This window comes from uncultured Chitinophaga sp. (assembly GCF_902168175.1).
In the GTDB taxonomy this organism is placed as follows: Bacteria; Bacteroidota; Bacteroidia; order Chitinophagales; family Chitinophagaceae; genus Chitinophaga.
On sequence record NZ_CABHOU010000052.1, the window covers coordinates 1 to 92,280 of the forward strand.

A 92,280-nucleotide genomic window follows, 5' to 3' on the forward strand; every position below is an offset into this window, starting at 1 on the left:
CGATACAACCTGCCGCATAAAAGTTTGATCATACTTAAAGGCCCTACCGCCCTTTTTACGAACTAATACTGTGTTTTTATCCATGTTTTACACTTTTGAAGGTGTAAACCTTTTTTAGGACGTGACCGAGATTCTTGTATGAAGGAGCGAAAAACGTCGTTTTAACTTTTGGGTTAAAACCGGCAAAAACCGTTAAATACTGCCGATTGTGTTGCACATTGTTTCGCACTTTGCAGCACTTTTTGGGTTCACGCCTCTAATCCTCTTTTAATTACCGGGGCGATACCAGCGCGCTTCACAAAAAAAACGCGCATTATGTATGGTATTACTGTCAATTCGAGGCCCGGCTGGCCACACGCCGATATAGCTGCCTGCCCGGGGGTTTACCCTCGTATAAATAGCAACTGACTGGCCAATGACCAAGTTTTTCTTAAAGTCATATGGTCCCTTAGAATGGAATTGGCCGTTATAAAGGGGAGCAATGTTAAAGACAGTGAATTGTAACGAAGTTGATCCAGCAAGTCGGTGGCTTGCCCTTCCCATAATTTTTTTAATACTCCGATTGGTAACCGAACGTAAGCTTTTGTTATGAGGTTAAAAATAATTTTGCTGTCCCTTTTTATATGTAGTCACCTGCGGCTTTACAGCCAGGCCCCCCCGACAACGAGCGAGGTTATGCCCTGGCCTGCCACCTTGCTTGGAACGACGTTTTCAAAAGCGCAATATCCCGAAGCGATAAATATTGCAGTCAGCGAGCAGCAGTTTTCCACCAGATTAAGATATCAGAAAATATTTTATACGCAGCAGTCTTCAAATACTGCCTGGGGACTTAGCGTCCAAACAACGGGGTTCGCACTTTTAGCAGATTCCACCATTTCGGCGGTTACTTATTTTTTTGCGTACTCCGAAGCCTCGCTCCAAAAGCTCAAAAGCGCGCTCGGCCAGCCTTCTGTGAGTTCTGTGTATAATCCGGTGAGTGATTCGGAAATATATGCCTATAAGCGCGGGCGTTATAATTTGCTGTTGTGTCACATGGAAGATCTTGCCGATAAAATCCTTGTAACATTTACCTCCAGTGCTGCCGATTCGTCCTATTTAAAGATGGATTAATGCTCCCGCTATGAATTTTATTCCCTCCAGGATAAAACAGTCCGTAACACTATTGTTTACAATAGGGATGACTGCACTCATAGTCGCCTCTGCCCTGGGTGACGGCATCTTCTCCTATCATGCGCTGCCTTTGTTTGTCATCACCGCCTGCGCCCTCATTATTGCGGTAGTACTTCCGGGCATTAAGCAGCTTAGCCTCTCGGCCATTGATGCAGGAATAGTGGCTTTTGCGATCTTCTTGTTCTTCAATAGCGCCTATCACGATCAGTTGCTCAACCCGACAACTTATAGTTGGGCCAGTATTTTTATCGCTTACCTGGCCTTTAGATTAACATGGCCGTTGGCAGGGCAGCAACCTTTTATCGAGCTAACGCTCCTGTTGGCATGGGTGATAATAGGGATTGTTGTACTATATCAAACAATAGGGCCTGGTTCGGAGCTGATTAGGTGGCCTTTTGGCAGTTCGGCCATATGCGCCTATTTTATGGTGTTGTGCCTGGTAGCCACGCTACAGATTAACAGGAGTCAAATATCTGTATTGCCTTTGGTTGCTTTCAATACTACCAAAGTGTTGGTTGTTTGCCTGTTATTGGGTTGCCTGGTATTATCCGGGTCAAGAATCAGCCTGTTGGTCAGTGTGTTCGTATTGGCCTGTAAATACCTTTGGACCCATGCGCATTCGGTGCCAAACGGTGTTATTCGATACGGCCGCATAGCGGTGGTAGTAGTAATGGTAATAGCTCCCTTATTTTGGTATATAAATAAAGATCATTCTACCGCTGGTCGAATGTATATCTATAAAGTATCTGCGTCCATATTGGCAGATCATTGGACTACCGGTATTGGTGCGGCATCATTTGCGACCCGGTATGCCGAGTACAAAGCCACCAATTTTGAAAGCGGAAATTTTACCAGTGAACAGGTGTGGCTCGACGATGCCATTACCGTACCCTATAATGAATTTCTTTTTGCGGCCCTGGCCTGGGGAATTGGCGGGGTAGTAGCCGTAGTAGCGCTGGTGATAGGGGCCATCGTCCTGGTAAAAAAAGACCGGACGGGAAATCGCGGAATGGATACTGCTTTGTATCTGATCACCTTTGGTATCTTATCTCTGACAGGTTATCCCTTTCATGCCCTTTTTTTTGGCGTTATCGCAACCTCTGTAGTCGCAAGGATGGCGAGCCTCGCCCCGCAATGGACAGTGCAGGGACGGATGGGGTTCAGACTTATCATGTTGGCTGGAATAACATCAGCCGTTGTTTTTTCGGGTGATAGAATCTATGCTATATGGCTGTGGCAAAGCCGTTGCACACAGGAACCAAGCTTAGAGCAGTATCAGAAGTATGCTGGTAAACTATCAGACTATCCAGTGTATAATTATCAGCATGGGGTGCTTTTGTTTGAAAGTGGATATTATGATCAGGCCATCAAAAAACTCCGGCAGGCCCATCACTTTTACGAAAATGATAAGGTGCTGCTATATATCGGCCAATGTTACCAAAACTTAGGCGATACCCGGCAGGCTGAAAACCAATACAAGCGCCATATGGCCACCTACCCCAACCGGCTTCGGGCCGCCTACCATTTGTTTTCCATGTACAAAGACCTGGGTGATACCACCAAGGCGAGGGGCTATGGCGAGGTGTTATTACAGCGGCCCGTAAAAGTACCTTCCGAGTGGACAAAGCAGGTACGCAGACAAGCTGAACAATTTTTGAAATCTACATAAACCAATTATTTGACCTCTTAATTACACCCCAATGAAAAAAGTGTTTTTGTATACAAGTTGTTTTGTTTTACTGGCCATAACTATTATTTTGTCGTGTCGAAAGGCAGATACGCCGGCCAGGATTGATAACGATTTAGCCGCTATTCAAAGCTGGTTTATAACTGAAATTCGCAACAACCACGCCGGTGATGAACAGGTTCTTGCTGCCAGCGGCCAAAGCAGAAAGATATTATGGGACAAGGCCATCTATTTTAAGGATGGAGAAGATGAAGTTTTTCAGATTCCCTACAAAACAAAGTCTGCCAAGACTTTCTCATTTACCGATGGGTCCAGCCAGCCCAGGATTCCACTGAGTTTAAAAGAAGAAAACAGTGTCAGGTATTTAATCATTACTAAGCGGGAGAACGGGCTTACAGATTTTGCGCTCATGACTGTATTGCCTACAAAGCAATACAATACTTCGGTGAAGGGCGACCTGGCCGGCAACAACTACAGAAATTTAAAGAAGGAGTTTGCCGGTCACGTTTTATTTCACGACTGGAAAGGGACCTTTAAAAATGGCTGGGTCTATAACAACGGCAGTGTTGTAGAAGAAGTTCGGGACGCCAGGTGGGATAAGTACGACCAACATGCCAGAACCACCAGTACATGTACCACCACTACCATTTATGAGGTATGCCAAACATGTACCGAATGGACTTTTAGCAATGGTGAATATTCCTACTCTAATTGCACCGAACCTTTTGTTTGCGGCTCCACTTCATCGACCACCTGTACGGTTGATGAAACTGCTCCCAATGGTGGTGGTGGCAGCGGTACATATACCTCATGGTACGGCGTTACCGATTATGCCACTTTGTGCGGCTCGAATGTTTTCGCCTTTAAATATATCGCCGGTCCTAATGGCGCATACGTTGGTAATCTGACAGGCTTTAACTCCCGGTTTGCAAAGTGGGGACAAGGTACGGCTAACCCAACCGTTATTTATGTACCTATCACAACATTGTGCGTAACCATCGTACCAGGGGCCAGCCAGCTTACAGAACGCGGTGCGTCGGAGGCTTTTAGAAAGGCATTTAACCACGTTTATAATGAAACAGTGGATGCCTTAAATGCAGGCATGCCAGCATCGGTAACCGGTGTCAGACTTTTTATGATAGAAACTGTAGAGTCTTACATTCAGGCTGCTTATCCCGGGTCTTCAGTAATAGGAGCCGCTTGTCAGGGAACGGCCATTCCAACTACTGCCGCCAAATATCAAACAGACTGTAATTAAAAGTTATGAAAGAACTATTCATAGAGGAAAGTCAAAGTATCATTGAGAAGTATTACCATAATGGAGAATATTTGCAAAAAGATGGCGGGGCCCCCGCTTACAAACAGGGGCTCACAAAAATCATTGAGCAAAAAATTACCTCCGTTCAGGATGGCACCAATGTGCAGGGTGTAAAACTTTTGGAAGTACTCATGAGCCATTTTGGTGAACAGGCCGTAACTCATATGTACTTTTGGCAGTTCCCCAGTTTTTCCCTGAACATTAGTATTGGGGAAACTGCCGGTGATAAATGGCTTCAGCAAACCTCTATCTGGATAGATATTTCACTACTCTGTAATTACTTTACCTGTTTTGTTGAAGACAAGTTCATCTATGCAGGGCCTGATTCTCATCTTTCCTCTTTAAGTAAGAATCCTGTGTATGTTTTATCTCAGCAGGTCATCCAAACCGGTGACCTGCCGGGTAAAATAAGTAAAGCATTGGATTGTGTTAAGGAGGTATTTACCGGCTATCAGCACGTCGGTCATTGGGGGTTATTTTACCAGGAATTTTCCATTCCGCCTTACGGCATTGAGCAGTCACTTCATCCCGGTAATGCCTTTAGTTTACTGTTTAGCCCCCGGTACGGGCGATCTCGTACCCTAATTGTGGTTAATAAATGAGATCGGTCGTTTGGGTCGTAGTGCTACTTCTGTATGCGGCTCTTGGAATGGATGCGTGTCTTAAAAGCCCCCCGGCGCATCCGGGTAAAAACTCCGAAGTGGAACATACAGGTTGGCGCCATTTTTTGGACCTGTGTTATATATATTACACAACGTTGGGCACAAGTGCCTATTATCCATCGCTTGATTCCTCTTTTTCCATTGATCTGCGCCTGACCCCACAAATACTGCTGGATCACCTTAGCGGATACGGGTACAAAAAGTCCTGGAATAGAGAGCTTCGGCCATATCTGTTACCCATGCAGCTTCTGGGTGAACGAATCGATAATTGGCCCAAAGCGGTGGCTGAAGATTTTTCACTTATCACGGGAGGGAATGTATTGACCGATCCGCTGGCGCATCTTCCCCAAATTGATAGCTTTATCCGCAAACATTTGGTGTATTCTTCGAGGAGAACGGATGCAGCCGCGCTTACTTACACCGATCTTAAATCTGCCCAAAGTGCCGACTGCATAGGGATGACCAAACTAGCCACCTATATTTGTCGCGGACTGGGGGTGCCTGCAGCCATTGACTTTACAAATTCATGGGGCAATTTCGACGGCAACCTTCACTGCTGGTCGACCTTATTTGACAGTAGTGGCAGGGAGATACGGTACATGGCAGGCGAATACTCTCCCCAGCCATATAATCCATTTCTTTTAATAAAAGACCTTTATTCAGACAAGCTATCCAGCTATAAGTTATGCGCAAAGGTATTTCGGGGCTATGTATCCAGTAGTAAACCGACCCGGCAATTTAGCCGCCAACTGTTAAATCCCTGCGCCTTAACCGATGGAGGCAACTTTATCGATGTAACCGATCAGTATATGGCTACCAGTGACGTTTATTACCTTGGCAGCGGTGGCAGACCGTCTATCAATGTGTACCGCAATGGGCGGTGGTGGCCGGCATGGACGGGTCAGAAAAGCGGCAAATATTGGCGTTTTACAAAAATGGCCAGGGGAATGCTCTATATTATTGGTGTTCATGTTAATAGTAGATTCACACCTTATTCCACACCATTTGTCTTAGATAAAAATGGAAAGGTGAACAGCTTTATCAAACTTGGTAAAATCACCCATGTCAACATTAAGCAGTTAAATGCTCCTATTTCAGATCAGTTCGATGCCTTTTCTACAACATCTGGTAAGGCATTTTCCCGGCTTATGCACTCGATAGCCATTGGAAAGGCCGGCAGCAGGCCAGTTATTGGTGCTGCCTATGATGTTGAGTTTTGGGAAAACGGCTGGAAGCCACTGACCAATGACGTTGCTGGAAGATCGCTTAAAGTTTATAACGTACCCGGCGGGGTATTAATGAGAATTCAGGACAAAGCAAACAGCCACTATTCACGGCCTTTTGTCATGAAAGATGGCTTACAGCATTGGTTTTAGTCAGTTTTTATTGCCATCCATTTGTTCCCGGTCATCTTTAGGGCGTACACCGTTTATCACGCTGAAGCAGCCGGCTATATGGCATCAGGAACTGAGTTAAAAGATAAGTTGCCCGCCAGTTGGCAGGTAGCGGAAAAGTGATAAAAGGCTGAATTATAGGAAGCTGGAGATCAGCAGGAGCAGCCAGTAGCTGCCGGTGGTGTACAGGTAAGGGCCAATTTGTTTGCGCAGCGAGCGCAGGGCCTCGATCATGTGGTTATTGACCGTAGCGGGGGAGATGTTCATTTCGCGGGCTATTTCCTCGTGTTTGAGGCCTTTGTCGCGGCTGAGTGTGAATACCTGCTTCTGTTTCGGCGGCAGTTGTTGTACGGCGCTTTCCAGTTTTGCCTTTACTTCCTGCAGGCTGATGTTGGTTTCGGCCTCGGCGCCGGTAATAGGTTCCTGGAGGCTGGCGATGTACTGGTACTCGCGGGCACGGCGTTTAAAGGCATTAAGGGCCTGGTTTTGGGCCATGCGGAACAGGTAAGCAGAGAAATGTTCGATGGCAGGCAATTCCTCCCGGTTTTTCCAGAGTTTCAGGAATACGTCCTGGATGATGTCTTCGGTCATTTCGGCCGAATCGGTCATGCGGAGTAATACGCCGTAAAGTTTGTGCTTGTAGGTATGGAACAACGAGGAGAAGGAGGCCTGATTGCCCTCCGCGGCCTGCCTTAGCAGTTCTTTTTCTGATCGTGGTATCAGCTCCATTGCAAGTAAGGAATCGTGGAATTGGTTGTTTAGTAAAAATAGAGAATTAGCGGCAAAGTATTAGTTTTTTTTAAGTTGATACATCCACCCGCCGGTTTCCCCTTATGATTTTATACTTTTGACCCCGTTCGTCCCCGGCAATTTACTGCCCGGGACCACCAGAGGGAATAGCTATGAGTATTTTAAAAGTATCGGATATCCGCAGGCAGGAAGGGCCGGAAGAGGTGTTGAAGGGCATTAGTTTCGAGCAACAGGAGTTGCAGAAGATCGCCATTGCCGGCGAATCGGGATCGGGCAAAAGCACGTTGCTGAAAATAGTAGCGGGTTTGGGTCAGGCTACCGGCGGCGAGGTAATGTTCCAGGATAAAAAGGTAAAAGGGCTGCTTGAAAAGCTGATGCCCGGTCATAAAGGCATCGCCTACCTGTCGCAGCACTACGAACTGCGTAACAACTACCGGGTAGAAGAGGAGCTGGAATACGCCAACCTCTTTTACGACGAAGACTCCGCCGATCTATACCGCATTTGCCGCATCGATCACCTGCTTAAACGCTGGACCAACCAGTTGTCGGGCGGTGAAAAGCAGCGTATTTCGCTGGCCAGGCAACTGGCTACTTCCCCTAAGTTGCTGGTATTGGACGAGCCGTTTTCTAACCTCGACCTCGTTCATAAACAAACCCTGAAATCGGTAATCGCCGATATCGGTGAAAAACTAAGTATCACCATCCTGCTCGTTTCCCACGATCCGTTAGATATTCTTTCCTGGGCAGATGAGGTGATCCTTTTACAAAATGGTCAGATCGTGCAGCAGGGTGCGCCTAAAACAGTATATCGCCAACCCGCCAGCGAATATGTGGCGGGATTGTTTGGGCGGTATATGGTGCTGAGCAAGGCTATTTTCCCGGGTACGAAGGAGGGGTTGTTCCTGCGTCCGGAGAATCTGCATTTCGCGAATGAGGGCGTTACTGCCACTGTGCGTAAAGTAGATTTTATAGGATTTACTTACGAGGCAGAAATAGGTGTAAATGGCGAAACACTTATCGTACACACAAATGATGAAAGCCTGAAGCCCGGTGATACGGTGGAAGTGATGTTGAAGGATGGGGAGCGGTGGTATATTTAGATGATAGTAGTAAAGCCGCTGAAGGGAGTGACACAACGGCGGCCCAATAGTATTCCCCCGCTGGTTTCACCACCTGCCTACTACCCCTTTAACTGCCAGTTAATTAAAGGCAATTTCCGCTTACCGTTCACATTCCATAAACCTATTTGTAATCCCCTATGGTTGCGGCTTCTGTTTACAAGGCCGAGTTGAAAGCCGCGGCTTTTAACACAGTCGTTTAACAGCGAAACGGCCACACCTTCTATTACATAAGCGGAGTTGGTGAGCGCGGAGATGTGGAGTCCGTGCAGTTCATTAACGACCGTGAAGGTGGCGGTGAGATTTACACCTTCGATGATCCTGTCGTGAACGTTGGCCAAACTGATGTTGAGCCCTTTGTTCTTTGCTTCCCACGTGGCAGCTAAGGTGTCGCGGTAATACGCATAACTGGTTTCGCTGAACCTGCGTGGCGAATATACCAGTGCTATAGGGCCGATGATGGCAATGGGATTGAGTTCTATGTTAATACCGCGGGTGATGAGTGTGTCGCGTACATGGTATCTTCTGTTCTTGTCGTTTTTGGTGCTGAAGCCGAATGAGAGGCCATTAATTTCTTCCACTTTTGTGGGAGTAAAACCGAATACTTTACGTACGCGGTAAGTGGAATCGATATTAACCGGGTTGGGTGTTTTTACATACTGGTAACGGGAGATGGAATCAGGTTCGATGTTTTTCTTAATGCCTGTACGTGTAAACGATGGCAGTAGTTCGTAATGCGTTTCCCGGCCATGTACAAAAGTAGTTTTAGGCAGGCCGGGTATGTAGTTGCCGGATGTATCTTTCTCAAAAATAAACTGGTAAAGTTGCAGGTTGAGCGTTTTGGTAAAAAAGCCGCCCGCACCTTCTACATACAGGAACGATAACTGGCGCGGATGCAACGTTACAGTGTCCGGAGTGCGCTGTTCGTATACCGCCAAAGGTATAAAACGCAGGCTGTCCGGTGTTACATCTGCCAGCCGTAATACCGCGGGTTTGCCATCGGAAGTCTGGAACTTATATACCACATTGCGGTACAACCGAAAGCCGGTATTGGCAAACGAAGACATGTCGGGCCGTTGTACAATTACTTTTTTATGTTGATAGATCAGCACCTTCCAGGTACTATCTTGTGCATAGGTTCTTCCACACAGGCATAGGCACAGTAGCAAAACAATTTTAGTTGGTAGCTGCACAGGTAAAAGGGTTTGGGTTTGGTAATAAAAGTAAAGATTATTTCGATGAGGCCTGCTTGTCATGTTAAAAAGAATTAGCTATCATTGTAGCCATATTTCACTCACCCCAAATACACCCCTTATGGCGGCTGCTACTACTATCGACGAAGTAATTCTCCAATTAGAACAATTAATAGACGACTGTATAAAACGAGGCGACCGTATGGGTTACTTTGCATCGTTGTATTACAAGGTAACGGTGCGTGTAAAAGAAGGCATCTTAAATAATGAATTTGAAGACGGGCCGCGTATGGAGCGGCTCGACGTGTTTTTCGCCAATCGTTACCTGGAAGCGGTGCAGCAATATCGTAGTAAACAGTCGCCCAGCGGCCCCTGGGCAGTAGCCTTTGCCGGTACGCGTAAATGGCGGGTGGTACTGTTACAGCAGTTGTTGCTGGGCATGAACGCCCATATCAATTACGACCTGGGCGTTGCCGCGGTAGATGCCTGTGGCGCCAACGATATACAGGGCCTGCATAAAGACTTTCTCAGCATCAATAACATCATTGGTTCACTTACTTACGAAGTGACCAATGAAATAAGCCGCATTTCTCCTTTACTTTCCCTGATGGGACTACACGCAGCCAACGGCCAGTCGGTACTTATCCAGTTTAGTATTGGTAATGCACGTGACGGGGCCTGGAGTTTTGCCGAAGAGTTATATGGCAAACAGGCTGCTGAACGCGCCAATTGCCTGTCTGCCCGTGATACATCAATCAAAAAACTGGCGGAGGCTTTAAAGAGCCCGAAAGGCCTGATCAAGATCACCACTTTTGTGATCTGGGTATTTGAGTGGAAAAGTCCGCGGAAGGTGATAAGGGCAATGTATAGTTATAAGAAACAGTATCTCAGTACCAAGTCGGGTAAATTGTCCTGATAACCAGTTGTTTAATTAATTTATGACAAAGAATTAATGTTTAGATAATAATAGGGTTGTTTACTAATACTTGATTTTTGTTTAATATTGATTAATAAAGTGCAATGATTCAGGTGCATTTTAAAGCCAGATCTATGTCGTTAAAACTCGTTGTATTTGATATTGCAGGTATACTGATCTGCCGGATATTCTTTGGTAACTAAAAAGTGAGATATGAAAATCGTGGATGTCTGTCGCCGTAAGGTGGCGGGGTGGCCATATATTGCCATTACTTTACTGGCATCGCTCGCAAGTTTCGGTTGTTATACCAGTATGTATGCTTTTCGTAAAGCTTTTGCTGCCGGTACTTTCAGCGGGGAGCAATACTTCGGGGCAGATTATAAGGTTTGGCTGATCATCGCACAAATGCTGGGCTATATGCTCAGTAAGTTTTACGGTATACGATACATCGCGGAAACCGGTGGCGGAACAAGGACGATGAGGATCTTATTACTCGTAGGTATAGCCTGGGCGGCGTTGCTGGCCTTTGCGCTGGTGCCGGCGCCCTATAATATCGTATTTATGTTTATTAACGGGTTTCCATTGGGCATGATATGGGGGCTGGTATTTGGTTACGTGGAGGGGAGGCGGAGTACGGAGATTATTGCTGCGGTAATGTCCATCAGTCTGATTTTCGCTTCTGGTTTTGTGAAGACGGTAGCCAGAACGATTATGGATGTGTTACCGGTAAACGAATACTGGATGCCGTTTTGTACTGGATTATTGTTTGTGGCGCCCTTCCTGCTGTTTACTGCCTGTTTGGCCGTATTGCCTGCGCCCAACGCGTTGGACCAGCAACAACGTAACAAGCGGGAGCCTATGTGCGCACGGGAACGTAAGCAGTTTATGCGTCACTTTTTACCAGGTATTATTATTACGCTCGTTATTTATGTATTGCTTACCATCGCACGCGATATACGCGATAATTTCGAAGTAGAAATATGGTCCGATCTGGGTAAACGCAATAACCACATTTATACGCAAACAGATTCTATTATTTCGCTTGTGGTGCTGCTGGTGATCGGACTACTCATACTGGTAAAAGATAACCTTAAAGCGTTTACATTTATTCATTTCATGATCATTGCCGGCGCATTGTTGCTGGGTATTTCAACAGTGCTTTACAGCCGGCAGCAAATCGGTCCTGTAACCTGGATGAGCCTTGCGGGGCTGGGACTGTACCTGGGTTATATTCCTTACAATGCTGTTTTCTTTGAGCGTATGATCGCCACATTTAAGTTTAAGAGTAATGCTGGTTTTGTTATTTATGTAGCCGATGCAGCAGGGTATCTTGGTACGGTGAGTGCATTATTGCTTAAAGAGTTTTACAACGGTCACGTTAGCTGGGGGCTCTTTTTCAGGAATGGTGCCATGGTGGTAGCGATTGTGGGAGGCGCGGGTGCATTGCTGTCGCTGGTATACTTCAGGCATAAAGTAATGAGGCATGAAAAACGGGTAGTTTCTTATGCTGATAAAAGCACTAATTTTAATTTATTGTGATCAATAGGAACAGATGAAAAAATACGACCTGATAGTAGTGGGAGGCGGCATTATCGGCACCTTCCATGCTTACCACGCATTAACTGCGGGTAAAAGCGTTTTACTTTTTGAGAAAGATAATTACCCGGTGGGGGCAACCGTGCGCAACTTTGGCCAGGTAGTGCCCTCGGGCATGGCCAATGAATGGTTTGAATATGGACGCCGCGGACTGGAAATCTATACATCTATCCAGCAGCAGTTCGACATATCAGCCCGTAATAACGGTAGTGTATACATAGCTTCTGATAAGGACGAGCAGACGTTGTTACACGAGCTGAAAGCACATTACGATACATTGGATTATCCCTCACAACTGTTGTCTAAAGAAGCGGTGCTGGCCAAGTACCCGGCTATTAGATCGTCCTACGCTGAGGAAGGATTGTTTTTTCCCGGAGAGATAAGTGTAGAGCCCGCGTTGATGATCCATCGTATACAGGCTTACGTGCAGGAAAAGTTTCCGGCATTCGCCATCCGTTATAACACGCCTGTGATCGATTGCCGCGATGAGGTAGAAGGAGTAAGTGTAATGGGCACTTCGCAGGAACGTTTCTATGCCGCGAAGGCTATCATCTGCAATGGTCTTGAATTTAAATTATTGTTCCCGGACGTGTACAAACAAAGCGGCCAGGTAGTCAGCAAACTGCAAATGCTTCGCACCGTGCCGATGCCCGAAGTGCAGCTGGAAGGCAATATCCTTACTGGTCTTACCATCCGCCGGTACGAGAGTTTCGAGGCGCATTGTCCTTCTTTTAAAACAATAGCTACACCCGATCATTATAAAGAGCTGAAACAATGGGGTATCCACATCCTGTTTAAAAAAGCAGTTGATGGCAGTTTTATTATTGGTGACTCGCACGAGTATGCAGATGTAGCGCATACCGACGACCTGGGGTTCAGTATCAGTGATGCGATTAATAAGCTCATGCTTGACGAAGCGGCGCGTATCGTGAATTTCGATGTGTACAAGGTAGCCAGCTCCTGGGCCGGTTATTACCCGCAACACCCGGACAATATCGTGGAAAAAGATATCAGTCCGAACATTCACATTCGCACGGGTATTGGTGGTAAGGGCATGACCGCCAGTATTGGTTATACGGAACAGAGTATACAGAAAATATTCGCTTAAATACAGCAGGGCATCGGTAGTTCCGATGCCTTTTTTATTCCGCTTGTTGACATTATGCTCAATCCTGCGCAACGAAACATGTTTTTTAATACCTTTAAAAATCATGTTCACGGCCATCAACGAATATATACACCGCTTTGCCTCCTTCTCACCGCAGGAGGTAGCTTTGTTTAATTCGCTGCTGGAGCATCGTACGGTGCCTAAAAAAACGTTCCTGTTACAGGAAGGGGAGGTATGCCGCTTTGAAGCGTTCATTAGTAAAGGGTGTATCCGCAGTTATTATGTGGATGAACATGGCGCCGAGATCACCTTACAGTTCGCCATAGAAAACTGGTGGGTAAGCGATATTGCCAGTTTTCATGAAAACAAGCCCAGTCGTATGTTCATAGAAACGCTGGAAGATTGTGAATTACTGATCCTACATCCCGATACCAAGGAATCGTTGCTGCGGCAGGCGCCTTGTTTCGAACGTATGTTCCGGCTGATGGTGCAACGCAACCTGTCGCGGTTGCAGGAACGTTTGTTCCAGACCATTGCCACCAGCGCAGAAGAAAAGTACCTCGACTTTCTGCAGCGTTACCCTACCATACCTCAGCGTGCGCCCCAGCACCAGATAGCCTCTTTCCTGGGGTTCTCTCCCGAATTTCTCAGTAAAGTGCGCACCCGCCTCTCTAAAAAGTAATTTCTTGAACTAGTTCAATGTCCAGGTGGCAGGCAGCAGGTAGATTTGCCTATCAAACCACCGCTATGGAAAGAAAAGATTTTATACGTAAAGGCCTGCTCGGTACCGGCATGTTCGTGGCCAACGCAGCCATGGGTAATGTGATAAAAAATGATGTGGATGAATTGAAGGAACTGGAGGTAATGGGTTTTAATCATATTCCCAATACACAATCTGCCGTACTGCCTAATATGGTATTACACAAAGCCGCCAGTCGCGGGCACGCGAACCATGGCTGGCTGGATAGTCACCATACATTTAGCTTCGCCAACTACTACAATCCGGAACGTATGCACTTTGGCGTGCTGCGTGTATTAAACGACGACTGGGTAGCGGCAGGTATGGGGTTCGACAGGCATCCGCACGACAACATGGAAATTATCTCCATTCCGCTGGAGGGCGACCTGGAACATAAAGACAGTATGGGTAACGTGGCCGTCATTAAACACGGTGATGTACAGGTGATGAGTGCCGGTACAGGTATTTTCCACAGCGAGTACAATAAGAACCGCGATCGCGATACCCGCTTTTTACAGATTTGGCTGTTCCCCAACAAGAAAAATATCACTCCGCGCTACGACCAGCTCACGCTGAACGTAAACGATCGTCATAATAAACTACAACAGATCTTATCTCCCTCCAAAACAGATGCCGGCGTATGGATACACCAGGATGCCTGGTTCCACATGGGGCGTTTCGATAAAGGATTCAGTACCAGCTACAAAGTGCGCAAGCCCGGCAACGGTGTGTACGCCTTCGTACTCAACGGCGATATTACTATCGAAAGCACGCCATTAGGCCGCCGCGACGGGCTGGGCGTATGGAATAAAGAGAGTTTACATATCACATCCAATTCGAAAGATGCCGAAGTACTCCTGATGGATGTACCGATGGTGATGTCTTAAGCAGTATTCTTTATATTTAACCCTCGCCCGGCAGCCCTTTCTTCTTGCGGAGGAGGGTGGGTGAGGAAATGATCACAACAAGGTTTATGGAAAAAATCAATATTCTCTACATTGGCCGCAACCAGGAAATACTGGATACCGTTGTACGACTGCTGAACAAGCGCGACGAATGGAGCGGCACTGGTGTGCAGGACGATGAAGCAGCCAAATCGCTTTTTGCGACTACGCCTTTTAACCTGGTACTGTTTGGTCCTGGTATAGATGCGGAGAACGAAGCGGAGTTGTCCTCCTACTTTTTAGAAAAGCAACCCGGCGTTAAGCTGGTGCAGCACTATGGAGGTGGCAGTGGGTTGTTGCTGAGCGAAATTACGATGGCGCTACAGGCATAACATATAACCAATAGCAATAAAAAAGCGGCCGCTTTTATAGTGGCCGCTTTAAGTGTTTTTAGGAACTTACCATCCTATCCCATAATCTTCGCCATGGTTACTGCTCCCGCCCCAAAGACTGTTATGTTTCCAGTCGAAATAGATCGCATTAATTGGCCCGCTGCTTCGTTCGGTGAAGCTGAGGGTATATCCCATCCCTTTTAGGGCAGTTCTTGTTTTTTCCGGTGTGTTGCTATTTAGTAACAGGCTGCCCGGGCGTGGCTGGCGGTCTTTGATAGTAGTGCCACCCAGCGAAAGCCATAACTGATTACTGTTGATATTGGCTGCCTCGGAAGCCTGTTGCACCGTCATTCCAAATTCAGTAACGTTCAGGAAAAACTGCAGCAGGTTCTGGTCCTGCGTATCGCCCCCCTGCACTGCGAACGAGAGGAAAGGTTTGCCATCTTTCAGTGCCATAGAAGGTGTTAAGGTTACCCTCGGACGTTTACCCGGAGCAATTACATTAAAGGGACTTAAGGCCGAGTCCAATACGAAACTCTGTCCGCGCTGACTCATGCCAATGCCGGTTTTACCCGCTATGCAGGCCGGTATCCAGCCGCCGCTTGGAGTGATGGATACTACCCATCCCTCCTTATCGGCCGCTTCCACACTGGTGGTGCCGCGCCATAGGCGGTCCTGGTAAGCCTGTTCATCGTTCATGGCCGTAATTACATCGTGTTTGGGTACGAAGTTGTCGTCCTTCTTTTTGGTGCTGTCCGTTAAGTCGGCTCGTTCTTTCAGTAAAGGCAGTAAAGGATTTACGCCACCCTGGAACGGGTAAGGGTCACCGGGCTGTATACCAGCATTATTTTTAGCAGGATCAATTTCTTTCGCCCTGGCCTTTGCGTATTCCTTGCTCAGCAATCCTTTGATGGGAGATCGGGGAGAGAAGTACGGATCGCCGTAATAGAAATCGCGGTCGGCAAAGGTGAGGTTCATGGTTTGGTACAGGGTGTGAATGTACTCCGGGGAGTTGTATCCCATCTTTTTCAGATCGAAGTTTTCGAGGATGTTGAGGCTTTGCAGCAACATGGGGCCCTGCGTCCATTCCTGTAACTTATATACTTCAATGCCTTTGTAGTTTACATGTAAAGGTTCTTCTTCGATAGGTTTCCATTTGGCCAGGTCGTTCATGGTAATCAGCCCGCCCTGTTCCTGGCAGCCACGTACAAACTCTTTGGCAATATCACCTTTGTAAAAGCGGTTATAGGCCGCCATGATCGCCTCTTTACGGCTTTTCTTCTGGCGCAGCGCAGCTTGTTCTGCTTCCACCATTTTAGTGAGCGTGGCCAGCAGGTCCTTCTGTACAAATATCTCTCCCGCTTCCGGTGCTTCGCGTTGTTCGCCGGGGTGGGTAAGGAATACCGTTTTGCTGTACGGCCATTGTTTAATCATGGCTTTATTGCGTTCGAGGCTGTTAGCCGTTTGCGCTTCTATCGGATAACCGGCGGCCATTTCCATAGCGGGTGCCAGCACTTCCTTCAGGCTCATGGTGCCGTAGTTGGCCAGCATATGGCAAATGCCACCTGCAGTACCAGGCGTTACAGCAGCCAGCGGGCCGTATTCAGGCGGGAAGCTATATCCCTTTCCCTTATAAAAGGCCGCCGTAGCGCCCGTTGGTGCAACGCCCAGTGCATTGATCGCTATTACCTTTTTCGTTTTCGGATTATAAATCAGCGCCTGTGTTTCTCCGCCCCAGCTAAGCACGTCCCACATCGTGCAGGTAGCTGCCAGCATAGCGCAGGCGGCATCTACAGCATTGCCGCCCTTCTGGAATATCATAGAGCCGGCCGTTGCCGCCATAGGTTTGCCGGTAATGGCCATCCAGTTTTTGCCGTGTAAAGGCGGTTTTTGTGTTTGTTGTGCGTTGCCCTGGCTCAGTATCGATAGCAGTAGGGCGGACAGGAAAAGTTGTCTCATATCAAAACAAAGATTTAGATCTGTTGGTAGCTGGTAAGTTACACGTTTTGCGGGCTCCATTATATAAAAAATGACGGGTGGACAGGGAAGGATGAAAGAATTTAAATTAATTTGCTGCCGTAATGCTATCCCTATGAGTTACGATCTTTCATTCGCGAAGATAAAAGGCCAGCCTTTAAGCAGCCGTGATATTATCAGTTACCTCGAAGCTAAGATCCCGGCTACAATACCAGAGCAGGGGCTACGTTCCGACTTCAATTATCATAATGAGAACACCGGTGTTTACTTTTTCCTGGAACTGGACGAAGCAGATAAGGTACCTGTATTAATGGGTTTTGAGCATACGGGCCTGTCGTTTAACCTCAGTTTTATGCGTCCCGACTTTTTCGGCAAAGAAGCCTTCCTGTTTGTAAAAAACCTCGTGGCAGACCTCAACCTGTTTGTACTAAATCCACAGGGCGAAGAGCCCGATATCCCGCAAAAGCCCAACGCCCAGTTGCTTTACGAGGAATGGCGGGTAACCAATAGTAAGTTTGCCGTAAACTATTTCGACGACAAATGCTGTTATATGTCGCCTGAAGTAACCGATTTTATATGGGAATACAACCTTCGCCGCTCCCTGATAAATGAGGAGCTGGGAAAAGAATATTTCGTGCCGCGCGTGTCGTACTTTAGAAGGGCAGGCAGCCAGGAGCCCATCCGTGTATGTGCCTGGGCGTTTCCGGATCCTGCAGTATTTCCCGAAGTAGATTACGTAGTAATGGGCCGCCTGCGTAAAAACTGGTGGGGCAGGGAGCGTATGGAACTGGGTGTAGTGAAGTTCGATACACTGCTGGAGCAGGCAGGTGGCCTGCTCGCCGGATTTAAAGAGTCCGGTTGCCGGATATTACCCGTTCAGCATGCGCCAGCCGCCATGCAGGCGCTAAAAGGTCTGGAGATGGATGTTACCTACAAAAAATGGATGGAGCCGCTGGGTATGCTGCATTTGCAGAATTACAGGCCCTGATTAACTATTCCTTTACCCCCATTAAAAACATCGTTGTTACCGGCCAGGGTTCCGGTATAAGTTTGCCGTTATTCAGGGTAAACAGCGCTACCCTGTCCTGCCACCTGTTTTCTGCTATCCAGTTGTTGGTAAAGGCTTTAGAAGATGGGTGGATCCTGAAGCCGGCGTTGATCATTTGTTCCTGCCATTCGTTAAAGTCCCAGTAACAGAAGGTTTCATGCATTTCACTCTGCCAGTTGTCGGTGTAGTCTTTGCGGCTCAGGAACTCGGCGGCATCGCGGAGGTTCATCACGAAGTACTCGCGGCCTGCTACCTGGTGTTGTTTATAGTTAAGGTGATATCCTTCTTTGTGGCGGAAGTCGCGGGCGAAACGAAGGAACCGTGCTTTGGTGGAAAGTGTTTCCAGGTAGGCTGCCAGTGTGTGGCGGTCGTCGAACTCGGAGAATAATTCATCGTTGCTGCCATCTTCCTCATTCAGCCAAACGTATACAGTTTTCTCTTTATCGTAAGGCCCTACAACATCACGATTGATCCAGATACCACCGGGCGCCAGTTCTTCATAACGGTTGCGGATGAACTTTTCTAAATCGCCCGGGTGACCATAAGATATAATTTCGTGAGTGAGGGAAGAGGTATGGATCGTATTCATCGAATGTTTCTCGAATACCAGCCCCGTTACTGCGTTCTTTTTAGCGAAGAATACGAACGGATCGTCGAACTCGCCATTTACTTTACGCTGCTGGCATATTTCGTACAGGTAGCGCGATACTTCAATGCCATAGAAGTCAGACTCCCGCAGCCCGTCCTGTTTACAGGCCAGCTTTATCCAGGAGCCTACTGCACAGCCAATATCACCGATGCGGCCGGGTTGTATATACTCCGCTGTATCGCGGAACTTCATTTCCGCGATATCGTCCATCTGCCTCACGTATACATTGTAGTCGCGGGTTTCGGTAAGGTCGCCATCGCTGCCGATCATGGTGTCGCGGAACAGTAACTGTACCTTTTCGCCCTGACGGTATTTACGCCATACATTATAGGCCGCCTTGTGCATCTGGCTGCGTATGTAGGCGTCGTTCTGCCAGTCTTCACTCTGGGCTACCTTTTCTACAATGTCCCATGGCATAGGCTGGCTGTATGTCCAGGATTGTACATCGGCCAGTTCGGCAGGTAATACGGTATAGCCGAGTTGTGTGTACATATGCAGAACGGGGGTAGAGCATATCACCACCGTGTTTTCCGGACTCAATTCAAATTGGAAGTCGCTGTCGTGGCGGATGCGTTTAATAGTATAACTGGCAAAGTTAGGCAGGTTGCCCACATCGTCGATGCCGTAACTGTATACCGGTACAGTCAGTTCATTGCCCATCGCTTCTATGGCAATACTGCGTAAATAAAATGGCAGGGGATTACGGCGGGTATTGGAATGATTAGCCGAGGTGATGGCGAATATTACTGCCTCTACAGGCCCTCGCTGCGGAATTTCCCTGCCAAATACATCACTTTGTGTATGTATACCCTGACTGATGATCTGTTGTAAATAGCCGAACTGAAAATTAGTGAGTAGCTGATGTCTTCCGGGAATAAGCAGGTACATGATCGGTAGCGTGTTTAGTGAATAAAGATAATAATGAATCGTTAAATTGAACTTTGTTTTAACTTGCAAGGCATGGCTGCTTCATCTACAAATATAAAACTGGCCGTAGACGCCGTAGTGTTCGGGTATTCTAAAAGCGACGGTGTATCGGTTTTGCTGATACAGCGAAAGTATGCGCCGTTTAAAAACAGCTGGGCACTTCCCGGTGGTTTTGTACGCCAGGGCGAATCGCTGGAGGATGCCGTGCGCCGCGAGTTGAAGGAGGAAACGGGGATTAGTGTAAACTACCTCGAACAGTTATATACTTTCGGTGACCCCAAACGTGATCCGCGGCAACATATTGTATCAGTAGCCTATTTTGCACTGGTCAAGTCTGCCAAATACCAGCAGTTAAAGGCAGATACAGATGCCGAAAACGCCAGTTGGTTCCCTATCAATGAATTACCGAAGCTGGTGTTCGACCACAGTGAAGTGCTGAACACCGCCATTGCCCGCATCCGGATGAAAATACGCTACGAGCCTATCGGCTTCGAACTGCTCGACCGTAAGTTCCCCTTCTCCGACCTGGAGCATCTCTATATCAGCCTCCTCGGCCGCGACATCGACCGTCGTAACTTTTCCCGTAAAATGCTGGCGCTGAATGTGCTGGACGAAACGGATGAAATGTACAAAGCCGAAGGCAAGGGCAGGCCCAGTAAGGTGTATAAGTTTAATAAGAAGAACTACGAGCAGTTGGCGAAAGAGGGGATTAATTTCGAGATATAGGGTTGGGGGGCGATGTGTTCCCCGCTACTCACCACCGTCATTGTGAATGAAATGAAGCAACCCGTCGCTTCAGTCTTCGCGTCAGTAAAAACGTTGTTGCATGCAAATGAGGTAAGGGCTGTCGTCTCCTGATCGCCATTGCTTCGTGCCTGGCAATGGCGAAAGGAGAGATGCTCGCAGTGATGGGATGAAAGAACAGGTACATTGCTGCGTCTAACAGTGATTCTTCCGCTGGGGTGAGTGACACAACGGCGGCCCAATAGCGTACTACTGCCTGTGCCATATAAAATTTATATTGCGTCAATTTAACGCAATGTTTGGTGGATTCATAACTACGTATTATATTTGCGTTTAAACAACGCAAAATGAAAACCACAGGAGTTATCATCGCAAGGTTTCAAACACCTTATCTGCACCAGGGACACACTTACCTGATCGATGAAATTAAGGCCAAGCATAACAAAGTGGTGGTACTACTGGGCGTTACGCCCGTAAAAGGCAGCCGCCGTAACCCATTCGATTTTTATACCCGCGAAAAATTACTGAAACAATACGCTCCGGAACTGGTGGTACTTCCGCTCAGCGATCATCCTTCGGATGTGGCCTGGAGTCAGCAGATCGATAGTTTGCTGGGAAGCGCTTTTCCGCAGGAACACTTCGTTCTCTATGGCAGCCGTAACAGTTTCGCTCCATATTACAGCGGCCATTTACAGGTGGAGCTGCTGCCCGAACTGGGCGAGCACTCCGCCACCGCCATCCGTGATGTAAACGCCGATAAGGTACTGGACTCCAGCGATTTCAGGATGGGCATAAATTATGCTTACCAGAACGTATATCCGAAAGTGTACGCCACTGTTGATATTGCGGTACTGCGAAACGGGCAGGTATTGCTTGGCAAAAAACATAATGCTGCCAACTGGCGTTTTCCCGGAGGTTTTACCGATCCGACTGATGATAGCTTTGAAGCTGCCGCCGCAAGGGAACTGCAGGAAGAATGCGGGGAACTGGTAACGGAAGCGATGCAATATGTTGGCACGGCGCGGATCGACGACTGGCGGTACCGCAACGAAACCGATAAGATCATTACTACTTTATACAAAACAGCCTACATCAGCGGAGAGGCCAAAGCCAACGATGATATTGCCGAAGTAGCCTGGTTCGATCTTGAAATGCTGAATAAGATCAGCATTACGCCCGAACACAAGCCGCTGGTCAACATGCTGCTTAAAAACCTGAACATTATCTGATTACTATAAATTTTGATTGTATGAAAACGCAGGACAACCTTATTCTTTTATCCGATGCCTACAAGTACTCTCACCACAAGTTATACTACCCCGGCACCTCTAAAATGTACTCCTACCTCGAAAGCCGTGGTGGCGAGTTTGATGAAACCCTATTTTTTGGTTTGCAATATTTCCTGAAGGCTTACCTGGCCGGTAAAGTGATTACCAAAGAGAAAATAGATGCAGCGGAAAAATTCATGCTGCAGGTGTTTGGTCGCACTGACGTATTTGATCGCAGCAAATTCGATTACATCCTCGAAAAGTACGATGGTAAACTGCCGGTACGTATCAAAGCGGTGCCGGAAGGTACAGCGGTACCTGTAAGTAATGTGTTAATGACCATTGAAAGTACCGATGAACAATGCTTCTGGCTTCCCAACTTCCTGGAAACCTTACTGCTGCAGGTGTGGTACCCGATTACAGTTGGTACCCTCAGTCGCGAGATCAGGAAAATCGTTACTGAATACTTTGAGGAAACGGCGGACGATGCGGCCAAAGGCGCTATTGATTTTGTACTGAACGACTTCGGTTTACGTGGGGTAAGTTCTATGGAAAGCGCCGGACTGGGTGGTGCGGCACACCTGCTCAACTTCCTGGGCAGCGATAATATCCCCGGTTCTTTGCTGGCGCAGGAGTTTTATGGTACGGAAAAGGTATACGGTCTTTCGATTCCCGCTACCGAACACTCCATTTGTACGTTGCTGGGCGAAGAAGGTGAGCTGGAAGTATTCAAACATATCTTACGTTCCTTCCCCACAGGTACAGTAGCCTGTGTATCGGATTCCTACGATATTTTCAGGGCCTGTTCCGAATACTGGGGCGGTGAGTTAAAAGAACTCGTATTGAGCCGCCAGGGCACACTGGTTATTCGTCCCGACAGTGGCGACCCGGTATTTACCCTGCTCCGTGTATTTGATATATTGTTCGATAAGTTCGGGTACACCGTTAACAGTAAGGGGTACAAGGTGTTACCGTCCCAGGTGAGGGTGATACAGGGCGATGGTATTAATATCCAGAGCATCCGGGCTATCTATAACGCACTGAAAGTAAGCGGTATTAGTGCAGAGAACCTGGTGCTGGGCATGGGTGGGGCGTTGTTACAAAAAGTAGACAGGGATACACAGAAGTTCGCTTTCAAATGTTCGTATGCAGTGGTAAACGGCGAGGCAGTGGACGTGCAGAAGAACCCTACGGAGCTTAACAGTCACGGTGAACTGGTTAAATCCTTTAAGAAGTCGAAAGCCGGAAGGTTGAAACTGGTACAGGAAAACGGGGTGTACAGTACGGTGCGGGAAGAGGAAAGGCCAGAACTGGCCGACCAGTTGATCACGGTTTTTGAGAACGGGGAGTTGAAGAAAAACCAGCATTATGATGATATCAGGAGGAAAGCGGCATTGTAGGCCGCTTTTTTTATAGGCACAGGCATAGGTTTTGTATTAGTACCGTAAAACAACCACTATGGAAAAACGCGTTATTGGTATCATACTTACCTTCCTGGGCATTATCGGTCTTATAATGGCCGGCGTTAACTTTATGAATGGGGGAGAGGGAGTGAGGAGTGTGAAATCCATCATCATATACGCAATACTGGGCGCTATTTTCTTTTTTGCAGGCATCGGGCTTATTCGTAACACCCGCGACAGGCCGTCTTAATGGTGCTTTTTATAGCGGATGGTAAATATCAGCATCAGGATGTTCACCAGAACGGAAAATGCATTGGTGAATATAATGGGCGCATCCTCTTTCAGGATGCCGTACCATACCCATGTGCTTACGCCCGCCAGTAGGATGCAAACCATAAAATAGGAGATGTCATCCGCCTTCTTTTCTTTGATGATTTTAAACAGCTGTGGCAGTTGCGAAACCGAGGTGCAAACACCTGCTGCAATACCAATATAACTACTCAACTCTGCCATTAGATTTTAACATTTTATTTGCGGAATAATCGATAGCTTTAATTTCATTCATCAAAAAAAAGGAGGTATTCATGGAATCTACAGCATATTCATGGAAGCCTTCGGTTAGTATCGCCTAACCGGGCTAAGTCCATAAAAATATCTGGAGGCGCTTAGAGCGCCGACGCCATCCCGGCTTAGTCCGCGGATGGCTTTTTTTATGCGCTCATCACAAAAAATCCTGCTTCCGTTAGTGAGATATTATCTTTCGTTCTATAGGCATACCCAAACAATATGCCCGATCGTTCTACATGTTGCTGAAAAAGAATTGTTTTTTGTTGATGCTGTTGCTAAGTGGCATTGCCCGGGCGCAGCAGCCGCTGGTAAAGTACGCCAGCACCCTGCAGGGCACTAATTCAGAGTTTGCGCTTAGTTACGGTAATACCCATCCCACAACTTCATTACCTTTTGGTATGAATGCCTGGTCGCCCCAAACCGGGAAAAACGGGAATGGATGGAAGTACCAGTACAAGGCCAATACGATCCGTGGTTTCAAGCAAACGCACCAGTGTAGCCCCTGGTCGCTCGATTATGCCGTATTCACATTATTCCCTGTTACTGGTAAATTAACGGTGGGAGAAGATGAAAGAGCATCCGCATTCAGTCATACGAACGAAATTGCCCACCCACATTACTACAAAGTTACTTTCGATAATAACATCACTACGGAGTTGTCGCCCACCGAAAGAGGCGTGCATTTCCGCTTTAGTTTCCCCGCCAAACAGGCGTCCTGGATAGTGCTGGACGGCTACGACAAAATGAGTGGTGTGAAAATATGGCCGAAGGAGAAAAAGGTCACGGGTTATGTGAACAACGGCCGTTACATCCCCGATAACTTCCGGAACTACTTCGTAGTGGAATTTGACCAGCCTTTTGAAGTGTACGGCACCTGGGATAATAAGAGCAATAAGATCAATGAGGGAGAGGTAGCGAAAGAGGGTGCCGGTGCAGGTGTATACATCCGCTTTAAAGACGGCGCGAAGGTGCAGGCGAAGGTGGCCTCCTCGTATATCAGTGAAGAACAGGCGGGCCTTACCCTGCAACAGGAATTGGGCAAACACCGCCGCTTTGAGGACACGAAAACGGCAGCGGGAAATACCTGGAACAAATTGTTTAACCGCGTACTGGTAGAAGGTGGTACCGAAGACGAAAAGGCTACCTTTTACTCCTGCCTGTTCCGCGCCAACCTTTTCTCACACCAGTTTTTTGAATACAACGCGCAAATGCAGCCTTACTATTATAGTCCGTACGATGGTAAGGTGCACAACGGCTACATGTACACCGACAATGGTTTTTGGGATACTTTCCGCGCACAGTTCCCACTGAACACTATTTTGCACCCTGCTATGGAAGGCCGCTACATGCAGGCGTTGCTCGATGCGCAGGTGCAGTATGGCTGGTTCCCTTCCTGGTCGTTCCCGGGGGAGGGAGGCAGTATGGTGGGTAACCATGCTATTTCGCTACTCACCGATGCCTGGGTGAAAGGTATCCGTACTTTCGATCCTAAGCAGGCACTGGCCGCTTACTGGCACGAGGCGGCCAACAAAGGTCCACGCGGCCCCTCTAATGGCCGCGAGGGCTGGAAAGATTACTTTCAGCTGGGATATGTATCCTGGCCTGGGCCGTATGGCGCAGTGTCCGAAACACTCGAATATGCGTACGATGACTTTTGCGCTTACCAGCTGGCCAAAGCCACTAACCAGCCGTTTTACGAACAGCTTTTCGCCCGGCAGATGTACAATTACCGCAACGTGTACGACCCCGTAACTGGTTTTATGCGCGCCCGCAAAGCGAACGGCGACTTCGCCGATAACTTTGATCCCTTCGAATGGGGCGGCCCTTACGTAGAAGGTAACGCCTGGCACTGGTTATGGTCTGTGTTTCACGATACGAAAGGACTGATTGACCTGGTAGGCGGTGAAGAGCGTTTCGTGGCGCGCCTCGACTCTGTATTCAGCCTGTCTGACTCGGTAAACGTGGGTTCGTACAAATCCATGATCCATGAAATGAAGGAGATGGTGGTAGCTGGCCTTGGGCAATATGCACATGGCAACCAGCCCATTCAGCATATGATTTACCTGTATAATTACGCCCGCCAGCCCTGGAAGGCCCAATACCACGTTCGTAAAGTAATGGACAAAGTATACAGCGGTGGCCCTAATGGTTATCCGGGCGATGAGGACCAGGGACAAACATCGTCCTGGTACGTGTTAAGCGCACTTGGTTTTTACAGTGTATGCCCCGGAACCGACCAATACGTGATCGGCAGTCCGGTGTTCGGCAAAGCCACTATCACCCTCGTAAATGGGAAACAGTTTATCGTAGAAGCGGCCAATAACAGTAAGCAGAATGTGTATATACAGTCGGCTACCCTCAACGGTAAGCCTTATACCAAACATTACATTACCCATGGCGATATTATGACCGGGGGGAAGTTGTGGCTGCAAATGGGGCCAAATCCTGCTACTAACCGTGGTTTGGCGGAAGAGGACAAGCCGTTTTCGGTGAGTGTGGGAAAATAATCCTGTACATGATAAATGTCACGAACAGAATCAACGGGGTGGGGTAAATTTATAAGCATAAATCCCACCCCCTTATGAAACATGTTGACATTACCCGTAAAGTGCCCTGGAAAGACCTTACCCGCCTTTCTGTAAAAGAAATGCTTATCGAAAATAATATTTCCGTTCCCTGGATCATCGTGTCCTGGACACTGGCCTGGTACGGTTACTACATTTGGGCGCTCCCGTTTTCTGCACTGTTTTTCCTAACTGCGTTACGGCAGGTGCACAATGGCTTCCATAATTCACTCGGCACGAACCGGTTTTTAACCTGGGTAGCGCTGTTTGGTAACAGTATATTGATGTTGGCCTCTATTCACGCAGTGAAGTTTAACCACCTGCAACACCATAAACATTGCCTCGGCGAGGAGGATATCGAAGGCCGCTCCGCTAAAATGAGCTGGTGGCGCGCCATCCTGTACGGTCCGCAGCACATGTTCCTGGTGCACAAAGTGGCTTTGCAGAAGGGCAACAAAAACTACCGCCGGACTATTATTGCAGAGATGATAGCGGCGGGACTGTTCCTGGTAATCGTGTTCGTCTTCAATATCAAATTCCTGATGTACCACTGCATTGTGATGATCGCCGGCGAACTGTTATCGGCCTTTTTCGCGGTATGGAGCGTACACCACGACTGCGATGAGCATACCATTGCCCGTACACAGCGTACCGTCTGGAAAAATTTTGTGACTTACAGCATGTTCTACCACCTCGAACACCATCTGTTCCCCGCGGTACCTACTATTAAACTGCCTGAACTGGCACAGCGCATAGATGAAGCGCTGCCGGAACTGGAAAAGAAAAGTACATTCTAGCGGATTTGATCAGGTTATGGTAAAATTATATCTTGCAGCCAATAGCAACAGTAATCAAACCATCGTAACAACCTTATGGATCAGAAACAGTTTTGGCAGATCATCGAGTCGGCCTGGAAGGAAAAGCCCGAAGCCCTGGCATTACGTGCTAAAGCGCTGGCCGAAAATGATGTGGAAGACATTATCACCCTGGGCGACGTAGTAGCCGATGATATTGCCGATTCACTCACCGAAAAACTTTATGAAGTAGAAAAGGAAGAACTGGAAGGCTTCATTCTTAATATGGAAGAACGCCTGTACCACATCGACCGCCGCGATATCCAGGCACGTACCGAAGGCGCTGCCGATGGTTTTATCTACTGCCGCTGTTTCATCGTAGGCATGGGCGAAGAATATTACAACAAGGCAGATAAAGATCCTTCTATTCTATTTTCTGATATCGAGGCTGAAGGTATTGGTTACCTCGCCTACGGTGTATACGCCGACAGGTACGATGAGGACTTCGAACGTAATTCCATACACAGTATAGAAACCAAATCCAACAAAGCCGGTTGGAAAAAATAAACCTCTTTTCACACTGCTTTGCCTTCCACGGCAAAGCAGTGTTGTTTTAAGCCTGCCCCAACCCCTGTTTTTCCCTACCTTTCTATCAGCTTAATTATAATCGTCGATAATTTGTATTATTTTATTAATAGTATAAAGAGTTGGAATTTTGTAATGATTTAATCAATAGCAATGGACTTACAATTAAAAGGTAAAACCGCTTTCATCAGCGGTTCAACACAGGGAATAGGTTTTGCCATCGCCACGCAGCTGTTGCGCGAAGGCGCTATCGTAACCATCAATGGGCGCTCGCAGGAGCGAATAGACGAAGCCATTACGAAACTGAAAGGGCTGGTACATGGCGCTGTGGTAACCGGTATTGCCGCCGACTTCTCCAAAGCGGAGGACGTGGCCAAACTCATTCACCAGTTACCGGATGTAGATATTCTCATTAATAACGCGGGTATTTTCGAGCCAAAAGCCTTTGCCGACATTACCGACGAGGACTGGCTGCGGTTTTACGAAGTAAACGTGCTTAGCGGTGTACGCCTGGCGCGCCATTATTTCCCGAAAATGCTTGAAAAGAACTGGGGCCGCATCATCTTCATCTCCAGCGAGTCTGCCATTCACATACCAGAGGAAATGATTCACTATGGTATGACGAAAACCGCGCAATTGTCTATCAGTCGTGGTTTGGCAGAGCTCACGAAGAAAACCGGCGTAACGGTAAATTCCGTGCTGCCCGGCCCTACCCGCTCCGAAGGAGTGGAGGAGTTCATCAAACAACTGGCCGTATCGCAGGGGGTAACCACCGAACAGGCCGAGGCCGACTTCTTTAAAACAGCCCGTCCCACCTCACTTATCCAGCGTTTTGCCACGGTAGGTGAAATTGCCAACCTGGTTACCTACGTGGCCAGCCCGTTATCGGCGGCTACCAATGGCGCTGCGCTTCGTGCAGACGGTGGGCTGGTGAAAACCATCGTTTAAGAAATCTTTATTTATTGGCTGGCCGTCTCCACAAAAGAGACGGCCTTTTCTTTGCCATACGGGGCCAGTCACCCTTTTCTCGCAACATTTCCCGGACTTATCGACACATTCCGGCCATCTGTCTACACACGGGTGCCCGCTAAAACGGTATGTACTACTTTCACCAAAGCAATATGTTTAGATAAGTTGTTTATACCAAACAAGGAAACGGCCCCGTCAATCTCCATTGACGGGTTTCTTTTTTTTAACCGGCAGTGGTGGTACTATAGGGCCGCCGTTGTGTCACTCCCTTCAACGGAGGTGAACAATATTGGGCGGTGTATACACGGCGTACACGAATTAACGAACGTTGTGCCGTCCCCAGACTATCAATGATGATAAAAGATATTGCCGCTGAAGGGAGTGACACAACGGCGGCTGAGTGATGTTACTGAAGCTGGCTCAAATTCATATTAACGGCTACCGGCACTTCTGGCTGCGACACATCGCCGCGCGGTAATGCGAGGAAGAAGGTAGTGCCCTCATTCGGTATGGTTTCGTACCACAGTTGGCCGTGTAATAGTTCGGTGAGTTCCTTACAAAGCATGAGGCCCAGGCCAATGCCTTTTTCGTTGTTGGTGCCGTAAGTGGAGCGGGAGTTGAGCGTAAACAGGTTGGCTTCCTGCTCGAGTGTCATGCCAATGCCGCTGTCTTTGATTTTAAGTATGCACTCTTTTTCCTGCAACTCGGTGGTAATATTGATGGTGCCGCCTTCGGGCGTAAATTTGATGGCGTTGTTGATCAGGTTGCGTACAATGAGCTCCAGCATGTTCAGATCTGTTTGCACCACGGCTGCGGGAGAAATGCTGGTGGTGATGCGGCAGCCTTTTTTGCGGGCCAGTAATGTTTGTACGCTCAGCACACGTTCTACCAGTCCTGCGATGGCGACTTCGCTAAGACTAAAGTTAACGCCGGATATCTGGTTTTTAGACCAGGTGAGCAGGTTGCTAAGCATGTTGGCGGTGTTGCGCGTCATGATCAGTAGTCCTTCGGCCAGTTTCTTCTGATCGGCTTCTGAAAGGTCGAACTCGGCCAGCAATTCCAGTGTGCTTAATATCGAGTGCAGTGGCGCCTGCAGGTCGTGTGAGATGATGGAAAACAGTTTGTCCTTTTTCTGGTTTAGTTCGTCGAGGTTGGTGTTTTGGTGAATGATGTGTTCATTCTGTAAAGCAATTTTATCAGCCCGCGCCTCCGCGGTTTTGCGTTCCTTGTCGAAGTTGTTGCGCAGGTAATTGGTGATAAGATAAATGCAGAGCAGCGTAACAGAATAACTGCTGATGATATCTATATACCGGTCCTGCCGGGTAGTATAAGTATTTTTGATCAGCTCCGGGTAAAGGTATTCCAGTGTAAGTAACGTTACCGGCAGGGCCAGGTGTAATATGGCCCACAGGTAATGTATACGTTGCGGTGTAAAGGCGATCAGCAGGTTAAATGAGAGGAAAAACAGCAGCATGATAGGTCCGTAGCTGCCGGAATTATAATAATAGGTAATGATGAGTACGAGGTAACTAATGGTGAAATAAGCCACCATGCCCAGCTTGAACCGCTTATGAAAACGGGAGAGGTAATAAAAGAAAACCTGCAGCACCATTAATATGCCGATAGCAACCGATACTTCCTTTAACCCGATCAAAAGATTAAAGGGAAGCAGGATAGTGAGTATTAAAAAAGTGACTACACTTATAGAATTATACGCCCGGTTCTGACGGGTAAATTCGCTGCTGTCGCCGACTAACTGATTCCATGTTGTAGGTATACGGGAATTATTTTTTGCCAAGCATTTTCTTTTTTACTAATCCAGGTAGATGATGCAAAGTTCTTGTATTTTGCGTTAGAAAGCGGTAACACCATTGTGTTAGATGTTGCTACTACAGTGTTAAATTAATGATAATTGAATGGAAGACGCAGGGAAAAAAGGGATTGCCGGCCGCTTTTCAGCCGCCCTTAAAAAAACAGGACTGGATGCGTTCGTGCTTTTACTGGTGTTAATGATCGTATTGGCAAAGCTCTGGCCCGCTCCTGGCGCGGGCGACGGCCCATACAGTTTGCAGGCGATTGCGGGTTATGGTGTTTCTCTCATCTTCTTTTTTTATGGCTTACGGCTGCATCCTGCCAAACTTAAAGCAGGACTGGCCAACTGGAAACTGCACGTAGTAGTGCAGCTAAGTACCTTCATATTATTTCCTGTTGTTATATTAGGTGCCCGCGGATTGTTTATGCAGCCCGGTACGGAACTTACCTGGTTAAGTGTATACTTCCTGGCAGCACTGCCATCCACTGTTTCTTCATCGGTGGTGATGGTATCTATCGCAGAGGGAAATATTCCCGCAGCTATCTTTAACGCCAGTATTTCAAGCCTGCTGGGTGTATTTATCACACCGTTGCTGATGGCGCTGGTAACTACCACTTCGGGCGGCGATATGGACCTGGGCGGGGTGATGCTCAAATTATGCCTGCAGGTATTGTTGCCTGTAGTCCTGGGCTTTTTGCTAAACAAACGTTTCGGTGCCTTTGCCGAAAAACATAAAACCCGGCTCCGGCAAATGGACCAGTCGGTGATACTGCTGATCGTTTACACGGCATTTTGTGAAAGCTTTGAGAACGGTGTTTTCGCCGGCTTTAAAGCGCTGGATATTGTACTGATGGGCGCGGCCATGATCGTATTGTTCCTCGTGGCTTTTTTTCTGATCACTTTTATCTGCAACCTGCTTGGTTTTAACCGGGAAGACCGCGTAGTAGCGGTATTCTGCGGTTCCAAAAAATCGCTGATACATGGAACGGTGATGTCGAAGGTACTGTTCGCACACACGCCGGATGTAATCGGTGTCATGTTGCTGCCACTTATGCTGTACCACGCCTTACAAATTATACTGGCCAGTGCCATTGCGCAGCGAATGAGCCGTAACGCTGCCCGCTAACCCGGACGCTCGCAGGAAAGAATTCCCCAATGAGGGAATTAACGTCTTCGATAAAAGAAGATGGTAAAGCCGGTTATCCGTATACGAGGTTTCAGCACAGCGATGGCGCTACGATCGGGTGCTTTCTTTATCAGAATTGCGGGTAAGCTGATCATATCCATTTAAGTATTTCCGAATAGTTGCCCTCAGGCATGTGTTTTGTTTTATAGTGCCTATATGAAGCAAATCATCACCATATCCGCCTGCGTGTTCATACTGGCCTCCTGTATGAACGGCGGTTCGAAAAGAGATCCGGGTGCAAAAGAATCGGTTGTACCCCGCAACTACAGCATCACTAAGGCAAATGCTTATAATGATATTTTTCTCGACAGCATGGCCCTGGAAAAATACATTAGCACCGAAAAACTGAACGATACCATCGGCAATGCGATGCGCAGTTTCTACAATGCGCGTAATTACCAGTTCGCCTGGTTCGCCTCCAACGGCCTTACCGAACAGGCCCTGGGCTTTCGTAGTTTGTACGATTACAGTAAGGACAGTACGGAAAGTAAAGCGCTGGAAGCAAAACTCGACGACCTCACCGGGGAAGACAGCCTCCATGTGAGTTCCACCGATGCTGGTTATATCAAAACTGAACTTCAGCTCACCCGCCGTTTCCTGCAATACGCGGAAGCAACTTTTGAAGATGAGAACATCCGCCGCGAACAGCTGGCGTATTTCATCCCCATCCGCAAACAAAAAATATTACCCCTGGCCGATAGCATACTGGCCGATAAAGAGAACCGCCGGTATGCCAAAAGCAACGGTAATTATGGAGAACTGAAAGAGCAATTGAAACATTACCGCGATATTGCCCAAAAGGGCGGATGGCCTGCCATTACTACAGCGCCCAAACAACGGTTTAAGAAAGGTGATCAGTCGCCCGAAATAGCACAGGTGCGTAAACGCCTGTCCGTAACCGGCGAATTAAACGCACAGGATACCGCCGCCCTATTCGATGATGCGCTGGAAGCTGCCGTAAAAACCTTCCAGCAAAAACATGGTTACTCGCCCAGCGGCGTTATCAGCGATACGCTGATCAAACAGATGAATGTACCCGTACTTACACGCATCCAGCAGCTGCTCATTAATATGGAGCGTATGCGCTGGCTGCCTGCCAAACCAGAAGGTAAACTCATCGTGGTAAATATTCCGGAATTTATGGTGCATGTAACGGAAGGTGGCAAAAATGTATTTGATATGCCGGTGGTGGTAGGCAAGGAGGGGCATAGTACCACCATGTTCTACGGTGCCATGAACCAGGTGGTGTTCAGCCCGTACTGGAATGTGCCCGCAAGTATCGTACGTAAGGAAATATTACCCGCACAGGGGCGTAACGGCGGTTATCTCGAAAAGAACAATATGGAGATCACGGGTGAACGTAATGGTTTGCCGGTAATTCGCCAGAAGCCTGGCCCGAAAAACTCGCTGGGTAAAGTGAAGTTCCTGTTCCCCAACAGTTTTAATATCTACTTTCACGATACCCCTGCCAAAGACCTGTTTAGCCGCGACAACCGCGCCTACAGCCACGGCTGCATACGCCTGAGTGACCCGGCGAAGATGGCCAAGTATGTGCTGCAGGACAATAAGAACTGGCCGCCGCAGAAAATCGATAGCGCCATGAATGCTGGTAAAGAGAAGTTCGTGAAAATAAACGACCCGCTGCCGGTAATGATCACGTACTACACGGCATGGGTGGATGATAACAGGACGCTGAACTTCCGTAGTGATATATACGGGCACGATGGGCAGATCGCCAGTAAAATGTTTGAAGATCCTCAACCTGAATAAAACAGAAAAGCCCCGCCATTTAACGGCGGGGCTTTTTCTTTACCCTTATGAAGACTAGGAGTTCATCACTCCCTTAGTTAACTTGATGATTTTTGATTGTGCGATATACCGTTTGTCCGAGCTGTAAAGAAACAGGCAGGAGCCATCTTTTATCGCTGTAATGATCTTTTTATGAACGTTGGTAGGAATAGCGGGGCAACCAAGGCTGCGGCCGATATAACCCTGGCTTTGTACCAGTTTCTCATTCACATAATCCGCACAGTGCATTACAATGCCGCGGCTCAGTGCATTATCATTTATTCCTTTTTCTTCTCCGTTAAGACGCAGTGAGTAACCATGTTCGCCCTTGTAAGTGCCGCCGGTTACATAAAAACCTAAGCTGCTTTTAAAGCTGTTCGGAGCATTGGAAAACGCTGTAGCCTGACCTTTTCCCGAGTTCCTGCCATGGGATACCAGCGTATTGTACAACAGTTTACCGTTTTGCAGATCGATCACAAACAGCCTCTTATCGCTCGATGGACGGCTAAAATCTACGATCGTCAAAATATCTTCATTTTTGATCTTCCCTGCCTGTAACAGTTGTTCGTAACCCGCCAGCGCATAATCGAATGCTTCCTGCGAAAGTCCCGCAGAATCGAGTGCAAGCTGGGTATACAGCGCAGCCATAGCAGATGTATGGGTGGCGGTCACTTCTTTGGCAGCCACCGGTGTTGCGGCAGCGTTTTTGTTACCATTCGAAGGCAGGTGAGTAGCAATTAGTAATGTAGCAAGTGTTGAAACAAAAATGGTCGATTTGATTGTGCGCAGATTTAACTTCATGCAAATAGGATTTTGTTTTGGTGAAAAAGATATGGTTCCTCGTGACTCCCCGTTATAACTCCTACTATAGCTTAAATATTGTTCCACAGGTACTTATAGCAGAGGTTAACTGCCAATCTTTAACGTTTTTGCAACATTGTTCATAAGGAAATGTTAACGAAAGCGCCATCGTGTCGTTGGATTTTCCTCCCTGTCATGTCATATGTGCAGGGAATAAAATATAGGTGAACCCGGCCTGATGTATCCATTAAGCCGCCGTTGCGTCGCACTCTTCAACTGCAGGAAGAGGCTAGACATTGGATTTTCGGCATTTTCGACCACGCGGAAACAACAGTGGGAATAGGCATCTCCGGATTTTTAGCCGCCGAAAGCCTTACTGGGAGGCACCCAGGCCCTTTGCCTGCCCTTTAACTGCCCTTTGCCTGCCCTTTCCCTGGCCTAAAATGTCGCATAGTGGATACACAAGTGGTCAACCGGCTTTCCCTTATCTAACCAAAATTATCCCCCACCATTACGATATTACCCAAATTAACCCTCCCATCCCTTTTTTCTCTTAAAATTCCATGAATCGCATTACTTTAAGCTCCAGAAAAACAGAATCTAAACAGATGTATAAAAATCTAATCCTTTCCGGCCTTACCTGTTGTATGGTATTAACGGCCGTTGCGCAAAAGCAGCCTGTGGAAAAAGTGGAAGTTACCGCCAAACGCAGCCTCGATCTGGATGCTACCGTTACTACCCGGCACCAGGTGACGATTAAGGGCAAAAATGTGCCTTATAAGGCTGTTGCGGGTACTATCCCGGTTTGGGACAATGAAAGTAAGCCAATAGCGGGGGTGTTCTTCACCTACTACGAACGAACAGATATCCAGGATAAGGACGCCAGGCCATTGGTAATCTCCTTTAACGGTGGCCCCGGCACCTCTGCTGTATGGATGGAAATTGGATATACAGGCCCCCGCATCCTTAAAATAGATGACGAAGGTTATCCTGTGCAACCTTATGGTATGCGCGATAATCCTAACTCTATACTCGATGTGGCAGATATCCTGTACATCGATCCGGTAAATACCGGCTTTTCCCGTCCGGCTAATAAAGATGTAGACGCGCCTGCCAACTTTTTTGGTGTGCAGCAGGACATCCGTTACCTGGCGGAGTGGATCAGTACATTTGTGAGCCGTTACAACCGCTGGGCTTCTCCTAAATTCCTGATCGGGGAAAGTTACGGTACTACCCGCGTATCGGGCCTGGCGCTGGAATTGCAGAATAATCAGTGGATGTACCTGAACGGTGTGGTACTGGTATCGCCTACCGAACTGGGTATCGACCGCGCAGGACCGGTGGATGCGGCCTTACGTATTCCGTATTACGCTGCTACGGCCTGGTATCACAAAATGCAGGCACCTGATTTACAGCAAAAAGACCTGACGGCCATGTTGCCTGAAGTAGAAAGCTTTACCATCAACGAACTGCTGCCGGCTATTGCCAAAGGTGGCACGCTGGAAGAGGCGAAGCGGAAAGAAATTGCCGGCAAAATGGCGCGTTACATTGGTATCTCTGAAAAAATCATTCTTCAACATAACCTGAATATACCTACAGGCTTTTTCTGGAAGGAACTGTTACGTGATAAAAGTTTTACGGTAGGTCGCCTTGATTCACGTTACCGGGGCATCGACAGGCAGGATGCGGGTACGGAGCCGGATTATAACGCCGAACTTACTTCCTGGCTGCACTCGTTTACACCGGCTATCAATATGTACCTGCGCGAAGAACTGGGGTATAAAACCGACCTGAAATACTATATGTTCGGGCCTGTTCATCCATGGAACCGCGGCGGCGACCAAACGGGCGAAAACCTCCGACAGGCAATGGCGCAAAACCCTTACCTGCACCTGTTGGTGCAGTCGGGCTATTACGATGGCGCCTGCGATTACTTCAACGCGAAATACAACATCTGGCAAATGGACCCGGGCGGTAAACTGAAAGACCGTATTTCCTGGGAAGGTTACCGCAGCGGACATATGATGTACCTGCGTAAAGACGACCTGGCGTCCAGCAACGAACACCTGCGGGAGTTCATTTTCAAATCAATTCCCAAAGCAGGTACACCTGCGAAGTTCTAATAAAAAAAGCCCGCCGTCTGTTATAAACGCCGGGCTTTTTTTATCCTGTTATTCACACTGGGAATATCATTTCAAACGTAGCCCCTTTTCCCGGTTCGCCCTTCGCGGCAATAATGCCATGATGGTTCTCCACTATCTTTTTACACAACGCCAGTCCGATTCCCGTTCCTTTATAGGTCTGTTTGTCGTTCAGGCGCTGGAAAATCACGAATATCTGCTGCGCATACTGCTGCTCAAAGCCAATACCATTATCTGCAAAGGATATTTGCGCATATTGTAACGCGGGATCTAACTTAGCATATCGTTTTATCTCGTCGGCAGGTAACATCCGTGAGTTGATATTGATTTCCGGTTGTTCTTTGTCGGCAAACTTCAATGCATTGCCCATCAGGTTGGCGAACAGCTGTTGCAGCTGTGTGGTAACACCTTTGATGACTGGCAGTTTAGCGATCTTTACCACCGCTTTCTTTTGCTCGATCAGCAGGTCGAAGTCGGTGGTCACGTTTTGGAGTATCTTGTTCAGATCTACGCTGGCCAGTTGTTCCGGCACTTTGCTGAGCCTTGAATAGTGCAGCACATCACGAATCAGCGAAGCCATTCTGCGGGCGGAGTCGTTGATCTTTTCAAAGTATTGCCCGGCCACTTCTTTTTCTTCGAGATGTTCTTTCAGCAGCTCGGAAAATACCTGGATTTTGCGCAGCGGTTCCTGCAAATCGTGGCTGGCGATATAGGCAAATTGTTCCAGTTCGTGGTTCGATTTGAGCAGCAGTTCATTGCTGTGGTTGAGTTCCGACGTACGGTCGGTTACCTTTTTCTCCAGTTCGTCGGCACTGCTTTGGGCCAATTGTCTGGCCACTACCAGCTCTGTAACATCCTGCACCATCACTATTACATGTGTAACACGCCCGGTTTCGTCGGTTACCGGCTCGTAAACGCCGTTGTAATAGGCATTGCTCATATGGTCGATGTTGCGGCTGTAAGTCACGATCTTCTCCTTCTCCTTAAGCCGTTTACCCGTATGCATCGCTTCGGATATCATCCTGTAGGGCGACTGATCGCCTATTTCAGGGAATATCTCCAGTAACGGTTTATTCACCACCTGTTCCTGTTTACGGTTCCAGAAGTTCAGCATGGCTTCATTGGCCAGCTCCACCACCAGTGGTTCTCCACGCATAATGGCTACCGGGAAAGGTGTATGGTTAAACAGGTTGCGGAGGTGTTGTTCTGTTTCCCTGCGTATGGTGGCAATTTTTATCTGCGCCTTGATGCGTGCCTGTAACTCGCGGGCGGAAAAGGGTTTTACCACGTAATCGTCTGCCCCGATATCATACCCTTCTATCTTCGCTTCTTCGCCTGCCCGTGCGGAGAGAAGTATGACGGGCATGGATGCTGTAGAAGTGTTGCTTTTCAGGCGGTGTAACAGTTCAATGCCATCCATTACGGGCATCATCACATCCGAGAGTACAAGGTCGGGTGCTTCAATGGCTATTTTTTCGAGTGCCTGTTGCCCGTTCACTGCCGTGGTTACCCTGTAGTTTTTTTGCAGTAAACGCGCAATGTAATCGCGCATATCAATATTATCGTCCACCACCAGCACATGTGCCGGGGCCTGGATATTTGATATTATTTCCTGGGGTTGATGGGTGTGGGCATTTATCTTAGCCACTTCGCTGCCGGAGAGGCTCAGCACCTCGTTTACGTACATCTCGGGTAAGGTAGATTCGTAATCGGTTTGCTCCGTTTCAAATACGTGGCTGGGCGGCAGGTGTTCTTTGCCCAGTGGGATGGTGACCGTAAACAGACTGCCTTTGCCTACCTCGCTATCTACTTTAATTTTACCACCGTGCATGTTTACCAGCTCGCGCACGAGTGAAAGACCAATCCCGGTACCTTCGTGCGTGCGCCCGGTAGCATTTTTTACCCGGTGGAAACGCTCGAACATCAGGGGTAGTTCTTCCTTCGGGATGCCGATGCCTGTATCCTGTACGCGTAGTACGGCCAGCCCGTTTTCCTCTGTGATTGTTATTTTGATAGTGCCTTTAAGTGTGTATTTAAACGCGTTTGAAAGCAGGTTCAACACGATCTTTTCCCACATCTGCCGGTCTACGTAAACCAGTTGCGACAGCGGGCCGCATTGCACTTCGAAGTTAAGTCCCGCATGCTGGATAGCGGAACGGAAACTACCGGCAAGGTCGGTACTGAAGTTGCCCAGTTCCACCGGCGAAAACGATGCCTGCATCCTGTCTGATTCTATGCGGCTGAAGTCCAGCAATGTATTTACCAGCCGCAGTAAACGCAGGGCGTTGCGGTGAGTGGAGGTAATGTTGGCCTTATGAAGTTCAGGCAATACCTGTTGCGGATCATTCAGTAGTTCTTCCAGTGGCCCTAACATCAATGTAAGGGGCGTACGAAATTCGTGACTGATGTTGCTGAAGAAAGCTGTCTTGGCGCGGTCTATCTCCAGTAGTGCTTCGGTACGTTTGCGTTCTTCTTCGTAAGCCAGTACGTTCACGATTCCCGAAGCGATCTGGTCGGCCACCAGTTGCAGGAAGCCTGTGTATTTTTCGTCGGCTTTCCGGTAGGGGTTAAGACCTACCACCAGCGCAGCGAACGGGTATTTTTGTCCGGCCTGTATAATTGGCATTACCATTATTTGCCCAGGGCTTTTAGGCCAGTCGGTGCCTTTGGGTAATGGGCCAAAAATAGATTCAGCGTTGTCCAGTACAATGGGCTGGTTCAGTTTGCAGGCTTCTCCCAGTCGCCAGTTGTCGGTTTCGCCGTCACCCAGCCGCAGGTGTAATGGTGCTGCCCGGCCCGATAACTCGGCAGCGCTGCAACCTGCGAGGCGCGCTTCTGAGCAGTCGTTCTCGAAATGATATATCAGGCAAAAGGGGAAATCCTTTGCGTTTTGCTGTAGTACGGCCAGTGTTCTCTGGTAAGTTTCAGGAACGGTTTTGCTTTCCTGGATGCTTTTGCCCAGGTCCTTGAGCGTACGCATTTCGCGTTCGCCGGTAATGCGCCGGGTATCTTCGGTATTGGCGCAAATGATACCATGCGGCATACCATCGTCGCCGGGAACGGGGCTATAGGAAAAGGTATAATAAGTTTCTTCCGGATAACCGTTACGTTCCATAATAAGCAGCAGCGCTTCATCGTAAGTGCCGATGTTTTTGCTGATTGCCATTTCTGCACGGGGCCCTGCATCATGCCATATTTCTTTCCATACTTCCGCGGCAGGCTGTCCCAGGGCAGCAGGGTGTTTACCGCCAATGATACTGATATAGGCGTCGTTATACAGGTTTGTTAATCCGGGCCCCCACCACACGAACATGGGTTGGGAGGAAGTAAGGATAATGCGTACGCAGGTACGAAGGCTTTGCGGCCAGGTATCTACAGGCCCCAGTGGCGTTTGCGACCAGTCTTTACTCCTGATACGTTCTCCCAGTTCGCCGCCTCCGGTAAGAAAGCCGGGGATAGTCTGTTGCTCTGTATTCATGCTGGGGAAGGTGGCTTTTTATATTGATTAATCACTTGTTCAAGACGTTCAGAAAGTTGTTTAATACTGGGAGCCTTCACCACGTAATCTACCGCTCCCAAATTCCGGGTTTCCTCCATGTCGTGCGTTTCGGAAGATGTAGAATAAATGATAACAGGTACGCCCGACAGGTGGCGGAGTTTCTTCATTTCCACAAGCAGCTGTTTGCCCGCTACACGTGGCATGTTAAGGTCAAGAAAGATGAAGTCGGGAAGGATGCTCGCCTCTTCCGATAATTTCCTTAACGCCTCCATACCATCCGTAAAGGCGATGTAATGTACTTGTTCGTTTATGCGTTTGATGGCCAGCGAGAAAAACTCCAGGTCATCGGCATCATCGTCAATGAGCATGCATGTTAGCGGTTTCAAGCCAATGAGGTTAAATGGTTAAGAGATAGATCTTATTAAAGGCATTGTGGATATTGTTCCACAGGTATGTCTACATTCCGTCATTCCTGTTATGACATTAATAAGTAAATATCTAAATCTTACACTGTACTGCCACGGCATTCGCGCGTTTTTTGCAGACTGTGCAATTCTATTTTATTACAGTACATATTTTATACCGGGTTTCACATAAAAGAAACAGGCAGCCGCAAAGGCTGCCTGTTAGTAGTGTATGATGGCTCCTTAAACTGTTTCCTCGAATAACTCAGGGAAGTTGCGGAAAAGGTATTGATACATATCCCGTTTCAGGATATGATCTTCCGGAATTTCCTCATCGATCATGTTGTAACAATGCACACCTATCTTTTTCGCCTCTTCGCGGTCGCCCATTTCAAGGGTAACTTCAGAAAGGCTCCAGAAGTGTACGCCTGTTTCTATCGGCGACACTTCTTCCTGCGCAAAGTCCGATTCCAGTGTTTTTTTGATCAGTTCCCTGGCCGCTTCGTAGTTCTTAAGTTTACGTTCTATCATGGCCAGCTGATAAAAACTCTTTCCCAGCGACGGATGTGTAGGTTCATAATGCGTTTCTTCAATACGGATGTTTTGCTCAATAGCGGCTTTGGCTGCTTCAGTATTACTTAATTCATCTTCTGTAAGGGAAAGATGGTAGTAAAGGTTAGCCGTACGCAGGTCGTTTTCGCCATACTTAGCGATAATGCCCGGCAAACTTTTTTCCACAAGCAGTTTGGCAGCTGTAAAGTTGCCCAGGTTATTTTCTACGGCCGCCAGGTGATAATATAAGTCTGAAAGGTCGCGGCCTGTACCGGCTTTGTTTTCCAACTCCTGGGCATTGAGCATAGCATCTTTGGCAGCCTCCAGGTTGTCCAGGGCCTTTTCCATCAATCCTAAGTCAAAGTAATCGTTTGCCAGTGTGGGCTCGTCGGGATTTGTAGTTTCTTTCAGCAAGATGGCTTTTCGCAGGAAAACAGCAGCTTCTTCAAGGTTGCCCATTTCCACTTCCACGTTTGCTGCGTTGAAAAGTGCGCTTATTGTTGCAGTGTCGTTTTGCATCAGTCTGGTAGGTTTGTAAAAAACAGTACGCGGATAATCAGGGTGTGTAACAACAACCTGAAAGTACGAAAAAATGTGCGTTTGGTATGTCCTTCTTTTAGATGATCAATAATAATGCTTGTGCCACAGTATTTATGCCAGAATTTGCTGCGGCGCAGTTTCAAAATGTCCGGATGATGTCCGTAGTTACCGCAAAACTATACGCTAAACGGATTTTAACAAATTAATTCTTATTTGAAAAGATATGATAAATAATCTTATACTTATATTTGCAGCTCTAAAACCTCAGATTAGTATATGAAATTTATCCGTACCACACTGGCCTTTTTATTAGTGGCCGGTTTAGCACCCCAGCTGGCAACCGCCCAGAAAATAAAGCTGGTAAAAGGTGACATTAAAGCCTTTGCAGGAATCGATACCCTCAACACCGAATTTACCTACGATAACCTGGAAGTAGGTAAAGAAGGTAACGAGGAAAATTACATCGAAAGAAAAAAAGCCGAGTACAACAAAAAGGAAGCCGGTAAGGGTGATGCCTGGGCAAAGGCCTGGAAAGACGATCGTGCTTTCCGTTATGAGCCGAAGTTTAACGAATTGTTCACCAAACACTTCGAGCATCCTGCGGGGTCCTATAAGAGGGCTAAGTATACACTGGTAGTGCATACTTCTTTCATCGAACCTGGCTTTAACGTGGGTATAACGCGTAAAAGTGCTAAAATCGATACGCAGATCTGGCTGGTGGAAACCGCTGGCGATCACAAAGAGGCGATCGTGAAGTTTACCGTGGAAGATGCGCCGGGTGGCGATGCCATGGGCTTCGACTTCGACTCGGGCCTGCGTATTTCTGAAGCTTACGCTATTACCGGTAAAGCGTTGGCGAAATACATCAACAAAAAAATCTAAACCTGCTGGTTTAACCGCCTTTGAACACCGCACCGTCTCTTATATGCAGAGGGTGCGGTGTTCCGTTTTTGGGAGGGATAAAGTCGGCCTTTCCGCTTATATTTGTCGCCAAAGCAATTGGAGGTCGGGGTATGCAATCTGTGTTAACTCTTCTTAAACATCATTTCGGTTACGATCAGTTCCGCCATAATCAACAGGCTATTGTTGAAAATGTGCTGGCCGGAAAAGATACGGTGGTACTAATGCCTACGGGTGGTGGTAAATCTATTTGTTACCAGTTGCCAGCCCTGGCATTCGATGGTGTCACCATCGTAGTATCGCCCCTTATTGCTTTAATGAAAGACCAGGTAGACGCGCTGACCGCAAACGGAATTCCCGCCGCTTTCCTTAACTCCACGCTTAGTATGGCGGAGCAGCAAACGGTTTCGCACCAGTTGCGCAATAAAAGCCTTAAACTATTGTATGTAGCGCCCGAACGCCTGCTTGGCGACGGTAAGTTTATACAATACCTGCAAACGCTGGACATATCGCTGTTCGCTATCGACGAAGCGCACTGTATCAGCCAGTGGGGCCACGACTTCCGTCCGGAGTACCTGGGACTTGGACAGTTAAAACAGTTCTTTCCCCAAACACCGGTAATAGCGCTCACCGCCACGGCCGATTCGCTTACTAAAAAAGACATCATTCATAAACTGGAGCTGAAGGAGTATAAGGTCTACGAAAACTCTTTTAACCGCCCCAATATCAACTACTACATCCGCAGCAAACGTAATTACTTCGACCAGCTTACCGAATACCTGGAAGAACATAAGGACGACAGCGGTATCATATATTGCCTCTCCCGCGCCTCCACCGAATCGCTGGCCGAGGACCTGCAACGTGCAGGTTTTGCCGCCGCTGCTTATCATGCGGGCCTTGAGCGTAACGTAAGGGACGAGCGCCAGGAGAAGTTCCTGAAAGATGATATCCGCATTATGGTGGCCACTATCGCTTTTGGTATGGGCATCAATAAAAGTAACGTGCGCTTCGTGGTGCATGTGGACCTGCCTAAAAACATTGAAGGGTACTACCAGGAAACTGGCCGCGCCGGCCGCGATGGTATTAACAGCGATGCGATATTGTTTTACAGTCCGGGCGATGTGTTTAAACTCAAACGTTTCGCTACGGTTGACGGCAACGAGGAGCAGAGCGCCATCATGCTTAAAAAGCTCGACCAGATGGCTGGTCTCTGTGAAACTTTCCTTTGCCGCCGCAAATACCTGCTGAATTACTTCGACGAAGCAGCGCCCGACCAATGCGGTAGCTGCGACCGTTGTATGACGGAAGGGGAGAGGGAAGATGCGACCATTGCAGCACAGAAGATGCTCAGCGCTGTTTACCGCCTGCAGGAACGCTGGGGCATGAACTATGTAATTGACTTTTTGCGGGGCAGCGCATCGGTAAAAGACTTTCACCGCGATATTAAAACTTACGGGATAGGCAAGGAGTACAGCAAAGAGCAGTGGAAGCTGTATGGCCGTGAACTATTGCAACTCGGGTACCTGCAACTGGCGGGCAATGAGTTCCCGATTTTGAAACTCACCGATACCAGTTGGGAAGTGTTAAAAAACGGTCAGTCTGTGATGTTAACCAGGCAGGTGAAGGAAGAAAAAGTGCTGCGCGAGCCAGGTATGCCTGCAAAGGGCAAACCACATCCGCAGCAGGACGATTTGCTCAAGTTGCTTAAACAACTGCGCCGGGAGCTGGCCACACGCGATAATGTACCTCCCTATATTATATTCTCCGATGCCACGCTGGTAGAACTGGCAACTTACCTGCCACTCACGCTTACAGATATTTCAAAGATTTCCGGTTTTGGCGATGTGAAGCTCGCCAAATACGGCGATGCGTTTTTGCAGGCCGTGCAGGATTATTGCATCCTTAACCGCGTTCCCACGCAAATCCATCTTAAACCATCTTCATCGGCTCCCAAACGCAGCAGCGCGACGAAGCAAAAGCCTGCAGTGCCCTCCAGCAGCAATACACAGCGGCAAACGCTCCAGCTGTTCCTCGATGGTAATTCGGTGGACGATGTGGCTCATTTACGCAGCCTGGCACCTAATACCATACAGGCGCATTTAGCGGCCTTTATCCGCACCGGCGAGTTAGATGTACACGAACTGGTGCCAAGGCAGAAAATACCACCTATTTTGAACGCTATCGAACAAATAGGTGATGGTGCATTGAGCCCGCTCAAGGAAAGATTAGGCGATCAGTTTTCTTACGGAGAGATCCGTGCGGTGATCGCTTATAATCAATGGTTACAGGAGCAGGAGCAATAAATGTATATAAGTGTCGGTTTTACACCCAATTTAAATAAGTAATATCCGCGTATAAGATGGTAAAATCGGTAAAGTGTTAGCCCCTTCTTCACAGTAGTTTTATAGTGTCATAGTGACAATTAAGCATAGTTGCAAACGTTTGGTAGATATAGTGAGCAAGCCCCTTCGCAGTAAGCGTTTATCAACCTATCAGTTTTTAACAAAGATTATTTCAGCCAGGATCAGATAGAATACGAAAAATTGTGCATTTTAAAACAACACGGAATTGTCTACTGTAGTGGATTGTGTGTATAAACTCCGTTTAAACAATAAAAACTCATGTAGAATGGTAGCCGATACCGGTATTAGGTAAAAGGTGCCGTATTGCCCATTTTTTAACAAAGCTTAAAACATCAACCAAATTGCCATCTGGTATGGCAGAGGAAAACTATTGACTATACAATAAGGATTTTTGAGTACCCTGTTTAGGTAACACTGTTTATTTAGGGTGCATTGTATTCCACGAACGAGCCTGTGATAGCTTGAGGATTCTTATTGCCCTAACCTTTCTATATCATTTCATCTTCTAATAACAACAACAATGATGTATCAACCAAATTACAAACGGATGCTGGCGGCGGTGCTGATATGCCTGCTCATGCTCCCGCTGGCCGTACTAGCCCAGTTCAAGGTAACGGGCAAGGTCACCGACAAAAAGACCAACACCGTGGTGCCCGGTGTAGTGGTAAGAGAAAAGGGCACCAAACAGGGTACTACCGCAGGTGCGGACGGTACGTTCAGCCTCGACGTAAAATCGGGCGATGCCACGCTGCTGGTGAACTTTATGGGTTACATGCAGCAAACCATTACGGTGGGCGGCCGTAGTATGATAAATATCGAACTGGAAGAAGATGTAAAAGCCCTGAGCGATGTGGTAATCATCGGTTACCAGGATATTACACGCCGTAAAACCACCGGTGCGGTAGCTTCTGTAAAAGGTAAAGAAATAGAGAACACACCTTACGCAACCTTTGATGCGATGTTACAGGGCAGGGTGCCCGGCCTTACCGTGTTAACCACTACCGGTGAACCAGGCAGCAGCAGTATTGTGAATGTGCGCGGTTCTACCAGTGTAAACCCGGGCGGTGTAAGTGCACCGTTATATGTAATTGACGGTGTGATCTTCGATGTAAGTGATGTTCAGGCCACTTATGGCTTTTCCAACCCGCTGTCTGCCATCAACCCAAATGATATTGAATCAGTAGACGTGTTGAAAGATGCCTCTGCATCTGCTATTTACGGAGCGAGGGCAGCCAACGGCGTAATTATCATCAAAACAAAACGTCCGAAAAACGGAGCGCCGCAAATTCGTGTAGGCAGCTACATGGGTATTGCGGATAAACCTGCTATGAAACCCATGGTGGTGGGTGCCGATGAAAGGCGTATGAAGATGGACCTGCTGCAGAAGTACGGAGATTATTTAAGGAATCAGCAGTTAGATATGATGCTTACAGACAGTCTGAATCCAGCGTATAATAACAATACCGACTGGCAGGGACTGTTCCTGAAAAGAGCTACGATCAATAACGTAGATGCAAGCGTAGGTGCTGCATCGGACGTATTTGCTTACCGCCTGGCTTATGGATATTATAAGGAAGATGGTGTGATGAAGGGATATGACTTCATCCGTTCAAGCCCTCGTTTATTCCTGTCGGTAAAACCTACAAAACAACTGGAAATTTCTAACGACCTGTTTATCACATTTACAAAAGCAAGGCATGGCCGCGGTGATGGTGGCCGCTATCCTTTTTCTACATGGGGCTTCCCTGCATCATTCTGGAAAGTAGGCGATGCAGAAAAGAAGATTTTTACAGGTGATTTTGAGGATATGCTGGATGATGACCGTACCACTTCGGTGATGGGTAATACCCGGTTGTTATACACCTTCGTTCCCGGACTCGTATGGAACAGTAATGTGGCCTATAACTTCAGTACGGCCAGAAGGGATTATTTCAGGCCGGCCATCATGAACTGGGGCATTAACAGTGCTGAGAATAATGTAAACCAGATGCGCCGTTATGAGGTGGAAAACTACCTGATGTACAACAAAACATTGGCGGAAGACCATAGCATTTCAGCGCTGGTAGGGCAAGGCGTGGAAAAGCAGGTGCTTAATAATACTTACCTGTATGGTGCAGGTATAATAGCAGATGCTGTAAAAACAGTAACGGGTGTACCATCCGGACCTGACCTGAACGGTAATTCCGGTATTCAGGCCCGTACACGTTTGTCTTACTTCGCACGTGTAGGTTATGATTACAAAGGAAAATACCTGTTGCAGCTGAACTATCGCCGCGACGGATCTTCCCGTTTCTCCAAAAACGACCGCTGGGGCGAGTTTCCCTCCGCCTCTGTTGGTTGGGTAGTGAGTGATGAAGCCTTCTTCAGCAGCGTATTCAGAAATGCGGTTTCCTTCCTGAAATTCCGCGGTAGCTATGGTGTAACAGGCTCCGATCCACTGGATTATTACGCGCAGTACCAGGGCCTTGTGTCTGATGCCAGCTATGGCGGCTCCAATGTTAATGGCTCAGGCGGTGGTGCAATGTATACTTATAACGGCACCAACGTAATGTACCCTGATTATGCGAATACAAGTGCCGCTAATGGTATTACCTGGGAGCGCAGCCCGCAGTTTAACTTAGGTATGGACCTCAACCTGCTAAAAGATCGTATCCAGGTTACTGCGGATCTTTATCGCAGAGAGTCTAATGCGAAGGTATTTGATGTACCTGTAACAACTACCACTGGTTACACCCGGGTTAGAAACAACTACGTGGATGTGCTGAACCAGGGTGTGGAGCTGGCGATCAACTCTACCAACTTCTCTACCAAATCGGGCTTCATATGGCGTACCAATTTCAACATTGCCATCAACGAAAATATGGTGGCCCGTCTGCCGCAGGGTGGCCGCGACTTTAAGTTCGGGGATCCATGGTTACAGCGCTCTCTCACTGTTGGTCAGCCACTGTTCCAGATCAATGTGTGGAAGGTAGATGGAATTTACCAGACAGATGCCGAGGTACCGGTTGACCCATTGACGGGTAGACCGTTAAGGGCCGAAAATGGTAATCCTTTCCGTGCAGGCGACCCAATCCGCCGCGATCTTAATGGCGATTATATCGTAGATCTCCTGGACAAGGAAAATGCCGGTAACCCAAACCCCAAAATATCTGGTGGTTTAACCAACAGTTTTAGTTACAAAGGCTTTTCGCTGGATGTGCTGTGCACATTCTTCGCAGGCCGTAAATTATGGAACGGTTACCTGTCTGACAAATTGCAGGATGCCGGTTCAGCGGATCCTTATAACAGGTGGGGAGGTTATTCAGCAGTGGCATCCGATTTTGGAGACGATTTCTCCTTTTGGAGTGGCCCGGGTAGCACAGGCAATTTGCCCGGTCTGATCACGAACAGTGTTGAAAAATGGCATATATCTCAGTCCATTTTCGTAGAAGATGCCAGCTTCTTCAGGTTAAAGAACATTCGTCTTGGCTACAGCCTGCCCGAACGCTGGGTAAAACCCACGAAGCTGAAAGGCATCCGCTTCTACGGACTGCTGGACAACGTGTTCACCATTACTTCAGCTACTGTTCCTGATCCTGAAGCGGTAGGTTATGATGGTTATTCTTCCGGTAACGACTATCCCATCCCGAAGAAATGGACATTGGGCCTGGACATTAACTTCTAAAAACTAACATCATGAAGAAATTCTTTCTCTATATAACAATTGGTTGCACGATGCTTTTTGCATCTGGTTGCAGCAAGTTCCTTGACCAGGAACCGATCAGTAAGCCTACTGACCAAAACTTCTGGAAAAACGAAGCAGAAGGCAATTCTGCCGTGGCAGGCATTTATGCACTCCTGCGAAAAGCCCTTACCGGTGGAGATGCAGACCTGTATTTTGCCCATGGCGATTATCCGTCCGACGAGTTCAATGTGGACCGTGTAGGAGGCGATGCCAGGTCGGCAGCCGCCATCGACTGGTCTGTGTTCGTAGATACTAACAGTAAACCTTACAGGAGTATCGTGGCCTACCGCAGGTACGATAACTTCTACCGCATCATCGATCAGGCTAACCGTTGTATTAAACTGTTGCCTACCATTCCGCTGAGCGAGTACACTTCGGGCAACCCGGAAGCTGCACGCGATGCGCTTATGGCTGAAGCCTATTTCATGCGCGCTTATACCTATTTTTATATGGCGCGTGTGTGGGGCGATGTTCCCCTGGTGCTGGAGTCTGTAACTGACCTTGCCGGTGCGCCTTTGTTGGCCCGCACCCCGCAGGCTGAAGTACTGGCCCAATGCATAAAGGATTGTGAGGCTGCGCTTCCTAAATCAACTTATGGTCACCGTAGCTCGGCCGATCGTGGTATACGCGCAAATAAATCGGCAGTATTTGCTTTACTGGCTCATATCTACGCCTGGCAAGGAAATTACGCGAAAGTTATTCCTGCCGCAGATTCAGTAATCAGTAAAGGCGGATTCGCGCTGGCCGACAGACGTGCGATACCTGCAATGTTTTCCGCTACTGTTTCTTCAGAAGGTATATTTGAGATCGCGATGAGCAGCACTACTGAAGGTAACAGCAATGGCATTGCGTTTAAAACGCTGGTGGCCCCTTACCTGATGACCAATACCTCCACCATTCCGCCATATGGCCTCGATAAGAATCACTTGTACAGCACCACTAATCCGGATGCGCTGTTCACGAACCTTAACGACCTCCGTGCGCAACATGCTTTTGCATTTATGACAACCGGTCAGGAGCCTATCTGTATCAAGTATTCGAATATCGCTTACACGCAAACCGGCAATCAAAACCCTCTCGCGCGAAACAACATCATCATCTTCCGCCTTTCCGACATCGTGTTGCTGAAAGCCGAAGCTCTTGCTGCCACATCTGCTTTTGGCGATGCAAGAACAGCGCTCAATAGCATCCGTGCTGCGGCAGAAGCCGGCGATACCGACGCTACAGATGCAGGTCTTTTCGAAGCTGTAATACAGGAACGCGCTCGCGAGCTGTTCCTGGAAGGACACCGTTTCTACGATATGATCAGGCTGGCACGTGCAAAACAGGTATACAAATTCGGGGCAAAAATGGATGCCGCCAGTTTTGCTGCCGGTAAATATTACTGGCCGCTTGACATGTTGCTGCTCGTGCTCAACCCTAAACTTACCCAAACTCCATTCTGGGAAGGAAAACTTTAAAGCAAAACATCATGAAACTGAACATATTATTATTAGCGGTATGTGCCAGCCTGATGGTGGCCGTGAGCTGCAAAAAGGCCGATTATCTTACCGACAGTGGTGTACACTCGGCCAAAACGCCTCTTACTACGTATGAGTTTCTAAAGAACCATCCGTGGAAAAGCTTCGATACATTAGTTACCATCCTGGATCACTACGGTCTCCAGGAAGAAGTGAACGGCGCGGGTACTTTTTTCGCCGTCACTAACCGTTCCATCAGAAATTACATGAACATGAAGCAGGTGCAGACCGAGTTCTGGGACGAAAATGCAAAGTATACCATGGATAGCCTCTACCGCGACCTTACGGCGGATTCTATCCGTCAGTACATGTTTGCTGATAAGATCCCGGTTTCAGCTCTTACATCGGAGGATCCTGTTCTTAAATCCAGCCTCGCCGGCACAAGTATGGCCGTACGTAAAAGGAGGCAGCAGGTGAGTACCGATTTCTCATTCGAGCCGGTTTATTATCTCTACCTCGTTAAAGTTCGGGGAGGTTTGGATGATCCCAATAACCCGCCTTCAGGAAACGACCCAAATGTGGATGCAACGGTATTATGCCAAACCACCGGTATTGAAACGCAGAACGGTAAAGGGACTATCCTGCACGTACTGCAAAACAGCCATGGTTTTGTGCGGTTCTGACAATTGTTTATTACTTAACTGAAATGATCTGAACATGAAATTGCGATATATCATCTTAATACTCTCCGGACTCAGTGTTACCCTGTTCTGCTGCAAAAAGGTGGAAGAAGGTTACCTGAGCGACAGGATGGAGTACATGCCTTTTACGCTCATCGCTACACAGGGTGCGGCTAGTTATACAACACCTATCCCTGCCGATGGCTCAACTTTACCACTAAAAGTAAAGTTGCTGGAAATACGCAGTAAGGCCACCGGTAAAGCGCTCGATAGCGCTACCCTGCAACCGCGGGAAGTGCCTATCTACCTGGCCGAACTTACGGCTGCAGATACAACGATAGAATTGATCAATAAAAAAATTACAAGGGGCATGAAACGGCCTATTGATATCGCTACCATCGGCGGCCGTATCATCGTTTCGCCCGCGGCCAGTTTCCTGGATACAGGCCGTTATGAGTTTGATGTGGAAGTGTCAAATATGCGCGGTACCCGGGTATTTAAGAATGCCGGTAACATCCTGATCGCTCCTAAAACATGGTACACTATTACCCGTCAAACACGTACTTCTTCTCCCGTAGGAGCGGAAACGGATTTCCAGAATATCGGCGACGGCAGCATGCCTATGACGATCGACCGTTACCCGGATGCGCCTAACAAACTGGTGTTTAAATTTGTAGACACCAAAGGGGTTCCGTTTAATCCTAAAAACGGAGAAATTATTCTCCGTGGCGACAGGGCGCACTTTAAACTGTATAATCCTTTCTTTCCGGAAGTAAAAACAGATACGGCGCTGGAGTTCCAGCACCCTAATCTGACAAGGTTCCCATTCTTTACACAGCCTAATGGCGAAACGAGCTCCTATTACCGTATTCCGGGTGCCTTTAACACAATCAACCGTAACGTAAATGCTACTTTCGGCATTACCTTTTTCGGCAGCGGCACCTACATCGTAACAATGCAAACGGGTGTGGAAAGAAAGCCATAACCGTTTTTCGTTTTCTTAATTTGGTTGAAATATGAACAGAGGCCGGCCTTATAATGCTTTGCTCGCGCATGGCAGACTAGGCCGGCATTCTTTTTTTATTAAACAGGCTGGGGAACAAATCCCGGCCGCCGTTGTGTCACTCCCTTCAACGGCTGTAACAACCTTGGGCAAAGATCAGATCCTCCATCACGGCGGTGTATACACCGTAAATCAGCGGTTGCTCCTTTAACGGCTGTACAAGTGTTTGCCCTTCTTTAAATAATCTCACCCCCTTACCTGATAATTTTAGAAAATAAATTGTACTTTCAGAATGCATTCTATTTAACCACGTTATTAACAGCCCACATCATTAAAACCACGAAAATCCATGAATAGCAACTTCAATAACCGCAGGGATTTCCTGCGCAGGATGGGTGTATTTGCAGCCGGCGTAAGCCTCGGTCCGGCCTTCCTGGCAGCCTGTAACAATGCAGGTAAAACCCCTGGGTCCGATAGCGCCAGCGCTGGCACCGATTCTACTGGTAAGGCCAAAACTGCGGCAGACCTGTTTTTTAAGATCTCCCTGGCTGAATGGTCGTTCCATAAAGCTTTGATGGGCGGTAAAATGGACCACCTCGACTTCGCCATGCGCGCCAAAAAGGATTTCGATATCAGTGCGGTGGAATATGTGAACCAGTTTTTCAAAGACAAAGCAAAAGATAAAACATACCTGGCCGAAATGAAGAAACGTTGCGACGACAATGGCGTTCGCAGCGTACTCATTATGTGCGATAATGAAGGCCACCTCGGCGATACGGATGTAAAAGCCAGGCTCAAAGCGGTAGAGAATCATTACAAATGGGTAGAAGCTGCTCAATACCTGGGCTGCCACTCTATCCGCGTAAATGCGGCAGGAGAAGGTACGGCCGAAGAGGTATCCAAGGCGGCGATCGATGGTCTGGGAAAACTTACCGACTTTGCAAAAGACTTTAACATAGGCGTTATCGTGGAAAACCACGGTGGTTACTCTTCCGACGGTAAGTGGCTGAGTAATGTCATGAAATCGGTAAACAAACCCGGCTGCGGCACGCTCCCCGATTTCGGTAACTTCTGCATCAACCGCACCAAACCGGAAACTAATACACCCGAAGGCTGGGCCGCGACCAAATGCCTTGAAGAATACGACAAATACATCGGCGTACAGGAACTGATGCCTTTCGCCAAAGGCGTGAGTGCTAAAACCTACGACTTCGACGATGCCGGTAATTCTGTTCAGGTAGACTATGATAAAATGCTGAAGATCGTAAAGGACGCCGGGTATACCGGACACATAGGCATTGAGTACGAAGGCTCGAAGCTGGGTGAAGAAGAAGGCATCAAAAAGACCCGCGACCTGCTGATAAAAGCAGGCGGTGTTTTAAGCTAAGGCTAACCGTCAGTATACAATAGGAGGGCCGGGCTGCGAAGCCTGGCCTTTCATTTTATCACCATTTTTATCCCACCTGTTGCCAAAAATCCTCAATCTGATCAGTTTTGCAACTGTGAGGGTTCGTTTCTCACCGAAATGCCTTTTATTTGCACTATACAAACTCCCCAAAGTTAGTTAGCCCGGCAGATGGTCTGCTTTTTGCAATCGTTAATCACCCAAAAGGACACGGAACCGACAAAAACCAATTTTTTAACAACAATTAAACCTGGATAGTATGGCTCAGCAAGTTACAACCTCAAGCACCGCTTCTATAAGCAGTCTCATTCAAGAATTAAAAGCCCGTGGTTACGGACAGGAATTCGTTTTGCGTAACGATGGCCGGGCAAGACTGCAGGAAAACACCCGCAAATACACGCCTGAAGAACTGCGTGTGATCGAAACACTGCAAGTGCCAACAGGTTCCAGGTATGCCGATCCCGCTATCATTTACCTGATCGAAGACGAATCGGGCAACACCGGTTACCTGATGAACGCTTTTGGCAGCTATGCTGATTATGAAGGTGATACTTTATATAACTTCATTCGTAAAATGGGCCGTCACGAGCGTTACGAAAATACCACTTTTGCCGTTCGCGACTAGCGTAAACGATACCTCACATCACGATCCATGATTTTGCATGCTGGCCTGCCTTATTCGCTGGTGCGGTTTGGGCTGCCGTTTAATTACCCTAAGCTTGAAAAAAATATCCGTACGGACGTAGTAGTGATTGGTGCTGGTATTTCCGGCGCACTCACGGCTTATTCGCTGGTAAACGCCGGTATCAGCTGCACCGTTGTGGATGCCCGTACGGTAGGACTCGGCAGCACCTGCGCCAGTACATCACTTCTGCAATACGAAATTGATGTACCGCTACACAAGCTTATCGATAAAGTGGGTGAGGAACATGCCGCCACCGCCTATCATGCCTGCAAACAATCTATTGATGATATTGAGCGTATCTGCAAAAAGCTGAAACTGAAGGAGTTTGAACGTAAAACAAGCCTGTACTTCGCTTCATCCGATAAACACATCCCCTTTATAGAAAAGGAATTTGCTGCCCGCCGGAAACACGGCTTTGACGTGGAGCTCTGGAGCGGTAAACAGGTGAAAAGCCGTATGGGCTTCGAAGCGCCTGCCGCCATCTATTCACAATGCGCCGCATATACTGATGCTTACACCGTTACCCACGGACTGCTGCAATACATAATTGGGCAGGGTGCTGCGGTATACGATCGTACCAATGTACTGGATATAGATATGACGGCGCGTAGTGTAACCCTTACCACGCATAACGGGAAAAAGATAAGGGCGAAGAAGCTGGTCATCGCCACCGGCTACGAATCTACCCAATACATTAAACAACATGTGGTAGACCTGCATGCTACTTATGCGTTGCTCAGTGAAACGTATAGCCGGTCTACCTTCTGGCACGAGAACTGCCTGATCTGGGAAACAAAGGAGCCATATCGTTACATGCGTACCACCCATGACAATCGCCTGCTCATAGGCGGCCGCGACGTAAATTTCTATAACCCGGTAAAGAGAGATAAACTGCTGCGCTCGAAATCCCGCCAGCTGTTGGGCGATTTTAACGAACTATTTCCTAAAACCGACTTTCTGCCTGAGTTTGAATGGACAGGCACATTTGGGACTACCAAAGACGGTTTGCCGTACATAGGTGTATATCCACCCATGAAGCATGCGTACTTTGCGCTGGGCTTCGGTGGCAACGGTATTACCTTTAGCCAGGTGGCTGCAGGTATTGTTACAGATATGATACTAGGAAAGAAAAATGAACTGTCGCCGGTGTTCTCCTTCGACCGCCTTAACCGTTAGTTCATAGAGAATTTAACCCCGGTGGTAGAATGAAGAACGTCTAGCAGATTATCCAAAGATACATTATCGAATTCCCCTGACACTTTAGTATCCTGCCCGTTACCCCGCATCGCGATCTCTACACCATACCAGGCTTCAATTTTACGAACAGCCGTATGTAAAGGCACATCTTCAAAAACCAGTTTCCCCTTTTTCCATTCTTCCAGTTCCGCCACGTTGTAGGTTTCCTTTTCCATCAGGTCGATGTCTTTGTTAAACAGTATTTCGTTACCGGCTATCAGCGTTTCGGGCTGGTTATCGGTGGGGGAGTGATAGGCTTTGCGTACGGTAAATTGCCCGTCCAGCACATGTACAGTTGCGCCAGGCTGGCTTTCGGCCGAACGGATGCGTAAGGCACCATGGTAACCGGTGGTAATCAGTTTATCGGTGATGATGGTAAAGGGAATGAATCCATTGGCCGGTACTTCGAAAAACGCTTCGCCGTTCAATACCAGCGTATGTGCGCTGTCGCGGTAATTTTTAGGTACCCAGAGCGTGGTCTGTGAGTTAAGGGTAACCCTGGTGCCATCAGCGAGGGTGATTACTTTACGGTTGCCATGCTGGCAATGGTATGCCTGGTAGCCGGCGCGCAGGGTGTTGGGGTCCATAGCCAGCGTCGGCCGTTGTACACGGTCATGATCGTAGTACATAAAACCGGAAATCAACAGCATCACTAATATAATGCCTGCCGTAAATGGTTGCCAGGAATGTTTCTTTCGTTTCATATTCATAACGTGTTCGCCTTTGGAATTGCAAAGTTCTTGTGCTGCCATGGTTGGTTGATTGCCCCGCCTTAAAAGTAATAAATTTTTCGGCGATTGCGGAAACATAGGTCGCCCCTAAATGATTATAAGCCACCTTATTTTACGATAAACCATCATATGATGATGCATCGCAGATAAGACAGCTTAAATCCTTGGGGCAAGCAACAAGGCTGATGTGGGTATCAACCCGGGTATCTTAAATCAGTTTAGTCTGGTGTTGTGATGAATCAACCCTTAAAGGCAGCTGTAATGGTGATTGGTGTGTCCATATTCACTGTTGAAGGTTTGTTACTCTCAATTTTCCCCTGCTGGGCCGTGTGCTTACAAGAAGTTGAAGGCTGAGGCAAGGGATTGTTTATACTCAAATTGCTCTCTATACTTGGGAGTTGGATGAATGCTCTCGTGCAAAGGTAATCGCTGCCCACTTATTCCGCTATACTCACTTTTAAGTATTTTTAACAATTCCTTATAATATCTATAATTAGTATTCTATGTTGACTATTATGGGTGAGTGCGCCGAAAAAATTCAGATATAGATCAGATGGGGCGTATACCGTACGTTTATTGTGCCAGGCAATCTCGGATAAGAAATAGATAATATGCGTTAACGGGGCAGGCTATATTGTTTTTGCAATCACAATTGAGCACCCTAACTTTGCCCGCCATGGAAACGCAGCCATTCATTTCTTTCGAGAATACAGCTATTGCATTTGAGCACAGGACCAACCGATCATTAAAAAAAGCGAACTTCCTTTTTTCCAATATCGGTAAGCCCTGGCTGGTAAAATTCGGCGCCTTTGCTACGCCGCTTGCCTTTAAACTGGGCCTGCCGGTTAAGGGTATTATTAAAAGCACCATATTTGATCAGTTTTGTGGGGGCGAAAACCTCGAAGAAGCTGCTGCTACCGCGCAGCAACTAAGCAGGTTTGGCGTAGGTGCTACCCTCGACTACGGCGTAGAGGCCATGGAGGGAGAGGAGAACTATGACAATGCTGTTCCCGAATTCCTGAACGCGATCAAATATGCGGCCGGTAAAAAACACCTTCCTTTTATCGCCATTAAAATAACCGGCTTCGCCCGTTTTGCCCTGCTGGAAAAACTGCATGCCGGTGAACCGCTCAGCGCCGAAGAAGATCGCGAGTACACCCGCGTACGTTCCCGCATCAATACCATCGTTGAAGCAGGTGCCATGCATAAAGTTGGCGTATTGATCGATGCCGAAGAATCCTGGATCCAACAACCGGTAGATGACCTGGCCGATGCTATGATGGCCCGCTACAACCGCGATGAAGTAATCGTGTACAATACTTTCCAGTTGTACCGCCACGACCGCCTGGAGTTCCTGAAAACCTCTCTGCAAAAGGCGGAACAGGGTGGTTATATGCTGGGTGCCAAACTGGTGCGCGGCGCTTACATGGAAAAAGAACGTAAACGTGCGGAGGAACAAAGTTACCAGTCACCCATCCAGCCGAATAAACAGTCGGCAGACGAGGATTATAACGAAGCCATACACTTCTGCCTGGATCATATCAACAAGCTGGGCCTGTTCGTGGGTACCCATAACGAACAAAGTACACTGCTGGTCACTAAACTGATGGCGGACAGGCACCTGCCGCCCAATCATCCGCGCATCCACTTTTCGCAGTTGTACGGTATGAGCGATAATATCACTTTTAACCTGGCGCATGCCGGTTATCATGTTACCAAATACCTGCCTTACGGTCCCGTGAAGGATGTAATGCCTTACCTGATCCGTCGTGCGCAGGAAAATACTTCTATCGCCGGGCAAATGGGGCGCGAACTGGGCCTTATCCGTAAGGAGATGAAGCGAAGGGGTATTTAACTCAACTTTTTACTAACAGATTGTGCATAAAGGCCTCCGGTATTCGGAGGCTTTTTTCTTAACTTGCCGCCTGTATGCAACAGTATTTAGACTTACTCCAACATATTATCGATAACGGCGCCGTTAAAACCGATCGTACCGGTACCGGTACCATCAGTTGTTTTGGTTACCAGATGCGCTTCGACCTGCAAAAGGGCTTTCCAATGGTGACCACCAAAAAAACGCATCTCAAGTCCATCATATACGAACTGCTCTGGTTCCTGAAAGGCGATACCAATATCAAATACCTGAAAGATAACGGTGTAAGCATCTGGAACGAATGGGCCGACGAAAATGGCGACCTCGGGCCGGTTTACGGTCACCAGTGGCGTAGCTGGCAGGGTGCAGACGGTAAGGTGATTGACCAGGTAACGCAACTCATCGATCAGATCAAAAAGACACCCGATTCCCGCCGCCTGATCATCAGCGCCTGGAATGTGGCCGACTTACCCGATATGGCTTTGAGTCCCTGCCATTGCCTGTTCCAGTTTTACGTGGCAGATGGCAAATTAAGCTGTCAGCTCTACCAGCGCAGTGCCGATGTGTTCCTGGGCGTGCCTTTCAATATCGCTTCGTATGCTTTGCTCACGCTGATGATCGCCCAGGTTTGCGACCTGCAGCCGGGCGACTTCGTACACAGCTTCGGCGATGTACACCTGTACAGCAACCACATCGAGCAGGCCAAACTCCAGCTGAGCCGCGAACCATACCCGCTGCCTACAATGAAGCTGAACCCGGAAGTAAAAGATATCTTCTCTTTTGAGTTCGAAGACTTCGCGTTGGAAAATTATCAATCGCATCCTCATATTAAAGCCCCGGTGGCCATATAGTTATGACAGTTTCCATTATCGTGGCGGCTTCTGAAAATAATGTGATTGGCATCAATAACCAGTTACCCTGGAACCTGCCTAACGACCTGAAATATTTTAAGAACACCACCTGGGGGATGCCCATCATCATGGGCCGTAAAACATTCGATTCTGTAGGTAAACCGCTGAAAGGCAGACAAAACATCGTCATTACCCGCCAGCAGGATTATGCACCGGAAGGAGTCGATGTGGTATCATCCATCAGCGCTGCTGTGGATAAGGCTAAGACTTACGATGTCAACGAGATATTCATCACAGGTGGTACCGAGATATTTATTCAGTCATTTCCTTTAGTGAACCGTATTTACATTACCCGGGTACATGCGCAGGTAGAAGGAGATGCTTTTTTTCCTGAAATTAATGCAGGCGAATGGACTAAAGTAAAGGCCGACAGGCATGAGGCTGATGAAAAACATGCCTACGCTTATACCTTTGAGGTGTGGGAGCGGAAAACCAATGAAGTATAAAGATTATTAAAATAATAGCAAAAGGCGCGGAAGTTCTCCGCGCCTTTTGCTATTTGAGTATCACCGTTCCTTTACCGCCGGTAATTTCCGTTTCAATATCTTTTAAGTGTTTGGCCATGTGCAGGCAGCGCAACTGATCTGCATACTCCGTGGCATTCTTCATCTCCTCCTGGTTCTCAATAATCAGTTTCCTGATTTTACGGAGAATGAGGTAGTTGGTGGTGGAGAGGGTATCAGTTACGTAATTGTTATCGCCGTATTTGGTGCTGATCTCAAACTTCTCTTTCCAGTTTGTGCTAAGCTCCGCTTCCTTATCTTCAAGAATGGCGGTGGTGGCCTGCGCAATAGCAGTGTCGTTGTGGTAGAGGAACCACTTCTGGTCAAGAATGTTGCCCTTGTCGTATTCCGTTTTAAACTCGTGCAAAATGCGTTTCACCGTGTCATTATCTGCCAGCGATTCAAAATCATAAGGCAGATGGAAAATGAAATCTGCTACGGTGCTGTTGTCCTCTTCGTTAAACACCTTGTGGCCAAAACGCAGTAATATCTTTATCAGTTCCCTTTCATGGTTCTCATCCGGATTAAACAGCGATACGTTAGTTGTATCGTCGAGGTACTCTTCCGGGATAGGAGGCAGGTCTTCTTCAGGCACATCGTAATCCGGATTACGGCCTTTGGTGAATTCCTTTTCCAGTTTCGTCATCTTTTCGCGGATGAACTTATTCACCAACTGTATCATGCCTTCCTCATCAATCTTAAGCAGTTGGCTGCTCTGCCGGATGTAGTCCTGCTGGCGGGTAAAATCTTCCGCTTTATTGATCTTTGAAATTGTTTCCGCAATCTCGTTTACCAGCTTCGACTTTTTGTTCATGTCGCTGCCGGCCTCCAGCAGGGAAGTCTGGAGTTTGAAGAGTACGAAATCCTGTTTGTTCTCAGCAATGAAAGCGCGGAAGGCGTCGGCGCCTATCTTTTGCACGTAGCTGTCCGGATCTTCTTTGTCCGGTATGAGTACCACCTTTACGTTCAGGCCTTCTTCCACGGCCATGTCCAGACCGCGTAAGGCAGCTTTTACACCGGCGTTGTCGCCATCGTAAAGGATCGTGAGGTTATTGGTGTATTTGCGGATCAGTCGCAGCTGGTCCTGCGTAAGGGACGTACCGCTCGAAGCTACTACGTTTTCCACACCTGCCTGGTGCAGGGAAATCACGTCCGTATAACCTTCTACCAGCAAACATTCATCGAGTTTGTCGATGGCGTGGCGGGCAAAGTAGGTGCCGTAGAGTACCCGGCTTTTATAGTAGATTTCATTTTCGGGCGAGTTAATGTATTTGGGGGCTTTATCAGCCTTTCCTAAAATCCTTGCACCGAAACCTAATATTTTTCCGCTCTGGTTATGGATCGGAAATATTACCCTGCCACGGTAGTTATCCGCCGGCTGCTCATAGCGAATGGTGACCAGTCCCGTTTTTTGAAGATACTCCAGGTTGTAACCCTTTGATACCGCCAGTTTGGCAAAGGCATCACGGGTATTAAGGCAATAACCCAGCTGGAACTTTTTGATGGTTTCCTGGGTAAAGCCCCTTTCTTCGAAATAACTAAGGCCTACATTCTGGCCTTCTTCCGATTCGAACAGGGTTTTGGAGAAGTATTCGCGGGCGAAGTTATTGATGATGAACAGACTGTCTGACAGCTGTGCCTTCTGCTTTTGCTCGGGGCTTTGTTCAGTTTCCTCTACATCTACCCCGTAACGTTGGGCCAGCCAGCGCAGCGCTTCCACGTAGGAGTACTTTTCATGCTCCATGATGAAATTGATGCCGTTGCCGCTTTTGCCGCAGCCGAAACATTTATAGATCTCCTTACTGGCCGAAACGGTGAACGAAGGCGTTTTTTCGTTGTGAAAAGGACAAAGCCCCATGTACCCGTTGCCCCTCTTCTTCAGCTTCACGAAAGTGCCCACCACATCCACAATGTCGATGCGCTGGAGTATTTGTTGTATGGTGTTTTGTGTAATCACGTTGCGAAAGATGCGAACTGCAAACTTACGGATTCCCGCAAAGAAACGTGCTTACCCGTTGACGGACGTCCGCGCTTTTTTCTCATTTAATTATTTAATTTCCTGTGCGTAAAGCCGTTGAATGAATTTTGCAATGAGAAATTACCGCTATTCTTAGTGATCTCCTAACGAAATATTAAGTTGATTGAACAACTTCGATTCAATTTAACATCCCCCTAAATTCCAAACCCCTAAATTTGGTCGTTTGAAAAAATAGAAAGCATGAAAGAAGTTTTTATTGCGGCAATTGCCCGCACCCCAATTGGTAGTTTTAACGGAAGCCTTTCCACCCTTCCCGCCACGCAGCTTGGCGCCATCGTTATGAAAGCAGCCTTGCAGCGCGCCGGTGTGCCGGCCGATAAGGTGCAGGAAGTATTTATGGGTAACGTATTAAGTGCCAACCTGGGTCAGGCCCCTGCCAACCAGGCCAGCATTTACGCCGGTATACCGGTAAACGTGCCCTGTACCACCGTTAACAAAGTATGCGCCTCGGGCATGAAGGCTATCATGTTAGGCGCCCAGAGCATCATGCTCGGCGAAAACGACATTGTGGTGGCTGGTGGTATGGAAAGCATGAGCAATGTGCCTTACTACCTCGACAAAGCCCGCAACGGTTACCGCCTGGGGCACGGAGCCATTACCGATGGCATTATCCGCGACGGCCTCTGGGACCCTTATAAAGATTACCACATGGGTAATGCAGGCGAATTATGCGCATCTACCTACAAATTTACCCGCGAAGACCAGGACGCTTTTGCTGTGCAAAGCTACAAACGTGCGGCCGTGGCCCAGGAGAAAGGTTACTTCGGCAACGAGATCGTGCCGGTGGAAATTGCCGGTAAACAAGTGGTAGTAGTTACTGAGGATGAAGATGTTAAAAAAGTAAATTTCGATAAGATACCTTCCCTGAAGCCCACCTTTCAAAAAGACGGCACCATTACGGCCGCTAACGCTTCCAACCTCAACGATGGCGCTGCCGCGGTAGTACTGGTAAGTAAAGAGGTGATGGAAGAGTTGGGACTGAAGCCGCTGGCACGTATTGTCAGCTTTGCCGACGCCTCGCAGGCGCCGGAGTGGTTTACCACTACGCCCGTAAAAGCCATCAATAAAGCATTGGGAAAGGCCAAACTGGAGATCAGCGACATGGATTTTGCCGAAATAAATGAGGCATTTTCCTGTGTGGCCCTGGCCAATCAGCAGGAATTAGGGCTTGGAAACGAACAATTGAACGTTTGGGGCGGTGCCGTGGCCGTAGGTCATCCTATTGGTTGCAGCGGTGCGCGCATCATCGTTACGCTCACCTCCATATTGCAGCATAACAAGGGCAGGTACGGGGTAGCGGGTATTTGTAACGGTGGCGGCGGAGCCAGCGCAATGATCCTGGAAAGGGTATAGACATTGTGTGATGCTAACATATTTAAACATTTATACTTTTTTTGGTTTGCTTTTTCATCAACAAACGATATTTTTGCCTACCATTTTTTGGAATGGCAATTAACGTTCATAACTTATTACTAAGCAAATGCGTCAGATAGCTTTCAGACAAGCCTTAAGGGAAGCCATGCAGGAAGAAATGCGCCGGGACGACCGCGTATTCCTCATGGGAGAAGAAGTGGCAGAATACAACGGTGCCTATAAAGTGAGCCAGGGAATGCTGGACGAATTTGGTCCTAAGCGCGTGATCGATACCCCGATCGCAGAGCTGGGCTTTACCGCCATCGGTGTTGGCGCCGCACAAAACGGCCTTCGCCCGGTGCTGGAATTCATGACCTGGAACTTTGCCGTACTGGCCCTGGACCAGATCCTGAACACTGCCTCCAAAATGCTGGCCATGAGCGGCGGTCAGGTGGGTTGTCCTATCGTTTTCCGCGGACCTAACGGTTCTGCCGGTCAGTTGGGCGCTCAGCACTCTACCGCTTTTGAAAGCTATTATGCTAACATTCCCGGTCTTAAAGTGATTTCCGTTTCCAACCCGTACGATGCCAAAGGCCTGCTTAAAGCGGCCATCCGCGACGACGATCCGGTTGTTTTCATGGAAAGTGAAGTGATGTACGGCGAAATGGGCGATGTTCCTGAAGAGGAATATATCATCCCAATCGGTAAAGCCGACATCAAACGTGCTGGTAAAGACGTAACCATCGTTTCTTTCAATAAAATGATGAAAGTGGCCCTCGGTGCCGCTGAAGAACTGGCAAAAGAAGGTATTGAGGCAGAAGTAATCGACCTCCGTACCATCCGTCCGCTCGACTGGTTTACCATCCTGGAGTCTGTTAAAAAGACCAACCGCCTGGTAATCGTTGAAGAGCAATGGCCTTTCTCCAGCATCTCCTCTGAGATCAGCTACCGTATTCAGAAAGAAGGCTTTGACTACCTGGATGCCCCCATCCGCCGTATCACTGCCCCTGATGCACCTATGCACTACGCACCTAACCTGGTGAAACTGTACATGCCCGATATCGAGCGTACCGTTAAACTGGTGAAGGAAGTGATGTACATGAGAAAGTAATACGAAAAGTACAGATATTGAAAAGGGCTGTTCCGTACGGAGCAGCCCTTTTTTTTAATGTTATTTTACCCACCTTCAGCTACTCTTCACCTATACTTCAGCTATACTTCAGGTACTCTTCAGGCATACTCCGCGTGTTTTGGTAATATACTATCATTTATATCCCTTTGATCGTGCTGTCGTGGTAGTAAGACCCTTCGGGCCATCTTTTGAGGATCTCCTATAGATGTCCCATATATTAGCCATATCTAAGCCATATCTAAGTCATAGATGTCCCATATCTTTAAAGATACGGGACATCTACGGGTCAACTACGGCTCATATACGGGACATATACGGGACATCTATACAGGATCGCTAAAGGATCTGGGTACGATCTAACGGCTGAAGTGCTTCCGGAAGGAAGAGGAGAATAGCGTTTATTGCGCTGAAGGGAGTGACACAACGGCGGCTGATAGCAGTACTACCGCCCGTACCCAAATAAAAAAGCCACGAACCGTTAAGTTCATGGCTTTCAACGATATGTATACGCTTTAAGCGAAAAGATCAGTAGAAAGATATCGGTCGCCTTTGTCGCAGATGATGCATACGATGATGCCGTGGTCGAGGGTTTCGGCTGTGCGTATGGCGGCAGATACGGCGCCACCGCTGCTCATGCCGCAGAAGATGCCTTCTTCGCGCGCCAGGCGGCGGCTCATGATACGAGCTTCCTCTTCGGAAATGTCCATTACCTGGTCTACCCGCTCGCGGTCGAATATTTTGGGAAGATAGGCTTCGGGCCATTTGCGAATGCCGGGTATTTTAGATCCGTCGGTAGGCTGACAGCCAACGATCTGTACTTTCGGGTTTTGCTCTTTCAGGTAGCGCGAAACACCCATGATGGTGCCCGTGGTGCCCATGGCACTTACGAAATGGGTCACCTGTCCGTTGGTATCGTGCCATATTTCCGGGCCTGTGCTGCGGTAATGGGCGCCATAGTTGTCCGGGTTGCCGAACTGGTTCAGGTTGAAATAACCGCCTTTGGCCAGTTGCTGGTTGGAGTAGTCGATGGCACCCTCCATAGATGCTTCTTTGGGCGTGAGGATTACCTTAGCGCCAAATGCTTCCATGCTCAGCACGCGCTCCCGGGTAGCGTCTTCGGGCATCACGATCTCAATTTCAACCCCGAAAAGGCTGGCGATCATGGCGAGAGCTATACCGGTATTGCCACTGGTGGCTTCTATCAGCTTAACGCCGGGTTTTAATTCGCCACGGTCCAGTGCGCCCTTGATCATGCCGTAGGCAGCCCTGTCTTTCACACTACCTCCGGGATTTTGTCCTTCCAGTTTGGCGTAGATAGTAACATTCGGGTTGGTGGGGATGTTTTTTAACGCCACCATCGGCGTGTTACCCACCAGGTCGAGTATAGATCTCATGATGCTTTTTTATACAACCTTATTTTCAATGATGTTAATGGTGCCATCGGCCTTATAGTAGATGCGCGAATGGGGCAGTACGGACTTAATTAACCATACGTTACCGCCAATTACGCTGTTGTGGCCAATTACGGTATCGCCGCCCAATATGGTGGCGCCTGCGTAAATCACCACATGATCTTCTATAGTAGGATGGCGTTTGTCCTGTGCCATGGTTTTGTCGATACTCAGCGCACCCAGCGTAACGCCCTGGTACAGCTTCACATGGGCACCGATGTTTGTTGTTTCGCCAATCACAATGCCTGTACCGTGATCGATGCAGAAGTAGGGGCCGATCACTGCCGAAGGGTGAATGTCGATACCCGTGCGGGTATGCGCTATTTCGGTAATAATGCGGGGTAGCAGGGGCACCTTGAGTACCTGCAGTGCATGTGCCACGCGGTAGGCTGCAATGGCGTAAAACCCAGGGTATGCGCGAATTACTTCGTATAAACAGGTAGCTGCCGGGTCGCCCTGGTATATGGCTTCGGCATCCTTTGTAAGGTCATCGTAAATAGCCGGGACCTGCGCCATAAATCGTTGGCTCAGATCGGCGGCTACAGCAGGCAAACGATGTTGCATGCCCTGTAACAGCACTGTCAGTTGTCCTTCCAGCACGGCAGCATATTGCTCAGGGTCGCCAGCTTCCATTACTGTACCGGTATGCTCGGGAAACAACCAGTTGATCAGGTTGCTGCTGAACGAGTTCACCATTTCAGTAGATGGATATGCATTAGCGATTGCTTCGGCATGCCGCAATCTCAATTTTTGCAGAAAATCTTTCATGTTTGGAACAGTTACCGTTATAACGGCTCTATATAAATAAAGTTAGTCTTTAAGTCTGTAAAGTTAGTAGACTTTCAACTATTTCGAGGCTTTTCCTTCTTAACGTGGGCCGTGCGTCAACTATCCGGCAGGGTTTAACGTTAATATCCAGCCGAAAGTATCAGCAAAAAAAAGACTTTTGCCAGCTATTTAACTGCATTGTGTTATTTTTGGCACTGTTTAATTTAATGGACAGCACACTATGGCCAATATCCTGATTATAGATGATGAAAAAAGCATCCGCAAAACGCTTACGGAAATACTTACTTACGAAGGGTATAAGATAGATGAGGCGGCCGACGGGGCCGAAGGTTTTAAGATGTTCCAGGCCAAAGCCTACGATGCGGTACTCTGCGATATCAAGATGCCTAAAATGGACGGCCTTGAGTTCCTGGAAAAGGCAAAAGAGATCAATCCTGATGTTCCGATCGTAATGGTATCGGGCCACGGCAATATAGATACTGCGGTAGAAGCGGTAAAGAAAGGTGCGTACGATTACATTTCGAAACCGCCCGACTTAAACCGTTTGCTTATTACCCTGCGTAACGCGATGGACAAAACCACGCTGGTGGCCGAAACCAAAACGCTGCGTAAAAAGGTGAACAAAACGCCCGAAATGATAGGAGAGGCAGGACCTATCTTAAAAATAAAAGATACCATCCAGAAAGTAGCACCTACGGACGCCCGCGTACTCATCACCGGCGAAAACGGTGTGGGTAAAGAAGTGGTAGCCCGCTGGATACACGCCTACAGCAACCGCAACAGCGGCCCGATGGTGGAGGTAAACTGCGCCGCTATTCCAAGCGAATTAATAGAGAGTGAACTGTTCGGTCATGAGAAAGGCTCCTTTACTTCTGCGGTAAAACAACGCATTGGTAAGTTCGAGCAGGCCACGGGCGGTACCCTGTTCCTCGATGAAATAGGGGATATGAGCCTGAGCGCACAGGCCAAAGTGCTGCGCGCCCTGCAGGAAGGTAAAATTACCCGTGTAGGCGGCGATAAGGAAATTAGTGTGGATGTACGTGTGGTGGCTGCTACCAACAAAGATCTTTTAAAAGAAGTGGAAGATAAGAACTTCCGCCTCGACCTATACCATCGTTTAAGTGTGATCCTTATCCACGTGCCTTCGTTGAACGATCGCCGCGATGATATTCCTTTACTGGCTGATCACTTCCTCGATATCATCTGCACGGAATACGGAACGGCCCGTAAACAAATCGATAAAGACGCTGTCAAAGCACTACAGGCCCACAACTGGACCGGTAACATCCGCGAACTGCGCAACGTAATGGAACGGCTGGTGATACTCTCCGGCAAAACCATTGTGGCCGATGATGTGGAGAATTACGTAGTGCCGGCCCGCGACAAAAAAAAAGCAACTACCTGAGTGACGAGTTGTTAGACTTTAACCGTTTGCACGAGTTTCGCGAAGAGGTAGAGCGTATTTTCATTGAGTTCATGTTACGCAAGAACGGCTGGAACATGACGCATACCGCACAGGAACTGGGCATACAAAGAAGTCACCTTTACAACAAACTCGAACGTTACGGCATAAAAAAATCCGGGGCAGACGATGAGTAAACATATTTACATGATCAGCGGCCTTGGCGCTGATGGCCGGGTTTTCGGCAACCTGGAGTTCCCGCCGGGATATGAAGCGCATTACCTGCCCTGGATTAAACCTGCTGATGCAAATGAACCTATAGAAGCTTACGCCGCCCGTATGGTGGAAAGTATTAAACACGAAAACCCGATACTGCTGGGCCTTTCGTTCGGTGGTATCATGTGTGTGGAAATAGCAAGGCAGCTAAATGCCGAAAAGGTGATACTGCTCTCCAGTATCAAACACCGCAAAGAACGCCCGCCTTACTACAGTTATAATCTCCTCTCTAAATTCATTCTCAAAAAAATGCCCGACCGGTTGTTGTTTGGTCGCAGGCAGGTGATCGTAGAATATTTCCTGCAGACTGAAAGCGAATTTGAACTGGCTCTGCTGCGCGAATACCTGGGCAAAAAAGATTATGCCTATACGCGTTGGGCTTTAAGCACGATTCTGCAATGGAAAAACGAATGGATGCCGCAGTCGGTGGTACATATCCACGGTACTAAAGACCGTCCTTTCCCGATCCGCTACCTGCAACCTACACACCGTATAGACGGCGGCGGGCACTTCATGGTGCTGAACCGTGCGGCACAAATCAATCTTATTTTAAAGGAATCGTTGCAGGCCGTGCTTTAGGGCATGGTAACAGGTTTACCCTTTTTAGTGTAGCGAAGTATTTCGTCGAGCGAGTGTAAGGCGATAATGTTGGTGGGTAGTGAAGAAGAAATTCGTTCCGTTTGCGGCCCTGATACGATGATCTGTATCTGCGGGAACAGTTGGCTCATCTCCATTAAAAATGTATCCATGTCTTTCTGCGAAAAACAGGTAAGCATGTGGGTGTAGATGTGGGATACAGGCCGGCGGTCGGTGAAAAACTTAAGGTCTTCCAGCGGCACACTGGGGCCAAGATTGGTTACCAGGTAACCCTGTTGCTTGAGCAGGTATTGTACAAACAGTAATGGTATTTCGTGATATTCGCCCTCCGGTAAAAACAGTAGAAAGCTTTCGCTGCCTTCCCTGGGCAGGTCGAGACCGTCGATAGCTACCATCATTTTTTTGCGGACGATCAAAGAGGCAAAGTGTTCCTGCGCGGGATTGACGCAGTCGTTCAGCCATAACAGTCCTACCCTTTGCAAAAAGGGATAAATTACCTGCAGGGTCGTTTTCTCAAACCCAAAACGCAACAGCGCGTTGTTAAACACCTTTTCGAAACGTTGCTGATCAAAGTCGATCATCGCCTCTACAAGCTGATTGCTGAAAGGCTGGAACAGGTCTTCGGTCATTTTTTCTTCCAGCGAGCTGCGGCGGATCTCTTCATCCGTCATTTCAGCGATCTTGGAAATTTTAACGCCACGGTGATAAAGGTAGGATACACGCAAGATATGCTTCAGGTCGTCGTTGTCGTAAACCCTGTGATTGGTATCTTTCCTTTTAGGTTTCAGCAGTTTATAACGCTGCTCCCATATTCTTATGGTGTGTGCCTTGATACCGGTAAGTAATTCAATATCTTTAATTGTGAACCTGTTCAATGGTAGTATATCTAGAATTTAACAAAAATATAGATTAAGAAGTTGAACGAACGTGCTATTTTTTTCCTTTATTTAACCGTTTTGTGAAAACTTTTGCTTTAATAAAGCTGGTTAGAATTAACAGAATATTATATTTGTTGCTTCAAGCACCTTAACATACAAACTAAAAGTCACCGAATGAATCTTGCATTTTGGAGAAAGAAAGACGGTCAGCCAAAGAAAAAGAAGTCGCCGCTACGTGAGTGGATTGATGCGGCTGTCTTTGCGATCATTGCTGCCACTTTGATCCGTACTTTCATTTTCGAAGCCTACACCATCCCTACGCCCTCCATGGAGAAAACCTTACTGGTTAATGATTTTCTCTTTGTAAGCAAGATCAGTTATGGTCCGCGTGTGCCAATGACGCCGCTGTCCGTTCCTTTTACACATCATACACTTCCTTTTACTAAATATTCTAAAGCCTACTCTGAAGCCGTTCAGTGGAAATACCGCCGCTGGTGGGGCTTTACCGACATCAAACGAAATGATGTGGTAGTGTTTAACTTCCCTGAAGGTGATACCGTGGCATTGGAGCAGCAAGACCGCAGTTATTATGCGCTGGTGCGTCAAAGTGGTCGTGATTACGTATGGGCGAACAACCATGTTACGTCCCGCCCGGTAGATAAACGCGAAAACTACATAAAACGTTGTCTTGCGATTGCAGGAGATACGTTAAAAATTGTAAATGGCGAAGTATTCATTAACGGCCAGCCTGCACCGGTACCTCCGCATAGCGAGCATTTTTATAATGTAACTACTTCCGGCGATCCGCTGAACGCCAGCCGCCTCGAAGAGCTTGGCATTGATGCAGAACCGATCGAGATCACGGGTAACAATACCTATATCTACAATTTAACGAAAGATAATGTGACTGCCCTGCGGGGTCTGAAGCCCGCAGTACAGGGCGTTACGCCTTACTTCCGTTACTCTCCCGGTGTTACCGAGCCTAATCCCGACGCTGTATTCCCGCAGGATACCTCGTTGCACTGGAACCTCGATAACTTCGGTCCGCTGTACGTTCCAAAAGAAGGCGAAACCGTTAAGCTCGATTCTTCCAACATCGCATTTTACCGCCGTGTAATTGGTGTGTACGAAGGCAATAAGCTGGAAGAGAAAGAGGGGAAGATTTTCATTAACGGTAAGCAGAGCGATATGTACACGTTCAAATTGAACTATTACTGGATGATGGGCGATAACCGTAATAACTCACTGGACAGCCGCTATTGGGGCTTTGTGCCGGAAGATCATGTGGTAGGTAAAGCCTGGATCATATGGATGAGTTATGGTAAAGATGGTATCCGCTGGAGCCGTTTGTTCAGAGGCATTCACTAATCTTATTGTGATAAAATTACGGAGAGGGATGAAAGGCAACTTTCATCCCTCTCTTTTTTGTATTAATTGCATAAATTGTATGTATGAAAAAAGTACAGCAGTCATTCGAATACCTGCAATGCGACGACCTGCAGTTCCTGGCACCGGAAGATGCGGCGTTGCTGGTACACGCTCAGCAATCGGTAATACATGCGTATGCGCCGTATTCCAAATTCAGGGTGGCTGCCATCGTAAAACTTGATAATGGAGAAACTGTAACGGGCACTAACCAGGAAAACGCATCTTATCCTGTAGGTATTTGTGCGGAACGTACTGCTTTATCGGCCGCATCATCTTTATATCCCGGAGTGGGTATTGAAGCGATAGCTGTGAGTTATCAGAATGAACAGGGCGAAAGTACCGTTCCGATATCACCCTGCGGTATTTGCCGGCAAACGCTGGCGGAGTACGAACAGCGGCAACATAAACCTATCCGTATTATTTTAGGTGGACAAACCGGGCCAGTATGGTTGATAAACAGTGTGTTGGACATACTTCCGTTCTCTTTTTCGGCAGATAGTATGAAATAGTGTTCACTTGTATATAACACAAAGGTTATCTTAAATTAACGTTAAAAAGCTATGTTATAAATTATAACATATTTATATTTGTGAAAAGGGGCTAAAAACTCCTACGCCTATGACCGTATCCCGAACCTGTATCCTATGGCTGCAGTTGCTGCTAGTAACCGCCGGCAACCATGCAATAGCTTCCTCACCGGAGAATGATCACAAGGCAAAGAAATTGTATAAAGAAGGTCTGGCACTGAAACAACAGGGCCAACTGGATGCCGCTTTGGAGCGCTTTACGGCAGCCGTAAGGGAAGATGGTGCTTTTACCGGCGCTTATCTTGAACTGGGGCTGGTTTATCGCTTACAACGGCAGACTGAATCTGCGAAGCAGCAGTTTTTGGTACTTTTAAAAAAGGAACCGTCCAATAAAGTGGCGCTGCAGAATGTAGCAGAACTTTATTTCGAGCAGAAGGCTTATGAAGACGCGCTTACCTATGCCCAATATGCACAGGAAGCAGGTGCAGCCCGGATGGAAAAGATGATGGGACTTTGTTACTATCATTTAGACCATGCCGAAGAAGCAATACTCCACCTGCAGAAAGCGTTACATGAAGAGCCGGACAACCCGGCGGTCCCTTACAAAATAGCGCAGGTGCTGGCACTGAAAGAACGCTATGCCGAAAGTATCGAATACTACCACGCTTCCCTCCGGATAGACAGCACCCAGGCCAACTTATTTTATGAACTAGCAATGATGTATTACAATATGGCAAACTTTAAACATGCTGCTGGCGCCTTTGAAAAGGCTAATGTATTAGGGCGCCCCGCCGATGCGGATTATTATTTTAACCTTGGCAATGCCTGTTTGCGGCAATCAGAAACAGAAGAAGGCATTCGTCACCTGAAATCAGCGCTCACACTGCGTCCGAAAGATATGCGTATCATGCTTTCGCTCGCTAACGCGTATTATAAAAAACAAGACTACACCAACGCCGTTACGCAATGGAATATCATCCTGGCGTTGCAGCCCATGAACGCTTTCGCCATGTTTATGCTTGGCAAATCGTATATGGGTGCGGGTGAGGTAATGAAAGGTCAGCAAATTTGCGACCAGGCATTAGCACTCGGCGACGTTAAATAAAATACTAATTACGCCATTGGACATTAAGGCACAAAGCAGCCAGGGGTAAGGCAAGCATCCCGATCAATTGTTTTGTGTTTCCGGTGGTATTTCTTTGAGAGGAATGTCTGTTATGGGCATTCCTTTTCTTTTTGTACCAGCGCTGGAACTACTATCGGGCCGCCGTTGTGTCACTCCCTTCAGCTGTGGTAACAACATTGGGCAAAGTTTCAGTTCTTCCATCACGGCGGTGTATACACCGCGCTATCCCTAAATAAAAAACGCCGCCGGAAGCCCGGCGGCGCTGTATTCACAACTATCTTCCTACATCCTTTCCGGCACATCAATACCCAGCAGCTTCAGGCTCTGCGCAATGGTGTTAGCGGTAAGTGATGCGATTTGTAAGCGTAAGTGTTTCTTTTCTTCGTTCTCTGCTTCCATTACTGAATACACATAACGGCCACTCTCTTTCTTTGCATAGAAGGAGTTGAAACTTTGCGCCAGCTGGAACGCGTAGTTGGCGATCAGTGCGGGGCTTGTTTCCCGGCCAGCATCTTCTACGATAGTGCCGAACTGCTCGTTGAGCATGATCAGCTCTTTTTCCAATGGCAGCAGGGGCTGCGTGTAGGCGTAGGCAGATGAAAGTGCGGTGGCGCCAAAGTCGCGCAGTATTGAACGGATACGTGCGTATGCGTATTGGATGAATGGGGCGGTGAAGCCGTGCAGGTCAATGGAGGCTTCGGGGTTGAAGACCATCGTTTTGCGCGGGTCTACTTTCAGCAGGAAGAACTTCATCGCACCTAAACCAATAGTCTGGTAAAGGCTGGTGAGTTCATCTTCTGTAAAGTCTTTTACCTTACCCAGTTCCTGCGTTTGTTTCTTCGCGGTATCGAGCATTTCGTCGATCATGTCGTCCGCATCCACTACAGTGCCTTCGCGGCTTTTCATACGGCCGTGCGGCAGTTCCACCATACCGTAGGAGAGGTGGTGAATGCCTGCTGCGCAAGGCTCCTGCATCTTCTCCAGTATCAGTTTTAATACCTTGAAGTGATAAGCCTGCTCGTCCGCCACCACGTACATACTCTGTTCCATCTGGTAGTCGTCGTACTTCAGGCGGGCAGTGCCCAGGTCTTGTGTGATATATACAGAAGTGCCATCGCCACGGAGCAGTAATTTCTGATCGAGGCCGTCGGCGGTAAGATCTATCCAAACAGAATTATCTTCTTTGCGGAACAGTACACCTTTTTGCAACCCTTCTTCTACTACGGCTTTGCCGAGCAGGTAAGTTTCGCTTTCGTAATACATCTTATCGAAATCGATACCCAGGCGTTTGTAAGTTTGGTCGAAACCTTTGTACACCCACTGGTTCATGGTACTCCACAGGCCGCGTACATCCGGATTACCGGCTTCCCACTGCTGCAGCATGATTTTAGCCTGCACCATGATCTCCGTTTTGTTACGGGCCAGTTCCTTGATCTCGTCGGTGATCTTGGCTGTTTTCTCTTTATCGCTCTGTATTTCCGGTTTTATGAAAGCGGTGTGCAGTTTTCTTACCTTCTCCAGGTCTTCGCCATCGAAGTCGCTGAATTTACCTTCCAGTACGCGGGAAATAATGGGTTCTGCCTGTTCTTTAAGAATGCTTTCGAACTTCACGTAGTAGTCGCCTACCAGGTGATCGCCTTTAATACCGGTGCTTTCAGGGGTGTCGCCATGGGCGAACAACTGCCAGGCCAGCATCGATTTACAAATGTGGATACCGCGGTCGTTTACCAGGTTGGCTTTAATTACCTCGTAACCATTCGCTTTTAATATTTCCGCTACCGAATAACCGAGGAAGTTGTTACGCAAATGGCCCAGGTGCAGGGGTTTATTGGTGTTAGGAGAGGAGTATTCCACCATCACCTTTTTACCATTAGCCGGTTTGTGCCCTGTTAACTTATTATTATATGATGATTGTAAATAGCCCGTCCAGTAACCATCTTTAATGCTCAGGTTCAGGAAGCCCTTTACCACATTGAAACCGGCCACCAGTTCAGGGAAAGCGTTCAGCATAGCGTTGCCTATGGCCTTTCCTGTTTCTTCAGGACTTTGGCGGCTCATTTTAGTGAAACCGAAAGTTACGACAGTATATTCCCCTTCAAACTCGGGTTTGGTGATGTTAACGGCAATGTCCTGCGCCGTTACCGGCTGCTGGTAAATTTCGTTTATGGCTGCTGCGGCAGCATTTTTGATGGCAAGTACAACACTCATCCTGATGATAATTGTTAAAATTGATAAGTGAGCAAAGGTAATCGGAAATCCGGACATTGTGACGCACCTGTAGCTACCGCCTTGTTTTTAGTGATTTTATCATCTTTTATATAACCAAAAACGCGATGACGCATGACTACAGAAATATTGAACGGTAAGAGAAAGATGATGATATTCGATATGGATAACACGATTTTACAGCAAAGCTTTATCCATACCGCCGCACGCCAGTTTGGTTTCTACGACGAGTTAAACGCTATAGTGGCCGAAAAACTGGATGATGTACCCCGCACCCGGAAAATAGCCCTGCTGATGAAAGGCCGTACCCGCCAGGAGATAACCAGCGTGGTGGCGGGTATCCCCATGGTGGAAGATGCGCTTGAAGTAATGAACGGCTTAAGAGCCAAGGGCTACACTATTGGTATTATCAGTGATAGTTATGATTGTGTTACGGGTTATGTATCCGAACAACTGAGCATGGATTTTTCCTGCTCGAACGAGCTGGTGTTCGCTATGGGCGTAACTACCGGTGAGGTGGTGATTCCGCAGGCTTTCCTGCACCAGCCGGGCAGCATCTGTACCCACATTTACTGTAAAACAAATGTGATGCACCATGTGATGGGTGTTTACGGATTTACTATCGACCAGGTGGTAGCGGTAGGAGATGGACCTAACGATGTTTGTATGATCAGCAAAGCCGGGCACGGTGTGGCGTTTAATGCCAGAACAGCATTGCTGACAGAGGTGGCCGACCAGGAGTTGAACGACCAGACTTTCCGGCCATTGCTGGAACTGGGAAAATAGGGTAGATGGTATCCTGGTAAAGGGCAGGTAAAGGGCAGTTTAAGGGCAGGCTAAGGGCATGGGTGCCTGCCAGCAAGCATTTGAGGGCCCTTCAACCTCGGGAATGCCTATTCCCACTGTGGTTTCGACGTGTGCGGGTTTGCTATTTAACATAGCGGGGAAATGGTGATTGATAATCAATTCGATAGGATGTTTGTATATGTTCGCTATATCTAAAGTCAGTTTTTGCTATTATAACTGATTAAAAATGAATTGAATAGAATAGTGCGTTGCGTGAGTTGTATATCGTTGCTATATCATTTCTTTATCCCCGCTATATCATTTCTATATCCCCGCTATATCCTTTTTCCTTCCACGTACCTGTCACGTACCTGTGATCCACCTTCCATCCTGTATCAAACTGCCTGTAAATAAGAAAGCCGGCAAATAATGCCGGCTCTCTGATATTAGAATAGATAATCACAATTAGTACAATACAAATTCCACACGCCTGTTCTGCTGCCTGCCCGCCGCTGTTTTATTCGTGGCGATCGGCTGTGTTTCGCCATAACCTACTGCCTCTATTTTTGAAGGATTCACTCCTTTGCTAACAAGGTAGGCCTTCACCGATTCTGCCCTGTTCTTGGAAAGGATCATGTTATTATTGTCGTTGCCCACATTATCGGTATGGCCGCTCAGTTTGATGCTGAAGCCTTTTTGTGTGAGCAGTGCCGCTACTCTGTCAAGCGGAGGGAAAGAGGCTGGTTTAATGCTTGCTTTGCCTGTTTCGAATTCAAGGTTGGCAATCGCTTCGCGCACCAGCCTGTTATCGGCTTCTGTTACAAATATTTTTACTTCTTTAGGTTTAACGGTGTCTGGTTTTGGTAACGGACAGCCGGAGCCATCTACTTTTTCACCAGATGGAGTGTCGGGACATTTATCAAACATATCCGAAACGCCATCTTTGTCGCTATCTGCGCTCAGTTTAGCGAGGTCGGCGGCCAGTTTGGCATTGTTCTCTTTTTGTGCGTCCAGTTCCATTCTTACCTGGTCGCGTTGTGCCGCAAGGTCATCATACATTTCGGCTACCGGGTTATGCCAGGCCAACTGTGGTTTGGATTTACGGCCCAGTGGGAACTCCAGGCCAATGTAACCATAAGAGTATTTATCCCTGCCCGAACTGTTTACCACACCATCCAGGTTGTCGCCATCGAGGTAGTGCATGGTATAACCCAGGTCGAGGTTAACCGATTCGGAGAGTTTGAATTTTAAACCTGCGCCAACAGGCACATAAAACTCTTTAATGCTGCCATCGGCTTTGTAGTCAGTGGTAACGTTACCCGTGGTGGTAAGTGTAGGTTTGTAACTGGCCAGTCCTCCACCTACAGATACATATAACTGCATAAAGTTTTGTTTGGCGAAGAAGTTCATATTGGCCACATTAAATACGGCGTTAATGCTGCCCGACCATTGCAGTTGTGTTTCAAACTGTTTGTAGGGACTGTTAGGCCGGGTACCGTTACCCAGGTCGTTGTCGTTATTTCCTTTCAGTTGCCCGCCCAGGAAATCGGCACGTAACGACATCATATGCAGTATCTGCCATTTAAGATAGGCACCGTACCCATAAGATACCTGCCATTTAGTAAAGTCGTTATGCCCACCGGTAACGGCAACAGGTGCCAGCAAACCGCCGTTAACGCCGATAGACCATTTGCGATAGCCTTCCGAGCCTTGAAACAGTCCTCCCGGAGCTGTGGTGGTAGTGTTACGTGGATTGGACGCTTCGTCCTGTGAGTAGCTGATCAATGGAGTCAAAATGGCCATCAGTATGATGACCAGGGTGAGGAAGTTTGTTTTCATGAGATTGGTAGTTAAAGTTGTTACTGCATGGTTCCAAATTTCAAGCCATTGCGGTTATAACTGGATGAAACCTAGGGATTTGTATTGTTATGATCTCTTTTATTCATGTGTTTAATGTATTATTTGATCGCCGGAACGCTTACCGGGTGTATTTCTCGGGTTAAAGCCGGTTTGTCAGTAAAACCGGATCATCTGTCAGAAGAATTTTTAAGGCCCTGAATGCAGTCGGGAAAAAGGTGTGGCAGGTTGGGGAAGTCCAGTAAAATAAGGGCTTCGGAATGAGGTACTGACAATATTGCACATTTTGTCACTTGGCATAATCATTGACAAACCATAGACAAATCTGGGACAACAGGTTTTACACTTACAACTAAAAGGAGAACTTAATTAATCATGGGAAAGATCATAGGTATTGACTTAGGAACTACTAACTCTTGCGTTGCCGTAATGGAAGGTAACGAGCCGGTAGTGATTGCCAACGACGAAGGCCGCAGGACTACGCCTTCCGTAGTGGCATTTTTAAAGAATGGGGAAAGAAAGGTAGGCGACCCTGCAAAGCGCCAGGCCATCACTAACCCTATTAATACCATCATGTCAGTAAAGCGCTTCATGGGCCGCCATTATGACGAGGTAGCCAACGAAGCCGGTCACTGGAGCTATAAAGTAGTGAAAGGTGATAATAATACAACCCGCATTGATATTGATGGAAGGCAGTATACACCGCAGGAAATTTCTGCGATGACCCTTCAGAAAATGAAGAAAACTGCGGAAGATTACCTGGGTACCGAAGTAACAGAAGCGGTTATTACCGTTCCTGCCTACTTTAACGATGCTCAGCGCCAGGCAACGAAAGAAGCCGGTGAAATTGCAGGCCTGATCGTTCGTCGTATTATCAACGAACCTACCGCTGCAGCCCTGGCTTATGGCCTCGACAAAAAGAACCAGGATAGCAAAATAGTAGTGTTTGACCTTGGTGGTGGTACATTCGACGTATCCGTTCTCGAACTGGGCGACGGTGTGTTCGAAGTGAAATCTACCAACGGTGATACGCACCTCGGTGGCGACGATTTCGATAAAGTGATCATGGACTGGCTGGCAGAAGAGTTTAAGAAAGACGAAGCTGTTGACCTGCATAAAGATCCGATGGCATGGCAGCGTTTGAAAGAAGCAGCGGAGAAAGCAAAGATCGAACTGTCTTCTTCTCAGGAAACAGAGATCAACCTGCCTTACATTACTGCTATCGACGGCGTGCCTAAACACCTGGTGAAGAAACTGAACCGCGCGAAATTCGAGCAGTTGAGCGACAAACTGGTGGAAAGAACACTGGAACCATGTAAAAAGGCTTTGGCTGACGCTGGTCTTTCTACATCTGAGATAGACGAAGTGATCCTGGTGGGCGGTTCTACCCGTATCCCCAAGATCCAGGAAGTAGTAGAGAAATTCTTTGGCAAAAAACCTAACAGGGGCGTTAACCCCGACGAGGTGGTGGCCATCGGTGCTGCTATCCAGGGTGGTGTACTCACAGGTGAAGTAAAAGACGTATTGCTGCTGGACGTAACCCCGCTTTCGCTGGGTATCGAAACCATGGGCGGTGTGTTCACTAAACTGATCGAGTCTAACACTACCATTCCAACTAAAAAATCAGAAACTTTCTCTACAGCTGCCGACAGCCAGCCGAGCGTGGAAATCCACGTACTGCAGGGCGAACGTCCGATGGCTGCGCAGAACAGGACGCTCGGAAGGTTCATCCTCTCCGACATTCCACCGGCTCCGCGTGGTGTTCCGAAAATCCAGGTTATATTCGACATCGACGCCAACGGTATCCTGCACGTAACCGCTAAAGATGAAGGCACTGGTAAAACCCAGAACATCCGCATCGAAGCTGGTAGCGGCTTGAGCAAAGAAGAGATCGAGAAAATGAAGAATGAGGCAAAAGCCAACGAAGCTTCCGATAAAGCTGCACGCGAAAATATCGAAAAGCTGAACCAGGCTGATAGCACCATTTTCCAAACAGAGAAACAACTGAAAGAATACGGTGATAAGATCCCGGCCGATAAAAAAGCCCCGATCGAAGCTGCCCTGGAAAAACTGAAAGCCGCACATCAGGCTAAGGACATTGCCCAGGTAGATACCGCACTGGCAGAAGTTACTGCTGCATGGACCGCTGCTTCAGAAGAAATGTACAAAGCTACTCAGGGTCAGCCTCAGCCAGGTGCCGATGGCGGTGCCCAGCAGGGTCAGCCAAACCAGGGCGCAGCAGGCGACCAGGTTACGGACGCAGAGTACGAAGAAGTGAAATAGTAGAATAGCTATAGATAATTGGTCTGAGGGCCCCGGTTTTCCGGGGCCTTCTTCTTTTAAGATAGGTTGCGCCTTTCTGCGGGATTTGAACAAAAAGTTTGCATTAATCTGCAAATCTCCTATCTTTCTAACGCTAATTTTTTACAGATGGAAGTACAGTTTTATCCCGTGGCCCTGAAGTTCAGGCACACCTTTACGATCTCCCGCAAGTCGAAAGACGTGCAACCACTGCTGGTCATCGCCCTCTCGCAGGACGGTATTACCGGGCTGGGCGAAACCGCGGATAATTCTTATTACAACATTACGGTGCCGATACTTATGCAGGACGTAGAAGCCCATCGCTCCTTCATCGAAAACTACCAGCTCGATACACCCGAGGCTTTCTGGCAGGCCATGTACCCAAAGCTGCAACATAACATGTTCGCCCTTTGCGCGCTCGACCTGGCGGCGCACGACCTGTACGCCAAACAACAGCATAAGAAATTGTACGAAGTTTGGGGGCTCGATATTTCGCGCAACCCGCTTACCGATTATACCATCGGTATCGATAGTATAGATAACATGGTAAAGAAACTTGTAGAGTTTCCCTGGCCAATTTATAAGATAAAACTGGGCACTACAGACGATATCGCGATCATCGCCGAATTGCGTAAACACACTAATTCTATATTCCGTGTAGATGCCAACTGTGCATGGGGGGTAGAAGAAACCATCCGCAACGCATCAGCCTTTAAAGACCTGGGCGTGGAATTCATAGAACAGCCCATGCGCGCCGATAACTGGGAGGGCATGAAAGAAGTATACGAAAGAAGCGCATTGCCGTTGATCGCCGATGAAAGCTGCATTACGGAAGAAGACGTAGAGAAGTGTAATGGCTACTTCCACGGTGTAAACATCAAACTCACCAAATGTGGCGGCATTACACCCGCCCGCCGTATGATAGATACAGCCAAACGGCTGGGCATGAAAACCATGACCGGCAGTATGAATGAAAGTACGGTAGGCACATCTGCCGTAGCGCATTTGCTGCCTTATCTCGATTATACCGACATGGATGGGCCCTTACTGCTTGCTGAAGACATAGCAGACGGGGTTAAGATCATAAACGGCCGGATTATTTACGCTGAGCGGCCAGGAACCGGGGCGGTGCTTCATCCGGACGTTTTAAGCCATAAAAGCTAAAAACATACGAATCATACCGCTCGTTCCGCACTACCATTCTTCCCGCCAGCCGGTGTTCGGTCATACGGCTGAAATACACCGTGTTGTTAAATAACCAGTCGGCAGGCTGGCAGTCGAGCCTGTAAGGCATACCCTTTTTAAAAACGGGCTTCATAATAAAGTCATAATCCGCATTACCCGCAATCATTCCCTTCACGTGCACAAAGTCGCGCAATTTCTTATACACCGTAGTGTCGGCACTCAGGGTGCCGTAAAAGCTGGCGCCCTGCACACTATCGATGGATAAAACGTAACGGTAAGACTTTTCCGACGTACGGAACGAAACGGTGTAATTGCCGCAAAGACTGTCGGTCTTTTCGCGGAAAAAACGGTTGGTGTGCTGCTGCCCAAAGGCGGCAGGGAGGGAGCTGCAAATAATAAAAAGCACACAAATGCAGGCACCCAGCTTGTTGTTAGAATGGCGATTCATAAACAAACAGTTTAGTGGTGACGGACCTGTATTACACTGCTCTCAAAAAAGAACGTACTTGTTGGATGAATTGATGGGGTAAAGTTCCGCAGAATACCTGGTTTATTTTGCTATTTCTGACGAGTGGCAGATTTCAGGTATGGTGAAAGAAATAGATGTTTGGCTGCTAACCTTTAATGGTGGCGGCTTAGAATGAATGTCATTTCTACATTAATTATCGAGTGTTTTTGCTGACAGGTAAAATGCACAAGTTTCCTAGCGCTCCGGGTCCTCCACCTCTTTCCATGTTTTGGCAAAGAAAATGTAATCGCTGATGCGGCCTTCTGCCTCAATAAACTTGCCTGCCAGCGCTTCCAAGGGGTTATTCATAAAGGGATTGGAACCTGCCGGACGGATGAGGAAAGTGTCTTCTCCTGTGTCGATGTGCACACCCAGGTGTTCGCTCTTAGTAGTGCGGCCAAAGGTTTTTAATATAAGCCTGCCCCTGATTTTCACTGTGGCAGGCTCTTTTTTATTTCTTTTATCTTCTGACATATTCTCTGTATCCAATGATTTCATTATTCTTTTCCTTTACCACCAGCACTTTGGTTTGTTTAAACCTGCCGTGGAAAGTGGATTCCGAATATACGTGAAATTTCACCGGCATCGAGAACGCCTTAGCCGTACCGCCCGCCTTGTTCGCCGCCGCAGGTTTATTAATAAAGGTTTGAGCAGATGGGGCCTTTTTAAACTTCTTTTTCTTCAATAGCGCCTGCACCTCCGATTTAAACGCCGGGCTGCCTGTACTGGCAATCGCTTTGGGCGTAGCGATGAAGCTACCGAGCGCCAACCCCTTCGCCTGTATATTGTCGCGGCGGTTCGAGCGGGTGTTCATCAGCAAACCATTATTCTCCGCTTTCGGTTTAGGCGTAGCTACCACAACTACCGACGGGTCGCCGAGCAGGTAAAACTGTGCGATCGTTTTCAGTTCATGTGGATCGAGCGTTGGCCCCATTTCATCAAGGAAACGCTGACGGGCTTCTAGTAACGCTCTGCCCGTAGAGGCACCTTTGAAAGTATTAATGAGGAAGTATTGTGTAAGCAGATCGGCCAGGCCTTGCCCTTCTGCAGGGCCGTAAGCAATGGTGGAACTACCTACAAATGCCAGTGCATGATGCTGCAGGTAAGTGTTGGCAATACTTGGCTGATCGTACTCCGTAACATTAGGATTGTATAACTGCGCACCGTAACAACATTCCGCTGCTACCACCGTACCTGGCGACACTTTTTTCGCGATAAGTGATGCAGACAGTGCCTCCGGGTAATTACTGCCCTTCTGTCCGTAGAAAAAAGGGTCGTCTAACGCACCATGACAATTAATGAAGTGTGCTTTTGGTTTTAGTTGAGTGGCTGTCCATTTAGGGCCTTTTACGGGTGAAATGAACAGCGCCTTTTTATCACCAAATATATTGTGGAGGCTTTCTTCAGACGATAGTTTCCATTCATGCACACTGATAGAAAAATACTTTTTGTAAGCCGCGCTGTTGTCTGGTTTATGTGCAATTACATCCTGCACCAGCGAATGGAAATACGCAGGGTCGGCTACACCTGGTATATCAGGCAAACGGCCCAGCACCCTGGAAGGCGTTACGAATTTAGCAGGATCAGTACTGTAAGCTGCGTCGCATGCGTAGGGCAGGTCGCTGGGAATACGTTTGTCCTCGTCATCTTCACTGAAAAGTAAATTGTTTAAAGGCTGAAAGGGAATGATATCCTGCGCACCGGCCAGTAGCAGGTAATCGGGGGAGTACGAGCGGTTGAGCGCATCTATCGCATCTTTGTTTTGTTTGGCACTGGCAGCGTCGGTAACGGCTTTACCTTTGTGCTTTTTCATGGTGGCTGCTTTGTCTATGTAAACTATTTCCGTGGAGAGCCCCCTTGTTTTGTCGAAAGCCTGTAAGGCTTTGAGATCGGCAAGGATGGATTTGTGTTTGCTGCCGTATTTAGCAATAAGGGCAGACAGATTAGTGATAATCAGTTTATCCTTTTTCATTTGGGGTGATTTAGTATCAGAAAGTTACGCAATATTGTTTAAACCCCTCCAAATCACTATTTTGTTGCAAACCCGTTCCCGTTATTATGAAGAAACTGCTGGTTATCATTTTTATCACTATGGCCCATCTTACAAATGTGGAAGCGCAACTGATAGCGCGTATTGACGTAAAAGCAGGTAAAACTGCGAGCGCTAACAGTATCGTAAGTGTCGCGCTCGACCGTGTGGTTACGGCGCCTGATAGTTTAGTATTAATGGAAATCAGGAATGGCAAAAGTGTTCCTGTAATTTGCCAGGTGGAAGACGGTGCCGCACGCAGATTGTGGTGGCAGGTAGAAGGACGGCTGGAAGCCGGTGCCACACGTAAATATGAGCTGTTGAAGAAATCGCCGGCCAATAACACGCCCTCTGGCCACTTAAAAGATGACAAAAATGCGCTGACCATTAACGGGCTGTTACAGTACAATTATGAAACCGTTTATCCTCCTGCCGGTGTAGATACGGTGTTCCGGCGCAGTGGGTTTATACACCCCCTCTGGTCGCCCAATGGCGCACAACTCACCAACATCCATCCTAAAGATCATTATCATCACTTTGGCATATGGAATCCCTGGACAGACACTGAGTTTGAGGGCGAGAACGTAGACTTCTGGAACCTGGTGAAGAAGCAGGGGACCGTACGTTTTAAAGGTTTTGCTGCTAAAACCGATGGGCCGGTATGGGCGGGCTTCAGTGCATTGCAGGATTACGTTGTGTTTAAAAAAGATCAGCCGGAGAAAACCGCTTTACATGAAGTGCTGGACGTGAAGGCTTATAACGTGCAGGCAGGCCGCCGTACCTGGGACTTTAACTCTATTCAAAGCTGCGCCGGCGTTAGTCCGTTATTGCTTAAACAATACCGCTATGGTGGTGGATTTAATATTCGTGGTAATGGCAACTGGAATGCAACCAATAGCTCCATGATCACCTCCGAAGGCCGTACCCGCGATAATGCAGATTCGTCCAATGCCCGCTGGATAAAAATCACCGGCGATACCGAAAAGGGCAGGGCAGGCCTGTTGATCATGTGTCATCCTTCAGATTTTAACTTCCCTGTGCCATTAAGAGTTTGGCCTTCGAAAGATTTGCAGGGACAGGTGTTCGTATGTTTTACACCTACCAAAACAAAGCCATGGCTCATGGAATACGGCAGGCAGTACGTGCAGCGTTACCGTGTAGTTGTATTTGACGGGGAGATGAGTGTGAAAGATGCAGAAGCCGCCTGGCAGGACTACGCTTATCCGCCCGAAGTTACCCTGCGTGTGCAATAACGGCATACCAGATCCACCATATATACACCGGCTGAAACAGCAACCGCGACCAGGTATACCAGGGTTTTGACGGTAAACCTCCGGGGGCAGGCAGTTGCAGTACCGCCACCCGTATATTGGCCGGGAACATGAGTATGAGCAGGATGATAAGTGCCCATGCACTCCAATATTGCGTGGCGGCGAATAATAATCCTGCGCCCAGCCCAATTTCCAATATCCCTGTAATGACGACCAGCGCATGTGCATAAGGCAGCATGCCCGCAATCATATACGTCAGCTTTTGCGGTGCCTTCAGGTGCATAAAACCAATAAGCAGGAACATAACCGCCGCTGCGATCCGCATACTCTCGTGGCATTGCGCCAGCAGGGGGATATTAAAAATGTTGCCCGCCAGCAACAGCAGCAACGCAAAAGACAGTAAGCCGGATAAAAAAGCCATTATTGAATGTACACCGTTTTCAGGTTAAGAAATTCATGTACCCCCTCCAGCGACAGTTCCCTGCCATAGCCCGACTGTTTAATACCCCCGAAAGGCAGTCGTGCGTCGGAACGTACCATTGCGTTCACGAATACATTGCCGCTTTCGATCTGGCGGGCCAAAAGAGCCGCTTTTTCGAGGTCTTTCGTCCACAGGGAGGCTCCTAGTCCAAATTCGGTTTTGTTGGCCAGTCTGATAGCTTCCTGTTCGTTTTCGGCAGTGATGATGGCAGCGAGCGGGCCAAAGGTTTCTTCGTCGAAGGCTTTCATGCCTGGTTTTACATCCGTCAGCAGCGCAGGAGCGAAGTTGCAACCCTCCAGCGTGCCGCCTGTAAGGATGCGGGCGCCGAGTTTAAGACTATCGTTCAGTTGTTTTAACAGTTCTTCTGCCAGGTCGGGCCGCGCCATAGGGCCAGTATTGGTGCTATCGAGCATCGGATCGCCCTGTTGCAGGTGGTGGATGAGCTGATGCACACGGTCTGTAAAGTCGGCCGCCACACTTTTCTCAACGATCCAGCGCTTGGCGGCTATGCAGGATTGTCCCGCGTTTTGCATACGTGCCTGTACGGCCACCTTCGCCGCCGCTTCTATATCTGCATCTTTAAGTACAATAAAAGGATCGCTGCCGCCCAGTTCAAGTACCGTTTTTTTAATGTATTTACCCGCAAGCGAGGCTACACTCATGCCGGCCGGCGTACTGCCCGTAAGCGTTACACCTTGTATGCGGCTATCCGCGATCACCGGTTCCATTTCCTTAGATGATACCAGTAATGCCTGGAAAATGCCTTCCGGAAAACCGGCCGTAATAAACACCTTTTCGATGGCCAATGCACAACCGCTTACATTGCTGGCGTGCTTGAGCAGTCCGGTATTGCCTGCAAGAATATTAGGAATAGCGAAGCGGAACACCTGCCAGTAAGGGAAGTTCCAGGGCATAATGGCCAGTATAACCCCCTTGGCTTCGTACGATACATAACTGTTTTGCGCATCGGACCTTATCACTTTCGGCTTCATCATATCCCCGATATGATCGGCATAATATTCGGCCGTGGCAGCACATTTCAGTACTTCGGCCTTTGCCTCCTTCAGGGTTTTTCCCATTTCTTTGGTGATGATGGCAGCGTGTGCATCTGCTTCATTTTTTAATGTTGCAGCCAGTTTGCGCATTAAGTCGGCGCGCTTTTGCAGCGAAGTTTGCTGCCAGAGGTGGTAAGCCCTGTCGCCCGAACTGATCTTTTTCTCTATCTCCGCTTTGCTGTGTGCCTGGTATTCCGCAATCGTTTCGCCGGTGTATGGGTAAATGCTGCTGAAGTTCATATGGTTTCCTTTTGGTGATAGCAGGTATAAAATTAACGTAAATAGAAAGGAAATGTACATCTGCCTTTACAGATCAATTGGCTACTTTTGACCCGCTAAACAGAACGGATATGGCTTTAAGCAGGTTGAACATCATTATTATGTCGATGTGCACGGGTTTGATCGTGGCAAACATCTACTATAGCCAGCCCTTGCTGGTATTGATTGCGGAGGAATTTCATGTGTCGGATAGCAATGCGGGGCAGGTAACGTTTTTAACCCAGTTGGGTTATGCGCTGGGCCTCTTTTTTTGTGTGCCGCTCGGCGACAAGCTGGAGCGTAAGCGGCAGATCATTATCATGGCAGGCTGCTCTTTACTGGCGTTGATACTGGCAGCCAAAGCGCCCAATATCTTCATTTTAAAGATCAGCGGATTACTTATCGGTTTCACTTCGGTGATTCCCCAACTCATCCTGCCCCTTGCCGCACACCTCAGCGATCCGTCGAAACGTGGGAAGGTTGTGGGATCTATCATGAGCGGGTTGTTAGTCGGCATCTTACTTTCCCGCACACTTAGTGGCATCGTAGGGCAGCACTTCGGCTGGCGCGCCATGTTCTGGATAGCGGCGGGCATTGTATTTTTACTGATGTTACTGATGTGGTTTTCCTTTCCGCAAAGTCGCCCCGATTTTAAAGGTAGTTACGGAGCATTGATGCGGTCGTTGTTTACGCTGGTAAAGCAGCAACCTTTATTGCGCGAAGCGGCACTCATTAATGCCTGTGTATTCGCCTCTTTCGGATTGTTTTGGGTAACGCTGGTGTTCCTGTTATCTGGCCCGCCCTTTAATTACGGAAGTGATGTAATTGGGCTGATGGGCCTCGCCGCCGCAGCAGGTGCCCTGGGTGCGCCGCTTATTGGCCGTATTGCCGATAAAAAGAACCCTCGTATTGCCATCGGTTACGGACTGGTGTTAGTGCTGGCCAGTTTCCTGCTGTTCTTCCTGTTTCAGTCTAATATTATTGGCATTATAGCGGGTATTGTGTTGCTCGACTTAGGTATACAGGGTGTACACGTATCTAACCAAACGCGTATTTATTCCATATTACCGGAAGCGCGCAACAGGATGAATACGATATTTATGACGGTGAGTTTTATTGGAACAGCCGCAGGGTCGGGTATCGGGCTGTGGGTATGGGGTGTAGCGCAATGGAGCGGGGCCTGTATAGCAGGTGGTGCCTTGGTTTTAATGGCTATTCTTATTTACGCTACCACTTATAAAAAGCAATAATATCAGTTAAGTTGATAAAACAAAAAAAGCGTACGATAACCGTACGCTTTTTTATTTATTTCGACCCAATGGGTACTATTTCGTATCTCCTTCCACCTTCGTGATCTTGATCATGTTGGTTGGCAGGTGTTCTTTAACGGGCGTGCTGCCGGTGTTAACCACCACATCGTTCGCTTTTAAGAAACCGCGTTCTTTCAGGATGTTGATCTGGTCGTTTACGATATCGTCCACGCTTTCTTCTTCCGCATAGTGGAAGGCACGTACACCCCAGCTAAGGCTCAACTGGTTAACCAGCGACTTTTCTTTGGTAAATACGTACAGTGGTGATTTCGGGCGGTAGCTGGAGAGCATGAAGCCGGTGTAACCGGAGGCAGTCATGCCGATCAGTGCATCCGCATCCAGGTCTTCCGCGATTTTAGCTGCGTTGTAGCAGAGGGCGTCGCTGAGGAAGGTAGGAGAGTGGCGGTGAGGGATCAGGTTACGGTTGTAAATGATCTCTTCTTTTTCCACTTCCTGGATGATTTTTTTCATCGTCTGGATAACCAGTGCAGGGTGCAAGCCAGTGGCCGTTTCGCCGCTCAGCATCACCGCATCGGCGCCTTCCAGCACAGCGTTAGCTACGTCGGTGATTTCGCTACGGTTAGGACGGCTGCGGTCGATCATGCTTTCCATCATCTGTGTTGCCACGATAACGGGTTTTGCACGGTGAATACATTTGCGGATGATATCTTTCTGGATCATAGGAATCACCTCTACAGGCAGTTCCACGCCGAGGTCACCACGGGCGATCATTACGCCGTCGCTTTCCCAGATAATCTCTTTCAGATTCGCGATCGCTTCCGGCTTTTCTATTTTAGAAATGATCTTCAGCTTAGAGTTGCGCTCTTTAATACGGTTACGCAGATCTACCAGGTCGGCGGCGTTCCTTACGAACGACAGCGCCACCCAATCAGGAGCCTGGTCGATAATGAAGTCCAGGTCAATCAGGTCTTTTTCCGTAAGAGAAGGCAGTTCTACCTTGGTATCGGGGAGGTTAAAGCCTTTTTTGGAAGAGAGGATACCACCGAGGGTAACTTCTGCTTTAATTTCGTGGGCAGCAGTTACTTCTTTTACTACGGTTTCGATCTTACCATCGTCCAGCAGGATTTTCTGGCCGGGACGGATGTCTCTGTGCAGGTTGTGGTAAGACACATAGATCTTCTCCATGGTACCTACAACTTTCTCGTTTACGAATGTGAGGATATCACCCGTTTTCAGCGGCAGTGCATTGTTCTCGATTTCACCTACACGCAGTTTGGGACCCTGAAGGTCGGCCAGGATGGCTACGTTGTAAGGCTGGGTTGCATTAATCTCGCGAATATAGCCGATGATCCTTGCTTTGTCTTCGTGGCTGCCGTGAGAGAAGTTCAAACGGAAAACATTCACACCAGCTTGCACCAGTTCCAGCAATTTCTCGTAGGTATCGCAGGCGGGGCCTACGGTTGCTACAATCTTCGTTTTGTGAGAGGAATGTTCGCGTCCGGCAACATTGTCCATTTGTTTGTGGTAGTATTTCGACAGGTCTTTAGTACTCATAAGCTATATAATTTTAACTCGCCAGAATTTTAATAATCTTGAACCATTCTTCGTCGATCTGCTGTTTTGCTTTAACGGCCTGATTGAGCGGAGTATAGGCAATTTTGTCGTTTACTACGCCGATCATTACGTTATGCGTGCCTTGCAGCAGGGCTTCTACAGAAGCATAACCCAGGCGGCTGGCAATGATGCGGTCCATACAGGTTGGCGTACCGCCGCGCTGGATGTGGCCGAGGATACATACACGGGTATCCAGTTGTGGCAGGCGTTCTTTTACGTGTTTTACCACGCCGTTAGCACCACCAAACTCATCTCCTTCAGCTACTACGATCAGGTTTACCAGTTTCTTCCTGCGCTCGTTGGCCTGCAGCTCATCGATGATCTCATCGATCTCGCTTTTGCGCTCGGGCAACAGGATATGTTCTGCACCGGTGGCAATACCACTGTGCAGTGCAATATAACCAGCGTCGCGGCCCATCACTTCAATGATGAACAAACGATCATGCGCGTCTGCCGTATCGCGTATCTTATCGATAGCATCAATGGCCGTATTCACTGCTGTGTCAAATCCAATCGTAAAATCCGTACCGGCAATATCTTTGTCGATAGTGCCAGGCAAACCAATGCAGGGAATATCAAATTCTTCACTGAATTTCTGCGCCCCTTTGAAGGAACCATCGCCACCGATTACCACTAAACCGTCAATATCCAGTTTTTTCAGGTTCTCGTATGCCTTTTTGCGACCTTCAGGCTCATAAAATTCTTTGCAACGGGCAGTTTTCAAAATCGTGCCGCCACGCTGTATAATGTTGGCAACGGTTTTGGATTCCATAGGAAAGATATCATTCGTCAACATCCCCTTGTAACCATACATAACACCGTATACATTCAAATGATGATAGATACCTGCTCTTACAACGGCACGAATAGCCGCATTCATCCCGGGAGCGTCACCCCCGGATGTAAGAACTGCGATGTTGTTCACTTTTTTCATATTATTGGTCAAAATATTGCGTTAAAGGGCGCACAAAAATAGCTTTTTTTGAATACTATTCTTATATATAATCTTAGCAATTCAGGTTAATTTTTGATTTTATTTGAAATTATCCCCCTTATTTTTAAAAATTTTCCTCATGAAATCGTTTTACCTAAAGAGCTTTTTAATATTTACACTGATGAGCACGACCATTGGAGCGGCAGACGCACAGCAAATATCGTATCCTTTCACAAAAAAGACGGATACAGTAGACGATTATCACGGCAAAAAGATCGCAGACCCCTACCGCTGGCTCGAAAACGACCATGCGGACGATACCAAAGCCTGGGTAATTGAGCAAAATAAGGTGACAGACGGCTACCTGTCTAAAATCCCTTTTCGCGATAAAATAAAGGCCAGGCTGGAGGAAATGATGAATTATCCTAAGTATGGCGCCCCGTTCCGCGAGGGTAAATATTACTATTTCTATAAAAATGATGGTTTGCAAAACCAGTCGGTATTATACCGCCAGCTGGGCACCGACGGTACGCCGGAGGTATTTATCGACCCTAATAAGCTGTCGGACAAGGGGACGGTAGCCCTGGGAGCGCTCAGTTTCTCGAAAGACAGCCGTTATGCGGCTTACATGATCGCCAAAGCCGGGTCCGACTGGCAGGAGGCGTTCGTGATGGAGGTAGAAACGAAGAAAATACTCACCGACCACCTCGACTGGATCAAATTCAGCGGCCTTAGCTGGAAGGGCGATGGGTTTTACTACAGCCGGTACGATCAGCCGGACGAGAAGGCACGTTTATCCGGTAAAAACGAGTTCCATAAGGTATATTATCATAAACTGGGCACATCCCAGGAGCAGGACGAACTGGTGTACGTTGATAAGGAACACCCTTTGCGTAACGCCGGTGTGGGCCTCTCCGAAGACGAACGTTTCCTGTTCCTCGTTACCACAGAAGGTACTTCTGGTAACGAATTATCCGTTCGCGACCTGCAGGACGCTTCTCAGACGGACTTTAAACTCCTGGTAAAAGGTTTCGCCCACGACCCCTCAGTGGTGGATAATGTAGGCGATCAGTTGCTGGTGCTTACCAACGAAGATGCGCCGAACTACAAATTGGTGCTCATCGATCCTAAAAATCCCGCTAAAGAGAACTGGAAAACAATTATCCCGGAAAAGCCGGAAGTGCTGGAAGGTGTGGGTACCGGCGGCGGTAAACTGTTTGCGCGGTATTTAAAAGATGCATCTACCAAGGTGTACCAGTACGATGTTACCGGTAAACTGGAGCAGGAAATACAATTGCCAGGCATTGGTACAGCCAGCGGTTTTGGTGGTAAAAAAGAAGATCAGCAGTTCTTTTACACGTATACTTCGTTCGTAGCGCCTGCTACTATCTACAAATATGATATTGCGACCGGCAAATCGGAGGTGTATAAAAGGCCGGAAGCGAAGTTCGATACAGAGCAGTTTGAAACTAAACAGGTATTCTTTACCAGTAAAGACGGCACCAAAGTGCCTGTATTCCTTTCCTATAAAAAAGGTATTAAACTCAATGGACAGAACCCGGTGCTGCTTTATGGTTACGGTGGTTTCAACATCCCGCTTACCCCTTCGTTCAGTGTAAGTAACCTGTTCTTTATGGAGCAGGGTGGCATTTATGCGGTGGTGAACCTGCGCGGTGGTTCGGAGTATGGTGAAAGCTGGCATAAAGCAGGTATGAAAGAGAAGAAACAAAATGTATTCGACGATTTCATTGGCGCAGCAGAATACCTGGTAAAAGAGAAGTACACCAGTCCTGCCAAACTAGCTATCCGTGGCGGTTCTAATGGCGGGTTACTGGTAGGTGCGTGTATGACACAACGCCCCGACTTATTTAAAGTTGCCTTACCGGCAGTGGGCGTGTTGGACATGCTCCGTTACCAGCGCTTCACCATTGGTTGGGCATGGGTAGTAGAGTATGGCAGCAGTGAAAAGGCTGATGAGTTCCCGTATTTGCTGAAGTATTCGCCGCTGCATAACCTGCACAAAGGCACGGCTTATCCTGCTACACTTATCACCACCGGCGACCACGACGATCGTGTGGTACCCGCGCACTCCTTTAAGTTCGCGGCGGCTTTGCAGGAAGCTAATAAGGGCAGCAATCCTATGCTTATCCGCATTGAAACACAGGCAGGGCATGGAGCAGGTAAACCTACCTCAAAAGTAATTGAAGAAGCGGCCGATGTATGGGCGTTTACGATGTATAATTTAGGGATGAAGATGTAATAATGAAGATATTAATAACCGGTAGTAACGGCCTTTTGGGCCAGTACTTAATAGAATTATTCAGCAAAGACAAGGCCTTCGAGGTGGTAGCCACCGGTAAAGGTCCCAACAGGCTTAAGTTGCAGGAAGGGTATTTGTATGAAGATGCAGACCTTACGCAAAAAGAAGTAATTACGGCATTGGTCAATAAACATAAGCCCGGGGTGATTATCCACTCCGGCGCTATGACCCAGGCCGATAGTTGCGAGCGCGACAAAGAAGCCTGCCGGGCTACCAATGTTACCGCCACTCAACACCTGCTCGAAGCTTCGGACGCATTTTTCCTTTTCCTGTCCACAGATTTCGTGTTTGATGGTTTGGCGGGGCCTTACCGGGAAGATGACCTGGTGAATCCGATCAGCTATTACGGCGCCAGTAAAGTGGCGGCGGAACGTATCGTGCAAGCAGCCTCCACGCCCTGGGCTATTGCCCGCACGGTACTGGTATACGGCGTTTCCGATGATCCTAAACGTACGAATATCATTACCTGGGTAAAAGATAACCTGGAGCAGCATAAACCAATAAAGGTTGTTGATGATCAATGGCGTACGCCCACGCTTGTGCACGATCTGGCAATTGGCTGTAAAC

General features: G+C 47.9%; 75 protein-coding genes. 51 read left to right on the forward strand and 24 right to left on the reverse strand.

What is annotated here, in order from left to right; all coding sequences use genetic code 11:
- Positions 1-675 precede the first annotated feature (675 nt).
- From QZT80_RS10175 to QZT80_RS10195, 5 genes are read left to right on the forward strand one after another with little or no spacing between them, the layout of a single operon-like run.
- Positions 676-1,110, forward strand: coding sequence for a hypothetical protein (locus tag QZT80_RS10175; protein ID WP_295121375.1), 435 nt, complete (start codon positions 676-678; stop codon positions 1,108-1,110).
- Between the two features lie 10 nt (positions 1,111-1,120).
- A complete protein-coding gene (locus tag QZT80_RS10180) occupies positions 1,121-2,839 on the forward strand; it encodes a tol-pal system YbgF family protein (protein ID WP_295121377.1) in 1,719 nt (572 codons plus the stop codon).
- 31 nt (positions 2,840-2,870) lie between these two features.
- A complete protein-coding gene (locus QZT80_RS10185; protein ID WP_295121378.1) occupies positions 2,871-4,115 on the forward strand; it encodes a hypothetical protein in 1,245 nt (414 codons plus the stop codon).
- Between the two features lie 5 nt (positions 4,116-4,120).
- Positions 4,121-4,777, forward strand: coding sequence for a hypothetical protein (locus QZT80_RS10190; RefSeq protein ID WP_295121379.1), 657 nt, complete (start codon positions 4,121-4,123; stop codon positions 4,775-4,777).
- The gene (locus QZT80_RS10195) at positions 4,774-6,213 is read left to right on the forward strand and encodes a transglutaminase domain-containing protein (RefSeq protein WP_295121380.1); all 1,440 of its coding nucleotides are present in this window, start codon (positions 4,774-4,776) and stop codon (positions 6,211-6,213) included. The genes QZT80_RS10190 and QZT80_RS10195 overlap by 4 nt, the downstream gene beginning before the upstream one ends.
- A gap of 153 nt (positions 6,214-6,366) precedes the next feature.
- Here QZT80_RS10195 and QZT80_RS10200 read toward each other — a convergent pair whose 3' ends face one another.
- Positions 6,367-6,960, reverse strand: coding sequence for an RNA polymerase sigma factor (locus tag QZT80_RS10200; protein ID WP_295121381.1), 594 nt, complete (start codon positions 6,958-6,960; stop codon positions 6,367-6,369).
- Positions 6,961-7,133: 173 nt separating this feature from the next.
- On the opposite strand from QZT80_RS10200, the gene QZT80_RS10205 reads away from it, so the two are divergent.
- Positions 7,134-8,081: an ABC transporter ATP-binding protein gene (locus tag QZT80_RS10205; protein WP_295121382.1), complete on the forward strand. Its 948-nt coding sequence runs from the start codon at positions 7,134-7,136 to the stop codon at positions 8,079-8,081.
- 80 nt (positions 8,082-8,161) lie between these two features.
- On the opposite strand, the gene QZT80_RS10210 is transcribed toward QZT80_RS10205, so the two are convergent.
- Positions 8,162-9,166, reverse strand: a complete 1,005-nt coding sequence (locus QZT80_RS10210; protein WP_295121383.1) for a hypothetical protein — start codon at positions 9,164-9,166, stop codon at positions 8,162-8,164.
- Between the two features lie 247 nt (positions 9,167-9,413).
- On the opposite strand from QZT80_RS10210, the gene QZT80_RS10215 reads away from it, so the two are divergent.
- The 6 genes from QZT80_RS10215 to QZT80_RS10240 all read left to right on the forward strand — a co-directional run bounded on the left by QZT80_RS10215 (position 9,414) and on the right by QZT80_RS10240 (position 14,927).
- Positions 9,414-10,208: a DUF5995 family protein gene (locus tag QZT80_RS10215; RefSeq protein ID WP_295121384.1), complete on the forward strand. Its 795-nt coding sequence runs from the start codon at positions 9,414-9,416 to the stop codon at positions 10,206-10,208.
- Between the two features lie 213 nt (positions 10,209-10,421).
- Positions 10,422-11,747: a DUF5690 family protein gene (locus QZT80_RS10220; RefSeq protein WP_295121385.1), complete on the forward strand. Its 1,326-nt coding sequence runs from the start codon at positions 10,422-10,424 to the stop codon at positions 11,745-11,747.
- 13 nt (positions 11,748-11,760) lie between these two features.
- Entirely contained in the window at positions 11,761-12,912 is a 1,152-nt protein-coding gene (locus QZT80_RS10225; RefSeq protein ID WP_295121386.1) for a TIGR03364 family FAD-dependent oxidoreductase, read from the forward strand.
- A gap of 103 nt (positions 12,913-13,015) precedes the next feature.
- Positions 13,016-13,594: a Crp/Fnr family transcriptional regulator gene (locus tag QZT80_RS10230; protein ID WP_295121387.1), complete on the forward strand. Its 579-nt coding sequence runs from the start codon at positions 13,016-13,018 to the stop codon at positions 13,592-13,594.
- A gap of 65 nt (positions 13,595-13,659) precedes the next feature.
- Complete coding sequence (locus QZT80_RS10235) at positions 13,660-14,538, forward strand: pirin family protein (protein ID WP_295121388.1); 879 nt, start codon at positions 13,660-13,662, stop codon at positions 14,536-14,538.
- Positions 14,539-14,624: 86 nt separating this feature from the next.
- Positions 14,625-14,927: a hypothetical protein gene (locus QZT80_RS10240; protein WP_295121390.1), complete on the forward strand. Its 303-nt coding sequence runs from the start codon at positions 14,625-14,627 to the stop codon at positions 14,925-14,927.
- A 66-nt stretch (positions 14,928-14,993) separates the two neighbouring features.
- Here QZT80_RS10240 and QZT80_RS10245 read toward each other — a convergent pair whose 3' ends face one another.
- The gene (locus tag QZT80_RS10245; protein ID WP_295121391.1) at positions 14,994-16,886 is read right to left on the reverse strand and encodes a gamma-glutamyltransferase family protein; all 1,893 of its coding nucleotides are present in this window, start codon (positions 16,884-16,886) and stop codon (positions 14,994-14,996) included.
- A gap of 133 nt (positions 16,887-17,019) precedes the next feature.
- Here QZT80_RS10245 and QZT80_RS10250 point away from each other — a divergent pair, with 133 nt between their 5' ends.
- Positions 17,020-17,892 carry a hypothetical protein gene (locus tag QZT80_RS10250; protein WP_295121392.1) on the forward strand — a complete coding sequence of 291 codons (873 nt, stop codon included), beginning with the start codon at positions 17,020-17,022 and terminating at the stop codon, positions 17,890-17,892.
- A gap of 4 nt (positions 17,893-17,896) precedes the next feature.
- On the opposite strand, the gene QZT80_RS10255 is transcribed toward QZT80_RS10250, so the two are convergent.
- On the reverse strand, positions 17,897-19,489 hold the full coding sequence (locus QZT80_RS10255) for a transferase (RefSeq protein WP_295121393.1): 1,593 nt from the start codon (positions 19,487-19,489) through the stop codon (positions 17,897-17,899).
- 72 nt (positions 19,490-19,561) lie between these two features.
- On the opposite strand from QZT80_RS10255, the gene QZT80_RS10260 reads away from it, so the two are divergent.
- From QZT80_RS10260 to QZT80_RS10275, 4 genes are all read left to right on the forward strand, one after another.
- Positions 19,562-20,254 (forward strand): NUDIX domain-containing protein, encoded by a 693-nt coding sequence (locus QZT80_RS10260; protein ID WP_295121394.1) that lies wholly within the window; start codon positions 19,562-19,564, stop codon positions 20,252-20,254.
- A gap of 365 nt (positions 20,255-20,619) precedes the next feature.
- A complete protein-coding gene (locus QZT80_RS10265; protein WP_295121395.1) occupies positions 20,620-21,501 on the forward strand; it encodes an NUDIX domain-containing protein in 882 nt (293 codons plus the stop codon).
- A gap of 20 nt (positions 21,502-21,521) precedes the next feature.
- The gene (locus QZT80_RS10270) at positions 21,522-22,940 is read left to right on the forward strand and encodes a nicotinate phosphoribosyltransferase (protein WP_295121397.1); all 1,419 of its coding nucleotides are present in this window, start codon (positions 21,522-21,524) and stop codon (positions 22,938-22,940) included.
- Positions 22,941-22,998: 58 nt separating this feature from the next.
- On the forward strand, positions 22,999-23,193 hold the full coding sequence (locus QZT80_RS10275; protein WP_295121399.1) for a hypothetical protein: 195 nt from the start codon (positions 22,999-23,001) through the stop codon (positions 23,191-23,193).
- Here the strand turns inward: QZT80_RS10275 and QZT80_RS10280 are convergent.
- Positions 23,190-23,456, reverse strand: coding sequence for a SemiSWEET family sugar transporter (locus tag QZT80_RS10280; protein WP_295121401.1), 267 nt, complete (start codon positions 23,454-23,456; stop codon positions 23,190-23,192). The genes QZT80_RS10275 and QZT80_RS10280 overlap by 4 nt on opposite strands.
- Before the next feature lie 320 nt (positions 23,457-23,776).
- Here QZT80_RS10280 and QZT80_RS10285 point away from each other — a divergent pair, with 320 nt between their 5' ends.
- The 4 genes from QZT80_RS10285 to QZT80_RS10300 all read left to right on the forward strand — a co-directional run bounded on the left by QZT80_RS10285 (position 23,777) and on the right by QZT80_RS10300 (position 28,401).
- Entirely contained in the window at positions 23,777-26,017 is a 2,241-nt protein-coding gene (locus QZT80_RS10285) for a GH92 family glycosyl hydrolase (protein ID WP_295121501.1), read from the forward strand.
- Positions 26,018-26,091: 74 nt separating this feature from the next.
- Positions 26,092-26,871: a fatty acid desaturase gene (locus QZT80_RS10290; RefSeq protein WP_295121403.1), complete on the forward strand. Its 780-nt coding sequence runs from the start codon at positions 26,092-26,094 to the stop codon at positions 26,869-26,871.
- A gap of 75 nt (positions 26,872-26,946) precedes the next feature.
- Positions 26,947-27,435, forward strand: a complete 489-nt coding sequence (locus QZT80_RS10295; RefSeq protein WP_295121404.1) for a DUF4240 domain-containing protein — start codon at positions 26,947-26,949, stop codon at positions 27,433-27,435.
- 171 nt (positions 27,436-27,606) lie between these two features.
- Positions 27,607-28,401 carry an SDR family NAD(P)-dependent oxidoreductase gene (locus QZT80_RS10300; protein WP_295121405.1) on the forward strand — a complete coding sequence of 265 codons (795 nt, stop codon included), beginning with the start codon at positions 27,607-27,609 and terminating at the stop codon, positions 28,399-28,401.
- A gap of 427 nt (positions 28,402-28,828) precedes the next feature.
- Here QZT80_RS10300 and QZT80_RS10305 read toward each other — a convergent pair whose 3' ends face one another.
- On the reverse strand, positions 28,829-30,220 hold the full coding sequence (locus tag QZT80_RS10305) for a HAMP domain-containing sensor histidine kinase (RefSeq protein WP_295121406.1): 1,392 nt from the start codon (positions 30,218-30,220) through the stop codon (positions 28,829-28,831).
- A 118-nt stretch (positions 30,221-30,338) separates the two neighbouring features.
- Here QZT80_RS10305 and QZT80_RS10310 point away from each other — a divergent pair, with 118 nt between their 5' ends.
- Positions 30,339-31,361 (forward strand): bile acid:sodium symporter family protein, encoded by a 1,023-nt coding sequence (locus QZT80_RS10310; protein WP_295121408.1) that lies wholly within the window; start codon positions 30,339-30,341, stop codon positions 31,359-31,361.
- 216 nt (positions 31,362-31,577) lie between these two features.
- Positions 31,578-33,191: a L,D-transpeptidase family protein gene (locus QZT80_RS10315; protein WP_295121409.1), complete on the forward strand. Its 1,614-nt coding sequence runs from the start codon at positions 31,578-31,580 to the stop codon at positions 33,189-33,191.
- A 54-nt stretch (positions 33,192-33,245) separates the two neighbouring features.
- Here the strand turns inward: QZT80_RS10315 and QZT80_RS10320 are convergent, their stop codons facing one another.
- Entirely contained in the window at positions 33,246-34,010 is a 765-nt protein-coding gene (locus QZT80_RS10320) for a murein L,D-transpeptidase catalytic domain family protein (RefSeq protein WP_295121411.1), read from the reverse strand.
- 608 nt (positions 34,011-34,618) lie between these two features.
- Between QZT80_RS10320 and QZT80_RS10325 the strand changes: the two genes are divergently transcribed.
- On the forward strand, positions 34,619-36,133 hold the full coding sequence (locus tag QZT80_RS10325; protein ID WP_295121413.1) for a carboxypeptidase: 1,515 nt from the start codon (positions 34,619-34,621) through the stop codon (positions 36,131-36,133).
- Between the two features lie 52 nt (positions 36,134-36,185).
- Here the strand turns inward: QZT80_RS10325 and QZT80_RS10330 are convergent, their stop codons facing one another.
- The 3 genes from QZT80_RS10330 to QZT80_RS10340 all read right to left on the reverse strand — a co-directional run bounded on the left by QZT80_RS10330 (position 36,186) and on the right by QZT80_RS10340 (position 41,125).
- The gene (locus tag QZT80_RS10330) at positions 36,186-39,629 is read right to left on the reverse strand and encodes an ATP-binding protein (protein ID WP_295121415.1); all 3,444 of its coding nucleotides are present in this window, start codon (positions 39,627-39,629) and stop codon (positions 36,186-36,188) included.
- The gene (locus QZT80_RS10335) at positions 39,626-40,018 is read right to left on the reverse strand and encodes a response regulator (protein WP_295121417.1); all 393 of its coding nucleotides are present in this window, start codon (positions 40,016-40,018) and stop codon (positions 39,626-39,628) included. The genes QZT80_RS10330 and QZT80_RS10335 overlap by 4 nt, the downstream gene beginning before the upstream one ends.
- Before the next feature lie 279 nt (positions 40,019-40,297).
- A complete protein-coding gene (locus QZT80_RS10340; RefSeq protein WP_295121419.1) occupies positions 40,298-41,125 on the reverse strand; it encodes a lipopolysaccharide assembly protein LapB in 828 nt (275 codons plus the stop codon).
- A 297-nt stretch (positions 41,126-41,422) separates the two neighbouring features.
- Between QZT80_RS10340 and QZT80_RS10345 the strand changes: the two genes are divergently transcribed.
- From QZT80_RS10345 to QZT80_RS10385, 9 genes are all read left to right on the forward strand, one after another.
- Positions 41,423-42,028, forward strand: coding sequence for a hypothetical protein (locus tag QZT80_RS10345; RefSeq protein ID WP_295121421.1), 606 nt, complete (start codon positions 41,423-41,425; stop codon positions 42,026-42,028).
- Positions 42,029-42,159: 131 nt separating this feature from the next.
- Positions 42,160-44,349: a DNA helicase RecQ gene (recQ, locus tag QZT80_RS10350; protein WP_295121423.1), complete on the forward strand. Its 2,190-nt coding sequence runs from the start codon at positions 42,160-42,162 to the stop codon at positions 44,347-44,349.
- A gap of 580 nt (positions 44,350-44,929) precedes the next feature.
- On the forward strand, positions 44,930-48,073 hold the full coding sequence (locus QZT80_RS10355; RefSeq protein ID WP_295121425.1) for a SusC/RagA family TonB-linked outer membrane protein: 3,144 nt from the start codon (positions 44,930-44,932) through the stop codon (positions 48,071-48,073).
- An 11-nt stretch (positions 48,074-48,084) separates the two neighbouring features.
- On the forward strand, positions 48,085-49,593 hold the full coding sequence (locus QZT80_RS10360; RefSeq protein ID WP_295121427.1) for a RagB/SusD family nutrient uptake outer membrane protein: 1,509 nt from the start codon (positions 48,085-48,087) through the stop codon (positions 49,591-49,593).
- Between the two features lie 11 nt (positions 49,594-49,604).
- Positions 49,605-50,276, forward strand: coding sequence for a hypothetical protein (locus QZT80_RS10365; protein ID WP_295121429.1), 672 nt, complete (start codon positions 49,605-49,607; stop codon positions 50,274-50,276).
- 34 nt (positions 50,277-50,310) lie between these two features.
- Positions 50,311-51,258, forward strand: a complete 948-nt coding sequence (locus QZT80_RS10370; RefSeq protein ID WP_295121431.1) for a hypothetical protein — start codon at positions 50,311-50,313, stop codon at positions 51,256-51,258.
- A gap of 367 nt (positions 51,259-51,625) precedes the next feature.
- A complete protein-coding gene (locus tag QZT80_RS10375; protein WP_295121433.1) occupies positions 51,626-52,663 on the forward strand; it encodes a sugar phosphate isomerase/epimerase in 1,038 nt (345 codons plus the stop codon).
- A gap of 277 nt (positions 52,664-52,940) precedes the next feature.
- Entirely contained in the window at positions 52,941-53,306 is a 366-nt protein-coding gene (locus tag QZT80_RS10380) for a hypothetical protein (RefSeq protein ID WP_295121435.1), read from the forward strand.
- A 27-nt stretch (positions 53,307-53,333) separates the two neighbouring features.
- Complete coding sequence (locus QZT80_RS10385; protein ID WP_295121437.1) at positions 53,334-54,542, forward strand: FAD-binding oxidoreductase; 1,209 nt, start codon at positions 53,334-53,336, stop codon at positions 54,540-54,542.
- Here QZT80_RS10385 and QZT80_RS10390 read toward each other — a convergent pair.
- Positions 54,539-55,306, reverse strand: coding sequence for a FecR domain-containing protein (locus tag QZT80_RS10390; protein WP_295121439.1), 768 nt, complete (start codon positions 55,304-55,306; stop codon positions 54,539-54,541). The genes QZT80_RS10385 and QZT80_RS10390 overlap by 4 nt on opposite strands.
- Before the next feature lie 703 nt (positions 55,307-56,009).
- Here QZT80_RS10390 and QZT80_RS10395 point away from each other — a divergent pair.
- The 3 genes from QZT80_RS10395 to QZT80_RS10405 all read left to right on the forward strand — a co-directional run bounded on the left by QZT80_RS10395 (position 56,010) and on the right by QZT80_RS10405 (position 58,563).
- On the forward strand, positions 56,010-57,188 hold the full coding sequence (locus QZT80_RS10395) for a proline dehydrogenase family protein (protein WP_295121441.1): 1,179 nt from the start codon (positions 56,010-56,012) through the stop codon (positions 57,186-57,188).
- A gap of 74 nt (positions 57,189-57,262) precedes the next feature.
- Positions 57,263-58,057 carry a thymidylate synthase gene (locus tag QZT80_RS10400; RefSeq protein WP_295121442.1) on the forward strand — a complete coding sequence of 265 codons (795 nt, stop codon included), beginning with the start codon at positions 57,263-57,265 and terminating at the stop codon, positions 58,055-58,057.
- A gap of 2 nt (positions 58,058-58,059) precedes the next feature.
- On the forward strand, positions 58,060-58,563 hold the full coding sequence (locus QZT80_RS10405) for a dihydrofolate reductase (protein ID WP_295121444.1): 504 nt from the start codon (positions 58,060-58,062) through the stop codon (positions 58,561-58,563).
- A gap of 49 nt (positions 58,564-58,612) precedes the next feature.
- On the opposite strand, the gene dnaG is transcribed toward QZT80_RS10405, so the two are convergent.
- A complete protein-coding gene (dnaG, locus tag QZT80_RS10410) occupies positions 58,613-60,577 on the reverse strand; it encodes a DNA primase (RefSeq protein WP_295121446.1) in 1,965 nt (654 codons plus the stop codon).
- A gap of 261 nt (positions 60,578-60,838) precedes the next feature.
- Here dnaG and QZT80_RS10415 point away from each other — a divergent pair, with 261 nt between their 5' ends.
- Together QZT80_RS10415 and QZT80_RS10420 are read left to right on the forward strand one after the other, a co-directional pair.
- Entirely contained in the window at positions 60,839-62,011 is a 1,173-nt protein-coding gene (locus QZT80_RS10415; protein ID WP_295121448.1) for an acetyl-CoA C-acyltransferase, read from the forward strand.
- A gap of 127 nt (positions 62,012-62,138) precedes the next feature.
- On the forward strand, positions 62,139-63,122 hold the full coding sequence (locus QZT80_RS10420; protein ID WP_295121450.1) for a pyruvate dehydrogenase complex E1 component subunit beta: 984 nt from the start codon (positions 62,139-62,141) through the stop codon (positions 63,120-63,122).
- Between the two features lie 533 nt (positions 63,123-63,655).
- Here QZT80_RS10420 and cysM read toward each other — a convergent pair.
- Positions 63,656-64,537 (reverse strand): cysteine synthase CysM, encoded by an 882-nt coding sequence (gene cysM / locus QZT80_RS10425; protein WP_295121452.1) that lies wholly within the window; start codon positions 64,535-64,537, stop codon positions 63,656-63,658.
- A 9-nt stretch (positions 64,538-64,546) separates the two neighbouring features.
- A complete protein-coding gene (locus QZT80_RS10430) occupies positions 64,547-65,362 on the reverse strand; it encodes a serine O-acetyltransferase (RefSeq protein ID WP_295121454.1) in 816 nt (271 codons plus the stop codon).
- Positions 65,363-65,603: 241 nt separating this feature from the next.
- Between QZT80_RS10430 and QZT80_RS10435 the strand changes: the two genes are divergently transcribed.
- From QZT80_RS10435 to QZT80_RS10445, 3 genes are read left to right on the forward strand one after another with little or no spacing between them, the layout of a single operon-like run.
- Complete coding sequence (locus QZT80_RS10435) at positions 65,604-66,788, forward strand: sigma-54 dependent transcriptional regulator (protein WP_295121456.1); 1,185 nt, start codon at positions 65,604-65,606, stop codon at positions 66,786-66,788.
- 8 nt (positions 66,789-66,796) lie between these two features.
- Positions 66,797-66,982: a helix-turn-helix domain-containing protein gene (locus QZT80_RS10440; protein WP_295121458.1), complete on the forward strand. Its 186-nt coding sequence runs from the start codon at positions 66,797-66,799 to the stop codon at positions 66,980-66,982.
- The gene (locus QZT80_RS10445; protein WP_295121460.1) at positions 66,975-67,640 is read left to right on the forward strand and encodes an alpha/beta hydrolase; all 666 of its coding nucleotides are present in this window, start codon (positions 66,975-66,977) and stop codon (positions 67,638-67,640) included. Before QZT80_RS10440 ends, QZT80_RS10445 begins: the two co-directional genes overlap by 8 nt.
- On the opposite strand, the gene QZT80_RS10450 is transcribed toward QZT80_RS10445, so the two are convergent.
- Positions 67,637-68,533 (reverse strand): MerR family transcriptional regulator, encoded by an 897-nt coding sequence (locus QZT80_RS10450; RefSeq protein ID WP_295121462.1) that lies wholly within the window; start codon positions 68,531-68,533, stop codon positions 67,637-67,639. The genes QZT80_RS10445 and QZT80_RS10450 overlap by 4 nt on opposite strands.
- A gap of 177 nt (positions 68,534-68,710) precedes the next feature.
- Here QZT80_RS10450 and lepB point away from each other — a divergent pair, with 177 nt between their 5' ends.
- The 3 genes from lepB to QZT80_RS10465 all read left to right on the forward strand — a co-directional run bounded on the left by lepB (position 68,711) and on the right by QZT80_RS10465 (position 71,596).
- Positions 68,711-69,904: a signal peptidase I gene (gene lepB / locus QZT80_RS10455; RefSeq protein ID WP_295121464.1), complete on the forward strand. Its 1,194-nt coding sequence runs from the start codon at positions 68,711-68,713 to the stop codon at positions 69,902-69,904.
- An 83-nt stretch (positions 69,905-69,987) separates the two neighbouring features.
- Entirely contained in the window at positions 69,988-70,473 is a 486-nt protein-coding gene (locus tag QZT80_RS10460) for a cytidine deaminase (protein ID WP_295121466.1), read from the forward strand.
- A 109-nt stretch (positions 70,474-70,582) separates the two neighbouring features.
- Positions 70,583-71,596, forward strand: a complete 1,014-nt coding sequence (locus QZT80_RS10465; protein WP_295121467.1) for a tetratricopeptide repeat protein — start codon at positions 70,583-70,585, stop codon at positions 71,594-71,596.
- Positions 71,597-71,899: 303 nt separating this feature from the next.
- On the opposite strand, the gene QZT80_RS10470 is transcribed toward QZT80_RS10465, so the two are convergent.
- Positions 71,900-73,825, reverse strand: a complete 1,926-nt coding sequence (locus tag QZT80_RS10470) for an arginine--tRNA ligase (RefSeq protein ID WP_295121469.1) — start codon at positions 73,823-73,825, stop codon at positions 71,900-71,902.
- Positions 73,826-73,957: 132 nt separating this feature from the next.
- Between QZT80_RS10470 and QZT80_RS10475 the strand changes: the two genes are divergently transcribed.
- Positions 73,958-74,629, forward strand: coding sequence for an HAD family phosphatase (locus tag QZT80_RS10475; protein ID WP_295121471.1), 672 nt, complete (start codon positions 73,958-73,960; stop codon positions 74,627-74,629).
- A 465-nt stretch (positions 74,630-75,094) separates the two neighbouring features.
- Here QZT80_RS10475 and QZT80_RS10480 read toward each other — a convergent pair whose 3' ends face one another.
- Complete coding sequence (locus tag QZT80_RS10480; protein WP_295121473.1) at positions 75,095-76,468, reverse strand: OmpA family protein; 1,374 nt, start codon at positions 76,466-76,468, stop codon at positions 75,095-75,097.
- A gap of 393 nt (positions 76,469-76,861) precedes the next feature.
- Between QZT80_RS10480 and dnaK the strand changes: the two genes are divergently transcribed.
- Together dnaK and QZT80_RS10490 are read left to right on the forward strand one after the other, a co-directional pair.
- Positions 76,862-78,769, forward strand: coding sequence for a molecular chaperone DnaK (gene dnaK / locus QZT80_RS10485; RefSeq protein WP_295121475.1), 1,908 nt, complete (start codon positions 76,862-76,864; stop codon positions 78,767-78,769).
- A gap of 147 nt (positions 78,770-78,916) precedes the next feature.
- Positions 78,917-79,951: a mandelate racemase/muconate lactonizing enzyme family protein gene (locus tag QZT80_RS10490; RefSeq protein WP_295121477.1), complete on the forward strand. Its 1,035-nt coding sequence runs from the start codon at positions 78,917-78,919 to the stop codon at positions 79,949-79,951.
- Here QZT80_RS10490 and QZT80_RS10495 read toward each other — a convergent pair.
- The 3 genes from QZT80_RS10495 to QZT80_RS10505 form a co-directional block, all read right to left on the reverse strand.
- Entirely contained in the window at positions 79,884-80,420 is a 537-nt protein-coding gene (locus QZT80_RS10495) for a hypothetical protein (protein WP_295121479.1), read from the reverse strand. The two genes, QZT80_RS10490 and QZT80_RS10495, sit on opposite strands and share 68 nt — an antisense overlap.
- A gap of 255 nt (positions 80,421-80,675) precedes the next feature.
- On the reverse strand, positions 80,676-80,978 hold the full coding sequence (locus tag QZT80_RS10500) for a hypothetical protein (protein WP_295121481.1): 303 nt from the start codon (positions 80,976-80,978) through the stop codon (positions 80,676-80,678).
- The gene (locus tag QZT80_RS10505) at positions 80,941-82,452 is read right to left on the reverse strand and encodes a C25 family cysteine peptidase (RefSeq protein WP_295121483.1); all 1,512 of its coding nucleotides are present in this window, start codon (positions 82,450-82,452) and stop codon (positions 80,941-80,943) included. The genes QZT80_RS10500 and QZT80_RS10505 overlap by 38 nt, the downstream gene beginning before the upstream one ends.
- Positions 82,453-82,538: 86 nt before the next feature.
- On the opposite strand from QZT80_RS10505, the gene QZT80_RS10510 reads away from it, so the two are divergent.
- On the forward strand, positions 82,539-83,762 hold the full coding sequence (locus QZT80_RS10510; RefSeq protein WP_295121485.1) for a PmoA family protein: 1,224 nt from the start codon (positions 82,539-82,541) through the stop codon (positions 83,760-83,762).
- Here the strand turns inward: QZT80_RS10510 and QZT80_RS10515 are convergent.
- Both QZT80_RS10515 and QZT80_RS10520 read right to left on the reverse strand, forming a co-directional pair.
- Positions 83,743-84,201, reverse strand: a complete 459-nt coding sequence (locus QZT80_RS10515; protein ID WP_295121487.1) for a hypothetical protein — start codon at positions 84,199-84,201, stop codon at positions 83,743-83,745. The genes QZT80_RS10510 and QZT80_RS10515 overlap by 20 nt on opposite strands.
- Positions 84,201-85,556 (reverse strand): NAD-dependent succinate-semialdehyde dehydrogenase, encoded by a 1,356-nt coding sequence (locus QZT80_RS10520; protein WP_295121488.1) that lies wholly within the window; start codon positions 85,554-85,556, stop codon positions 84,201-84,203. Before QZT80_RS10520 ends, QZT80_RS10515 begins: the two co-directional genes overlap by 1 nt.
- Positions 85,557-85,666: 110 nt before the next feature.
- On the opposite strand from QZT80_RS10520, the gene QZT80_RS10525 reads away from it, so the two are divergent.
- The gene (locus QZT80_RS10525) at positions 85,667-86,824 is read left to right on the forward strand and encodes an MFS transporter (protein WP_295121490.1); all 1,158 of its coding nucleotides are present in this window, start codon (positions 85,667-85,669) and stop codon (positions 86,822-86,824) included.
- Between the two features lie 75 nt (positions 86,825-86,899).
- Here QZT80_RS10525 and pyk read toward each other — a convergent pair whose 3' ends face one another.
- Both pyk and pfkA read right to left on the reverse strand, forming a co-directional pair.
- Entirely contained in the window at positions 86,900-88,399 is a 1,500-nt protein-coding gene (gene pyk, locus QZT80_RS10530; protein ID WP_295121492.1) for a pyruvate kinase, read from the reverse strand.
- Between the two features lie 13 nt (positions 88,400-88,412).
- Entirely contained in the window at positions 88,413-89,393 is a 981-nt protein-coding gene (gene pfkA, locus QZT80_RS10535; protein WP_295121494.1) for a 6-phosphofructokinase, read from the reverse strand.
- A 181-nt stretch (positions 89,394-89,574) separates the two neighbouring features.
- Between pfkA and QZT80_RS10540 the strand changes: the two genes are divergently transcribed.
- Entirely contained in the window at positions 89,575-91,653 is a 2,079-nt protein-coding gene (locus QZT80_RS10540; RefSeq protein WP_295121496.1) for a prolyl oligopeptidase family serine peptidase, read from the forward strand.
- Between the two features lie 2 nt (positions 91,654-91,655).
- Positions 91,656-92,280: sugar nucleotide-binding protein (locus tag QZT80_RS10545; protein ID WP_295121499.1), on the forward strand; the 625-nt coding region annotated here is incomplete at its 3' end.

What these genes read in the sequence shown, in the direction of transcription:
- QZT80_RS10200 (WP_295121381.1), bottom strand. Translation starts at nt 6,960, where the DNA reads ATGGAGCTGATACCACGATCAGAAAAAGAACTGCTAAGGCAGGCCGCG.
- QZT80_RS10215 (WP_295121384.1), top strand. Translation starts at nt 9,414, where the DNA reads ATGGCGGCTGCTACTACTATCGACGAAGTAATTCTCCAATTAGAACAA.
- QZT80_RS10525 (WP_295121490.1), top strand. Translation starts at nt 85,667, where the DNA reads ATGGCTTTAAGCAGGTTGAACATCATTATTATGTCGATGTGCACGGGT.
- cysM (WP_295121452.1), bottom strand. Translation starts at nt 64,537, where the DNA reads ATGAGATCTATACTCGACCTGGTGGGTAACACGCCGATGGTGGCGTTA.
- QZT80_RS10180 (WP_295121377.1), top strand. Translation starts at nt 1,121, where the DNA reads ATGAATTTTATTCCCTCCAGGATAAAACAGTCCGTAACACTATTGTTT.
- QZT80_RS10480 (WP_295121473.1), bottom strand. Translation starts at nt 76,468, where the DNA reads ATGAAAACAAACTTCCTCACCCTGGTCATCATACTGATGGCCATTTTG.
- QZT80_RS10520 (WP_295121488.1), bottom strand. Translation starts at nt 85,556, where the DNA reads ATGAACTTCAGCAGCATTTACCCATACACCGGCGAAACGATTGCGGAA.
- QZT80_RS10210 (WP_295121383.1), bottom strand. Translation starts at nt 9,166, where the DNA reads ATGTCTTCGTTTGCCAATACCGGCTTTCGGTTGTACCGCAATGTGGTA.
- QZT80_RS10235 (WP_295121388.1), top strand. Translation starts at nt 13,660, where the DNA reads ATGGAAAGAAAAGATTTTATACGTAAAGGCCTGCTCGGTACCGGCATG.
- QZT80_RS10380 (WP_295121435.1), top strand. Translation starts at nt 52,941, where the DNA reads ATGGCTCAGCAAGTTACAACCTCAAGCACCGCTTCTATAAGCAGTCTC.
- QZT80_RS10290 (WP_295121403.1), top strand. Translation starts at nt 26,092, where the DNA reads ATGAAACATGTTGACATTACCCGTAAAGTGCCCTGGAAAGACCTTACC.
- QZT80_RS10325 (WP_295121413.1), top strand. Translation starts at nt 34,619, where the DNA reads ATGTATAAAAATCTAATCCTTTCCGGCCTTACCTGTTGTATGGTATTA.
- QZT80_RS10265 (WP_295121395.1), top strand. Translation starts at nt 20,620, where the DNA reads ATGAAAACCACAGGAGTTATCATCGCAAGGTTTCAAACACCTTATCTG.
- QZT80_RS10505 (WP_295121483.1), bottom strand. Translation starts at nt 82,452, where the DNA reads ATGAAAAAGGATAAACTGATTATCACTAATCTGTCTGCCCTTATTGCT.
- QZT80_RS10465 (WP_295121467.1), top strand. Translation starts at nt 70,583, where the DNA reads ATGACCGTATCCCGAACCTGTATCCTATGGCTGCAGTTGCTGCTAGTA.
- QZT80_RS10250 (WP_295121392.1), top strand. Translation starts at nt 17,020, where the DNA reads ATGAGTTACGATCTTTCATTCGCGAAGATAAAAGGCCAGCCTTTAAGC.
- QZT80_RS10320 (WP_295121411.1), bottom strand. Translation starts at nt 34,010, where the DNA reads ATGAAGTTAAATCTGCGCACAATCAAATCGACCATTTTTGTTTCAACA.
- QZT80_RS10515 (WP_295121487.1), bottom strand. Translation starts at nt 84,201, where the DNA reads ATGGCTTTTTTATCCGGCTTACTGTCTTTTGCGTTGCTGCTGTTGCTG.
- QZT80_RS10225 (WP_295121386.1), top strand. Translation starts at nt 11,761, where the DNA reads ATGAAAAAATACGACCTGATAGTAGTGGGAGGCGGCATTATCGGCACC.
- QZT80_RS10490 (WP_295121477.1), top strand. Translation starts at nt 78,917, where the DNA reads ATGGAAGTACAGTTTTATCCCGTGGCCCTGAAGTTCAGGCACACCTTT.
- QZT80_RS10355 (WP_295121425.1), top strand. Translation starts at nt 44,930, where the DNA reads ATGATGTATCAACCAAATTACAAACGGATGCTGGCGGCGGTGCTGATA.
- QZT80_RS10405 (WP_295121444.1), top strand. Translation starts at nt 58,060, where the DNA reads ATGACAGTTTCCATTATCGTGGCGGCTTCTGAAAATAATGTGATTGGC.
- pyk (WP_295121492.1), bottom strand. Translation starts at nt 88,399, where the DNA reads ATGAGTACTAAAGACCTGTCGAAATACTACCACAAACAAATGGACAAT.
- QZT80_RS10510 (WP_295121485.1), top strand. Translation starts at nt 82,539, where the DNA reads ATGAAGAAACTGCTGGTTATCATTTTTATCACTATGGCCCATCTTACA.
- QZT80_RS10495 (WP_295121479.1), bottom strand. Translation starts at nt 80,420, where the DNA reads ATGAATCGCCATTCTAACAACAAGCTGGGTGCCTGCATTTGTGTGCTT.
- QZT80_RS10360 (WP_295121427.1), top strand. Translation starts at nt 48,085, where the DNA reads ATGAAGAAATTCTTTCTCTATATAACAATTGGTTGCACGATGCTTTTT.
- QZT80_RS10275 (WP_295121399.1), top strand. Translation starts at nt 22,999, where the DNA reads ATGGAAAAACGCGTTATTGGTATCATACTTACCTTCCTGGGCATTATC.
- QZT80_RS10415 (WP_295121448.1), top strand. Translation starts at nt 60,839, where the DNA reads ATGAAAGAAGTTTTTATTGCGGCAATTGCCCGCACCCCAATTGGTAGT.
- QZT80_RS10205 (WP_295121382.1), top strand. Translation starts at nt 7,134, where the DNA reads ATGAGTATTTTAAAAGTATCGGATATCCGCAGGCAGGAAGGGCCGGAA.
- QZT80_RS10420 (WP_295121450.1), top strand. Translation starts at nt 62,139, where the DNA reads ATGCGTCAGATAGCTTTCAGACAAGCCTTAAGGGAAGCCATGCAGGAA.
- QZT80_RS10310 (WP_295121408.1), top strand. Translation starts at nt 30,339, where the DNA reads ATGGAAGACGCAGGGAAAAAAGGGATTGCCGGCCGCTTTTCAGCCGCC.
- QZT80_RS10300 (WP_295121405.1), top strand. Translation starts at nt 27,607, where the DNA reads ATGGACTTACAATTAAAAGGTAAAACCGCTTTCATCAGCGGTTCAACA.
- QZT80_RS10295 (WP_295121404.1), top strand. Translation starts at nt 26,947, where the DNA reads ATGGATCAGAAACAGTTTTGGCAGATCATCGAGTCGGCCTGGAAGGAA.
- QZT80_RS10430 (WP_295121454.1), bottom strand. Translation starts at nt 65,362, where the DNA reads ATGAAAGATTTTCTGCAAAAATTGAGATTGCGGCATGCCGAAGCAATC.
- QZT80_RS10330 (WP_295121415.1), bottom strand. Translation starts at nt 39,629, where the DNA reads ATGAATACAGAGCAACAGACTATCCCCGGCTTTCTTACCGGAGGCGGC.
- lepB (WP_295121464.1), top strand. Translation starts at nt 68,711, where the DNA reads ATGAATCTTGCATTTTGGAGAAAGAAAGACGGTCAGCCAAAGAAAAAG.
- QZT80_RS10195 (WP_295121380.1), top strand. Translation starts at nt 4,774, where the DNA reads ATGAGATCGGTCGTTTGGGTCGTAGTGCTACTTCTGTATGCGGCTCTT.
- QZT80_RS10260 (WP_295121394.1), top strand. Translation starts at nt 19,562, where the DNA reads ATGGCTGCTTCATCTACAAATATAAAACTGGCCGTAGACGCCGTAGTG.
- QZT80_RS10185 (WP_295121378.1), top strand. Translation starts at nt 2,871, where the DNA reads ATGAAAAAAGTGTTTTTGTATACAAGTTGTTTTGTTTTACTGGCCATA.
- QZT80_RS10445 (WP_295121460.1), top strand. Translation starts at nt 66,975, where the DNA reads ATGAGTAAACATATTTACATGATCAGCGGCCTTGGCGCTGATGGCCGG.
- QZT80_RS10230 (WP_295121387.1), top strand. Translation starts at nt 13,016, where the DNA reads ATGTTCACGGCCATCAACGAATATATACACCGCTTTGCCTCCTTCTCA.
- QZT80_RS10395 (WP_295121441.1), top strand. Translation starts at nt 56,010, where the DNA reads ATGGAAACGCAGCCATTCATTTCTTTCGAGAATACAGCTATTGCATTT.
- QZT80_RS10390 (WP_295121439.1), bottom strand. Translation starts at nt 55,306, where the DNA reads ATGAAACGAAAGAAACATTCCTGGCAACCATTTACGGCAGGCATTATA.
- QZT80_RS10255 (WP_295121393.1), bottom strand. Translation starts at nt 19,489, where the DNA reads ATGTACCTGCTTATTCCCGGAAGACATCAGCTACTCACTAATTTTCAG.
- QZT80_RS10375 (WP_295121433.1), top strand. Translation starts at nt 51,626, where the DNA reads ATGAATAGCAACTTCAATAACCGCAGGGATTTCCTGCGCAGGATGGGT.
- QZT80_RS10175 (WP_295121375.1), top strand. Translation starts at nt 676, where the DNA reads ATGCCCTGGCCTGCCACCTTGCTTGGAACGACGTTTTCAAAAGCGCAA.
- QZT80_RS10500 (WP_295121481.1), bottom strand. Translation starts at nt 80,978, where the DNA reads ATGAAATCATTGGATACAGAGAATATGTCAGAAGATAAAAGAAATAAA.
- QZT80_RS10475 (WP_295121471.1), top strand. Translation starts at nt 73,958, where the DNA reads ATGACTACAGAAATATTGAACGGTAAGAGAAAGATGATGATATTCGAT.
- QZT80_RS10385 (WP_295121437.1), top strand. Translation starts at nt 53,334, where the DNA reads ATGATTTTGCATGCTGGCCTGCCTTATTCGCTGGTGCGGTTTGGGCTG.
- QZT80_RS10345 (WP_295121421.1), top strand. Translation starts at nt 41,423, where the DNA reads ATGAAATTTATCCGTACCACACTGGCCTTTTTATTAGTGGCCGGTTTA.
- QZT80_RS10370 (WP_295121431.1), top strand. Translation starts at nt 50,311, where the DNA reads ATGAAATTGCGATATATCATCTTAATACTCTCCGGACTCAGTGTTACC.
- QZT80_RS10340 (WP_295121419.1), bottom strand. Translation starts at nt 41,125, where the DNA reads ATGCAAAACGACACTGCAACAATAAGCGCACTTTTCAACGCAGCAAAC.
- QZT80_RS10315 (WP_295121409.1), top strand. Translation starts at nt 31,578, where the DNA reads ATGAAGCAAATCATCACCATATCCGCCTGCGTGTTCATACTGGCCTCC.
- QZT80_RS10460 (WP_295121466.1), top strand. Translation starts at nt 69,988, where the DNA reads ATGAAAAAAGTACAGCAGTCATTCGAATACCTGCAATGCGACGACCTG.
- QZT80_RS10220 (WP_295121385.1), top strand. Translation starts at nt 10,422, where the DNA reads ATGAAAATCGTGGATGTCTGTCGCCGTAAGGTGGCGGGGTGGCCATAT.
- QZT80_RS10400 (WP_295121442.1), top strand. Translation starts at nt 57,263, where the DNA reads ATGCAACAGTATTTAGACTTACTCCAACATATTATCGATAACGGCGCC.
- QZT80_RS10540 (WP_295121496.1), top strand. Translation starts at nt 89,575, where the DNA reads ATGAGCACGACCATTGGAGCGGCAGACGCACAGCAAATATCGTATCCT.
- QZT80_RS10470 (WP_295121469.1), bottom strand. Translation starts at nt 73,825, where the DNA reads ATGAGTGTTGTACTTGCCATCAAAAATGCTGCCGCAGCAGCCATAAAC.
- QZT80_RS10365 (WP_295121429.1), top strand. Translation starts at nt 49,605, where the DNA reads ATGAAACTGAACATATTATTATTAGCGGTATGTGCCAGCCTGATGGTG.
- QZT80_RS10335 (WP_295121417.1), bottom strand. Translation starts at nt 40,018, where the DNA reads ATGCTCATTGACGATGATGCCGATGACCTGGAGTTTTTCTCGCTGGCC.
- recQ (WP_295121423.1), top strand. Translation starts at nt 42,160, where the DNA reads ATGCAATCTGTGTTAACTCTTCTTAAACATCATTTCGGTTACGATCAG.
- QZT80_RS10190 (WP_295121379.1), top strand. Translation starts at nt 4,121, where the DNA reads ATGAAAGAACTATTCATAGAGGAAAGTCAAAGTATCATTGAGAAGTAT.
- pfkA (WP_295121494.1), bottom strand. Translation starts at nt 89,393, where the DNA reads ATGAAAAAAGTGAACAACATCGCAGTTCTTACATCCGGGGGTGACGCT.
- QZT80_RS10285 (WP_295121501.1), top strand. Translation starts at nt 23,777, where the DNA reads ATGCTGTTGCTAAGTGGCATTGCCCGGGCGCAGCAGCCGCTGGTAAAG.
- QZT80_RS10240 (WP_295121390.1), top strand. Translation starts at nt 14,625, where the DNA reads ATGGAAAAAATCAATATTCTCTACATTGGCCGCAACCAGGAAATACTG.
- QZT80_RS10245 (WP_295121391.1), bottom strand. Translation starts at nt 16,886, where the DNA reads ATGAGACAACTTTTCCTGTCCGCCCTACTGCTATCGATACTGAGCCAG.
- dnaK (WP_295121475.1), top strand. Translation starts at nt 76,862, where the DNA reads ATGGGAAAGATCATAGGTATTGACTTAGGAACTACTAACTCTTGCGTT.
- QZT80_RS10270 (WP_295121397.1), top strand. Translation starts at nt 21,522, where the DNA reads ATGAAAACGCAGGACAACCTTATTCTTTTATCCGATGCCTACAAGTAC.
- QZT80_RS10280 (WP_295121401.1), bottom strand. Translation starts at nt 23,456, where the DNA reads ATGGCAGAGTTGAGTAGTTATATTGGTATTGCAGCAGGTGTTTGCACC.
- QZT80_RS10435 (WP_295121456.1), top strand. Translation starts at nt 65,604, where the DNA reads ATGGCCAATATCCTGATTATAGATGATGAAAAAAGCATCCGCAAAACG.